At 69.5% G+C, this 115,343-nt stretch carries 94 protein-coding genes, 4 tRNA genes, 1 other RNA gene, 1 CRISPR repeat array and 2 riboswitches (1 of these 102 running past the window's edge); of the genes, 45 read left to right on the top strand and 54 right to left on the bottom strand.

What is annotated here, in order from left to right; all coding sequences use genetic code 11:
• The 3 genes in view from AAFO60_RS14715 to AAFO60_RS14705 are tightly spaced (at most 20 nt apart) and all read left to right on the top strand, a layout consistent with a single transcriptional unit that may run on beyond the window.
• Positions 1-483, top strand: partial view of an IMPACT family protein gene (locus tag AAFO60_RS14715; protein ID WP_347956962.1) — the 3' portion only. It extends 162 nt beyond the left edge of the window; only the last 483 of its 645 coding nucleotides appear in the window; its start codon lies off the left edge, out of view; its stop codon occupies positions 481-483.
• Positions 484-503: 20 nt separating this feature from the next.
• Positions 504-1,685 carry a sensor histidine kinase gene (locus AAFO60_RS14710; protein ID WP_347956961.1) on the top strand — a complete coding sequence of 394 codons (1,182 nt, stop codon included), beginning with the start codon at positions 504-506 and terminating at the stop codon, positions 1,683-1,685.
• Positions 1,682-2,326: a response regulator transcription factor gene (locus tag AAFO60_RS14705; RefSeq protein ID WP_347956960.1), complete on the top strand. Its 645-nt coding sequence runs from the start codon at positions 1,682-1,684 to the stop codon at positions 2,324-2,326. The genes AAFO60_RS14710 and AAFO60_RS14705 overlap by 4 nt, the downstream gene beginning before the upstream one ends.
• Here AAFO60_RS14705 and AAFO60_RS14700 read toward each other — a convergent pair.
• The 12 genes from AAFO60_RS14700 to AAFO60_RS14645 form a co-directional block, all read right to left on the bottom strand.
• A complete protein-coding gene (locus tag AAFO60_RS14700; protein ID WP_347956959.1) occupies positions 2,320-3,867 on the bottom strand; it encodes a multicopper oxidase family protein in 1,548 nt (515 codons plus the stop codon). The two genes, AAFO60_RS14705 and AAFO60_RS14700, sit on opposite strands and share 7 nt — an antisense overlap.
• 148 nt (positions 3,868-4,015) lie before the next feature.
• Complete coding sequence (locus AAFO60_RS14695; RefSeq protein WP_347956958.1) at positions 4,016-7,372, bottom strand: DEAD/DEAH box helicase; 3,357 nt, start codon at positions 7,370-7,372, stop codon at positions 4,016-4,018.
• A 40-nt stretch (positions 7,373-7,412) separates the two neighbouring features.
• Positions 7,413-10,811: an ATP-binding protein gene (locus tag AAFO60_RS14690; RefSeq protein ID WP_347956957.1), complete on the bottom strand. Its 3,399-nt coding sequence runs from the start codon at positions 10,809-10,811 to the stop codon at positions 7,413-7,415.
• Positions 10,808-11,407, bottom strand: a complete 600-nt coding sequence (locus tag AAFO60_RS14685) for a DUF4194 domain-containing protein (protein ID WP_347956956.1) — start codon at positions 11,405-11,407, stop codon at positions 10,808-10,810. The genes AAFO60_RS14690 and AAFO60_RS14685 overlap by 4 nt, the downstream gene beginning before the upstream one ends.
• Positions 11,404-12,873, bottom strand: coding sequence for a DUF3375 domain-containing protein (locus tag AAFO60_RS14680; RefSeq protein ID WP_347956955.1), 1,470 nt, complete (start codon positions 12,871-12,873; stop codon positions 11,404-11,406). The genes AAFO60_RS14685 and AAFO60_RS14680 overlap by 4 nt, the downstream gene beginning before the upstream one ends.
• 43 nt (positions 12,874-12,916) lie before the next feature.
• Positions 12,917-14,083, bottom strand: a complete 1,167-nt coding sequence (locus tag AAFO60_RS14675; protein WP_347956954.1) for a DUF3322 domain-containing protein — start codon at positions 14,081-14,083, stop codon at positions 12,917-12,919.
• The gene (locus AAFO60_RS14670; protein WP_347956953.1) at positions 14,053-17,343 is read right to left on the bottom strand and encodes an ATP-binding protein; all 3,291 of its coding nucleotides are present in this window, start codon (positions 17,341-17,343) and stop codon (positions 14,053-14,055) included. The genes AAFO60_RS14675 and AAFO60_RS14670 overlap by 31 nt, the downstream gene beginning before the upstream one ends.
• On the bottom strand, positions 17,340-18,005 hold the full coding sequence (locus tag AAFO60_RS14665; protein WP_347956952.1) for a DUF4194 domain-containing protein: 666 nt from the start codon (positions 18,003-18,005) through the stop codon (positions 17,340-17,342). Before AAFO60_RS14665 ends, AAFO60_RS14670 begins: the two co-directional genes overlap by 4 nt.
• Positions 18,002-19,465 carry a DUF3375 domain-containing protein gene (locus AAFO60_RS14660; protein WP_347956981.1) on the bottom strand — a complete coding sequence of 488 codons (1,464 nt, stop codon included), beginning with the start codon at positions 19,463-19,465 and terminating at the stop codon, positions 18,002-18,004. The genes AAFO60_RS14665 and AAFO60_RS14660 overlap by 4 nt, the downstream gene beginning before the upstream one ends.
• Before the next feature lie 4 nt (positions 19,466-19,469).
• On the bottom strand, positions 19,470-19,874 hold the full coding sequence (locus AAFO60_RS14655) for a hypothetical protein (RefSeq protein ID WP_347956951.1): 405 nt from the start codon (positions 19,872-19,874) through the stop codon (positions 19,470-19,472).
• A gap of 88 nt (positions 19,875-19,962) precedes the next feature.
• Positions 19,963-20,676 carry a hypothetical protein gene (locus tag AAFO60_RS14650; protein ID WP_347956950.1) on the bottom strand — a complete coding sequence of 238 codons (714 nt, stop codon included), beginning with the start codon at positions 20,674-20,676 and terminating at the stop codon, positions 19,963-19,965.
• 104 nt (positions 20,677-20,780) lie between these two features.
• A complete protein-coding gene (locus AAFO60_RS14645) occupies positions 20,781-21,671 on the bottom strand; it encodes a LysR family transcriptional regulator (RefSeq protein ID WP_347956949.1) in 891 nt (296 codons plus the stop codon).
• A 187-nt stretch (positions 21,672-21,858) separates the two neighbouring features.
• Here AAFO60_RS14645 and mmsB point away from each other — a divergent pair, with 187 nt between their 5' ends.
• From mmsB to AAFO60_RS14630, 3 genes are all read left to right on the top strand, one after another.
• Positions 21,859-22,758, top strand: coding sequence for a 3-hydroxyisobutyrate dehydrogenase (gene mmsB / locus AAFO60_RS14640; RefSeq protein ID WP_347956948.1), 900 nt, complete (start codon positions 21,859-21,861; stop codon positions 22,756-22,758).
• Between the two features lie 11 nt (positions 22,759-22,769).
• Complete coding sequence (locus AAFO60_RS14635) at positions 22,770-24,131, top strand: MFS transporter (protein ID WP_347956980.1); 1,362 nt, start codon at positions 22,770-22,772, stop codon at positions 24,129-24,131.
• 95 nt (positions 24,132-24,226) lie between these two features.
• The gene (locus AAFO60_RS14630; protein ID WP_424306825.1) at positions 24,227-25,705 is read left to right on the top strand and encodes a CoA-acylating methylmalonate-semialdehyde dehydrogenase; all 1,479 of its coding nucleotides are present in this window, start codon (positions 24,227-24,229) and stop codon (positions 25,703-25,705) included.
• An 81-nt stretch (positions 25,706-25,786) separates the two neighbouring features.
• Here AAFO60_RS14630 and AAFO60_RS14625 read toward each other — a convergent pair whose 3' ends face one another.
• Positions 25,787-27,493 (bottom strand): hypothetical protein, encoded by a 1,707-nt coding sequence (locus tag AAFO60_RS14625; RefSeq protein ID WP_347956946.1) that lies wholly within the window; start codon positions 27,491-27,493, stop codon positions 25,787-25,789.
• Positions 27,494-27,641: 148 nt separating this feature from the next.
• Positions 27,642-27,819, top strand: a riboswitch (M-box (ykoK) riboswitch).
• A 299-nt stretch (positions 27,820-28,118) separates the two neighbouring features.
• Between AAFO60_RS14625 and mgtA the strand changes: the two genes are divergently transcribed.
• Positions 28,119-30,872, top strand: a complete 2,754-nt coding sequence (gene mgtA / locus AAFO60_RS14620) for a magnesium-translocating P-type ATPase (protein ID WP_347956945.1) — start codon at positions 28,119-28,121, stop codon at positions 30,870-30,872.
• Between the two features lie 18 nt (positions 30,873-30,890).
• Here the strand turns inward: mgtA and AAFO60_RS14615 are convergent, their stop codons facing one another.
• A complete protein-coding gene (locus tag AAFO60_RS14615) occupies positions 30,891-31,718 on the bottom strand; it encodes an alpha/beta fold hydrolase (RefSeq protein WP_347956944.1) in 828 nt (275 codons plus the stop codon).
• A 142-nt stretch (positions 31,719-31,860) separates the two neighbouring features.
• Positions 31,861-32,040: riboswitch (cobalamin riboswitch) on the top strand.
• A 59-nt stretch (positions 32,041-32,099) separates the two neighbouring features.
• Here AAFO60_RS14615 and AAFO60_RS14610 point away from each other — a divergent pair.
• The 6 genes from AAFO60_RS14610 to AAFO60_RS14585 all read left to right on the top strand — a co-directional run bounded on the left by AAFO60_RS14610 (position 32,100) and on the right by AAFO60_RS14585 (position 42,872).
• Positions 32,100-33,104 carry an ABC transporter substrate-binding protein gene (locus tag AAFO60_RS14610; protein ID WP_347956943.1) on the top strand — a complete coding sequence of 335 codons (1,005 nt, stop codon included), beginning with the start codon at positions 32,100-32,102 and terminating at the stop codon, positions 33,102-33,104.
• A complete protein-coding gene (locus AAFO60_RS14605; protein ID WP_347956942.1) occupies positions 33,101-34,129 on the top strand; it encodes a FecCD family ABC transporter permease in 1,029 nt (342 codons plus the stop codon). Before AAFO60_RS14610 ends, AAFO60_RS14605 begins: the two co-directional genes overlap by 4 nt.
• Positions 34,126-34,890 (top strand): ABC transporter ATP-binding protein, encoded by a 765-nt coding sequence (locus AAFO60_RS14600; RefSeq protein ID WP_347956941.1) that lies wholly within the window; start codon positions 34,126-34,128, stop codon positions 34,888-34,890. Before AAFO60_RS14605 ends, AAFO60_RS14600 begins: the two co-directional genes overlap by 4 nt.
• Positions 34,891-34,971: 81 nt before the next feature.
• Positions 34,972-36,339: an FAD-binding oxidoreductase gene (locus tag AAFO60_RS14595; RefSeq protein WP_347956940.1), complete on the top strand. Its 1,368-nt coding sequence runs from the start codon at positions 34,972-34,974 to the stop codon at positions 36,337-36,339.
• 384 nt (positions 36,340-36,723) lie between these two features.
• Positions 36,724-39,648: a hypothetical protein gene (locus tag AAFO60_RS14590; RefSeq protein WP_347956939.1), complete on the top strand. Its 2,925-nt coding sequence runs from the start codon at positions 36,724-36,726 to the stop codon at positions 39,646-39,648.
• 38 nt (positions 39,649-39,686) lie between these two features.
• Positions 39,687-42,872, top strand: coding sequence for a BTAD domain-containing putative transcriptional regulator (locus tag AAFO60_RS14585; RefSeq protein ID WP_347956938.1), 3,186 nt, complete (start codon positions 39,687-39,689; stop codon positions 42,870-42,872).
• Here AAFO60_RS14585 and AAFO60_RS14580 read toward each other — a convergent pair.
• Entirely contained in the window at positions 42,851-43,687 is an 837-nt protein-coding gene (locus AAFO60_RS14580) for an ABC transporter permease (protein WP_347956937.1), read from the bottom strand. The genes AAFO60_RS14585 and AAFO60_RS14580 overlap by 22 nt on opposite strands.
• On the bottom strand, positions 43,684-44,709 hold the full coding sequence (locus AAFO60_RS14575) for an ATP-binding cassette domain-containing protein (RefSeq protein ID WP_347956936.1): 1,026 nt from the start codon (positions 44,707-44,709) through the stop codon (positions 43,684-43,686). The genes AAFO60_RS14580 and AAFO60_RS14575 overlap by 4 nt, the downstream gene beginning before the upstream one ends.
• A gap of 134 nt (positions 44,710-44,843) precedes the next feature.
• Here AAFO60_RS14575 and glsA point away from each other — a divergent pair, with 134 nt between their 5' ends.
• From glsA to AAFO60_RS14550, 5 genes are all read left to right on the top strand, one after another.
• Positions 44,844-45,869 carry a glutaminase A gene (gene glsA / locus AAFO60_RS14570; RefSeq protein WP_347956935.1) on the top strand — a complete coding sequence of 342 codons (1,026 nt, stop codon included), beginning with the start codon at positions 44,844-44,846 and terminating at the stop codon, positions 45,867-45,869.
• Positions 45,870-45,928: 59 nt separating this feature from the next.
• Positions 45,929-47,839: a DNA primase gene (gene dnaG, locus AAFO60_RS14565; protein ID WP_347956934.1), complete on the top strand. Its 1,911-nt coding sequence runs from the start codon at positions 45,929-45,931 to the stop codon at positions 47,837-47,839.
• A gap of 124 nt (positions 47,840-47,963) precedes the next feature.
• On the top strand, positions 47,964-49,967 hold the full coding sequence (locus AAFO60_RS14560) for an OPT family oligopeptide transporter (RefSeq protein ID WP_347956933.1): 2,004 nt from the start codon (positions 47,964-47,966) through the stop codon (positions 49,965-49,967).
• Between the two features lie 179 nt (positions 49,968-50,146).
• A complete protein-coding gene (locus AAFO60_RS14555; protein ID WP_347956932.1) occupies positions 50,147-50,581 on the top strand; it encodes an excisionase family DNA-binding protein in 435 nt (144 codons plus the stop codon).
• 43 nt (positions 50,582-50,624) lie between these two features.
• On the top strand, positions 50,625-51,203 hold the full coding sequence (locus AAFO60_RS14550; protein WP_347956931.1) for a PIN domain-containing protein: 579 nt from the start codon (positions 50,625-50,627) through the stop codon (positions 51,201-51,203).
• Positions 51,204-51,434: 231 nt separating this feature from the next.
• Here the strand turns inward: AAFO60_RS14550 and AAFO60_RS14545 are convergent.
• Positions 51,435-51,511 (bottom strand) — tRNA-Ile (locus AAFO60_RS14545).
• Positions 51,512-51,598: 87 nt separating this feature from the next.
• Positions 51,599-52,270, bottom strand: a complete 672-nt coding sequence (locus AAFO60_RS14540; protein WP_347956930.1) for a hypothetical protein — start codon at positions 52,268-52,270, stop codon at positions 51,599-51,601.
• Between the two features lie 111 nt (positions 52,271-52,381).
• Here AAFO60_RS14540 and AAFO60_RS14535 point away from each other — a divergent pair, with 111 nt between their 5' ends.
• The 5 genes from AAFO60_RS14535 (at position 52,382) to AAFO60_RS14515 (ending at position 57,680) form a co-directional block, all read left to right on the top strand.
• Positions 52,382-53,572 (top strand): sensor histidine kinase, encoded by a 1,191-nt coding sequence (locus AAFO60_RS14535; RefSeq protein WP_347956929.1) that lies wholly within the window; start codon positions 52,382-52,384, stop codon positions 53,570-53,572.
• Positions 53,569-54,210: a response regulator transcription factor gene (locus AAFO60_RS14530; RefSeq protein ID WP_347956928.1), complete on the top strand. Its 642-nt coding sequence runs from the start codon at positions 53,569-53,571 to the stop codon at positions 54,208-54,210. Before AAFO60_RS14535 ends, AAFO60_RS14530 begins: the two co-directional genes overlap by 4 nt.
• A gap of 131 nt (positions 54,211-54,341) precedes the next feature.
• Complete coding sequence (locus AAFO60_RS14525) at positions 54,342-55,106, top strand: ABC transporter ATP-binding protein (protein ID WP_347956927.1); 765 nt, start codon at positions 54,342-54,344, stop codon at positions 55,104-55,106.
• A complete protein-coding gene (locus tag AAFO60_RS14520) occupies positions 55,103-56,473 on the top strand; it encodes an ABC transporter permease (RefSeq protein ID WP_347956926.1) in 1,371 nt (456 codons plus the stop codon). Before AAFO60_RS14525 ends, AAFO60_RS14520 begins: the two co-directional genes overlap by 4 nt.
• Before the next feature lie 70 nt (positions 56,474-56,543).
• Positions 56,544-57,680: an NAD(P)-binding domain-containing protein gene (locus AAFO60_RS14515; RefSeq protein ID WP_347956925.1), complete on the top strand. Its 1,137-nt coding sequence runs from the start codon at positions 56,544-56,546 to the stop codon at positions 57,678-57,680.
• A gap of 40 nt (positions 57,681-57,720) precedes the next feature.
• Here the strand turns inward: AAFO60_RS14515 and AAFO60_RS14510 are convergent, their stop codons facing one another.
• Positions 57,721-58,215, bottom strand: coding sequence for an FBP domain-containing protein (locus tag AAFO60_RS14510; RefSeq protein WP_347956924.1), 495 nt, complete (start codon positions 58,213-58,215; stop codon positions 57,721-57,723).
• A 370-nt stretch (positions 58,216-58,585) separates the two neighbouring features.
• On the opposite strand from AAFO60_RS14510, the gene AAFO60_RS14505 reads away from it, so the two are divergent.
• Positions 58,586-59,212, top strand: coding sequence for an HdeD family acid-resistance protein (locus AAFO60_RS14505; protein WP_347956923.1), 627 nt, complete (start codon positions 58,586-58,588; stop codon positions 59,210-59,212).
• A 66-nt stretch (positions 59,213-59,278) separates the two neighbouring features.
• Here the strand turns inward: AAFO60_RS14505 and AAFO60_RS14500 are convergent, their stop codons facing one another.
• From AAFO60_RS14500 to AAFO60_RS14480, 5 genes are all read right to left on the bottom strand, one after another.
• Positions 59,279-60,838 carry a class I adenylate-forming enzyme family protein gene (locus AAFO60_RS14500; protein WP_347956922.1) on the bottom strand — a complete coding sequence of 520 codons (1,560 nt, stop codon included), beginning with the start codon at positions 60,836-60,838 and terminating at the stop codon, positions 59,279-59,281.
• A 150-nt stretch (positions 60,839-60,988) separates the two neighbouring features.
• Entirely contained in the window at positions 60,989-61,816 is an 828-nt protein-coding gene (locus tag AAFO60_RS14495; protein WP_347956921.1) for a hypothetical protein, read from the bottom strand.
• Positions 61,817-62,054: 238 nt separating this feature from the next.
• Positions 62,055-62,126: transfer RNA gene (locus AAFO60_RS14490), tRNA-Asn, on the bottom strand.
• 105 nt (positions 62,127-62,231) lie between these two features.
• On the bottom strand, positions 62,232-62,915 hold the full coding sequence (locus tag AAFO60_RS14485; RefSeq protein WP_347956920.1) for a GntR family transcriptional regulator: 684 nt from the start codon (positions 62,913-62,915) through the stop codon (positions 62,232-62,234).
• Positions 62,905-64,044 (bottom strand): acyl-CoA dehydrogenase family protein, encoded by a 1,140-nt coding sequence (locus AAFO60_RS14480; RefSeq protein WP_347956919.1) that lies wholly within the window; start codon positions 64,042-64,044, stop codon positions 62,905-62,907. Before AAFO60_RS14480 ends, AAFO60_RS14485 begins: the two co-directional genes overlap by 11 nt.
• 137 nt (positions 64,045-64,181) lie before the next feature.
• Between AAFO60_RS14480 and AAFO60_RS14475 the strand changes: the two genes are divergently transcribed.
• Positions 64,182-64,901, top strand: a complete 720-nt coding sequence (locus tag AAFO60_RS14475; RefSeq protein ID WP_347956918.1) for a hypothetical protein — start codon at positions 64,182-64,184, stop codon at positions 64,899-64,901.
• A gap of 15 nt (positions 64,902-64,916) precedes the next feature.
• Here AAFO60_RS14475 and AAFO60_RS14470 read toward each other — a convergent pair whose 3' ends face one another.
• Positions 64,917-66,104, bottom strand: coding sequence for a TetR/AcrR family transcriptional regulator (locus tag AAFO60_RS14470; RefSeq protein ID WP_347956917.1), 1,188 nt, complete (start codon positions 66,102-66,104; stop codon positions 64,917-64,919).
• A 174-nt stretch (positions 66,105-66,278) separates the two neighbouring features.
• On the opposite strand from AAFO60_RS14470, the gene AAFO60_RS14465 reads away from it, so the two are divergent.
• The 6 genes from AAFO60_RS14465 (at position 66,279) to AAFO60_RS14440 (ending at position 72,742) form a co-directional block, all read left to right on the top strand.
• Positions 66,279-67,079 (top strand): enoyl-CoA hydratase-related protein, encoded by an 801-nt coding sequence (locus AAFO60_RS14465; RefSeq protein WP_347956916.1) that lies wholly within the window; start codon positions 66,279-66,281, stop codon positions 67,077-67,079.
• A 60-nt stretch (positions 67,080-67,139) separates the two neighbouring features.
• A complete protein-coding gene (gene fadD5, locus AAFO60_RS14460) occupies positions 67,140-68,738 on the top strand; it encodes a fatty-acid--CoA ligase FadD5 (RefSeq protein WP_347956915.1) in 1,599 nt (532 codons plus the stop codon).
• Positions 68,739-68,864: 126 nt separating this feature from the next.
• Positions 68,865-69,995, top strand: coding sequence for an NDMA-dependent alcohol dehydrogenase (locus AAFO60_RS14455; RefSeq protein ID WP_347956979.1), 1,131 nt, complete (start codon positions 68,865-68,867; stop codon positions 69,993-69,995).
• A gap of 234 nt (positions 69,996-70,229) precedes the next feature.
• A complete protein-coding gene (locus AAFO60_RS14450; protein WP_347956914.1) occupies positions 70,230-70,667 on the top strand; it encodes a hypothetical protein in 438 nt (145 codons plus the stop codon).
• A gap of 27 nt (positions 70,668-70,694) precedes the next feature.
• On the top strand, positions 70,695-71,516 hold the full coding sequence (locus AAFO60_RS14445; RefSeq protein ID WP_347956913.1) for a serine hydrolase domain-containing protein: 822 nt from the start codon (positions 70,695-70,697) through the stop codon (positions 71,514-71,516).
• 101 nt (positions 71,517-71,617) lie between these two features.
• A complete protein-coding gene (locus tag AAFO60_RS14440) occupies positions 71,618-72,742 on the top strand; it encodes a hypothetical protein (protein WP_347956912.1) in 1,125 nt (374 codons plus the stop codon).
• Between the two features lie 27 nt (positions 72,743-72,769).
• Here the strand turns inward: AAFO60_RS14440 and AAFO60_RS14435 are convergent, their stop codons facing one another.
• The 7 genes from AAFO60_RS14435 to aceE form a co-directional block, all read right to left on the bottom strand.
• Positions 72,770-73,288 carry a DUF3145 domain-containing protein gene (locus AAFO60_RS14435; protein WP_347956911.1) on the bottom strand — a complete coding sequence of 173 codons (519 nt, stop codon included), beginning with the start codon at positions 73,286-73,288 and terminating at the stop codon, positions 72,770-72,772.
• 243 nt (positions 73,289-73,531) lie between these two features.
• Positions 73,532-74,983, bottom strand: a complete 1,452-nt coding sequence (locus AAFO60_RS14430; protein WP_347956910.1) for an acyl-CoA carboxylase subunit beta — start codon at positions 74,981-74,983, stop codon at positions 73,532-73,534.
• Between the two features lie 29 nt (positions 74,984-75,012).
• Positions 75,013-76,278, bottom strand: a complete 1,266-nt coding sequence (locus AAFO60_RS14425; RefSeq protein ID WP_347956909.1) for a KasA/KasB family beta-ketoacyl-ACP synthase — start codon at positions 76,276-76,278, stop codon at positions 75,013-75,015.
• Between the two features lies 1 nt (position 76,279).
• Positions 76,280-76,582, bottom strand: coding sequence for a meromycolate extension acyl carrier protein AcpM (gene acpM / locus AAFO60_RS14420; RefSeq protein WP_347956908.1), 303 nt, complete (start codon positions 76,580-76,582; stop codon positions 76,280-76,282).
• 108 nt (positions 76,583-76,690) lie between these two features.
• Entirely contained in the window at positions 76,691-77,602 is a 912-nt protein-coding gene (locus tag AAFO60_RS14415) for an ACP S-malonyltransferase (protein ID WP_347956907.1), read from the bottom strand.
• 195 nt (positions 77,603-77,797) lie between these two features.
• On the bottom strand, positions 77,798-79,075 hold the full coding sequence (locus tag AAFO60_RS14410) for a PucR family transcriptional regulator (protein ID WP_347956906.1): 1,278 nt from the start codon (positions 79,073-79,075) through the stop codon (positions 77,798-77,800).
• A 152-nt stretch (positions 79,076-79,227) separates the two neighbouring features.
• Positions 79,228-82,017 carry a pyruvate dehydrogenase (acetyl-transferring), homodimeric type gene (gene aceE, locus AAFO60_RS14405; protein ID WP_347956905.1) on the bottom strand — a complete coding sequence of 930 codons (2,790 nt, stop codon included), beginning with the start codon at positions 82,015-82,017 and terminating at the stop codon, positions 79,228-79,230.
• 227 nt (positions 82,018-82,244) lie between these two features.
• Between aceE and AAFO60_RS14400 the strand changes: the two genes are divergently transcribed.
• From AAFO60_RS14400 to AAFO60_RS14390, 3 genes are all read left to right on the top strand, one after another.
• A complete protein-coding gene (locus AAFO60_RS14400; RefSeq protein WP_347956904.1) occupies positions 82,245-82,757 on the top strand; it encodes a hypothetical protein in 513 nt (170 codons plus the stop codon).
• A 177-nt stretch (positions 82,758-82,934) separates the two neighbouring features.
• On the top strand, positions 82,935-83,351 hold the full coding sequence (locus AAFO60_RS14395) for a DUF3052 domain-containing protein (protein WP_347956903.1): 417 nt from the start codon (positions 82,935-82,937) through the stop codon (positions 83,349-83,351).
• Positions 83,351-83,833, top strand: a complete 483-nt coding sequence (locus tag AAFO60_RS14390) for a peroxiredoxin (protein WP_347956902.1) — start codon at positions 83,351-83,353, stop codon at positions 83,831-83,833. The genes AAFO60_RS14395 and AAFO60_RS14390 overlap by 1 nt, the downstream gene beginning before the upstream one ends.
• A 45-nt stretch (positions 83,834-83,878) precedes the next feature.
• Here the strand turns inward: AAFO60_RS14390 and AAFO60_RS14385 are convergent, their stop codons facing one another.
• Both AAFO60_RS14385 and AAFO60_RS14380 read right to left on the bottom strand, forming a co-directional pair.
• Positions 83,879-84,685: an SGNH/GDSL hydrolase family protein gene (locus tag AAFO60_RS14385; RefSeq protein WP_347956901.1), complete on the bottom strand. Its 807-nt coding sequence runs from the start codon at positions 84,683-84,685 to the stop codon at positions 83,879-83,881.
• 249 nt (positions 84,686-84,934) lie between these two features.
• Complete coding sequence (locus AAFO60_RS14380; RefSeq protein ID WP_347956900.1) at positions 84,935-85,747, bottom strand: maleylpyruvate isomerase family mycothiol-dependent enzyme; 813 nt, start codon at positions 85,745-85,747, stop codon at positions 84,935-84,937.
• A 140-nt stretch (positions 85,748-85,887) separates the two neighbouring features.
• Here AAFO60_RS14380 and AAFO60_RS14375 point away from each other — a divergent pair.
• Positions 85,888-85,962 (top strand) — tRNA-Val (locus AAFO60_RS14375).
• A gap of 171 nt (positions 85,963-86,133) precedes the next feature.
• On the opposite strand, the gene AAFO60_RS14370 is transcribed toward AAFO60_RS14375, so the two are convergent.
• From AAFO60_RS14370 to AAFO60_RS14350, 5 genes are all read right to left on the bottom strand, one after another.
• Positions 86,134-86,892, bottom strand: a complete 759-nt coding sequence (locus tag AAFO60_RS14370) for a MerR family transcriptional regulator (RefSeq protein WP_347956899.1) — start codon at positions 86,890-86,892, stop codon at positions 86,134-86,136.
• A 41-nt stretch (positions 86,893-86,933) separates the two neighbouring features.
• Positions 86,934-87,695 (bottom strand): ABC transporter permease, encoded by a 762-nt coding sequence (locus tag AAFO60_RS14365; protein WP_347956898.1) that lies wholly within the window; start codon positions 87,693-87,695, stop codon positions 86,934-86,936.
• Positions 87,685-88,485 (bottom strand): ABC transporter ATP-binding protein, encoded by an 801-nt coding sequence (locus tag AAFO60_RS14360; protein ID WP_347956897.1) that lies wholly within the window; start codon positions 88,483-88,485, stop codon positions 87,685-87,687. Before AAFO60_RS14360 ends, AAFO60_RS14365 begins: the two co-directional genes overlap by 11 nt.
• Positions 88,486-88,539: 54 nt before the next feature.
• A tRNA-Cys gene (locus AAFO60_RS14355) sits at positions 88,540-88,614 on the bottom strand.
• Between the two features lie 58 nt (positions 88,615-88,672).
• The gene (locus AAFO60_RS14350) at positions 88,673-89,503 is read right to left on the bottom strand and encodes a spermidine synthase (RefSeq protein WP_347956896.1); all 831 of its coding nucleotides are present in this window, start codon (positions 89,501-89,503) and stop codon (positions 88,673-88,675) included.
• Between the two features lie 34 nt (positions 89,504-89,537).
• Between AAFO60_RS14350 and AAFO60_RS14345 the strand changes: the two genes are divergently transcribed.
• Positions 89,538-90,470 carry a cobalamin biosynthesis protein gene (locus tag AAFO60_RS14345; protein ID WP_347956895.1) on the top strand — a complete coding sequence of 311 codons (933 nt, stop codon included), beginning with the start codon at positions 89,538-89,540 and terminating at the stop codon, positions 90,468-90,470.
• Here the strand turns inward: AAFO60_RS14345 and AAFO60_RS14340 are convergent.
• The 3 genes from AAFO60_RS14340 to AAFO60_RS14330 are packed head-to-tail and all read right to left on the bottom strand — an operon-like array spanning position 90,458 to position 92,622.
• The gene (locus AAFO60_RS14340; RefSeq protein WP_347956894.1) at positions 90,458-91,402 is read right to left on the bottom strand and encodes an SURF1 family cytochrome oxidase biogenesis protein; all 945 of its coding nucleotides are present in this window, start codon (positions 91,400-91,402) and stop codon (positions 90,458-90,460) included. The two genes, AAFO60_RS14345 and AAFO60_RS14340, sit on opposite strands and share 13 nt — an antisense overlap.
• A gap of 28 nt (positions 91,403-91,430) precedes the next feature.
• The gene (locus AAFO60_RS14335) at positions 91,431-91,892 is read right to left on the bottom strand and encodes a low molecular weight protein-tyrosine-phosphatase (protein ID WP_347956978.1); all 462 of its coding nucleotides are present in this window, start codon (positions 91,890-91,892) and stop codon (positions 91,431-91,433) included.
• A gap of 13 nt (positions 91,893-91,905) precedes the next feature.
• Positions 91,906-92,622 carry an HAD-IA family hydrolase gene (locus AAFO60_RS14330; RefSeq protein ID WP_347956893.1) on the bottom strand — a complete coding sequence of 239 codons (717 nt, stop codon included), beginning with the start codon at positions 92,620-92,622 and terminating at the stop codon, positions 91,906-91,908.
• A 23-nt stretch (positions 92,623-92,645) separates the two neighbouring features.
• On the opposite strand from AAFO60_RS14330, the gene cobC reads away from it, so the two are divergent.
• From cobC to AAFO60_RS14300, 6 genes are all read left to right on the top strand, one after another.
• Positions 92,646-93,842 carry an Rv2231c family pyridoxal phosphate-dependent protein CobC gene (gene cobC / locus AAFO60_RS14325; RefSeq protein ID WP_347956892.1) on the top strand — a complete coding sequence of 399 codons (1,197 nt, stop codon included), beginning with the start codon at positions 92,646-92,648 and terminating at the stop codon, positions 93,840-93,842.
• Positions 93,823-94,953: a Nif3-like dinuclear metal center hexameric protein gene (locus AAFO60_RS14320; protein ID WP_347956891.1), complete on the top strand. Its 1,131-nt coding sequence runs from the start codon at positions 93,823-93,825 to the stop codon at positions 94,951-94,953. The genes cobC and AAFO60_RS14320 overlap by 20 nt, the downstream gene beginning before the upstream one ends.
• A complete protein-coding gene (locus tag AAFO60_RS14315; RefSeq protein WP_347956890.1) occupies positions 94,950-95,702 on the top strand; it encodes a zinc ribbon domain-containing protein in 753 nt (250 codons plus the stop codon). The genes AAFO60_RS14320 and AAFO60_RS14315 overlap by 4 nt, the downstream gene beginning before the upstream one ends.
• A 35-nt stretch (positions 95,703-95,737) precedes the next feature.
• The gene (locus AAFO60_RS14310; RefSeq protein WP_347956977.1) at positions 95,738-96,361 is read left to right on the top strand and encodes a histidine phosphatase family protein; all 624 of its coding nucleotides are present in this window, start codon (positions 95,738-95,740) and stop codon (positions 96,359-96,361) included.
• Between the two features lie 454 nt (positions 96,362-96,815).
• An RNA gene (gene rnpB, locus AAFO60_RS14305) (RNase P RNA component class A) lies at positions 96,816-97,234 on the top strand.
• 46 nt (positions 97,235-97,280) lie between these two features.
• Positions 97,281-98,786 (top strand): RNB domain-containing ribonuclease, encoded by a 1,506-nt coding sequence (locus AAFO60_RS14300; protein ID WP_347956889.1) that lies wholly within the window; start codon positions 97,281-97,283, stop codon positions 98,784-98,786.
• On the opposite strand, the gene AAFO60_RS14295 is transcribed toward AAFO60_RS14300, so the two are convergent.
• From AAFO60_RS14295 to panB, 3 genes are read right to left on the bottom strand one after another with little or no spacing between them, the layout of a single operon-like run.
• Positions 98,761-100,257 carry a CYTH and CHAD domain-containing protein gene (locus AAFO60_RS14295; protein ID WP_347956888.1) on the bottom strand — a complete coding sequence of 499 codons (1,497 nt, stop codon included), beginning with the start codon at positions 100,255-100,257 and terminating at the stop codon, positions 98,761-98,763. The genes AAFO60_RS14300 and AAFO60_RS14295 overlap by 26 nt on opposite strands.
• A 51-nt stretch (positions 100,258-100,308) precedes the next feature.
• Complete coding sequence (gene pip / locus AAFO60_RS14290; RefSeq protein ID WP_347956887.1) at positions 100,309-101,268, bottom strand: prolyl aminopeptidase; 960 nt, start codon at positions 101,266-101,268, stop codon at positions 100,309-100,311.
• A gap of 54 nt (positions 101,269-101,322) precedes the next feature.
• Positions 101,323-102,174, bottom strand: coding sequence for a 3-methyl-2-oxobutanoate hydroxymethyltransferase (gene panB, locus AAFO60_RS14285; protein WP_347956886.1), 852 nt, complete (start codon positions 102,172-102,174; stop codon positions 101,323-101,325).
• 193 nt (positions 102,175-102,367) lie between these two features.
• Between panB and glnA the strand changes: the two genes are divergently transcribed.
• From glnA to AAFO60_RS14270, 3 genes are all read left to right on the top strand, one after another.
• On the top strand, positions 102,368-103,705 hold the full coding sequence (gene glnA / locus AAFO60_RS14280) for a type I glutamate--ammonia ligase (RefSeq protein ID WP_347956885.1): 1,338 nt from the start codon (positions 102,368-102,370) through the stop codon (positions 103,703-103,705).
• Positions 103,706-103,712: 7 nt separating this feature from the next.
• Positions 103,713-106,718 carry a bifunctional [glutamine synthetase] adenylyltransferase/[glutamine synthetase]-adenylyl-L-tyrosine phosphorylase gene (locus AAFO60_RS14275; RefSeq protein WP_347956884.1) on the top strand — a complete coding sequence of 1,002 codons (3,006 nt, stop codon included), beginning with the start codon at positions 103,713-103,715 and terminating at the stop codon, positions 106,716-106,718.
• A gap of 139 nt (positions 106,719-106,857) precedes the next feature.
• Positions 106,858-108,003: an esterase/lipase family protein gene (locus AAFO60_RS14270; protein WP_347956883.1), complete on the top strand. Its 1,146-nt coding sequence runs from the start codon at positions 106,858-106,860 to the stop codon at positions 108,001-108,003.
• Between the two features lie 6 nt (positions 108,004-108,009).
• On the opposite strand, the gene AAFO60_RS14265 is transcribed toward AAFO60_RS14270, so the two are convergent.
• The 9 genes from AAFO60_RS14265 to AAFO60_RS14225 all read right to left on the bottom strand — a co-directional run.
• Positions 108,010-108,582, bottom strand: a complete 573-nt coding sequence (locus AAFO60_RS14265) for an FKBP-type peptidyl-prolyl cis-trans isomerase (RefSeq protein ID WP_347956882.1) — start codon at positions 108,580-108,582, stop codon at positions 108,010-108,012.
• A 32-nt stretch (positions 108,583-108,614) separates the two neighbouring features.
• Positions 108,615-109,205, bottom strand: a complete 591-nt coding sequence (locus AAFO60_RS14260) for an FKBP-type peptidyl-prolyl cis-trans isomerase (RefSeq protein ID WP_347956881.1) — start codon at positions 109,203-109,205, stop codon at positions 108,615-108,617.
• Positions 109,206-109,360: 155 nt separating this feature from the next.
• A complete protein-coding gene (locus AAFO60_RS14255; RefSeq protein WP_347956880.1) occupies positions 109,361-110,368 on the bottom strand; it encodes an alpha/beta hydrolase in 1,008 nt (335 codons plus the stop codon).
• A gap of 515 nt (positions 110,369-110,883) precedes the next feature.
• On the bottom strand, positions 110,884-111,207 hold the full coding sequence (locus AAFO60_RS14250) for a hypothetical protein (protein ID WP_347956879.1): 324 nt from the start codon (positions 111,205-111,207) through the stop codon (positions 110,884-110,886).
• Positions 111,204-112,046 (bottom strand): phage major capsid protein, encoded by an 843-nt coding sequence (locus AAFO60_RS14245; protein ID WP_347956878.1) that lies wholly within the window; start codon positions 112,044-112,046, stop codon positions 111,204-111,206. The genes AAFO60_RS14250 and AAFO60_RS14245 overlap by 4 nt, the downstream gene beginning before the upstream one ends.
• Positions 112,047-112,168: 122 nt before the next feature.
• A CRISPR array of direct repeats spans positions 112,169-112,563; the repeat unit is 28 nt; unit sequence GTCTGCTCCACGCGCGCGCGGGCGCGAG.
• A 114-nt stretch (positions 112,564-112,677) separates the two neighbouring features.
• Positions 112,678-113,070 carry a hypothetical protein gene (locus AAFO60_RS14240; RefSeq protein WP_347956877.1) on the bottom strand — a complete coding sequence of 131 codons (393 nt, stop codon included), beginning with the start codon at positions 113,068-113,070 and terminating at the stop codon, positions 112,678-112,680.
• A gap of 17 nt (positions 113,071-113,087) precedes the next feature.
• Positions 113,088-113,669, bottom strand: a complete 582-nt coding sequence (locus AAFO60_RS14235) for a hypothetical protein (RefSeq protein WP_347956876.1) — start codon at positions 113,667-113,669, stop codon at positions 113,088-113,090.
• Positions 113,669-114,949 (bottom strand): phage portal protein, encoded by a 1,281-nt coding sequence (locus tag AAFO60_RS14230; RefSeq protein WP_347956875.1) that lies wholly within the window; start codon positions 114,947-114,949, stop codon positions 113,669-113,671. The genes AAFO60_RS14235 and AAFO60_RS14230 overlap by 1 nt, the downstream gene beginning before the upstream one ends.
• Positions 114,946-115,343, bottom strand: a 398-nt coding sequence (locus tag AAFO60_RS14225) for a terminase TerL endonuclease subunit (protein ID WP_347956873.1), incomplete at its 5' end; no start/stop codon positions are given. The genes AAFO60_RS14230 and AAFO60_RS14225, both read right to left, overlap by 4 nt.

The raw sequence follows: 115,343 nt of genomic DNA, 5'->3' as shown, positions 1-115,343 counted from the left end.
CGGCACCACTGCTCGGCGTTCGTCCTCGGTGAACGCGGACAGATCACGCGCAGCAACGACGACGGCGAACCGTCCGGAACCGCGGGCGCGCCGATGCTCGATGTGTTGCACGGTGCCGGACTCAGCGACGTGGCGGCCGTAGTGGTCCGGTGGTTCGGCGGCACCCCGCTGGGCGCCGGCGGCCTGGCACGCGCCTACGGCGACGCGGTCGCGCTCGCACTCGACGGCGCCGCCACGGTGCGCCGTGAGCAACGGGTTCTGGCGCGGGTGAGTTTGCCGCACGCCGACGCGGGTCGGGTGGAGGCGGATCTGCGCGCCCGGGGCATCGCGATCCTGGCCACCGAGTACGGCGCGACCGCCACCCTGCTGACCGCGACGGCGGATCTGGCGCAGGTGGAGGCGGCGGTGGCCGCCGCGACCGCCGGCCGCGCCCACGCTGAACCCGCCGGGACGCAATGGGTGGACGTGCCGGTGATGTCATAGGTGCGCCCTACTCTGGAGGCGTGATCGAGCCACGAACGTTGCTGCACCGGGTGCCCTGGGGGCGGGCGATTCCCCTGGTCCTGGTGCCGCTGATGCTCGCCGCCAGCTCTTTCCCCGGGCAGTATCAGGTGCCGATCTGGTATTGGATCGCCGGGCTCGCCGCGGCCGCGGTGTTCCTGATCGGGGATCGGGTACCACTGATGGCGTCGATCGCCTCATCGGCGTTGGCTGCAGTGATGTTCGTCGGACATGCGTGGGGACTGGCCGGGCTGGTGCCGTACCTGGGCGCGGTCGGTCTGGCCGAGGCTGCGATGCGGGTGACCGAGCGCGGTCGAGTCGTCGCGGCCACCGCCTGCTGGGCGGTCGCGGTGGTGACCGGCCTCGGCACCGAGTCCTACACCGATTTCTGGCGGACGGCCACGGCGGTGGAGGCGGTGGCCGCCGTCGGACTGCCGCTGCTGCTCGGCCTGTACCTGCGCGCCCAGCGCGAACTGGCACAGACCTACCGGCTGCGCGCCGCAGAGGAGGCGGTACGGGCGCGGACCGCGGAACGGACGGCACTGGCGCGTGAGCTCCACGATCTGGTGGCCCACCACATGGCGTCGATCGTGCTGCGAATCGGGGTGGCCCGGCACGTGGTGGCCGACGCCGATCCGCGGGTCCGCGACGTGCTCGACGACGTGCACGCGACGGCGTCCGGCGCGCTGACCGACATCCGTCGCCTGTTGGCGGCCCTGCGCGACCCGGGCCTGGGCCAGGTGGCACTGGTGGAGCCCGACGCGATCCCCGCCGAGATCGAGGCCGCCGTGACCCGAACGCGGGCCGCCGGTCTGACCGTCGACCTGGCTTCGCTGCCCGAGCTGACCGGTCTCGACGCGATCGGCAGGCTCACCCTGCTGCGGGTGGTGCAGGAGTCGTTGACCAACGCGATGAGGTACGCGGACCCGGAGGCCGCGGTGACCGTGCGGGTCACCGAAGGCCCCGATGCACTGGTCGTGGACGTGAGCAACCGGCGCCGGATCGCCGAGGGCGAGATGACCGGCGACGAGAGCAGGGCCGGACACGGACTCGTCGGGATGACCGAGCGCGCATCGCTGGCGGGCGGCACACTGGCGGCGGGCCCGGACGGCACGCAGTGGCGGGTGCACGCCTGGCTCCCGGCCGGTGTCGTCCAGGAGCCGGGAACGGAGGAGGACCGATGATCCGCGTGCTGATCGTCGACGACCAGCGGCTGGTGCGCGCGGGTCTGCGGATGCTGTGCGAATCGACCGACGATCTCGACGTGGTGGGGGAGGCCGCCGACGGCGCCGAGGCGATCCGGGCGGTGATCGCCCTGACTCCGGACGTGGTGCTGATGGATCTGCGGATGCCCGGCCTGGACGGGGTGGCGGCCACCACACAGATCACCCGCCGACCCGATGCGCCGAAAGTACTGGTGCTGACCACCTTCGACGATGACGACCACCTGTATCCGGCGTTGGCGGCGGGTGCGGCGGGCTTTCTGGTCAAGGACACAGACCCGGCCGACCTGCTCGACGCGATCCGCCGGGTGGCCGACGGCGACCTGCCGTTCACCCCGGATCTGCTGCGCCGCCTCGTCGACCGGGCCGTCGATCCGGCGACCGCATCGTCGCCACCGGAGCCGGTCGCGCTCACCGACCGGGAATCACAGATCCTGGCCCTGGTCGGCGACGGGCTGACGAACCCGGAGATCGCCGAGCGCCTGCATCTGGGCGTCTCGACGGTGAAGTCGCATATCGGGAACCTGATGGACAAGACCGACTGCGACAACCGGGCGCGGCTGGCCGTCTACGCTTACCGCCGCGGCCAGTCCGGTCAGTGAGATATGTCCCCGCGGTCTGTACCTCCGTGGTCCATGCCGGGCATCGCCGGCATCTTCGTCGGGGCCGCCCGCTGCCCAGGCGCCAGGACCAGGAACTGCCCCATCATGCCCTGATCCTCGTGCAGCATCAGGTGACAGTGATACATGTACGGCAGCGTCGGATCGGTGTAGTCGGAGAACCGCAACGCCAACCGCACCGTGCTGCCGGGCGGGGTGTACACGGTGTCCTTCCAGCCGGCCAGCTGCTGCGGCGGCGCCTGCCCGTCGATGTCGAGGATCTGGAACTGCGTGTCGTGGACGTGGAAGTTGTGCGGCCAGTTGTCGCGGTTGCGAACCGTCCAGACCTCGGTGGTGTCGACGATCGAGGTGTGATCGATCCGATTCATGTCCATCCGCTCACCGTTGATCATGTACCACTGCAGGTCGAACCGGCGGCGGACGACGGCGCCTGACGGATTCAGCCGGGCGATCGTCGTCAACGCCGCCGGGAGGGCGGGGGCGGTGGTGCGGTCGCCGGTCGGCCGTAGTTCCAGCATGTCGAAGGAGTCGGTGAACCCGAAAGCCGCCGCCTCACGGGAGGTTCCGCCGCTGCGTTCGTCGAGCGGAAATGACCGCAGCAGCCTCGGCGCCTGCCCGACCGGGACGATGATCTCGGCGCGCTCACCGGGACTCAACACCAGCCGGGTCAGCGAGACCGGCCGTGGCAGCAGCCCGCCGTCGCTCGCGATCATCGAGAACTCGCCGCCGTCGGCGAGCCCGACGTTGTAGATCCGGCCGCCCGAGCCGTTGAGGATCCGCAGCCGCACCCGCGGTGCGGCCACGTCGAGGTAGGCGCCGGCGATGCCGTTGGTGATCAGCGTGTCGCCCAGCAGCCCGACGTCGGTGGGGCTGGATTCGTCGAGCCGACCGTCCGAGGTGAACCGGCGGTCCTGCACGATCAGCGGAATGTCGTCGACGCCGTAGTCGCGGGGCAGGTCGCGATTGTCGGTGTCGGCGTCGTCGATGAGGAACATCCCGGCCAGACCGCGATAGGCGTGCTTCTCGGTGGCGCCGTGCGGATGCGGGTGATACCAGAGGGTGGCGCCGGGCTGCTGGACCGTCCACTCCGGCGACCACCGCCCGCCCGGGGCGATCGACTGATGCGGTCCGCCGTCGAACCGGGCGGGCACGTGCATCCCGTGCCAGTGCACCGTGGTGGTCTCCGGCAGCCGGTTGTCGATGGTGAAGCCGACCTTCTCTCCGCGTCGGGCCCGGAGGGTGGGACCGAGGATCGAGCCGTTGAACCCCCACGTCGGCGTCTGCTGCCCGGGTCGCATCTCGGTGCTGCCCGGGGCGGCGACGAGGGTGAAGCGGCGCACGCCGGCGGTGTCGACCGTCGACGGTGCCAGCGGTGGGATCGGCAGCGGCCGCAGCCCCCCGGTCCCGACAGCGGTCGTCTCCCGCGGCGTGCAGCCGACCGCCGCGACGACGGGGACGGCGGCCAGGCCCAGCAGGAACGACCTGCGGGACCGCGCGGTGCGGGTCGGGGACGGATGCTTCACGGTTCTCCTGCAGGGCTCGGACGGTCGGGGAATCGACTACGAGTCTGCGTGCCGCGACCGGGGCCGGACCTCCACCCGCGGGCCGCGAATCGCCGCGCAGAAAACGACCGCAGAGGGGTTGTGCAGGAGATGCCGCTGTGTTAAATCATCACCGCAGCAGGCTGCGGATGTCGTCGGCGGTGATGGCGCCGGAGAACTCGGCGCCGTCGTCGATGAGCGCGTTGAACAGCTCGCGCTTACGGTCCTGCAGGGCGATCACCTTCTCCTCGATGGTGTCCTCGGCGGCCATGCGGTACACGGTGACCGCGCGTTTCTGACCAATCCGGTGCGCGCGGTCGACGGCCTGGCTCTCGGCGGCCGGATTCCACCAGGGGTCGGTGACGAAGCAGTAGTCGGCGGCGGTCAGGTTGAGCCCGAAACCACCGGCCTTGAGACTGATGAGGAAGACTGCGGTCCGGCCGGCGGTGAAGTCGTCGATCTGGGCGGTGCGCTGCCGGGCCGACATCGACCCGTCCAGATAGCTGTAGGCGATGCCGTCGGCGTCGAACCGGGCCGCCACCAGCTTGAGGAATCCGGTGAAGCTGGAGAACACCAGGGCGCTGTGGCCTTCGGAGATCAACTCGGGGACCTGCTCGGCCAGGTAGGTGATCTTGGTCGACTTGATCTCGGCGTTCGCGTCGTCGACCAGGCCCGGGTGCAGACTCAGCTGGCGCATGGTGGTCAGCGCACGCAGGATCTGGATCCGATTGTTGTCGAAGTCGGCCAGCAGCCCGAGCATCCGCTGCCGTTCGCGCGTCAGGAAGGTGTCGTAGATCTGGCGGTGCTTGGCCTCGAGGGCGAGGGTCAGCTTCTGCTCCTGCTTCTCCGGCAGGTCGTCCAGAACCTGGTCCTTGGTGCGCCGCAGCATGATCGGCTTGAGCCGGCGGCGCAGCGTCGCGAGGCGTTCGGGTTCCCGGCCGCTCTCGATGGGGGCCGCGAAGTGCTCCTTGAACCTCTTGGGTGAACTGAACAGCCCGGGCGCGACCACCGAGACCAGCGACCACAGCTCCATCACCCGATTCTCCATCGGAGTGCCGGTGATCGCGAGTTTGCTCTCGGCGGACAGCTTCCGAGCGCTCTGATGGGTCTGCGAGTTGTGGTTCTTGATGAACTGCGCCTCGTCGAACACCGCGACGGTCCAATCGAATTCGGCGAAGTTGTCGTAGTCGATCCGCAGCAGCGTGTACGAGGTGACGATGATGCGGACATCGCCGAGCATCTCGGCCAGGGGACCCAGGCGTTTCTGGGTGGCGGTGACGGTCGCGACCGGCACCTCGGGCAGGAAGCGGCGGACCTCGGCGGCCCAGTTCCCGATCACGCTGGTGGGGGCGACGACGAGGAACCTGGCGTCGGGCCGCTCCTCGAGGATCCGACCGAACAGGGCGAGGGTCTGCAGGGTCTTGCCCAGGCCCATGTCGTCGGCGAGGATTCCGCCGAGCCGGTTGTCCCACAGGAACGTGAGCCAGTCGAGGCCGCTGCGCTGGTAGTGGCGCAGCTGGGCGTCGAGACCGGCCGGCGGCTGGACGGGGTGCGGCGGTCGGGCCCGGGCGAGCCGCTGGATGCGCCCGTGCCAGTCGGCCAACTGGTCGTCGACGACGCCGAGCGCCAGCAGATCCTCCCACATCGACACGTTGAGCGTGCCTGACGCCGCCCGGCCGCGGTCGATCTCGCCCAGCTCGCGAGCCTCGGTGAGCAGTGTCTGCAGCCTGTCCAGCTCCGGCGACTTCAGCGGGAAGTAGGTGCCGTCGGGCAGGACCATGTGGGTCTCGCCGGCGTCGAGCGCCTGGATCACCGAGGCGAGCGGCACCAGGTGACCGTCGACGTCAAGCTCGACGGCGAGGTCGAACCAATCGGTCTGCGCGTCGCCCGAGAACCTGACGACCGGGGCGCTCTGCGCGCGGCGGAAGTCGAGGTCGCCCTCGATCGTGACGGTGACCCGACCCGCATCCTCGATCCTCGGGGCCACCTCGCCGCACAGGATCGCGGCCTCGCTCAGGCTCAACCGGACCGGACCGGCCAGCAGCGCCGGCGGGGCGGCCGCAGCAGTCTCGTCGAACGGCCGCGTTCGCAGCTCGGTGATCAGCTCGCGCACGGCCAGAGCGGTGTCGACCTCGCCGCTGCGCAGCAGTTCGGTGGTCGCGGCCTCGAGCCGATCGGTCGTCGTCGGCAGCCAGGCGCTCGTCGCTGCGGCGACGGCGGTCAGTTCGTCGCGGCAGCCCTCGAGCAATTTCGTCTCGCCCTCGTCGTCGCGGACGAACGTGCCGTCGGACGGGTCGAGGACGGGCACGCTGCGAACGGCGTCGTTGACGGTGTAGTCGAAGAACCAGGCGTAGTCGGCGCCGGTGTCGTCGCAGGTGATCACCAGTCGCAGCGCGGGACCGGAGACGATCTGCGGTTCCAGCGCGCCGCCGACGACCTCGACCGCCCGGGCGCCGCTGATCGCGGGCATCGCAGCGGCGAACTCGGGCAGTGCGTCGTCGGGCACGAACAGCGGCTCGGCGCTGCGCAGAAGTCGAGTCTCGGTCGGGGTGAGCGGCGGCATCGGCGCCACCAGCAGCGCGCCGTCGACCATCGAGACGACGATCCCGTCTCCGTCGAGGACGTCCGTGGCCCGCGGATCGAGGGGCCGCGCGTCGAGCGTCAACTCGACCTCGACCGCGGCGCCGCCGGCGACCGGAACCACCCGCAGGTGCGGTGTCACCTCCTCGCCGAGGACGGCGGCACCGATGGCTCCGTTGGTGCGGGAGACGAGCGGGACGCCCGCCTCGCGGACCCCGGCCAGAGCGCGCCACGTGGCGGGGCGTCCGGTGAGCGTAACGGTGCCGTACACACCGGGAACGCCGTATCGGTCGGTGCTCAAGGTCTGGCCGAGTCCGCGGAGCGCGTTGAGCGCGGCCGGGGCGAAGTTCTCGTTGCTGGAGGCGCCGAAGACGTGATCCCACGTCACCCGGTTCATCACCCACGGCCGCGACTTGCCCGGTGCGACGGGGCGAAGCACGAGGCAGGGTGACCCGTAGGTCCGGTCGAGTTCGAACATCAATCCGACCGGCACCTCGGGGCGCGTCCGCGTCGCTCTCGCCGTGATCTCGTCGAGATCGCGCAGCTCCGTGACCAGCGCCTTCCACTCCTGGCCGCGGCCCGGTACCGACCCCTCCCGCTGGGCGGTGACCAGCAGCGCGACGCAGTGCTTGCAGAACGTCCCGACCGGGCAGCTGCAGTAGGTGTCGATCTCGACCAGCTGTCCGGCTTCGAAGGTCGCGTCGACGTCGCACCGGTAGCGTCGGCGGCCCGACCCCCGGCACGAGCCGACGAACCCGGTGGGGGTGGCGGCGAATTCGACGATCATCCCCCGGCCGGCGTAATCGAGACCGCGAGCGCAGGTCATCGGATCGAAAGCCGTCAGAGCCGCCTGGAAGTGCGTCGACGACCACGACCACGACTGCGGTGCTGCGGGCCGGTATGCCATGAACCTGCTTCCTGCGACGGGGTGACCGATCAGGTCCAGGCTAACTGCCGCCTCGGACAGCGCGGATCGCTCGGTACTCCTCGATCGTCAGGCACTGCAGCTGCGAGTAGCTGCCGCCGCGGTTCTCCACGTAGCCGACCGCGGAGACGAACGGCTCGATCGTGTAGATCTTCGTCAGCGGAGTGACGATCAGCAACTGCAGGCCCAGCCGGGCGAACAGGGCCAGCGCGTACCGCGCCGAGTCGTCGGAGCCGCGGCCGAAGGCCTCGTCGATGACGACGAACCGGAAGTCGCGCGAGCGGACGGCACCCCACTTCAGGTCGAACTGATAGGCCAGCGACGCGGCGAGGATCGTGTACGCCAGCTTCTCCTTCTGGCCGCCGGACTTGCCGTCGGAGTCGGTGTAGTTCTCGTACTCGGCGTCGCCGTCGGCGTACCGCTCCGAGGCGGCGAAGGTGACCCAGTTGCGGACGTCGGTGACCTGTTCGGTCCACCGGCGATCGAGGTCGGCGAAGCCCTCCCGGCCGCGGAACCGCTCGACGATCGACTTGACGAGCAGGAACTTCTCCTCCGCGTAGTGGTCGTCGGAGTCGGCCTCGAACGAGCCGTCGCTGCAGCGGCGCAAGTCGGCGCGGAACTCGCGGATGTCCTGCGCGGTCGTCGGATTGACGTCGAGCCGGATGTAGCGTCCGGGGTTGTACTCGATGCCGGCCAGCGACTCGTTGATCGTGTCGATCTTCGACGAGATCAGATGAACTTCCTTGTTGAGCTTGGCGGCGAAGATCGCGATGTCGCGGATCGCGTTGGTGTTCAGGTAGGTCTTGAACTCGGCCTCGAAACGCGGCAGATCGTCGTCGGCGAGCCTGCGATGCAGTTCCCGGTACTCGTGCGCCGAGGCGATGTCGGCGTCGAACTCGGTGGTCAGAATCGGGTGGTTGCGGTTGAACTCCGACATCCGGTTCACCACGCGCGTCTCATAGGTGCTCGCGCGGGCGGCGTGCTGCTCGGACTCGTCGGTGAGCTTCTCAGTCAGCGACGACTCCAGCTCGGCGCACTCGGCGACCGTCAGCGGCAGCTCGGCGCCCTCGTGCACCTTGGCCCGGTACTCGTCGACGGCGCCGGCGATCGCGGCGAAATGCGGCTCCGCGTCGGCGAATCCGGGCTCGGCGATCACCGACTGCGCGCCCTCGCGTGCCTTCGCCCCCTGGTCGCGAGCCATCTCCAACCGGGACACCTTGTCGCGCAGCCCGTCTCGGGTCGCGTCGGCGGCGGTCAGCTGCTCGCGAGTCGCGGCGATCGCCTCGGTCACCTCGGCGAGTTCACTGGAGGACTGCTCCAACTCGGTCTTGCGTGCGGTCAGCTCGGCGATCCGCGCCGTCGCACTCGCCGCATCGATGACGTCGAAGCTCGGGTAGGCGTCCAATCCGGTGAGGGCGTTGCGGCGGTCCATCAGGGCGCGCCGACGATCCTCCAGATCGGCGATCTCGGCGTCGACCCGGTTCAGGTCGTCCTGCACGCGCTGGCCGGTGGTGAACAGCGCGGTGATCTTCTGCTCGTTGCTCCAGCCGAGGACGTAATTGCGGCGGTCGTCGACGCGCTGCGAGTCGTCCTTCTCATGGCGTCCACCGCCGGAACGGACCTGGCCGTTCACGGTGACCGCGTGCTCGGCCGTGCGGAACTCGTCGATCGACTCGGCGCACACGTGCCGCGCGCGTTCGAACAGCCGGTGCTCGAGCCACTGCTCGAAGCGGCCCTCCCTGATGTCGATCTTGTGCGCCAGCGCGGTCGGCGGCGGCGTCGGCACGCTCCGGCCGGACGCGACGGCGTCGGAGACTTTGAAGTAGACGACGCGCCCCCCGAGATGATTGGCGTCGATCCACGCCGCGACCTCGTCGTACACGTCTGCCGACACCAGCAGGGACAGACCGAAGCCGCGCAGGACGCGTTCGGCGGCGCCCTCCCAGCGGCTCTCGTCGGCGCGGACTCCGATCAGCTCGCCGACGAAGGGCAGCTCGTCGTGGGGGAGGCCGACACCCTGGCAGATGAGCTCGCGGATCCGGAGGTTGCGGTCGGGGATGTTGCTGGTGCGACCGCGCAGGCTCGCGATCTCGCCGGCCACGCGGCGACCCTCGACGTCGAGTTCACGGCGGCTGTACCGGACCTCGGTGATCGCGTTCTCCACCTCGACGGCCTCGGCGTCGAGTTCGGCGACGGCGTCGACGACCTCGGTGCGGCGCTGATCGAACTGACCGCGGTCGGCCACGGGCGCCAGGCCGGCGTCGTCGATCATCCGGCGGTACCGCTCGTAGGCGGCCGCCCGCTCGTCCCGCTGCCGCTGAGCCTGCACGATCTGCTGCTCGAGGGTGGCGATGTCGGTGCCGCCGAGACCGGCCTGCCGCAGTTCCAGCTCGCGCAGCCCGGCACGCAGATCGGCCAGCTCGCGGTCGACGTTCGCCAGCGCCGTCCGTGTGGCGGTCAGGTCGCGTTCGGTGCTCGCCGACTCGTCGGCGAGCAGGTCGAAACGCAGTCGGGCGAAATGGAAGCGCAGGGCGGCGCGCCGGGCCTTGAGCTCGGCGGCCATGTCGGTGTGCGTGCGGTAGCGGTCGTCGTCGGCCAGCAGCGGTGCCAGCTCCGACAGTTGAGCGCGGGCCAGCACGACGGCGTCGTGCGCGGCGGTCAGATCCTCGAAATGCGCGACCATCGTGTCGACCCACCCGGACGAGTCGAAGGGCTCGAGCATGTGGTCGCGCACGAAGTCGTTCAGGTTCCCGACGGCCTTCATCGACACCGTCTGATGGAACAGCTCCATCGCCTGCTCGGAGCGGATCGCCAGGGCGCGTCGATAGTCGCGGCCGTACTCGGGGAAGTGCTCGTGGATGCGGGTGCCGCCGTCGCGCAGGCGTTTGCGCAGCGTGCGCAGGTCGGCGCCGAAATCGGCGAAGTCGGCGGCGATGTCGAGCGCGCGGTCGGTGACGGTGAAGAACCGTTCCGGCTGGCCGCTGTCGTGCCGCATGGTGAACACCTGGGCCAGCGTCACGGTCTCGTCGTGGCCCTCGTTGCCGAACACGCCGAGGATGACCGAGTAGTTGCTCATTCCGCGCAGCGCCACCGGCCGCGACGAGCCGGTGGCCTCGTTGCGCTCGGACTTGTAGTAGCCGAGCACATAGGAGCGCAGGTCCCGTTCGCGCGACTCGCCGCCCGCGGCCTTGTTGTAGGCGACGCGGTGGGCGGGCATCAACAGGGTGGTGAGGGCGTCGACGAGGGTCGACTTGCCCGACCCGATGTCGCCGGTCAGCAGGCCGTTCTCGCCGTTCAGGGTCAGCGTCCACACGCGCTGGTCGAAGGTTCCCCAGTTGAGGACCTGGAAGCGCTGCAACCGGAACCCCGACCGCGCCGAGCTCGCATTCTCCAGTTCGGTGGGCGCGAACAGACCGGTCACTGCTCCTCCTCCCGGGCGATGCCCGCGTACTCGGCCAGGTGGGTGTCGAAGTCGGCCAGCCACTGCGCGTCGACGAAGGCCTTGATCACGCGGCGGACCTCGTACTGGCCGTCCTGACCGGGCATCCGGCGCAGGAAGCCCAGCTCGACGACGCGGCGGACGGCGGTGTCGGCCTGATCGGCGGTGCGGGCCTCGTTGGTGGTGGCGGGGAAGAACGGGCTGAGCAGTTCGCGGAGCTGGTCGCCGGTCATGATCAGGCGTTCGCCCGCATCGGTCGTGTCGTGCTCGGCGAGCTTGCGGCGCAGGAGCGCCAGCAGCAGCGAGGTGTGCAGCGGCAGCTGATGGCGCGCGACGAGCCGGGGGACGCCGAGGTCGGCGAGTTCGTCGTCGCTCTTGGAGCGCAGGAAGGCGTAGCCCTCGGCCTCGTCGATCACCACGGTGAGCCCGAGCGTGGCGACGTAGTCGGCGACCTGCGCGGCCAGACCGAGCACATGACGCCACGCCGTCTCGGCGGTGTCGCGGTACACCACGCCCTTCATCAGCGAGGTGACCGCGAGCGACAGGTTCAGCTCCTTGCGGGGCACGGGGTGGCTCATCGGCTCTCCTGTTCGGCGGTCGCGGCTTCGGCGGACTTGCGGGTGTAGATGACGCGCGGCACCCGGGCGGTGCGGCCCTGCCCGGCGTCGTCGACCCAGTGCACGGACTCGTGGTTCTGCTCGTCGAAGACCTTGGCGAAACCGTCGTCGGACAGTGCGAGATAGGTGATGAGCTCGGCCAGCCCCTGCTCCAGCGGACGGTCGGCCACCACGTCGGCGAGGGTGACCTGATCGTGGCGGCGCAGCAGGTGCCGCACGCCCTCGATCAGCGGTGCCGGATCGACGTGGATCTGCTCGAACAGGGCCTCCGACGCGCCCTGCGCCTCGCCGTCCTCGATGCCCTCGCTGGCGATGTCGACGGTGGCGGCGGGCCGATACAGCGGGCGCTCCATCGGCAGGTGCACCTCCGGTGCGGGCGAGTCGATCTCGTGCGTGAAGTCGTCGAGGCGCCGGTCGCGCACCGTGTACGCCGACGATTCGATGCTGCGCAGCAGGTCCATGACGCGGCGGTTCTCGAGCCACGCCTGATCGTCGAGGAACCGGCGCAGCTGCTCCGAGAGGCGCCGCACCGTGCTCTGGGCGCGGGTGCCTGCGTCGAGCCAGTCGTGATGGATGTTGGTCAGCCGGACATCGGACTCGGCGGCGTCGGCCAGCGACTGCGCGTGCCGCACCAGCTGGTCGAGCTCGTCGAGGCGGTCGGCCGAGAGCAGCAGGTCGTAGAACGCCTGGAAGCTGCGCCCCTGATCGGAGTCGCTGATGACGTTCCGGCTGCCGACGACCTCGTCGAGCAGCTCGCCCTTGGTGCCCCGCCAGGTGGCGATGCGTTCGCGCATCTGCCGGTCGAGGGTGCGGAAGTTGGCCTCCACCTCCCGGAAGTCGGCCAGGAGGGCGCGGGCGAGGTCGGAGAACTGCTGGTAGCGGTCTCGCCGACTGGTCGAGTCGAGGACATGGAAGTCGCCGCGCTCGGCGGCGTCGATCTCCGCGTCGATCTCGGCGCGCCGCCGACGCAGTTCGGCGAGCCGGACCTCGGGGTCGGTGCTGGTGCCGTAGACGATCTGCCGCAGCAGGTCGAAGACCGTCTGCAGGCGGGACTCGGTGGCGACGAAGTCGCGGTCGCGCAGCGACCGGACCCAGGCGACCGCGCGTTCGACCGCGGGCGTCGCATCGTAGTGCGGCTCGTCGCTCTCGGCGACGTAATACTTGCGCAGCCAGCCGGCATCGGGTGCGGCCCACTCGTCCAGGTAGGCCTTGGGCGTGCGCGGATAGGTGCCCGCGCCGAGGCGGGCGTTGAGGGCGTACAGCTCGTCGTCGAGCAGGCTGACCAGCTCGGACTCGGAGATCTCCCGGACGTTGTCGTCGACGAAGACCCGACCGAGGAAGGCCAGCAGCAGCGGCGCGTTGTCGGCCCGCAGCAGCCGCCACGCCGCATCGCTCTTCCGGACGGCGACGATCTCGTCGAATTGCACTGAGCCAGGGTATCGGGGCGCGGCGCGTGGTCGCGGTCACGGGTCACGCGTCCCCGAAGGGCACTCCCGCCTCGACGAGCCGCTCGCGCGCCCACGCCCACGGGATCCGTTCCTGCTCCAGCAACCGGCCCTCGGCGGCGACCAGCGCGAGCAGCTCGCGTTCGGGATCAGTGAGCGGCAGATCGGTGTTGTCGGCGAGCGGACTGCCGTCCACCGACAGCGACTCCCACCGGCGGAACGTCGCGACGTCGGTCATCACGCTGCGCAGCTGGGGGAGGCTGCGCCGCAGCCGGCCGATGAACGCGATCCCCGGCGGGTCCAGGTCGCCCCAGTAGACGACGTCGGCGGAGCCGAGCCAGCCGATGCGGCCCAAGGCGGTGACGGCGTTGCCGGAGCCGAGCAGTGCGACGGTGCCCGACGCGTCGGGCAGCACGTGCAGGCATTCGCGGTTCTCGACGACCAGCACGGTCGCGGGCGTCACCGCCATCGCCGCGACCTCGTGCAGCGGGGCAGCGAACAGCCGCGGCAGACCGGCTCGCAGGCGCGGGTCGAGGAGGGCGAGCTCGACCAGCCGGGGTGCGGCGTGCACGCCGAGCTCGCGTGAGCCGCGGGTGCCCTCGATCAGCTTCTCGACCAGCGTCCGATGCCGGGCCAGCCATTTGGTGTGCACGCCCACGATCGGGAGCTGCCGGATCAGCAGACCGGAATCGGGGTTGGCGAGCAGCCAGGCGAGGGTGGCGAGCAGCCGCTCGAAGTCGGCTTCGCTGAGCACCTCCCACTGCTTGTGCAGGCCGGCGACGACGTCGTCGAAGACCTCGCCAGGGGCGAGCGCCAGCAACTGCGCACGGCGGGCGACCAGCATCTGCCACCGCGGGAGCTCGCCTGCGGCCCGGCAGATCTCGGCGGCGCCCGCGAGCCTGAGGCGGACCGGGACGGTCTGCTCCCCGAAGCTGCGCCAGCGGCGCTGCTCGCGGTCGACGACCCCCGGACCGGCATAGGCCAGCCATGCCCGGACCCAGTCGCGGGCGGCGTCGGGATCGTCGGCGACGGTGTTCTCGGTAGGCGGATGCAGGGCGATCGTCAGGGTGTCGGATGCGGCCGCGTCCGGGTCGGCGAGCCAGCGGCGCATCCGGTTGCGGACCGCCTTGCGGGCGGCGTCTGCGGCCGCGCCGAGCGGAATCACGGCGTCGCCTCGTCGACGTCGGTCCACTCGACGAGGTTGATCGTCGACTCGCGACTGTCGCGGATGGCGATGGTCGCGGTCCCGCCGATGTAGTCCTCGAGGGTCTGCAGGAGTTTGAGCGGGGTGGCGAGCACCAGGTGGAAGCCGAACTGGGTGAACACGTCGAGCGCGCGCCGGGTGAAGGCGGCGTCGGCGCGGTCGAAGGCCTCGTCGAGGATCACCGTGCCGTACCGCGTCACCCCGCTGCCGTCGGGCGCGAGCTGATAGCGCAGTGCGGCCGCCAGGCAGAAGAAGACCAGCTTCTGCGCCTGTCCGCCGGACAGTCCCGCGCTGGAGTCGTGGTAGTTGGCGGCCGCGCCGTCGGCGTCGAACTCGACGCCGATGAACTTCACGTGCAGGCGGGTGTCGAGCACGAGACGCCGCCAGCGCCGGTCGGCGGGCTCGGCGGACCCGAGCCGTTCGAGCAGTGCCGACATCGCCACGAACCGCTGTTCCGCGGCGGCGCGATCGTCTTCGGTCCACGAGCCGCCGGCCACCGCGGCGAGGTCGTCGAGGAACTCGGTCGCCGCCGGCGAACGGTGCTCGCGGACCGAGATCTTGAGCCACCGGTCGACGTCGAAGGGCGAGTGCCGCAGCGAGTCGTTGACCGGTTCGATGCGGGCGCGGATGTCGGCCGGCGCCTTGCGGATGGCGCGCGCGATCTCCCCGATGTTGCGGGCCGACTGGTCGTTGAGCAGCTCGAAGAAGCGGTTCTCATAGCGAGGCAGCCCGTCGGACCGCAGCCGGGACAGGATGGCCAGGGCATCGTCGACGTACTCGGCCTCGGCCCGGAGTTCGCCGCCGCGGGCCTCCCACCGGGCCAGATAGCGGGTGAGGATGCGGGTGATCTCGGTCTGCGCCGCGCCGAGCATCGCCTGCGCCTTCTTGTTCTCATCGGCGATTCCGCGATCGACGGTGGTGCGGGCACGGTCGATGTTCTCGCTGGTCAGTCGTCGTGCCGCCGCGGCGAATCGGGCGTCGAGCCGGGCGGCGACCGGGCCGGGCACCTCGTGGTCGACGGCGCCGGCGGCCTCGTCGGCGCGCGCCTGCAGGTGCGCGATCGCGTCCTCGTGCGCCGACTGCTTCGCGCGGGCGGCGGTCAGCGAGGCGGTGGCATTCCTCGCAGACTCCGCGGCGACGTCGAGCTGCGCCGACAGAACCGAGTGCTCCGGGTTGTCGTGCTCCCAGCGCGCGATCCGATCCACGGTCGCATCCAGCTCGGCCTGCGCGGAGTCGACGTCGATGTCGGACCACCGCGCGTCGAGGACGGTCTGCGCCGACCGGATCTGGTTGTTGCGCGACTGCTCGTCGGCGTCGACGGCCGCGAGCTGAGCGGTCCACGCCGAGATCTGCTCGTCCAGATCGGCGATGCGTCTGCGCAGGTCGGCGATCTTGGTCTCGTTGTCGAAGCCCAGCACCCAGCGGGTGCGGTCGTCGATGCGACGGCGGTCGTCCTTCTCGTGCCGCTGCGCCGAGTGCTTGACCTGGCCGGCCCGGGTGACCGCGCGCGTCTGACCGGCGAAGTCGGCGACGGACTCGACGCACGCGTAGTCGAACGAGTCGGCCAGGTGCGCCTGGAGCCACTGCGCCATCGGTCCGGGCGCCACCGTCAGCTTGCGCACCAGCGAATCGCGGCCGGTACGACGCGGGCTCTCCGACACCGGACGCACCCGCAGGTACACCAGCCGGGCATCGAGATGATTGGCGTCGATGGCGGCCGCGACCGACCGATAGTCCTCGTCGGGTACCAGCAGGGTGCGGCCGAAGCCGCCGAGGACCCGCTCGATGGGGCCGGTCCACGCCGCATGGTCGGGCATCACCTCCAGCAACTCACCGCCGAAGGGAAGCCGGTCCTCGCCGAATCCGGTGGCCGCGCAAACGATCTCGCGGGCGTGCAGAAGCGCCGGGTCGATGTTCGAGCGGCGTCGCGCGAGGGCCTCCCGGTCCGCTTCGAGCCGGCTGCGTTCCAGACGCGCGGCCGACCGCCTGCTCGACAGTTCGTACTGCTCGGCGCGACGCTCCTCGTGACTGCCCGCCGAATCGGCGACCAAGCTGTTCACCTGACCGACCAGTCGCGCGAACTCCTCGGCCGAGACCGGGACCTCGCCGTCCCAGGTCGACACGGCCGCCGCGATCTGGGCACGCCGCCGCCGGATGCGTTCGACGGCGGCGCGTTGGTCGTCGCGACGCCCGGTCAGCACGGCGAGCCTGCCGCCGCCGATGCCGTCCACGGCGACCCTGGCATCGAGAAGCACCTGGTCGGCGGCGTCGGCGTCGCGGCTGGCGGCCTCGACCGCCTCCGCGAGCAGCGGCGACCGGGCGGTGAGCTCGGTGATCTCGCGGCGCAGGATCTCGAGCATGCGCGTGGCGTACACGGCGTCGACGTGGGTCTGCTCCTCGTCGGTCTCGCGGACCACCGTCAGCGACCGCTGCCTCGTGTCGGCCAGGGCGGTCAGCGGCGTGAGCATCTCCACCTGCTGCCGGGCGTCGACCACCACGCGGTGGGCTTCGCGCAGATCGTGGAACTGCGTGACCGCGCGATCGGCGAGCGCGACGGTGCCGGGCTCGTCGAGCATGAAGTCGCGGAACAGCTGATCGAGGCTGCCCAGGCTCTTGGCCGACAGCGTCCGGTGCAGCAGCCGCTGGGCGCCCTCGGTCGAGATGCCGAGCCGACTGCGGAACTTGCGTGCGAAAGGCGCATACGACGGGTTGACGTCGGCCGACGGCCAGTGCTTGCGGACCGCGCGGGTGTCGATGCCGGACTTCAGGTAGGGCAGCATCTCGGTCAGGTCGAGTTCGTCGTCGAGCAGCACATGCAGCTGGCTCACGTCGCCGACCGTGTTCTTGCCGCGTCCCAGATGCATCAGCTTCACCAGCGTGACCGCGTGCTGATCGTCGCCGGTGCGGTAGGTGAGGGCGACCGCGCTCAACGTGGCGTCGGGTCGCAGATAACTGCTGACGAGGGTGTCGGATTCGGCGTCGGTGTCGCGGCGCCACGCGCCGCGGATGTAGCTGACCAGGCTGCGGCCGGACCGGTCGGCCTCCTGGGCGGCGGCGTTGAACTTGACGCGATCGCCGGGCATGAGGACCGCGGAGATGGCGTCGAGCAGCGTCGACTTGCCGGACCCGGAGTTGCCGGTGATCAGGAAGCCGCGCCGCGCGATCGGGAACCGGTGGTAGCCGCTGAAGGTGCCCCAGTTCACCACCTGCACGCGGGCGAGGCGACGCTGGCCGGGATGGTCGGTCACGGTGCTTCCTCCTCCGGTGATTCCTCCTCGGCGATCTCCCCGTGCAGGATGCGGTCGAACTCACCGGCCACGACGGCGATCTGATCGGCGTCGAACAGTTGTCGCAGCACCGGCGAGACCTCCATGCGGTCCTCGGTGGTCGTCGACGACAGCAGCGAGTACTTGGCCATCTTGGTCCACGAGGCGTTCACGCGTCTGCCGAAGCCCGCCGGATCGGTGTCGGTGTGGCGGCGGTACATCTCCAACTGTTCGGCGATCTCGTCGCGGCCCACGATCACCCGCTCACCGGGCTGCGAGCGCAGCAGGAGCTGGCGCAGCGCCAGCAGCATCACGGTGTCCATGAACGTGAGGCGCTCGGTGCGCAGCACGGTCGGCGCGTCGACGTCGCCGGTGTCGGCGGGCCGGGTGAACGCGAGCTGGTTCTCGTCGTCGACGACCAGATCGAGGAAGACGTCGGCCACCCGGGATCGCAGCACCTTCTCATCGCGCAGGACCGTGCGCCAGACCTCGGGATGCTTGGTCGCGGTGATGAGCGGACCCTTCAACAGCTGGACCAGTGCGCGGCGGGTGTCGACGGCCAGCTCGCCCGCGTCGCCGGGATAGGCGCCGCCCCGGTCGGCGCCGTCGGCGTCGGTGTCGTGATCGTCGGCCGCGGCGGTCATCGGTCGAACTCCTCTGCTGTCGGGTCGTACACGTGGCGGACGATGTCGGCGCGACGACGCGTCCCGGTCGCCGACGTCCACTCGACGGTCTCGACGTCGTCGGTGGGATGGCCGTGGCGGACCGCCAGCACCAGCAGACCGACCACCGACGCCAGGCCCTGGGTGGCCGGGTGCTCGGCGAGGACGTCGGCGACGCTCGCTCGGCCGCGCTCGTGCAGGGTCTGCGCGATGTCGCCGGTCAGTTCGTCGAAGTCGATCTCCGACTCGCGGACCAGCCGGCGGAGGTCGGCGAGATCGGCGACGCCCGGCTGATGGATCTCGACGCGCTCGGTGACGCGGTCGTCGCCGGGGTTGTGCGGTTTCAGTGCGGTCACCGATTCGATACTCATGCCCACGCGCACCAGCTCCAGGTCGAGCACGTCGAACGGGCGCCGGACCTGCGCGACCGAGCGGGCGCGCTGCTGGGTGGTGCGGATGAGCTGCTGGATGCGGCGATGCTCCTCGTAGGCGCGCGACTGCACGAAATGACGCAGGCTGCGCGACAGCGAGGTCATCGTCTCGTGGACCTCGGAGGCGGCGTTCTCCATGTCGGCGAGCAGCGCGCGGAAGCTGCGACGCTGCGCGACGCTGAGGTGGTCGGCGAAGGGGCGGTCGAGGATCGCGCCGATCGCGTCGTCGATCTGAGCCGAGCGGGTCGCATCGAGGATCGTGTCGTAGAAGGCGGTGAAGCTGCGGCCGGCGTCCGAGTCGCCGATCAGGTCGACGCCCCGGAACACGTCGCCGAGGGTGTCGCCGCGGTCGGTGTCCGCGTCGAGGATGCGGGCGCGCAGCGTGCGGTTGAGTTCGTCGAAGGAGGCTCGGACGCGGGCGAAGTCGCCGGGGATCTCGGAGGCCAACGCGAGGATCTCGTGCGACCGTTCCAGAGCGCGACTGCCGTCGACGATCGGGAAGTCGCCCGACTGCACCAGCGCGATCTGGCGATCGATCTCATCGCGCTCGGCCTGCAGCCGGGCCAGCCGGGTCGCGGCGCTCGGATCGGTGTCGCGGGCCAGGGCCTGCAGCTGGGTCGCCAGCGTCGTCAGTCGGGACTCGGTGACGGTGCTGGTGGGGGAGGCGAGGCCGGTGACGAAGGCCAGGGCCGCGAAGGTTCCCTCCGTCGGCTCGATCGACTCCTCCCGCGACGAGCTCTGCGCCCGGCGGAGCAGATATCCCGCGCGGACCCAGTCGGCGCAGTAGCCCTGACCGGACCGCGGCAGCTCGTGCCCCTCATCGCGCAGCTCCTGCAGATCGGCGTCGAGCAGATCGAACAGCTCCGGTGCGGCGATGGTCCGGACGCCGTCGCGGAAATGCCTGCCGAGCAGGGCGAGGATGACGGCGGCGTTGTCGGCGCGGAGCAGGGCCCAGCCCGGACTCTGCTCCCGGAGCCCCTTGAGCTGATGGGTGTCGCCGACGGCCGACATCACATCAGCCGGACTGGGCGGCCGACGCCAGTGCGCGGCCCTCGGCGGCGGGTTCGGTGGTCGCGGCGACGATGCCGAAGCAGATCACCAGCAGGATTCCCGCTGCGGGACCGGCGATCCGCCACGGCAGCCTCTGCCAGATCATGGTGGCGCCGGTGAGTACGAAGGCCGCACCGAAGAACGTCATCGCGACGCTCATCCCGGGCTGTGACCAGTCGACGAGCGCGGCGATCACGATCAGCGCGCCGAACAGGAGCACCACCCAGCCGCCGACCTTGCGCACACCGGACAGGGGCCCGGGCACGGCGGTGGCGTACGGGGCGGGGGCATGCGGCGCGGGGGCGGACGACGGGGGCGGCGCGGGCCGGTTCGGCGGCTGGCCGAACGGATTGTCGAACGGATTGGTCATCGGAGCCCTCTCATGCCGTCGACGATACGACGCCGGTCTGACATCGGTGATCGAGAGCGCGGTGCGACCCCACCCGAGTCGACTCGCGCTAACTCGGTTCGAACCGGTCGGCGAACTCGAAACCGAGGTCGCGGGCCCGATCGCGCAGGACGGCCGCGGCGATCGAGCGGTCGTCGTTCCACACCGCGACGATGTCGTAGGCGCCCGCGATGTAATGCCGGGTGAGCTGTGGCAGTCGATGCTGCATCAGCGGCCACTCCTGCGCGAAGACGGCGTCGCGCGAGCGATACCGGACGATGTCGGTCGAGGTCTGCCGGTAGAGGTCGCCGTAGGCGTTCGCCAGGTCGTACTCGGCGCCGAAGCCCCAGGAGATCGCGTTCACCAGGGCGTGGTCGGGTGCGCCGAACAAGTCGATCGGGGTCTCCAACCCGGCCACCACGTCGACGACGGGCAGGTCGACGGCCCGGATCGTGTACAGGTCGTCGACGGCCGATTGCGCGGCGCGGCGCAGACCGTCGGCCCAGTCGGGACCGAAGCGGGCGTACTGGATGATCGCCCGATGGAACACGGTCCCCACCAGGTACTCCCATGCCCGTCGGAGGTGCTCGCGCAGCACGATCGGGGTCAGCGGCGCCGACGTCAGGGCGGGGAAGACCCACACGATGTCCTGCTCAACCGGCAGCGCTCCCGGCAGCAGCTGCGACCCGGGAACGTGCGCGCGGGTCGCGAGGACGGGCCGGGTCCGGCTGAGTCGGAGCCGAACGGCGCCGTCGGCGTCCAGTCCCGCGGCCAACGGTCTCACCGGGTCCGAGAGCACGGTCCTCCTCGAAGAATGACGACTGACGGGGCCTCGTCCGGGCCCCAGAACTCCACTATAGGAGTGCTCCACTATTAGGACCGCGCCGATCACGGCGGTGCCAGCTCGTGCCCGCGTTCGGCGATCATCTCGCGGATCGCACGCATGACGACGGTCGTCGCCGGCCGCTGCAGGCGGCGCGGGGCCAGGCTGGCGGTGAACTCGAGCGTCGAGGACACCTCCGACCAGAGCACGCGCCGCAGCCGTGGTTCCCGGTCGCCGACGAACGCCGGCAGCAGTCCGATTCCGGCGCCGACGAGAGTGGCGGCCAGCTGCGCCTGCACACTGGTGGAGCCGATCTGCACGCGGTGGCGCAACTGGGTGGCGAGCACATCCAGATCTTCCACGCGCAACAGCGATTCGACGTAGTAGATCAGCGAGTGATCGGCGAACTCGTCGATGGTGGTCGGGCGGCCGTGCGCGGCCAGATACTCCTCGGTGGCGTACAGCCCCATGCGATACGAGCACAGTCGTTCGGCGCCCGGTCTGCTGATCACCGGCTCGCCGACGCCGATCTCGATGTCCCACCCGGCGTTGTACGCCGTCAGCCGGGTGCTGGTGACGAGTTCGACCGTCAGATTGCGATTCATGCTGTGCAACTCTGCAAGCAGCGGCGCGATGTAGTAGCTGCCGAAGGCGTGCGTGGAGGCCACCCGGACCAGACCGGACAGCGACTGTTGGGCCTGGGGTGTCCCGCCGATCTCGTGGACGCGGCGCAGGGCGGACTCGATCTGTTCGCATGATTCGAGAAGGCTGCTGCCCAGCTCGGTCAGCTGGCAGCCCTGAACGTGCCGGACCAGCACGGAACCGTGCATTTCCGCCTCCAGGGCCGAGATCCGGCGGGAGACGGTCGCGTGGTTGATGCCCAGTGCCGCCGCCGCGCCCGTGAGGGAGCCGCAGCGGGCGATCTCGAGCAGGATCACCAGGTCGTCGGCACGCATGGCCTCCTCCTTGCGAACGGTGGCCGCGGACGTCGTTGTCTGCGATGCCGGGCTGTGCAATTTCGCACAGCAACCTTACCGGACTGGGCGTTTTCTTTGTGACAGACCTCATCCATGCTCATATCCATGCCGCGGATTACTCCTAAGGAAGGGGTGGACGCGGGGCAGCTGACACCAGGAGGTTGACATGAGAGTCGGATGGATCGGGCTGGGCGCCATGGGCGGACCCATGGCCGGCAATCTCGCCGCGGCGGGACACGACGTGCTCGCCTACGATCTCTCGGCGCGGGCACTGAGTGAATCGCCGGTCCCGGTGGCCGACTCCGCCGCCGCGGCCGCCGCCGACGCCGACGTCCTCGTCACCATGCTTCCCAAGGGCGAGCACGTTCGCTCGGCCCTCGTCGAATCGGGCGCCCTGGCCGCGCTGTCCCCGCAGGCGCTGGTGATCGACTCCTCGACGATCGCCGTCGCCGACGCCGAGGACCTCGCCGCGCTCGTCACCGAGACGGGTCGCCGCTTCATCGACGCCCCCGTCTCCGGCGGGGTGGCCGGCGCCCAGGCGGGCACCCTCACCTTCATGGTGGGCGGCGCCGACGCCGACCTGGACCTCGCGCGAGGGCTGCTGGACGCGATGGGCTCGCGCACCTTCCACGTCGGCGCCACCGGATCGGGTCAGGCCGCCAAGATGCTCAACAACCTGATGCTCGCGGTCAACATGGCCAGCACCTGCGAGGCCGCGAGCCTGGGCGCGCGGCTGGGCGTCGATCCGGCGACGCTGGTCGAGATCGCCGCCGTCTCCACCGGGGACAGCTGGGCGCTGCGCAACTACTACCCGGTCGGCGGCGTGGTGCCGTCGGCGCCGTCGAACCGCGACTTCCGCGACGGCTTCGCCGCCACCCTGATGCGCAAGGACCTCGGACTGGCTCTGGACGCCGCCGAGACCGTCGGACTCGACCTGCCCGCGACCGCCCACGTGGCGCAGCGCATGGACGCCATGATCACCGACGGGGACGGCGGCATGGACTTCTCGGCGATGATCCGACTGTTCGACGCCCCGGCCACCGCGACCGCGGGAGGAACCCGATGAGCACCCCGACCATGAACCACGCCCCCGACCCCGCCGAGCAGACGCCCGCGGCCAAGCCGGGGATCCCGGCAGGCTTCCGCCGCGTCGTCGCCGCCTCGATGGCGGGCACCGTCGCCGAGTGGTACGAGTTCTTCCTCTACGGCATCGCCGCCGCCCTCGTCTTCGGCGAGGTCTTCTTCCACAGTTCGGGCAACAAGCTCGACGGGGTGCTGGCCGCGCTGCTGACCTACGCGATCGGCTTCGTCGCCCGCCCCATCGGCGGCATCATCTTCGGCCACTACGGCGACAAGTTCGGCCGCAAGAAGCTGCTGCAGATCTCGCTGCTGATGATCGGCGCGTCGACCTTCCTGATCGGTGCCATCCCCAGCTACGCGTCGATCGGCATCGCCGCACCGATCCTGCTGGTCCTGATGCGCTTCTTCCAGGGCATCGCGATCGGCGGCGAATGGGGCGGCGCGGTCCTGCTCGTGGCCGAGCAGAGCCCGGACGACCGGCGCGGCTTCTGGTCGAGCTTCCCGCAGTTCGGCGCGCCGGTCGGCAACATCCTGGCGACGGTCGTGCTGCTGGTGCTGTCCTCGACCATGCCGGACGCGGCGTTCATGTCGTGGGGGTGGCGCATCGCCTTCTTCCTGTCCGCGGTGATCGTGCTGATCGGCTGGTTCATCCGCACCCGCGTCGAGGAGTCCCCGATCTATCAGGCCGCCGCCAAGGACACCCCGCAGGTCGGCAACGTGTGGCAGGCCGTGGTCCGCGTGTGCAAGGCGCGTCCGCGCCAGGTGCTGACCGCGATGGGGCTGCGGGTCATCGAGAACATCCACTACTACATGATCGCGACGTTCTTCCTGACCTACCTGAGCGTGCAGTTGGGCATCGACACCGCGCACATCCTGCTCTACATGCTGGCCGCCCACGCTGTCCACGCGGTGATGATCCTGGTCTTCGGCTGGCTGTCGGACGTCGCCGGACGCAAGAGCGTGTACCTGGTCGGCGTGCTGCTGGCGACCGTCTACGGGTTCATCGCGTTCCCGCTGCTCGACACGCGCAGCGACGCGCTGATCCTGACCGCGATCACCATCGGCTTCATCATCCACGCCATCATGTACGCGCCGCAGCCGGCGATCATGTCGGAGATGTTCCCGACCCACATGCGCTACATCGGCGTCTCGATGGGCGCCCAGGTCACGGCCATCTTCGCCGGCTCGCTGGCCCCGGTCATCGCGACCTGGCTGCTGCGCAGCTACGGCAGCTGGGTGCCGATCGCCGTGTACATCGCCTGCGCCGGCCTCGTCTCGCTGGTCGCCACGATCTTCATGCGGGAGACCCGCGGCGCCGACCTCGCCGCCCTCGACGAGGAGTACCGCGCGGTCGCCTGACCGCGTCACACACCGACCTTCACTCGCTCGATTCTGCAATTCGCTTACCCCGCATTTCGCTTACCCCGCATTTCGCTTACCTCTGAAAGGAACTCATCATGCGTAAGATCACCCACTGGATCGACGGCGCCGCCGTGGACGGCGACAACGCGATCAACGTCGTCGACCCGGCCACCGATCAGCCGGTCGCCACCGTCCCGATGGCCGATCAAGCGACCGTCGACACCGCGATCGCCTCCGGGCTCAAGGCCTTCGACACCTGGGCCGCCACCCCGCAGTCGCGCCGCGCCCACGTCCTGTTCCGGGCCCGCGACCTGCTCCTGGAGCACCGCGACGAGCTGGCCGCGATGATCTCGCAGGAGCACGGCAAGACCCTCGACGACGCCGCGGGCGAGATCACCCGCGCCGTCGACTCGATCGAGCTGGCGTGCGGCGGACCGGCGCTGTCGGCGGGCTCCACCTCGCTGCAGTCCGGCCCCAACATCGACACCAAGTCGGTGATGCACCCGCTCGGCGTGTGCGTCGGCATCACCCCGTTCAACTTCCCGGCGATGATGGGCCTGATGATGCTGTCGGTCGCCCTCGCCGCGGGCAACACCTTCGTGTGGAAGCCCAGCGAGCAGGATCCGGGTGTCAGCGTCCGCATCGCCGAACTGTTCGGTGAGGCCGGACTGCCGGCCGGCGTCCTCAACGTGGTGCACGGCGGCGTCGAGGCCTCGCAGCAGCTGATCGACTCCCCGAACACCGAGGCGATCTCGTTCGTCGGCTCCAGTGACGTCGCGCAGGCCATCTACTCGCGGGCCGCAGACGCGGGCAAGCGGGTGCAGGCCTTCGGCGGCGCCAAGAACCACATGATCGTGATGCCCGACGCCGACCTCGACAACACCGCCGACCAGCTGACCTCGGCCGCGTTCGGTGCCGCCGGGCAGCGCTGCATGGCGATCTCGGTGGCCGTGGTCGTCGGACCGACCGCCCAGCCGCTGCTCGACCGGCTCAAGACGCGCGCCGAGCAGGTGGTGGTCGGCTCCGGACAGACGGCAGGCGCCGAGGTGGGCCCGGTGGTGAGCCGTCGCTCGCAGCAGCGGGTGCAGCAGATCGTGCGCGAGTCGATCGCCGCGGGCGCGACCGCAGTCGTCGACCGGTCGGCCGAGGTGGTCGAGGGCTTCGAGGAGGGCTACTTCGTCGGCCCGACCATCCTGACCGACCTCGACATCACCTCGCCGGCCTACACCGAGGAGCTGTTCGCGCCGGTGCTGACGGTGATTCGCGTCGACACCCTCGACGAGGCGCTGGAGCTGATCCGCTCGCACCGCTACGGCAACGGGGCGTCGATCTTCACCCAGAACGGTGCCGCCGCCAACGAGTTCGAGCGGCGCGTCACCGCGGGCATGGTCGGCGTCAACGTCGCGATCCCGGTGCCGGTCGCCGCCTACGCGGTCCAGGGCTGGAAGGCCTCGGCGTTCGGCGACACCGGGCTGAACAACGCCTCGTGGAGCTTCTACACCCGCCCCAAGTACGTCACCTCCCGCTGGGAGAGCGTCGGCGGTCAGGACTTCGGCTTCAACCCGAACTGATCGATCACGGCGGAAGGATCGAGAAGGATCTCGGTGCGATCGCGGTTCACCACGAACCGCGATCGCACCGAGATCTTCGCGTCAGCGCTGCCGAGGCATGGTGACCAGCTTCTTGTCGAGGGTGAAGACGGTCATCTTCTCCGTCGACGCGGTCAGAATGATGGGCTCGGAACGGTCGAGCTTCGGGATCAGCGAGGTGATGGCCGCCCGGAGCTTCGGGTTCGCGTTCACCGCGGCCCGATCGGCCGGCTCGACCTTGAGGAAGCCCTGGTAGAGGCGGGTGGTGGAGGTGAGTCCGGCGGGCTGCCAGCCGGGTCGCGGCGTCGGAGCGATGTACGCGGTCACGTTCACACACGCGCCGCCCGCGCAGACCTTTAGCCGCTGGGTCTCGGTGGCGTGATCGAAGTCGGTGGTGCCGATGGTCGCACCCGGCTCGATCCGACCCGCATAGTCGACGCCGCTGTGGCCGACCATCGTCAGGGCGCTGGTGTCGCCGCTGCGGTTGTCGAGGACCGACGCCGTCAGCTTCGCATCCCTCACCGCCGTGAACGACCAGGAGGCCTTCGGGTCGATCTTCTTGTGCCAGTAGCCGGTGACGCCGTCCTTGCGACCTTCCACGCGCAGTTCGCGCTGCGCCGATCGTCCGCCGGTCTGGTGGACGCTGATCGTCGAGGTGATCTCGCCCGGCACCTTCGGCTGGGGCAGCCACGCCGGGGTCGGCAGCGTGAACTTGGCGAACTGGGTGGGGAAGAAGCCGCGCAGCGCCGGGTACTGGGCGAAGAACGCCTCGAAGTTGTTCGGGCCGCCCGTCGCGCCCGTCTGCGGGTCGGGGGTGTAGGAGAAGAACAGGGTGTCGGCGCCGGAGATGTCGAAGTCCCACAGCCGAGTGAACATGTCGCCGTACTTGTTGATGACGAAGGTCGTCGAGCCGGCCGACGAGAGGTTGACCGCCTGGAATCGGCCGTCCAGCGGGCCCTGCATCTCGTAGCTGTAGTCGGCGTTGAACCGCTTGTCGCTGGGTTTGAGCGGGTCGGCGCCCGGCAGCCACGGATCCAGGAGGTAGATGCGGTCGCCCCGCTGCGAGAGGGTGAACACCGTGGTCACGCCGGCACCGCCGACCGGATGCTGCAGCCCGGCGCTGTCGGTCCAGAAACCCTTCTGCCGGAAGGGGATCAGCGAGGTGTACATCGGGTCGAGCCACGACAGGCTCCAGGCGCGCATCGACGGCCGGACCCGGGTGCCCGCCGGGTCCAACCAGATCGGCGAGCCGAACCGGGAGGTCCACCACCACAGTTCCGGCGTGAGGTCGGCCGATTCGAGGGTGAAGACGCGGTTGCCGCGCGCCAGGACGACCAGCCGACTGCCGTCCACCGACAGGCCGGTGATCCGGTCGCGGATGCACTGCGGCACGGGCGCGATGCGCCAGTCGCCGTCGCCCTTGCTCGACTTCACGTAGAGGTTGCGATGAAACAGTGCGTACTGCCACGAGATGTTGAAACCGGTGGTCTCGGTACGCAGGTCGATGCGTGCGGGCAGCCCCTTCTGCACGGCGGCCGAGGCCCGCGGCATGGTCAGCAGCCCGATTCCGCGGTCGGGGGCGTGCATCGGAACCGGCCAGGTGCCTGCACGTCCGGGGAAGGTCAGCATGGCGCAGCTGAGCGGCTCGGGAGCGACGCCGATCGGGAACGCCTCGTCGGCGCCGGCGACCGGTGCGGACGTCAGCGCCATCATCGCTGCGGTCACGGTCGCGGCTCCGCCGAACACGAGTCGTCGGGCGAGTCGGCGCATGGGCCATCCTCCTGGGAGAGTTGAACGAAGGGGGTGGAGTCGGCGAACTGCGAGCGTACGGCGCCGGAAATGCTCCGGATGAACCATAGCCGCTCGCCTCGAACGGATCGACTTGCAGAGTCCGCGGGGCGGGCGCACAATGATCGGGCAAGCACTTCGTTAGGCGAAGCTCCTGCGCGAACACAGGCCACTGATCTCACGACGTCGAGAGACGCCCAAGGTTAGGACAGGTCCTCCCGGATTAAGGGTTGACCCGAAGTGGCTTCCGGCCGTTCCGGCGGTCGGACACGTCGCGCAGTGCCGAAGCTCCAACGTGGAAGTAGTTCTCCGGACTCCGATCGCGGCGTCCCTGCCTCCCCGTCGACGCGGTGTGCGCTGAGCGCGAGGAGGTGATCGGTCGTGAGCGACGACGGACATAGTCGATTGTCCTACCCGCGCAGGGCGATCGGTCGCCCCCACTGCCGAGTCCGTCTCGGCGCCGCCGAGGCTGCGCCTCGCGGTCGCGACTGCTGAATCGGCCCTGCCGGGTACTCATCCTCTCCTTTCACCGCGCTTGCACGCGGCCACTCGCGCTGCCCTCGGCTCCGCGAGCGGCCTGTCGTGCCCGAAACCGCAGGGACACCCCATGCAGAACTTCAGCACCCCCTTGGACGTGCTCGGTCGCCGAACCGAGACCGTCGCACTCGATCACTCGTCGCGGCCGGACGTGCGCCGCGACGCCACCACGACCACCCTCGACAACAGGCAGGCGCGAGCGCTCGTCGACGCCGCCCGCGCCGATCCGGACACCGTCCTGTCGGCGCACTCCACCTCGCTGATCGGGCTGGTCCCGGAGGTCGTCGGCGTGCGTCGTCTCCAATACGGGCCCAACACCGTCGACCACGACAAGCCGGCGCCGGCGCTCGTGCAGTTCGCGCGCGCCTTCGTCAATCCGTTCATCGCGATCCTGATCTTCCTGGCCGTGGTGATGGTGTTCACCGACGTCGTCTTCGCCGATCCGGCCGACGGCCCCGACTACACCGGCGTCATCACGGTCAGCGTGATGGTGCTGGTCAGCGCCGTTCTCCGCTTCTGGCAGGAGTACCGGTCCGGGCGGGCGGCGGCGAAACTGAAGGCGATGGTCACCGCCACCACGGCCATCACCCGCAACCGCAACGGCATCCCGGTGACCGGAGAGCTGCCGATGGACGACCTCGTCCCCGGCGACATCGTCTCCCTGGCCGCCGGCGACATGATTCCCGCCGACGTCCGATTCGTCACGGTCAACGACCTTCAGATCAACCAGGCCATGCTGACCGGCGAGGCAGTTCCCGCCGCCAAGACTGCGGCACCGGCCGACGAGGTCGGCATCGCGACGCTCCTCGACGCACCGAACCTCGGCTTCATGGGGACCTCGGTGGTGTCGGGGACCGGTGTCGCCGTGGTGCTCGGGACCGGGCGGCGCAGCTACTTCGGCTCCATGTCGTCGGCCATCGTCGGCGAGCGCCCCGAGACCGCATTCGACGTCGGCATCAAGAAGGTCAGCTACACGCTGATCCGGTTCATGTTGATCATGGTTCCGGTGGTCTTCGTGATCAACGGCCTCACGAAGGACTGGACCTCGGCCTTCCTGTTCGGCGTCACCACGGCCGTGGGCCTCACCCCCGAGATGCTGCCCCTGATCGTCACCGCGAACCTGGCCAAGGGCGCCGGCTTCATGGCGCGCCGCAAGGTCATCGTCAAGCGGCTGCCGAGCATCCAGAACGTCGGCGCGATGGACGTGCTGGCGACCGACAAGACCGGCACGCTCACCGAAGACCGCATCGTGCTGGAACGGCACCTGGACGTCGACGGCCACGATTCGGACACCACGCTCTGGTACGCCACGATCAACTCGCACTTCCAGACCGGGCTGCGCAACCTGCTCGACGAGGCCGTCCTGGCCTCGGCGGGACCGCTGGTGACCGCCCGGGTCGCTCGCGACAACGTCCTGGTCGACGAGATCCCGTTCGACTTCGACCGGCGGCGGATGTCGGTCGTCGTCGACGACGGTCTCTCGCACGTGATCGTCACCAAGGGCGCGGTCGAGGAACTGCTCGATCGGTGCGTCGCCGAGTCCCGCAACGGCACCGAAGTGCCGCTGACCGAGGCTCGACGCGCCGAGCTCGACGCACTGGTGGCCGAGCAGAACGCACTGGGCATGCGGGTGCTCGCCGTCGCGATCGCGTCGGTGCGGGATCCGAACGACGGGAACGCCGAGCACACGGGATGCACGGAGTACTCCAAGGACGACGAGCGCGACATGACGTTGGTCGGGTTCCTGCTGTTCCTGGATCCGCCGAAGGCGTCGGCGTCGGCGGCCGTCACCAGCCTGCAGGGGCACGGAATCGTGGTCAAGGTGATCACCGGCGACAACCCGCTGGTGGCGGCGAAGGTCTGCCGCGAGGTCGGGGTGGACGCCGACCGCGTCGTCACCGGTCCGGAGATCGACGACATGTCCCTGACCGAACTCGCCGAGCTGGCCGAACGCACCAGCGTCTTCGCGAAGATGAACCCCACGCAGAAGGCGCGCCTCGTGGAGGCGATGCGGACCGGCGGACACACCGTCGGATTCCTCGGCGACGGCATCAACGACGCGCCCGCGCTGCGGACCGCCGACGTCGGGATCTCGGTCGACACCGCCGTCGACATCGCCAAGGAGTCGGCCGACATCATCCTGCTGGAGAAGGACTTGACGGTTCTCGAGGCGGGCGTGATCGAGGGGCGTCGGACCTTCGTCAACACGATGAAGTACATCAAGATGACGGCGTCGTCGAACTTCGGCAACGTCTTCTCGATCCTGGTCGCCAGTGCACTGCTGCCGTTCATCCCGATGATTCCGCTGGTGGTGCTGGTGCAGAACCTGGCCTACGACCTGTCGATGCTGACCCTGCCGTGGGACCGGGTCGACGAGGAGGACCTGGCGCGACCGCGCACGTGGCAGACCGGGCGGCTCGGCAAGTTCATGGTCCTGATCGGCCCGCTGTCGTCGATCTTCGACCTGACCACCTTCGCGCTGATGTGGTTCGTCTTCGCGGCGAACTCACCCGAGCACGCAGCGCTGTTCCAGTCGGGCTGGTTCATCGAGTCGATCATCTCGCAGACGCTGATCGTGCACATGTTGCGTACCGGGCGGGTGCCCTTCGTCGGATCGCGGGCGAGCCTGCCGGTCCTGCTCGCCACCGGGGCGGTCTGCGTCTTCGGTCTGGTGCTGCCGTTCTCCGGCTTCGGTCAGGGACTCGGGCTGGTGCCGCTGCCGTGGAGCTACTTCCCGTGGCTGGTGGTGACACTCGTCGGATACTGCCTGGTGACGCAGGCCGCCAAGCGCGCCTTCATGCGTCGCTACGGCGAGTGGATCTGAACGGGCCGACGGCTGCGCTCAGTTCTCGATGCGATCGAGGATGATCGCGGCCAACTCGTCGGCGTTCTGCTCCGGGATCCAATGCGTGGCGTCCTCGAGGATCCGAAGGCGGAAGTCGGCGTCGACGAAGTCGCCGGTCAGTTCGGCACCGCGTCGGGCCAACGCGGTGTCGCGGCCGCCCCACACGTGAGTGGTCGGCACCGTGATGCGGGACCGCAGCTTTCCGGGCTTGCCGAACGGGAGGGCGCGGTACCAGTTGAGGCCGCCGGTCAGGGGCCCGGAGTCGATGATCCGCCGACGGGTGTCGGCGATCATCGACTCGTCCATGCCGGTGTCGGCGAGCATGCGGTCCAGCAGCGCGGGCCTGGAGCTGATGACGAGTTCGGGCAGCTTGGGCGGCTGGAAGGCGGCGAAGTACCACGATCGGCGGAGTTGGTCGCTCTGGCGAAGCGACGCCACGAAGGCGGCCGGGTGGGGGACCGAGACGGTGGTGAGGGTGGCGATCAGGTCGGGTCGGACGGCTGCCAGCACCCAGGCGACCTGCGCTCCCCAGTCGTGGCCGACGAGGTGGACGCGGCCGGCGTCGGAGGTGACGATGAGCGACTCGATGTCGGCGACGAGCTCGCCGATCCGATAGGCGTACCGGCCGCGCGGGCGGGCGCCGGGGGAGTAGCCGCGCTGGTCGGGCGCCAGTGTCCGATAGCCGCGCCGGTTCAATCGCGCCGACACCTGCGCCCACGAGTGCGAGGTCTGCGGGAAGCCGTGCAGCAGGACGACGGTGCCGCGGTCGGCGACGCCGGAGTCCGTGACGTCGAATGTCAGTCCGGCACGAGGAAAGGTCTGCATGGGTGCTCCGCGGTAGACGACGGCCGAGAGTCGGCGTTACGTGCTGTCACACTAATCAATTCGGTCGGGAAGCGATAGAGAGGAGCATCGGCGTCGAGTCCGGCAGTCCGGACCCGGGCGTGCGTCGTCGATCCCGGCCCGTACTACAGTCGGGGATGCCAGCATGCCCGAAATCGGGCAGGGAACCCGGTGTGAATCCGGGACTGACGCGCAGCGGTATGGGCGACGCGACCGGCGATGAACCACTGGATCACGGATCTGGGAAGGTGCCGACTCGCGAGTGACCCCGAGTCCGAAGACCTGCTGGCATCCGTCGACCGCCGTCGACGGAGATCGGTGGAGTCCCGCGTACTGGACTCGGACATGAGAAGGAACCCCTCAATGCTTCGCCAGACACTGGCCCTGGGCTGCGCCGTGCTCTCATTAGCCGCCTGCTCGGCCACGGACTCGTCGTCGGACACCTCGGCCGCGGTCGCGGGATTTCCGCTGACGCTGACCAATTGCGGTGAGACCGTGACGGTTTCGGAGCCGCCGGAGCGGATCGTCGCACTGAATCAGGGCAGCACCGAGGTGCTCTTATCGTTGGGGCTGGCCGACCGCATGGCCGGCACCGCGACGTGGACCGACCCGGTGCTGGACTCGTTGACGGCCGCCAACGCGAAGGTGCCGAGGCTCGCCGACAACCAGCCGTCGTTCGAGTCGGTCCTCGGAGCCGATCCCGACCTGGTGACCGGCTCGTTCGCCGGCACCCTCGGAAAGGGCGGGGTCGCCTCACGCGAGCGGTTCGGCGAGATGGGGGTGCCGACCTACCTGGCGCCGACCGACTGCGAGGCCAGCGGCGACGGGGACCGCAGCGCGCCCGTCACCCTCGACACCGTGTATCAGGAGATCGACGACCTGGCCCGCCTGACCGGCACCGGACCGGCCGGCGCCGACCTCGTCGCCGACCTCAAGAAGAAGGTCGACGATGCCACCGGATCGGTCCGGGCCGACGGTGTCACCGCGGCCTTCTGGTTCGCGAACGCGGAGTCGCCGTATCTCGCCGGCTGTTGCGGCGCCCCCGGGATCATCTCCACGGCCCTGGGGCTGAAGAACGTCTTCGACGACACCCACGCCGAATGGCCGCAGATCAACTGGGAGGAGTTCGCCTCGCGCAATCCGCAGGTCCTGGTGCTCGGTGACCTGACCCGCAAGAGTCAGACCGCCGAATCGGGCGCGGCGAAGATCGCCTTCCTCGAGGCCAATCCGGTGACCCGGGAGATGGACGCGGTCAAGAACAAGCGGTACATCCTGGTGACCGGCGCGGAGATGAACCCGTCCATCCGGACCGTGTACGGCATCGAGAACGTCGCCGCCGGACTCGAGCGTCTGGGTCTGGGCGGGTGATCCGAGCCCATCGCGGGCCGGTGCAGCTGCTGACGCTGTGGCTGGTCGGTGCGGTCTTGCTGGTGGCGTCGATCGCCTTCGCCGTCACCATCGGACCGTCGGGTCTCGGCTTCGACGACGTCCTGGCCTCGACGCGCGCATACGTCACCGGCGGCGAGTCGGGACTGAGCCGGCTGCAGGAGTCGATCATCTGGAAGCTGCGGCTCCCGCAGTCCGTGCTCGCCGCCGTGTGCGGTGCGGGACTGGCGGTCTGCGGCGGCGTCCTGCAGTCGCTGCTCCGCAATCCGCTGGCCGATCCCTTCGTCCTCGGAGTCTCGTCGGGCGCCTCGGTCGGAGCGGTGTCGGTGGTCCTGCTGGGCGTCGGTGCCGGAGTGACCGGCATGGCCGGCGGCGCCTTCCTCGGCGCGGTCGTGGCCTTCGTGCTGGTGCTGACGCTGGCCCGACTGGCGGGCGGCACCACCGACCGCGTGGTGTTGGCCGGGATCGCGGGAACCCAGCTGTTCTCCGCGCTGACCTCGTTCATCGTCTACACCGCCGCCGACGCCGAACAGACCCGGGGCGTCCTGTTCTGGCTGCTCGGATCGCTGTCCTCGCCGACCTGGACCGAGGTCGCGGTGTGCGCGACGGTCACGCTCGGCGGACTGCTCGCCTGCCTGTTCACCGCGGGAGCGCTCGACGCCTTCATGTTCGGCAACGACGCGGCCGCGGCCATCGGGATCAGCGTCGGCCGGGTGCGGATGGCGTTGCTGGCGGTGACCGCGCTGATCACCGCGGTGATCGTCAGCGTCGCGGGTGCCATCGGCTTCGTGGGACTGGTGCTGCCGCACGCGGCGCGGGCACTGGTCGGGGTGCGGCACCGGGTCATGATGCCGACCCTGGCGCTGCTCGGCGCCCTGTTCCTGGTGTGGGCCGACGTGGTGGGCCGGGTCCTCATCGCTCCCGAGGAACTGCCGATCGGCGTGGTCACGGCGATCGTCGGTGTCCCGGCATTCGTCCTCGTACTGATTCGACAGGGGCGCCGATGAGACTTCGGACCGAAGGCCTCTCCTGGGATCTGGACGGGCGGCGCATCGTCGACGGGGTCGAACTCGCCGTCGACATCGGCGAGGTGGTGGGGCTCATCGGACCCAACGGGTCGGGCAAGTCGTCACTGCTGCGACTGCTGGCCGGACTGCGCCGACCGACCAGCGGCGATGTGCTGCTCGACGGGCGCTCGCTGGCGTCGTTGTCGCGGCGGCAGGCGGCCCGGCGGATCGCGTTCGTCGAGCAGGCCGCCGTCACCGACCAGAATCCGACGGTCGCCGAGGTCGTGGAACTCGGCCGGACGCCGCACCGGCGGTCGTGGGCCGGCGCGTCCTCTCGCGACCGCGCCGTGCTCGAGCGGGTCGCCAGACAGACCGAGATCGAGCCGCTGCTGAACACGCCCTACGGCCGACTGTCCGGCGGTGAACGTCAGCGGGTGCAGATCGCGCGCGGGTTCGCGCAGGAACCCGAGGTGATGATCCTCGACGAGCCGACCAATCACCTGGACATCAAATACCAGCTCAGCCTGCTCGGCCTGGTGCGGGCCCTGGTGCGCGACACGTCGGCGGCCGCGATCGTCGCGCTGCACGACCTGAACCTCGCCGCGATGTACTGCGACCGCATCATCGTCCTGCGCGACGGTGCGGTGACGGAGGCGGGGCCGCCCGCACACACCATCACCGAGTCGATGCTCAGCGAGGTCTTCGGTGTTCGGTCCCGGGTGCGGCACGACGACGGGGTGTACGTGCGGCTGTCAGAGTGATCACAAGCCCTCGGGGTCACCACAAGCCCTCGGGGTGACCACAAGCCCTCGGGCAGGCGACGGGATGCCTATCGTGGACCCATGAGCGCTCCGGATCTGACCCAGCTGATCGAATCGCTGCCCGCGGGGATGGTGATCGTCGACCGAGACATCCTCGGCGCCTACCGTTTCGACCGCGCGAACGACCCCGATGCGGGCATCGCGCTGGCGCTGGTGCGTCCGATGACGACCGAGCACGTGCAGACCGCGGTCCGCTGGTGCGCGGCCGCGGGCGTCCCGATCGTCACGCGCGGTGCGGGCACCAGCCTGTCGGGCGGGTCGACGGCCGTCGACGGTGCGGTGATGATCTCGACCGAGCGGATGCGTCAGCTGACCATCGACACCGCCACCCGCACGGCGATCAGTCAGCCCGGCATGCTCAACGCCGAGGTCAAGCAGGCGGCCGCCGACCACGGTCTGTGGTATCCGCCGGACCCGTCGTCGTTCGAGATCTGCAGCATCGGCGGCAACGTCGCGACCAACGCGGGCGGACTGTGCTGCGTCAAGTACGGCGTCACCGTCGACTACGTGCTCGGGCTCGAAGTGGTGCTCGCCGACGGTCGCGCGATCCGGGTCGGCGGCAAGCAGTTGAAGGACTCCGCGGGCCTGCCGCTGACGAAGATGTTCGTGGGCAGCGAGGGGCTGCTCGGCATCGTCACCGAGGTGACGCTGCGACTGCTGCCGCCGCAGGCGGCCGCGTGCACGGTGGTCGGCTCGTTCTCCTCGGTGCGCGCGGCCAGCGAAGCGGTGCTCGCGGTGACCTCGCAGATCCGACCGGCGATGCTCGAGTTCATGGACTCGGCGTCGATCAACGCCGTCGAGGACATGCTCAAGATGGGACTCGACCGCGACGCGGGCGCCCTCCTCGTCGCGCAGTCGGACGCGCCCGGGCCGGCCGGCGAAGCCGAGGTGGCGCTGATCGAGCAGGCCTTCGCCGCGTGCGGGGCGAGCGAGGTCTTCGCCACCTCCGACCCGGCGGAGTCCGAGGCGTTCACCGCGGCACGTCGCGCGGCGATTCCCGCGGTCGAACGCCTCGGTGCGCTCCTGCTCGAAGACGTCGGCGTCCCGCTGCCCGCGCTGCCCGACCTGATCGACGGGGTCGAGGCGATCGCCGCCGACAACCGGGTGCTGATCGCGGTGATCGCCCACGCGGGCGACGGCAACACCCATCCGCTCATCGTCCACGACCCGGCCGACGCCGACGAGACCGCACGCGCCAACCGGGCCTTCGGCCAGATCATGGATCTGGCCATCTCGCTCGGCGGGACCATCACCGGCGAGCACGGGGTCGGGCGCCTCAAGAAGGGCTGGCTGCGCAACCAGGTCGGCGACGACGTGATGGACCTGATGGGACTGATCAAGTCGGCTGTCGACCCGCAGGGGCTGCTGAACCCGGGCGTCATGCTGTAGCCGGAATCAGGGTGCGGTGGCGGCCTTCTCGGACCGGCATCACTCGACTTACGGATAGGTCTCCGCAGACGCTTCGTCAAGTCCGCGTGAAGATGACCACAGAGGTGAATCCGGGTGCGGGAAAAGCCCTCCGCACCGGGTAGTGTCCCTCTGTCCCAGTGGCGCTCAGATGCGATCGCCACCCGCTCCCGAAGCCCCGACCGGGGTGGGACGTCCTGCGTGAAAAGGTGTGGTGAGAGAGCCCGAATGACCGCCTCGGTGACTGATCGTGCGACTGGATTCGAGACCGAACTTCGGGCCTCGTTCTCGACTGCAGAGTTGCTGTTGGAGGTGAACCTGCACCCCCGTCAGTATCGGTGCGCGCGCGACCAGGTGGGAGCGCTGATGAGCGAGATCCCGGCGGGCGCCCACATCGCGCTGCTGATGCGGTTTCCGGCGCTCACGATCACCGGACTGGTCGGTCACGCCGTCCTGCACAGCGGGTCGCAGGACTACTGGACCGGTTTCTGGGCGGCGATCGGGCGCGACCGCGACGAGAGCTTCGAGACCGTCGTCGCCCAGCTGCTCGGCGACATGATGCGCGAGTGCGGGCTACGCGACGTCGCCGCCCTGCGCGAGAAGTCGGTCGTGCCCCTGCTGAAGCTGCACGCCGGACCGGCGGTCGCCGCCGTCGAATCATTGGTCGGGGTCGTCGAAGACCATGTGCGCGCAGGCCACGAGCCGCGCGGCACCGCGGTCCTGGAACACCTCACCGAAGCCGGTTTCGGACACCGGCGCGGACGGCTGCCCGCCGAGTACCGACTGCTGCTCGAACACGCGCCCGCCGTCGCCGCCGGTCTCCTGGACCGCATCACCGATCTGCTCGTCGCCACGGCGGTCCACCCGCAGACGTGGACGCTCGACGCCGTCGGCACCACCACGGCCGACCTGCCGTACACGATCCTGCGCCCGGTCATCGCCCGGCTGGAACGCGAACCCTTCCTCGGCGACGCCGACACCGCGGCCCGATACTGCGCCGCGCGGTTCCCCGAACTCCGCTTCGACGCGGCCGACGGAGCGATCAACGTCGTCGTTCCGGCCGGCGACGAGGACACGGCGTGGCGGGTGTGGACCGGGCACGCGCCCGAACAGCTGACCGTCCCCGCGGGTGAGGCGGCCGCGCTGCCGATCGGCGCGGCCGTTCGCGAGAGCGTGTTGATCGACCTCGACACCGGGACCCGGCGGGCCGTGCCGATCTTCGATCCGACCGACCCGCTGGTGGTCTTCGCCGACGACGGCCGCACCGTGTCGCGCTTCTCGCCGCTGCCGGCGGGCGAGGTGCTGACGCTGGTACCGCGCGACGGCGAGCTCGTCTCCGGCACCCGCAAGAAGATCGCCGTCACCGACGTGCGCCCGGCCCCGTGGGACGGCTGGGAACTGCGCACCGTCGACCTGGCCGGTCACGCGACGGTGACCCTCAAGCGCGACACCCGAACCGGTCGCACCCGACGGGTGCTGCCGATCGAGTCGCCGGCCTTCGCGCTGCCCGAGCCGATCCCCGGCGTCGTCGCACGCAGCGGGGACCCCGTCTACGGTGAGCGACCGCTCGTCGATCTGCCCGCACACGAGGGCGACGACACCAAGGAGTGGCGGGTCCGCGTGCGCCGCGCGGGCGACCTCGAGTGGCTCGTCGACTACCCGTGGGCCTCGGCCGACTACGTCAGCTCGGCCGACCCGTTCGACGGCATCGACGAACCGCTGGTGGGGCGGTACGAGATCGCCGCGGGCGACTCGTACGGTCTCGACCTGCGCCTGACCGCGGTGATCGCCGAGGGCCTCGACGTGAGTCACGACCCGGTGCTCCGGCTGCCGGAGGCCGGCGGCCTCACCGAGGCGACCAGCACGTTGAGCGCCGAGACCGGCCTGAAGATCGACGAGGCCGAGCTGGCCCTGGGCGCCGGTCAGATCGAGCGCACCGTGACGGTCCGCAGCGACGACGCCGACCTCGACCTCGTGGTGTGCCCGCCGCACGCCCAGATCCGCGTCGAACGTCCGGGAGCTCCGGCCCGCTGGCAGACGAGCCTGGCGCAACTGATCGTCGACGAGGCCGGACCCGGGCACCTGTCGGTGCGGGTGCCGGGAGCCGCCGACCTGTCGTTCGCGCTGCTGGACGCCGACGGCGACATCGTCCGCGAATGGGAGCCCGACGTGCGCGCCGGCACGGAGTTCGCCATCGCCACCAGGTCGGTCACCGACGCCGCCAAGCGACTGCTGCGCGGCAGCCTGGTGGCGCTGATCGAGGATGAGCACGGCGACACCGAGGAGACCGAGGTGGCGACCGTCGTGCGGACCGCCGCACCGAGCGTCGACGCGCCGCAAACCGATGCGGACGAGGCGGACGAGGCGGCCGACGCCGACGACCTGACCGCCCGGTGGCTGCGACTGGACACGGTGCGCGCGCAGGAGGCGGAGGCGCCGGCCGCCGAGGTCGCGCCGATCGAGACGGTCGAGGCGCCCGCCGAGGCCCCGCTGACCGCCGATCCCACCGCGTCCCTGCTGGCCCTCGGCGACAGCCCGGTGGCCCCCGAGCGGATCCCGGCGCTGCTGATCCGGTCCGGGCTCGCCGAAGAGGTGTTCACCGTCCCGGCGTACACCGGGGCGCACCCGAACCCCTACATCAGCTGTCTGCTGGCGACCTCCGCAGTGGTGGACCCGACGAGCCCGCAGCGCGACGACGTGCAGAGCTTCCTGTCGACCCGCGGCGGCGAGGACCTGCTGCGCGTGATCGCCACCGGCCGGATGGGCGACCCGCGGACGGGCGTCTTCGACCGGAACGTCCTGGCCGTTGACGCGATGGGACGCGATCAGGTCGAGACGCTGTTCGAACGCTTCCGGATCGTGCCCGGACCGCTGGTCGACCTCGACATGCGGACCGCGGCCACCATCGAGGCCTTCCACCGCCGCGCCGAATGGATGACCGATCCGGTGAGCCTGGAGGCGCCGCGCTACGTCAACAAGACGCTGCGCGACGTGCGACGCGCCTCGCCGGAGCTGTACGACCTGATCGCCGCGCGCAACGAGGCCCTCGACGGCGTCGACACCATCAGCAACCCGTGGATGCTGCTGTCGATGCAGTCGCTGGCCTTCGCGGCGATCGGCCGCCTGCAGGCGTACGGGCGGCTGAAGACCCCGATCCTCACCGACGAGGCGCGGGCCATGTGGGCGACGCTCGCCGACTACTGCCCGGCGATGGTCGCCGCCGACCTGCTCATCGCGAACGCCGTCGCCGTGCGCGCCGATGCGCTCGACAAGGTGCGCGGCGCCAAGTAGCGACCCGTGCGGCGCGGCGGTCTCGGTAGGCTTGCCGAGTGGCTGACAGCGTCGATCCGGGGAGTGCTCGCACGACGATCGGCCTGCTCGGGCCGGTCACTGTCGACGGTCGCGAGGTGCCCGGCAGGCGTGCGCGCCGCCTGCTCGTCGCACTCGCGCTCGCCGACGGTCGCGCACTGTCGGCCTCGCAGCTGATCGACGACGTGTGGGGTGAGCAGCCGCCGAAGTCGCCGAATGCGGCCCTGCACACGCAGGTCTCGCGCCTGCGCGGACTCGTCGGCGACGCCGTGCACGGGGGCGACGGACGGTATCGGCTCACCGGGGTGGTGACCGACCTGGAGCTGGCCGAGCGATGCGTCGCCGACGGCGATCCGCGGTCGGCACGCGCGCTGTGGCGCGGCATCCCTGGCGACGACCTGGGCGGTGACGGCGACGAACTGGAACGGGAACTGGCGCGGCGCGCGTCGTCCCTGCGCGCCCGGATCGATGCGGCCGCCGCGACGCAGGCCCTCGACTCCGGCGACTTCGCGGCGGCCGAAGAGCTCGGCCGCCGACGCGCCGACGACGACCGGCTCGACGAGTCGGCGCATCTGCTGCTGATGCGCGCGCTGGCCGGCCAGGGGCGACACACCGAGGCGGTGGCGGTCTTCGCGCGGCTGCGTCGTGCCCTCGCCGAGGAACTCGGGGTGGATCCGGGGCCGCAGATCACGGCCCTGAACGCCGAACTGTTGAACGGGCCGGGGCCGGTGCGGCGAGCGTCGAGCGCCGGCACCGGTCTGCGCGAGGCGGGCAACGAGCTGGTCGGGCGGACTGCCGCACTCGAGGTGATCGCGGACCTGCTCGGCCACCGGCGGGTGGTGACCGTGCAGGGGCCGGGCGGGGTGGGGAAGACGCGCATCGCCACCGCGGTCGGGCGGGCCCTGCAAGCCGACGGCCGACCGGTGCACTTCGTGGCCCTGGCCGCGGTCCGCAACGACGAGGACCTGGTGGCCGCGGTCGCTGCCGCGCTGGGGGTCGGTGAGTCCGAGCTGACCACCGGCGGTCGGCCGCGCGTGCCCGCGGGCACCCTCTCGGACCGACTCGCCGACGCGCTCGGCGCCGCCGGAACGGTCCTGATTCTGGACAACTGCGAGCAGGTGGTCGAATCGTGCGCGGCGCTGGTCGATTCGTTGGTCGCCGCGGTGCCCGGCCTGAGGGTGCTCACGACCAGCCGTGCGCCGCTGCTGATTCCGGCCGAGCAGGTGTACCTGCTGCCGGTGCTCGACGTCGTCGGCGTCGACTCCGCGGCGGCCGAACTTTTCCGTCAGCGCGCCCGGGCGGTCCGGCCGGCCGCACAGTTGCCGCCGGAGGCCGTCGCCGCACTGTGCGCCCGGCTCGACGGTCTGCCGTTGGCGATCGAACTGGCCGCCGCCAGAGTGCGGACCATGAGCGTGGAGGACATCGCCGAGCGGCTCGCCGAACGCTTCGAGCTGCTGCGGTCCGCCGACCGCACCGCGCCGGATCGGCATCGCACCCTGTATGCGGTCATCGACTGGAGCTGGGCGCTGCTCGACCCGCTGCCGCGGGAGGCGTTGACCCGGCTGTGCCTGTTCCCCGGCGGCTTCTCGCGGGAGGCGGCGGGCCGGGTGAGCGGGCTGTCGGGCGTCGAGCTCGACGACGCCCTCGCGGCGCTGGTCGATCAATCACTCCTGCAGGTCGACGACGCGGGCGGGGACACGAGGTTCCGCATGCTGGAGATGGTGCGGGAGTTCGGCGAACGGCGACTGACCGAGTCCGGCGACGCGGCGTCGGTGGTCGCCGCGATGCAGGCGTGGGCGCAGGAGCGCTGCTCCCGAATCCGCGGCCGCTACGGCCGGGTCACCGATCGCGAGCTCATCGGCGAGGTGGAACGCGACGCCGAGAACCTGGTCTGGGTGCTGCGCCGGTCGGTCGACGAGGGGCCCGCGGCGTGGCGGACCGTCGTCGCCGTCTATCCCGTTCTCGGCGGCTTCTGGTCGAGTCGAGAGCTGCATCCGGAAGCGCAGGCGTGGGGCGAGCGGATCATCGGGATGCTCCCGACCCCGCCCGACGACCTCGACGAGGACGATCGCGCCGCGTGGCAGCTGACGCTGATCGTCGTCGCCCTGCACTTCCTTCCCCGGCGGCGGCCGCGAATCCTGGCGCGGGCCCGGACCGGTCTGCGGCGGCTGGCGCGACCGGAACGGCGGTTCGACGATGTCGGGGAGTTCCTGTCGGAGTTGTTGCTGTGCACCGGCTTCCGCGCGGTCTACCGCATGCTGGCGCGCGGTGCCCAGCCAGGTCGCTCCGAGGCGGTGCGGTCGATCGCCCTGGGGCTGCTGCTGAATCTGAAGGAGAACGGCGCCGATCTGGCCGGTGCGCTGCGGGTGAGTGAGCGGTTGGCGCAGGTGCCGTCGCGCAGTGACTCCTTCCCGGCGGCGATGATCGACTTGGCGACGGCCAGCCTGTACAGCCAGCAGGGGCGGTGGCAGGAGGGGCTCGGTCTCTATCAGTCCACGTCGTTGCGCTTCCGCGACCTGGGGGCCGACGATGACGCGCAGCAGGTGTCGGGATACATCGTCGCCGGGCTGCTGCAATTGGGCGATCATCGCCGGGCCCGGGCCGAACTCGACCGCGCGGGCGTCCGGTGGCGGCCGGGCGAGCCGATTCCTCAGGGCAATCCGGAGTCGGTGGCGGTGATCCTCCTCGGCGAGGCCGAGTACCTGCGGTCGACCGGGCGCGACGCCGCGGACTGGTACGTCGCCGCCGGACAGGCGCTCCTCGACGGACACCCGTTCGCGATGGACGATCCCGGCGCGACGATGGTGCTCGCCGCGGCCGCCGCGGGACTGCTGCTGATCGATCAGGGCGATCACGCTGCCGCCCTGGCGACCCGACTCGCGGCGGGGATCGCCGATTCGGCGACCCACACCGTCTGGGCCGACCTTCCGCAGGTCGGCAACGTCGCCCTGGTGTGCGGGGCGCAGCGCTGCCACGACCGTCCCGGCGATGCGGCCGGGACGGCGCTGCTGGTGCTCTCCGAACGCCTGAGCGCCCGCCGGGACTACCCGTCGATGGCCGCGCTCGCGGCCGGTCGCCGCGAGCGGTCGGGCGCCGACGACGAGCAGTGGCGGAGGGCGCGGGAGCGGTTCGGGGCACTCGGGCGTCAGCGCGCCCTCGCCGAGGCGGTCCGGTTGCTCGGCGACTACCGGGCGTTGCGGATGTAGGCGCGCACCGCCAGCGGCGCGAAGACCGCCGCGATCACTGCGGCGCCGACCAGACTCCACACGACGTGGGAGCCGAGGTGCCCGTCGTTGCACATCTCGCGGACGGCGGTGACCAGGTGGCTGATCGGGTTGACGTTCACAAAGCTCTGCAGCCAGCCGGGCATCGTCTCGACGGGCACGAAGGCGTTGGACATGAAGGTCAGCGGGAACATGATCATCATGGACACGCCCTGCACGGTCGACGCCTTCTTCATCAGGCAGCCCATCAGCGCGAAGATCCACGAGACCGCGAAGCTGCACACCAGGATCAGCAGGGTGGAGCCGACCACGCCGAGCGGATCCGGGCGCCATCCCATCGCGATGCCCACGCCGAAGGTGATGACCGTGGCGATCAGGTAGCGGACCACGTCGGCCAGCAGGGCCCCGGCGAGCGGGCTGATGCGGGCGATCGGCAGCGAGCGGAACCGGTCGAAGACGCCCTTGTTCATGTCCTCGCGGAGCTGGGTGCCGGTGACGATCGAGGTGACGATGACCGTCTGCACCAGGATTCCGGGGATGATCACCGGCAGGTAGCTCGCGGTGTCGCCGCTGATGGCGCCGCCGAAGATGTAGGTGAACATCAGGGTGAAGATGATCGGCTGCAGGACGACGTCGAAGAACTGCTCGGGATTGCGGAGCATCTTGATGACGCTGCGGCGGGCCAGCGAGAACGACTGTCGGACGCTTTCGCCGGCGCCGATCGAGCGCTTGGCCCGCGTGCGGACCTGCTCGATGCCGACGGCGGAGCGGGGGAGCGGAGGGGTGAGAGTGGTCATCGGAGATTCTCCTGAGGGTCGGTGGTCGGATCGGTGTCATCGCGGCCGGTGATGGTCAGAAACACCTCGTCGAGCGTCGGTTTGGAGACACTGATCTGCTCCAGCCCGATCTGGTTGTCGCGCAACGCGATCAGGACGTCGGGAACCCGATCGGGGTGGTGCAGGGGCACGGTGACGCGGCCGGCCTCCGGGCTCAGCACCGCGGTGTCGCCGAGGATCGACTCGGCGAGCCGGGCCACGCGCGCGGCGTCGTCGCGGTCGGCGGGGGCGAGCATCAGACTGCCGACCCCGACCGACTCCTTCAGTTGGTCGGCGGTCCCGTCGGCGATCACCACACCGCGGTCGATGACCGCGATGCGGTCGGCGAGCTGGTCGGCTTCGTCGAGGTACTGGGTGGTGAGCAGGACGGTGGAGCCCTGGGCGACGAGTTTGCGGATCGTCTCCCACATCTGGGCGCGAGTGCGGGGGTCGAGTCCGGTGGTCGGCTCGTCCAGGAACAGCAGGGGCGGGGTGTCGATCAGCGAGGCCGCCAGGTCCAGTCGCCGGCGCATGCCGCCGGAGAACTCGCTGAGGGGGCGGTCGGCGGCCTCCTCGAGGGCGAAGTCGGCCAGCAACTCCTCGGTGCGCGAGCGGGCGTGGGTCTTCGACAGGCCGAGCAGGCGCGCGAACAGCATCAGGTTCTGCGCGGCGGTCAGGTCCTCGTCGACCGAGGCGTACTGGCCGGTGACGCCGATCAGCGACCGGACGGCGATGGGATCGTCGACGACGTCGTAGCCGAAGATCCGGCCGTATCCGGCGTCGGGTTTGAGCAGGGTCGCCAGCATGCTGACGGTGGTGGTCTTGCCCGCGCCGTTGGGGCCGAGCACGCCGTACACGGTGCCTGCGGGGACGGTGAGGTCGACGCCGTTGACGGCCCGGGTGGCGCCGAAATGCTTGACGAGGCCGCGGGCGTCGATCGCCAGGTCGGTGTCCGGCCCGGCGGGTGCGCCTGCGGAGGTGAGCAGGGGGATTCTCGTGGTCATGGCGACCACTGTCCGGCACGTGGCTTGCACCGACCTGTCGTCGTCTTGCGTCCCCTTTCACCGGTGGGTGCCGACCGCTCGGGTCGCTCGCGGCTACGGTGGGGTCGTCGGCGGGCTGTCGGGGAAGGGACCGGATGGAGATTTTCGAGGACGTCAGGAATGTCGCGCAGCGCGCGGCCACCGGTGAACTGCCCGGCGAGGGGCGGGTCATCGACGTGGTCGAGACCGCGCATCACCGGTACGCGGAGCTGAACGAGGGGGCCGTCGCCGATTACATCCCGGCGCTGGCCAACGCCGATCCGAGCCGCTTCGGGCTGGCGCTGGCCGGGGTCAACGGCCGGACCTTCACCGCGGGCGACGTCGACCACGCCTTCTCGATCCAGTCGATCTCGAAGGCCTTCGTCTTCGCCCTCGTCCTCGAACACGTCGGGCACGAGGTGGTCTCCGACCTGATCGGTGTCGACAACACCGGCATGCCCTTCAACTCGGTCGTCGCGGTGGAGATGAACCGGGGCAGCCCGATGAACCCGATGGTCAACGCGGGCGCCATCGCCACCACGGCGCTGATGCCCGGCCGGGACGGGGCCGAGAAGTGGCAGGCGATCGAGGCGGGACTGTCGGCGTTCGCCGGGCGCGCGCTGACCGTCGACGAGGACGTCTTCGCCTCCGAGTCGGCGCACAACGAGCGCAACAAGGCCATCGCGCACCTGCTGGGCAGCTACGGCAGGCTCGCCGGCGACGCCGAGGACATCGTCGACGCCTACACCCGCCAGTGCTCGCTGCTGGTCTCGGCGGTCGACCTGGCCGTGATGGGTGCGACCCTCGCCGACGGCGGCACCAATCCGATGACCGGGGAGAAGGTGGTCTCGGCGCACGTGTGCCGCGACACGCTGGCCGTCCTCGCCTCGTGCGGCCTGTACGAGCGGTCGGGCCGATGGCTGTTCGAGATCGGCCTGCCCGCCAAGTCGGGCGTGTCCGGCGGCATCGTGTCGATCTCGCCCGGCAAGGGCGCGGTCGGCGCGTATTCACCGCTGCTCGATCCGGCGGGCAACAGCGTCCGCGGCCAGCGGGCCTGCGCCTACATGTCGCGGGCCCTGGGCATGAACCTGTTCGCCTCCTCGGTGCACGAGGACGTGGAGAACGCCGGTCTGCACCGGTGAACGGCGGACCTGTGGACTGGCGCGGAACCCCGCTCCGCACGGGCGCCTAGACTGGACCCGTGCCAGGCCGAATCCCCGATCGCGACATCGCTGCGATCCGTGAGCAGACGCGCATCGAAGACGTGATCGGAGAATACGTCACGCTGCGCCGGGCCGGTGCCGACCGCATGACCGGACTGTGCCCGTTCCACGACGAGAAGACGCCGTCGTTCCACGTGCGCCCGAATCACGGCCACTTCCACTGCTTCGGCTGCGGCGAGGGCGGCGACGTCTACACGTTCCTGCAGAAGCAGGAGCACATCAGCTTCGTCGAGGCGGTCGAGCAGCTCGCCGACAGCATCGGCTACACCATCAACTACGAGGGCGGCGGCACCGCGATCAAACGCGACCGCGGCACCCGCGCCCGCCTCGTCGCCGCCAATGCGGCCGCCCAGCAGTTCTACGCCGAACAGTTGGCCGGCCCCGACGCGCAGGCAGCGCGCGAGTTCCTCACCGAACGCGGTTTCGACGGCAACGCCGCCGCGCACTTCGGCTGCGGCTACGCCCCGGCCGGGTGGGACACGATGACCAAGGCGCTGCTGCGCCAGGGCTTCCAGTTCTCGGAGCTGGAGGCCGCCGGACTGTCGAAGCAGGGCCGCAAGGGACCCATCGACCGGTTCCACCGCCGGCTGCTGTGGCCCATCCGCAACCTGGGCGGCGATGTCATCGGTTTCGGCGCCCGCAAGCTGTTCGACGACGACAACCTCGGCAAGTACATGAACACGCCCGAGACCATGCTGTACAAGAAGTCGCAGGTGCTGTTCGGGCTCGACCTGGCCAAGCGCGACATCGCCAAGGGGCACCAGGTGGTGATCGTCGAGGGGTACACCGACGTGATGGCCATGCACATGGCCGGTGTGACGACCGCCGTCGCCTCGTGTGGCACCGCCTTCGGCGAGGATCACCTCGCGCTGATCCGCCGACTGATGATGGACGACTCGTACTTTCGCGGCGAGGTCATCTACACCTTCGACGGCGACGACGCCGGCCAGGCGGCGGCGCTCAAGGCCTTCGAGGGCGAGCAGTCGGTGGCCGGGCAGACCTTCGTCGCGGTCGCGCCCGACGGGATGGATCCGTGCGAGCTGCGGCAGCGGTCCGGCGATCCGGCGCTGCGGGATCTGATCGCGCGGCGGATCCCGATGTTCCAGTTCGCCATCAAGACCCTCATCGCCAAGCAGGACCTCGACACCGCCGAGGGACGGGTGGCGGCGCTGCGCGAGACGGTGCCCGTCGTCGCCCGTATCCGCGACGTCGCACTGCGCGACGAGTACGCCCGTCAGCTGGCCGGCTGGGTCGGCTGGGACGATGTGGCACAGGTCCTCTCGCGGGTGCGCGGCGACGCCAAACGGTACGGGCGCGGGCGCGGCGGCCAGTCGCGGCAACGGAACTCGCGGACCCGGCCGGAGGCGATGTCGGCGCCGCCGACGGCCCGGCCGCTGCCCAACGACCCGCGGCTGTGGCCGCAGCGCGAGGCCCTCAAGGCGGCGCTGCAGTACCCGGCGATCGCAGGCACGGTCTTCGACTCGCTGCCGGGCGAGTGCTTCACCGATCCCTCCTACCTGGCGATCCGCGAGGCGATCGCCCAGGCCGGGGGAGCGGCGAGCGGGCTCGGCGGCGCCGCCTGGGTCGACGCCGTGCATCACCTGGTGATCGACGATCCGGCGGTCGCACCGCTGGTGACCGAGCTGGCCGTCGAACCGCTGCCGGTGGAGGACGATCGGATCTCGCAGTACATCTCCAGCGTGCTGGCGCGCTCGCAGGAGATCTGGGTCGGCTCGCAGATCGCCGACATCAAATCCAAGCTGCGGCGGATGTCGCCCGGCAATGATCCGGACGCGTACAACGCGCTGTTCGGCGACCTCGTCGCGCTCGAATCCTATCGGCGCAGCCTGCTGGAGCAGGCCTTCGACGCGGGCGCGGCCGCGCTCTGAGGACCGCGTCCCGCCGGCGGGCCGGGGCGATGATCACCGGGTTGGCGCGCGCGGACCGGGAGTCGGGTCGTAAGGTGATTTTCTGCTCGCACAAGCCGGTGCCGAGCGGGAGGGAACCAAACCCATGTCTACTTCGGTGAAGAGTCCGATGCGTGAGTTGACGATCCGAAGCGTCGTCCTCGGCGGACTCATCACGTTGGTGTTCACCGCCGCGAACGTCTACCTCGGTCTGAAGGTCGGGCTCACGTTCGCCACCGCGATCCCGGCGGCGGTCATCTCGATGTCGGTGCTGCGGTACTTCCGCGATCACTCGATCGTCGAGAACAACATCGTGCAGACCATCGCGTCGGCGGCGGGCACGCTGTCGGCGATCATCTTCGTCCTGCCGGGCCTGATCATGATCGGCTGGTGGACGGGCTTCCCGTACTGGATGACGGTGGCGGTGTGCGCCATCGGCGGCATCCTCGGCGTCATGTACTCCATCCCGCTGCGCCGTGCCCTGGTCACCGGCTCGGATCTTCCGTACCCGGAGGGCGTCGCCGCCGCCGAGGTGCTCAAGGTCGGCGACGTCGCCGGTCAGGATCCGGCGGAGGCCGCCCAGGACTCCAACCGCGGCGGCATGCGCGCCATCGTCGTCGGCGCGATCGGCTCGGCCCTGTTCGCCCTGCTCGGCTCGTTGAAGCTGGTCGCGACCGAGGTCGCCGTCGCCTTCCGCGTCGGGTCCGGTGCGACGATGGTCGGCGCGAGCCTGTCGATGGCGCTCATCGGCGTCGGACACCTCGTGGGTGTGGCCGTCGGCATCGCCATGCTCGTCGGCCTGGTGATCTCGTTCTTCATCGTCCTGCCCGGGCGCACCTGGGACGTGCTGCCGTCGGGCGATCTGCTCGACGCGGTCAACGGCATCTTCAAGTCCGACGTGCGGATGGTCGGTGCCGGCGCGATCGCCGTCGCCGCCGTGTGGACGCTGCTGACCATCATCGGCCCGATCATCCGCGGCATCCTCGACGCCGCCGTGAGCGCGCGCACGCGCCGGTCGGGCCAGGCCGTCGACGTGACCGAACGCGACATCCCGATCCAGTACGTCGGACTGACCGTCGTGCTGGCGATGATCCCGATCGGGTGGCTGCTGTGGGACTTCCTCAGCGGCACCGCGCTGGTCGGGAGCGCCGCGGGCATTCTGATCGTCACCATCATCTTCGTGTTCGTCATCGGGCTCGTCGTCGCTGCGGTGTGCGGCTACATGGCCGGGCTCATCGGGTCGTCGAACAGCCCGATCTCCGGCGTCGGCGTCCTGGTGGTCCTGACCGCCGCGCTGCTGATCAAGGTGACGCACGGTCCCGCCGAGAGCACCAGCCAGACCGAGGCGCTGATCGCCTACACGCTGTTCACCGCGGCCGTCGTCTTCGGCGTGGCGACCATCTCGAACGACAACCTGCAGGACCTCAAGACAGGTCAGCTCGTCGGCGCCACCCCGTGGAAGCAGCAGGTCGCGCTGATCATCGGCGTGCTCTTCGGGTCGGCGATCATCCCGCCGATCCTGGAGCTGATGCACAACGCCTTCGGTTTCCAGGGCGCGCCGGGCGCGGGCGACAATGCGCTCGCCGCGCCGCAGGCCGCCCTCCTGTCGACGCTGGCGCAGGGCGTCTTCGGCGGCGACCTCAACTGGGCGCTCATCGGGCTCGGCGTCGCGATCGGCGCCGGCGTGATCGCGATCGACGAGGTGCTCAAGCGCACCACCAAGAACTTGAAGCTGCCGCCGCTGGCCGTCGGCATGGGCATGTACCTGCCGATGTCGCTGACCCTGATCATCCCGATCGGTGCGTTCATCGGCCTGGCCTACGACAAGTGGGCGATGCGCGACGCCGTCGACGGGGAACGCAAGAAGCGCCTGGGCATCCTGCTCGCGACCGGCCTCATCGTCGGTGAGAGCATCTACGGCGTCATCTTCGCGGGCATCGTCGGTGCGACCGGCAACGATTCGCCGCTGGCGATCGTCGGCGACGGACTCGGCAACTGGATGCAGGTGATCGGCGTCATCGTCTTCGCGGTGATGATCACCGGACTGTACCGGTACGTGAAGAAGGTCGCCTCCGACGGTCCGGCCGACGGCGCGGTGCAGAAGAAGTAGGGCTGGTGACTGTCTCATACAGGCACGCCGCGAACACCCCGAACGATTCGGGGCATCGGATCACGCCGCCGCGTAACACACGTGTCGTGTGCTCGGGCTTGCGTCTTCGTACGCACGGTTGCGAATATAGACGCAACTGGTTACGGTTAATGATGTAACCAAAGGCGGAGGTGGGAACGATGACTGCGACGATTCAGCGGAGTCTGCTCCTCGATGATGATCGCTACCAGCGAGCCGCGCAAGGAGTGCTCAAGGCCGTTCCGACGGTGTCGTCGGTTGCGATTGCCGACGCGAGTGATCGTACGGTCGCGGTGCCGCGTGAGCTGTCCGCGATCATTCAGGCGGTCCTGTCGGCGGTTGCCGAGGGTGCGACCATCTCCATCCAGACGCTTCCTGATGAGCTGACGACGGGGGTGGCTGCGGAGCACCTGGGAGTGTCGAGGCAGGCGGTCGTGAAGATGATCGAGAGGGGCGAGTTGCCGGCTCACAGGGTTGGGTCGCATCGCCGTGTTCGCCTATCGGATGTGCGTGAGCTCAAGCGCGTTCGTCGTGAGCGTCAGCGTGAGGCGTTCGCAGTGCTGCGAGATCTCGATGAGCAGCTCGATCAACACTGAGTCACCGTCTGGGGCTACGTCAGGCCCTGGGTAGTCTGCCCTGGTGGGAGCTACTCAGGTCTTCGTCGATGCGAACGTCGTCCGGTCAAGGACGCTGCGTGACTGGCTGTTCTTGCTGCGGAATGCCGGCGACATGTTCTCGGTCTGCACGACCGAGGATGTGATCGCCGAGGTGGTCTACACGCTCCGTCGCGAGAAGCCCGAGGCTCCGGGGTATCTGACGCGTTCGGTCCATGACCGGATCATCGAGCAACTCGATTACCGTGTCGAGGACTACCCTGCCGGTGCTCCGGGCTACCGCGGGTCGGATCCAGACGATGCGCATGTTCATGCTGCGGCCGTTGCGGCCGGTGTCGATATCGTTCTGACTGCGGACAAGGGGTTCACCGATCTCAGCGAGGAGGACCGGGACGGTCTGCCCTACGAGATCTATCGTCCGGATGAGTTCTTCGTGCTGGTAGACGATTCCTCACCGGGCACGGTGCGCCGTGTGTCAGGGGAGCAACTCGAGTACTGGTGCGCTAAGAATCCCTCGGGCGGGGTGAATCTGCCGCCGGCGCTTGATGCTGCGGACTGTCCGCGGTTCGCTGAACGCGTCAGGTTGAGGCTCCAGCAACTATGAACGGACCGGAGCGGTCGGGCTTCGCCGCGGTGCAGCGGGTCGAGGACCTTGCCCGCGAGGGTGCAGATTGGTCGGCCTCGCGGTCGATCGTTTCCAGTTCGAGCTGGTCGGACGGGATTTCGGTGCCCCGCGGCAGTGTTCACCGGTCAGGCCAGGGACGCGGGACGTCACCTCGATGAGATATCGAGGCCAGCAGCCCGATGCCGGGAAAGCGGCCTTGACCTGCGTTCGTGGTGGGGCGAGCGGGGCTCGAACCCGCGACCAGCTGATTATGAGTCAGCGGCTCTAACCGACTGAGCTATCGCCCCGTGGGCCCGATCGGCCCGGAGAATGAGAGTACCCGGTGCCGATCGGTCGTCGACCGGGTGGCTCACGGATGCGGCGGGGCGGTCGGGTCAGGCGCGCGTGACGCCGACCGACGGGAGGAAGAAGTAGCGGGTGCGGCCGCGTCGGACGGTCCCGTAGACCGCGCAGAAGACCACGCCCTGACCGGTGTCGACCAAACCGCCGCGGACACCGTTCGACGGAACGACGCGCAGGCTGCGCTTGAGGCGCGAGACGGCCGCGCCGTACACGCCTGCCGGGAGCGGCGTCGAGGGAACCCGCCGACTCACCGCGTCGATCAGGGTGTCGGTGAGTCCGGCGAGGGGAGCGCCGAGGCCGCCGCGGAAGGTGGAGGCGTTGAACCAGGCGACGTGGACGCCGGACTTGTCGCCGAAGTCGGCGAACACGCCGACCGGCAGGAAACCGTAGAAGACCTCGCCGCCGCGGACCGCGTTCACGCTCATGTTGGCGATCGTCAGATTGCCGATCCCCGGGGTGTACGGCCCCGCGACGGCGCCGCCGACCGCGACGGGGAAGGTCAGATCGGTGCTGAGCCCGACAGTCGGGGTGAACGTGGTGATGCCCAGATACCGCAGGAGCCGGTTGGCGGCCTCGACGCCGTCGACCGGCACCGGCGCGGGCTGGGTGCGGATCGGATTGGTGAGCGCGCGGGTCACGAGGGCAGAGGACTGCTGCGCCAAATCGGTCACGCTCCGGCGGCCGCGGTCTGCTAGCGAAGTCACCCCGAAACAGTACAACGATCATTGGCACAATTCGTAGAGGGGAGTATCGAATGCAGCCACTGTCACACCGTCGCGCGGACCCTCGGCGCGACGGCATGGCACGGTAGAGCAATGGTCAAGATCGGTAGACTCGCCGCCGACCCGCTCGCCTTCCCGGACCTGTCGCGACGCTCGGCGATCGCCGATGCGACGGTCGGCTTCGTCCTCACCGGCCTGATGGTGCTGGCCTCGGTGGATCTCAGCGGTCCCGTGCAACTCGCCTCGGTGCTGATCGGTGCGGCCCTGATGTGCCGGCGGTCGGCGCCCACCGCGATGATGGCCCTCGCACTGCTGTCGGCGGCGATCCAGGTCGCGACCTACGAGATCGCCGTCGGCCCCAGCCTGCTGTACGCGATCCTGTTCTACACCGCGGGCAACCATCCCGACGCCCGCGTGCGCCGGGGGTCGCTCTCCGTGGCCGTCATCGGCTCCGGGGTGGCGGCATGGGTGTATCCGCGGACCGGCGCGTACGGAACCGTGGGCGACTCCGCCGCGCTCGCGCACATCATCATCTTCATCGCCGTCGCGGTCCTGCTCGTCGGGAGCTGGACGTTCGGCCTGGTCCGCTATCAGCGCAAGAGCGTGGAGCAGGCGCGGATCGCCGAGCAGATCGCCGAACTGGAGCGAAAGCGGGTCCTGGATCTGTACGACGAGCAGGCGCAGCGCTCGAGCCTGGCGCGCGACATGCACGACGTCGTCGCGCACTCGCTCGCGGTGGTGGTCGCGCAGGCCGAGGGCGCCCGATTCGCGCTCGACGCCAGCCCCGAGGCGGCGCGCGAGGCGCTCGGGGTGATCGCCCAGACCGCCCGCCAGGCGTTGGCCGACGTGCGCGGGGTGCTCGAGGAGCTGCGGAGCACCGAGTCGACGGCGGAGGCGGCGCGAATCGACCGCGACCAGCTGTTCGACCGGATGCGGGCAGCCGGAATGATGCTGCAGTCCACCGAGATCGGCGACGAGAACGCGGTGTCGGCGCTGGATGTCCGCGTCGCCTTCGCAGTGCTCACCGAGGCGCTGACCAACGCCCTCAAGTACGGCGACATGACCCGCCCGGTGCACGTGCGGCAGGACTGGACCGACGGCTGCAGGCTGAGCGTGGCCAACGCCCTGTCGGCGGCCCCGCTCGCACCGGGTGGTGCCGGCCACGGCATCACCGGCATGATCGAACGAGCCGAACTGGCCGGCGGTACCCTGACCAGCGCCGCCGTCGAAGACGGTTGGCTCGTCGAACTCACGATTCCCGCACGCCCGGAAGGACTCTCATGATCCGCGTCGCCCTCGTCGACGACCAGCCGCTGTTCCGGGGCGGTATCGCCATGATCTTGGACAGCCAGCCCGACATCGAGGTCGTCGCGCAGGAGTCGTCGGCGTTGAACCTGGTGCAGACGGTTCGGCAGGCGAGCCCGGACGTGATCCTGATGGACGTGCGGATGCCCGGCATCGACGGGATCACCGCCACCGGCTCGTTGCTCGCCGAACTCGGCGCCGATGCGCCGAAAGTACTGGTGCTGACCACCTTCGACGTCGACGAGGCCGCCGCCCGGGCCATCGAGGCGGGGGCGAGCGGCTTCGTCCTCAAAGATGCGCAGCCCGAGTTCCTGTTGGCGACGGTGCGCGCCGTCGCCGACGGCAGCCAGGTGGTCGCGGCGTCGGCGACCCGCCGACTGTTCGAGCGGCACGGCGCTCGCACCGAGGCGCCGGGCCCCGAATACGAGACCCTCACCGCGCGCGAACGCGAGATCCTCGCCCGCGCCGCACACGGCCTGTCGAACGCCGAGATCGCCGCCGCCGAGTTCCTGTCCGAGGCGACGGTGAAGACGCACATCTCGCGCGTGCTGGCGAAGCTGTCGCTGCGCGACCGCGTGCAGCTGGTGGTCTACGCCTACGAGCACGGACTGGTCTGACGAGGTCCGCACGGTGGACCCGGCGCCGCGCGGGTCATCCTCGCGGACGAGGGCCGACCGGTCGCGGGGATGACCCCGAAACAGTCCGCGGGCCGACGCGAAGGGCCAGGTCAGCGCCCTAGCGTGGGGGTATGAACGAAACTGAGAGAACTGATCGGCAGGCCGTCGTCCTGCGTCACGTGTCGCGGGCCTACGGCGATCCCGCCAATCCGGTCCACGCGCTGAGGGACGTCTCGGTCGACATCCGCCGCCGCGAGTTCACCGCGATCATGGGGCCGTCGGGGTCGGGCAAGTCGACGCTGATGAACGTGATGGCGGGCCTCGACGAAGCCGACTCCGGGCAGATCTGGGTGGGGGACACGCCGATCGTCGGACTCGGCGACACCGCCCGCACCGTCCTGCGCCGCCACCACATCGGCTTCGTGTTCCAGTCCTTCAACCTGATCCCGACCCTGACGGCCGAGGAGAACATCCGGCTCCCGTTCGTCCTGGCCGGGCGGGAACCCGACGTCGCCGAGCAGGCGTGGATCGCCCACCTGATCGGCACGCTCGGGCTGCGCGACCGGCTCGACTACCTGCCCTCGCAGCTCTCGGGCGGTCAGCAGCAGCGTGTCGCGATCGTCCGTGCGCTGGCGGGAAAGCCGACCATCATTCTGGCCGACGAGCCGACCGGCGCACTCGACACCGGGACCGGCCGGGAGGTGTTGGCGCTGCTGGCGACCGCGGCCCGCGAGTACGGGCAGGGCATCGCCATGGTCACCCACGACCCGGTCGCCGCGTCGTACGCCGACCGCGTGCTGATGCTGGCCGACGGTCGGATCGTCGGCGAGTACCGCGGCCTGGACGCGCGCCAGATCTCCGACCTGCTCATCACCCTGCAGGGGGTGGCGGCGTGAGGGCCACCGATCGGCGGCTCACCGTCGGCTCGATGCGGGAGCTGTCGGCGGTCGGCATCGTCTGCGGGTTGGCGGCGGCCTACGGAGGTCTGGTCCTGACCGCCGCGGACGTCCTCGGCGCGGCCGGCGAGCACACCGACGGCGCGCTCGCCGTCGTGCTGGGCATCGTCGCGACGGTCTTCATCATGATCGCGCTGTTCGTGTCCTCGCTCGTGATCGCGCACGGCGTCGACACGGTGATCGTCGGGCGTGCGCAGCACCTGCAGATGCTCCGGCTGGTCGGCGCCAGCGCCCGGCAGCTGCGGGTGAGCCTGCTGCGGGGTGTCGCGCAGGTCGCGGCGATCGGGGCCGGTGTCGGCCTCGTCGTCGGCGTCGGACTCGCCGACATCGCGCGGGTGTCGCTGGTCTCGCGCGGAGTCCTGCCCGACATCCGGTACGGCTACCTGCCGCCGACGACCCTGATCGCGGCGTCGGCGGTCGTCGTGACGGCCGTGATCGCCACTCATTTCGGTTCGCGCCGCGTGCTGTCGGGTGCTCCCGCGGATCCGTCGGCCAACCGCCTGCACTGGTTGCGGCGCACTGTGGCGGTCGTGGCGCTCGGCGTGGGAGCGCTGCTGCTGGCCGCGGCGTGCCTGCTCGGCGAGGAGGGCAGCAGCGCCGGCTTCGCCGTCGCCTTTCTCGGGACCGCGCTGACCTGCCTCGGCCTGCTGATCGGCGCGCCGCTGGTCGTACCCGCGGCGGTCGCGGCGGTGTCGGCGGCCCTGGGCCGCGGTCCGGCGGCGACCCTGGCCCGCAAGAATGCGGTCGCCGACCCCGGTCGCACCACGCGTTCGACGATCGGCCTGCTCATCGGCGTCACCCTGGTCACCACGGTCGTCGCCGGCATGAGCTCGCTGCAGGACTCGGTCGACCGGTGGGGACTGACCGCCGAACAGCTGGCCGACAACCGCCAAGGCCTCGAGATGATGACCTGGGTGCTGGCCGGCCTCATCGGGATCTCGGTGGTGATCGCGGCCGTCGGCTTCATCTCGACGATGTCGTTGACCGTGGTACGACGCACCCGGGAGATCGGGGTGCTCCGCGCGCTGGGATTCACCGCTCGGCAGGTCCGCGGCAGCATCGCCTGTGAGTCGCTGGCGTTGTCGGGCACGGCGATGGTCGGCGGGCTGGTTCTGGGCATCGTCTTCGGTGCGATCGGCAGCCAGTCGTTGCTGGGTGCGCTGACTCCCGGATTCCCGATCGGGGTGCCGCCGGCGGCGCTGCTCGCGATCGTCGCCGGGACCGTCGGGCTGGCCGCGGCCGCGGCGGTGGTGCCGAGCCGGCGCGCGGTGTCGGTGCCGCCGGTCGACGCCCTCGCCGTCGTCTGACCGGAACGTCGGCGGGGCCGAACATCGGCGGGGCTGGAACATCGACGGGCCGGGCGCGGTTGCCTCAGTCATGGGCGACAGCGTGCACGAGACGATCCTCGATCGGCGCATCGTGATCATCGGGGCGGGGCAGGCGGGATTGTCGACGGCCTACTTCCTGCAGTGCGACGGGCTCCGAGCCGGCGTCGACTTCGAGATCCTCGACGCCAACCCGACACCGGGCGGGGCGTGGAGTCACCGCTGGGACGCGCTCACCTTCGACCTCGTCAACGGCGTGTACGGACTCCCCGGCACGCAGCGACCCGACGCCGATCCGGGCGAGCCGGCCCGCGAGGTGATCAAGCGATACTACGGCGCCTACGAGACCGACCGCGGGCTGGACGTGTCGCGCCCGTGGCGGGTGAGCGCGGTGGAACCGGCCGACGATCCCCGACGCCCGTTCACCGTCCGCGCCGAGGATCCGGGCGGGGACCGTCGGACCTATCGGGCGGGCGCGGTGATCAACGGGACCGGCACCTGGGATCGGCCGTACGTGCCGTGGTATCCGGGCCGCTTCGAGGGGCGCCGGCTCACCACCCGCGACTTCCCCGAACCCGGCGACTTCGCCGGTCAGCGTGTCCTGGTGGTGGGCGGCGGGATCTCCGCGGTCGAGTTCGTGATCCTCCTCGACGAGGCGGGCGCCACCCCGATCTGGTCGACCCGCACGCCGCCGCGCTGGCGCGAGATCCCCTTCGACACCGAGTGGGGACTGGACGTCGAGAACAGGGTCGCCGCCCGCACCCGGGCGGGGCTGCGACCGCTGAGCGTCGTCGCCGCGACCGGGCTGCCGCGGACGCCGCGGTTCGTGCCCGCCATCGAGTCGCGGGTGCTGAGCTCGCGCGGGCCGATCGCCCGACTGCTGCCCGACGGCGTCGAGTTCGCCGACGGGACCACCGAATCGGTCGACGTCATCATCTGGGCGACGGGCTTTCGCGCCTCGCTCGGGCAGCTGGCCCCGCTCCGCATCCGGGAGCGCACCGGCGGGGTGCTGATGGCCGACGACGACGTCAGCGTCGTCAAAGTGCCGGGCCTGTTCCTCGTCGGCTACGGCCGCAGCGCCTCGACGCTCGGCGCCACGCGGGCCGGTCGTCGGGCGGCCCGCGCCGCCGTGCGGTTCACCGACGCGCTCGACGCACCGCTTTCGTTCTCCGCACCCGGTCGCGACTGAGTGCGGAGAACGGAAGCGGTGCGATATCCGGGGACGGCGGTCAGTCCTCGGTGGACAGCACCTCGGTGACGAAGGCGTCGACGCGCCGGCGCAGCTGCGCGAGCTGGTCGGCGCGGATCGCCGCCAGGTCGGTGCCCTTGTGGTAGGCGGGCGGTAGCTTGCGGGCGTGCTTGGCGCAGTTGAACCCCGAGCACACCAGAGTTCCGATGGTGTCGCCGCGGCGGCCCTTCGCGCCGGTCCGACGGACCGTGTAGAGCACCGCCTCCTCGGTCAGCTCCACGTCGCGGCACCACGCGCACATGGTGCGCCGCGAGGGCTTGGCCTCGGCGCGGTTCAGAATCAGCGCGACGAGCTGTCCGTCGTGCTCGGTGGCGAGGTAGGCGCGGCGCGGAATCTTCCGGTCCTGCCAGCCGAAGTACTCGAGACGGTCGAAATCGACCTCGTCGAAGTCGAGGGGGAAGCTGACCTTCTTGATCTCACTGCGGGTGGCGCCGCGGAAGGCGTCGAGGATCTGTTGCTGGGTGTAGGTGTTCACGATGATGACCGATCTTCGGGGTGCGCAGTCTGCGCGGGGTTACCTGGGATGCCGGGCCGCAGAGCGGGCCGGAGACGTCGACGAGCAGCCGATCCGAGGGGATCGGCTGCGGGGCACGGTCATCTGCTTGCGGCGCGGTGCGCGCCGGAAGCCTCCTGCAGGTGAGCGGTCATGATGTCTCCACGGTAGCGCACAGGGTCTGATCTGTGACGATCCCGCTCACTCGCCGGGCCGGGAGCGGTCGGCGGCGCTAACATTCCTGCTGGCCCGGTCGCGGGGGAGAGGGCTGGTGGCCCAACCCGATCGGTGCCTGCATCGGTCGTTGTGACTCGGTGCGCAGGTGACTTCGGAGAGGAAGGTCGAAAGCGCAATGACAATGAACGACCCGCGGATCTATTCGGATCCGCTCGGCGAGGCAGCGGTCAACGCCGCCAAGGAGATCGCCCATCGCACCTGGCAGAGCCTGCTCGGCATCGGCATCGCGTCGGTGATCCTGGGCGTGATCGTTCTGCTGTGGCCGGGAGCGACGCTGCTGGTGGTGGCGATCCTGTTCGGCATCTACCTGCTGATCTCGGGCATCTTCCAGATCGCGGCGACCTTCGGTGTCCAGCATGCGCACGGCTGGTGGCGATTCCTGTCGTTCGTCTCCGGTGCCATCTCGATCCTGTTGGCGTTCGTCGCCTTCCGCAACATCGAGAGCGCCGTGATCCTGCTCGCGATCTGGGTCGGCATCGGCTGGATCTTCCGCGGCGTCACCGAACTGTCGGTGTTCATGGATTCGGCGAGCGGTCTGCCGGGCCGCGGGTGGGGCATCTTCACCGGCGTCGTGACCGTCGTCGCCGGCGGCATCCTGATCATCTGGCCGATCTCGTCGATCGCCACGCTCACCGTGGTCTCCGGCATCATGCTGGTGGTCGTCGGCATCGTGGAAGTGGTCAACGCCTTCACCCTGCGCTCGCAGGTCCACCGTGCCGGTGAGGCTCTCGGCACGCGCTGAGCGGGCACGCACGCGCAAGCAGCGCCCCGACCGTTCTCGGTCGGGGCGCTGCGGTGTCTGCGCAGCTCAGGGCGACGGTCGGAGCACCACCTTGCGGATCTTGCCCGCGGGCGTCATCGGGAGGGAGTCGACGAGGTCGATCGTTTCGGGCACCTTGTACTCGGCCAGCGACCGGCGGCAGCGCGCCAGCAGTCCCGGGACGTCCACCTGCGATCCCGGTGCCGGGACGACGAAGGCGTATCCGGTTTCGCCGTACGTGGCGTCGGGTACGCCGATCACCGCGCTCATCGCGACGGCCGGGTCGGCGGCGAGGACGTTCTCTATCTCGGCCGGGTACACGTTGTAGCCGCCGCGCACGTACATCTCCTTCTTGCGGGAGATGATGCTGATGTGGCCGTCGGCGCTCATGGTCGCGACGTCGCCGGTGGCCAGCCAGCCCTCGGCGCCGAAGGCGGCCGCCGACTCGGCCGGCTTGTCCCAGTATCCGGCGGCCACGCAGGCGCCGCGCACCTGAAGCTCGCCGGCCTCGCCGCGGGGGACTTCGGTGCCCGCGTCGTCGACGATGCGGCCTTCGACCTGGTCGAGCGTCGTGCCGATGGTGGTCGCGACCAGCGCGAGGGGATCGTCGGCGGGGGAGATGATGCACGCCCCGGAGGTCTCCGACAGGCCGTACAGGTTCGACAGCCGCGGTCCACCGAACCGCGCGGTGACCTGTTCGGCGAGCGCCGGCTCCAGGTTCGATCCGCCGACGACGCACAGCCTGGTGCGCGACAGGTCGCACGAGGCGAACGTCTCCGACGCCAGCAGCATCCGATACATGGTCGGGACGCCGCAGAAGACGGTGATGCCGCGGGCGGTCGCGTCGACGACCAGGTCGGGGTGGAATCGCGGCAGCAGGGCCACCGATCCGCCGGCGACCAGACTCGATCCGACGGCACAGGTGAGCCCTCCGACGTGGTTGAACGGCAGAGCGCCCAGGACCACGTCGTCGGCGGTCTGGTCGAACCGCTGGGCCTGCATGGCCGCCGACGCCAGCAGACTCGCATGCGTCAGCGTCGCGCCCTTCGGGTCGCCAGTGGTGCCGGAGGTGTAGAGGATGACGGCCGGATCGTCGGGCGCGACCGTCGCGGCGGGTGGCGGAGCGTCCGGATCGGCGCCGCCCACGAGGTGCGACCAGCCGTCGGCGCCCGCGGCGCCGAAGTAGACGATCCGCTCCACGCCCGGCAGCTGCGGAGCCAGACCGGTGAGGAAGGGCCGGAACTCGAAGCCGCCGGCCTCCTCGTCGCAGAGCAGCATCCGTGCGCCGGATTGACCGAGCATGTAGGTGAACTCGTGCTCGCGGTAGACCACGTTGAGCGTCACCAGCACCGCGCCCAGGCGAGCCGTGGCGAAGTACGCGACCAGCCAGTCCGGGCTGTTGGACGCGGCGATCGCGACCCGGTCGCCGTGGCCGACGCCCGCGGCGCTCAGCCCCGCCGACGCCCGCGCGGCACGACGCTGCATGTCGGCGTAGGTGATCGTCTCGTCGCCGAAGAAGATGAACGGGGCGTCGGGAGCGGCGGCGGCGCGGTCGGCGAGGACGGCACCGATGGTGCGTCCTTTGGTGTTGTTGATCAGGTCGGGCACGGATGGCACCTCTCATCAGCAGAAGGGACTGGTCAGGGCCACCGTAGGCGTGAATCTGGCGGGGCGGCGCCGGTTTCGCGGTCGCCGGGCGGGCCGACCAGGTCAGCCATCGTGATCGTGCGAGAGCACAGTGCGCCGACCGTTGCGAAGCTACGAAGTCTTCGTCGTCAGTACGCTGCGCGACTTACTCATCGGCTTGGCTCGCGGGACACCGAACTTCTGCTGCGCGCCGAGGTTTGGATGGGTCAGCGGCAGCGTCCTCAGGTGTTGCTGGAGGCGTTTCGACATCGGTAGGAACGTAGCGAGGGTCAAGCCTCCTGAAACGACGGCGCCGACGATCGGTACGGCCTTGGAAACACCCCGTGCGAAGATCTGCTTGGTCATCTTCACACTCATCGCTGCCGCGACCTTCTTGACTATCGGGTAGATCGTGCCCTTCGTCAGGGCCTTCTGTGGGAGCTTCTTTGTCACCTCGGCCGCGATGAGTACCGACACTTTGGCGACACCGGCCTGAGCGGCGTTCACGCCGAACATGATTCCGACGAACAGGGTCAACATGCTCTCGGTTGCCGTATCCATTCCGGCGCCATCGGGGTCGAACAAGTCTGGCCAGCTGTACAGATACGCCAGCTTCTGTACGACGCGGAGGACGTGGCCGAAGTATTGGGCGACGTCTGCGGGAACCGCGGCAAAAGCTGCGAAGCCGCCGGGTAGTCCCGCTGCCGCCGAGATCGCGGTGACCTTGCTCGTCTCGTATTTGATGACACTCGCCGCGATCTGATCGAGGAGGTTGATCGGGATGCCCGCTTCTGCGGGTGTGGTTCTGATCGCTAGGTCGACCTGGTCGGCGAGACAGAATCGGTTCAACTCAGTGCGAAGGAAATCGTCGCGGGTGATCCGCACGCCTGGCAACTGAGCGGCCGCACTCAGGGTCTGCTCAAACGTGGTCGTCTGCGCGATCTGTCCACCATTGGTCATGGCAGTAACCTATCGGACGCCACCGACAGCCTCTCGACTGTGATTGTCACCCGAGGTGACGACGAGCCGGCACACATCGGCGGTCCATCAAGGTGCACCCCGTCGATCACGTAGGACGGCCGCAGCTTCCTGCACGATCGGGTGTGATCGAACCGACGACATGCCCACGAGGCGCACCTTCACCAAACGGCTCGCCGGAAGAAAACAAAAAACCACCTGTGAACAGGTGGTTTTGTTGCTCCCCCAATTGGATTCGAACCAATAACCGCTCGATTAACAGTCGAGTGCTCTGCCGTTGAGCTATGGGGGATTGCTCGTTGCGAACGAGTTCAAACTCTAGCCCATGATTCCGCGAGAGCGCAAAACGGCTGGTCGAAGGCGGTTTCGGTGCGATGGGCGGATCGGGCGCCCGCGTTCATCGCCAGATCTCGGTCTGTTCCAGGTGGGCGATGAGGCGGGCGGCGCCGTCGGTGAACTCCTGGCGGATGCTGCGGGCGGCGGCGTCGGCGTCACGGGCGCGGTAGGCGGCGATCAACTCCTCGTGCAAGGCGAGCGTGGCGGCGCCCCAGTCCGGATCGGCGGCATACAGCTCGTGCGGGGTGTACCGCGTGGTGTTGAGCAGGATCCAGGCCAGCTTGGAGTTGCCGCTGATCTGATTGTGAGTGCGGTGGAACTCGAACTCCGCCTCGGTGAGCGCGGCGGCGTCGCCGGCGGTGAGCGCACCGCGGAACCGGGCGTTGGCCCACGCGAGATCGTCGACCTGCGCCGGCGTGATCACCGCGGCCGTACGGCGGGCGATCCTTGCGGCCGCCTCGCCTTGGATCCAGAACAGATCGTCGACGTCGGTGCGGGTGAGCGCGTCGACCTCGTACCCGCGGTGCGGGGCGAGCAGCACCATGCCCTCGCCCCGCAGCGTCAGGAGCGCCTCCCGGACCGGTGTCACGCTGACCCCGAGTTCGGCGGCGGTCTCGTCGATCCGGATCCGGTCGCCGGGCAGCACCTCGGCGGTCATGATCCGGTGCCGCAGGATCGCGGCCACCTCCTCGGACAGTTGCGGGCGTCGCCGCGCTCGCGTGGATGCGGGGGAGTCAGAGGCCATAGGTCTTTCCGATGATGTCGCGCTGGATCTCGTTGGTCCCGCCGAAGACGGTCGAGATGATCGCCGACCGCATCAGCCGCTCGGCGTCGAACTCGGTGGCGTAACCGTAGCCGCCCATCATCTGCATGCCGTCGATGGTCATCGCCTTGCTGGTCTCGGTGGCCTTCAGCTTCACCATCGACGCCTCGCGCGGCATCAACTTGTCGGGGTGCGCGTCGGCGGCGCGGGCCACGCTGTACACCAGCTCGCGCGTGCAGGCGATCTCGGTGGCATGGTCGGCCATCCGGTGGCGCAGTGCCTGAAACGACCCGACGGGGCGACCGAACTGCTTGCGCTCCTTGATGAAGGCGAGCGTGTCGTCGAACGAGCGGCGGGCCAGTCCCACCTGCATCGCGGCGAGGATCAGACGTTCGGAGTTCAGCCCCGACATCAGCTGGCGCCAGCCGTCGCCGACGGTGCCGACGACGGCCGAGTCGGGGACGAAGCAGTCGGTGAAGTAGAGGTCGTTGACCTCGCGGCCGCCGAGGGTGTCGATGCCGCTGATCTTGAGCCCGGGCGTATCGGCGGGCACGTGGAACTGGGTCAGCCCCTCGTGCTTGCCTCCGGAGCGATCGGTGCGGGCGATCAGCAGGATGCTCTTGGAGAAGTGGGCGTTGGAGCACCACGTCTTCTGCCCGTTGATCTTCCACCCGCCGTCGACCTTCTCGGCGCGGCAGGTGAGCGCCCCGACGTCGGACCCCGCTTCGGGTTCGGACATCGAGATCGACAGCGAGTCGCCGGCGACGACCCCGGCGAGCACCTCTCGCCGCAGCTCGTCGGGCGCGAACTTGGCGTAGGCGGCCGCGGTGATGAGAGTGGGGCCGACCGCCCCGATGGGCGCCTGCCCGCGCACCGACTCCTCGAGGAAGATGCACATCTCGACGTTGCCGGCTCCGGCGCCGCCGAACTCCTCGGCGACGTTGATGCCGGCCCAGCCGAGCCCGGCCATCTTCCGGTACAGCAGATCGGAGTGCGCGTCGGCGCCGTTGCGGGTGAGGGCGTCGCGCTTCTCGCGCGTGCCGACCTCCCGCTCGCAGAAGTCGGCGACGGCCTGGGCGAAAGCGGACTGTTCGGGGGTGAACTCAACCACGGTGGGCTCCTCTGTGCGGCGGGTGTTCGTGCAGGAATGAAACAGATACCAAGATTCGTACCACATATATTTACGATTGGTATCGGTGATGCACCTCACTCATGGTCGCGGAAGCGTGCAGATTAGAGTTGGTGCCCATGGTTGAAGGCACCGAGGGCGGGGACCGGGAGCGGTCGGGCGGCACGACGGCAGCAGAACGCGAAGACCTCCTCGCTCGCAATCGCGCCCGCCGCGCACAGCTCCGCGAGGACGCGGCGAGCGCCGAACCGAACGACTCTCAATCGAACGACTCTCAATCGAACGACTCTCAATCGGACGGAGTGGAGCCGGCGAGCGAATCGCCGGTGGACCCGCAGACCCGGACGGGCGGCGGGCGGCTCATCCCGCTGCTCGCCGGACTCGCCGCGATCTTCGCCATCGCCACGGTGGTGCTCACGATCCTGCTCGTCACGGCCGACCCCGCCGCGGACACCGCGGCGGCCGACCGACAGGCGGTCGACGACGCGAAGACGTATGCCACGACCGTGCTGACCTACCACTCGGGCGACTACGCCGAGCTGGACAAGCGGATCCGACAGATCTCGACGGCCGAGTTCGCCGACCGCTACATCAAGTCCTCGCAGCAGGCACGCGAGGGCAACGACGCCGCCGAGGCCACCGGTACGGCCGAGGCCAAGGAGGCCGGCCTCATCTCCCGGTCCGACGATCGCGCCGTCGTCCTGGTCGCGATCGATCAGAACGTCCGATCGCCGAGGATGCCGGCCGTCAGCGAGGGCATCGACTACCAGTCGCGGGTGAAGATCACCCTGACGCGCGACGGCGACGACTGGAAGCTGTCGGATCTGACGGTGGTCTGACCGGCGCGCTCTGCGCTACGGATCGCCGGTGAGGACGGCCGCGACGAGGACCGCGACGGTGTCGGCGTCCGCGTCGCGGTAGCTGATCGTCAGGTCGGTGGCGACGCTGAGCGCCGCGTGGACGAGGTAGCGGGCCGTCGCCGAGGAGACCTCGGGCCGCGCGTGCTGCAGCCACGTGGCCCACTCGTCGACGTTGCGACGCTGCTGGCGCCGCAGGGAGCGCTGGTCGGCGGCGTCGAGGGCATTCATGTCGCGCAGGTACACCGTCATGATCGCGCGATCGTCGACGCACAGCGCGCTGTACTCCCCGGCCAGCGCGATGAGCGCCTCGTGCGGCGTGGTCGCCTGTGCGAGGCCCTCGGTGATGGCCCCGGTGGTCCGCTCGGAGGCGCGCCACAGGGCCGCGGCCAGGATCGCGGACTTCGACTGGAAGTGCCGGTAGACGCCCGACGGCGGCAGTCCGGCGGCCGCGCCGATCTGCTCCAGGGTCACCTCGTGGAAGCCGTGTCGGGCGAACAGTCGGATCGACTCGGTCAGGACGGCCTCGCGCCGGCCGAGGGGGACGAGCCCGGCCTCTCCACCCGCTGACGGCGCGGGAGCGGGGAGGTCGAGGTCGAGCACCGCGCCGGCGGTCCCGCACAGCACCGCGAGCGCCGTCTTTCGGGGCAGCGCCACCCGGTGTGTCACCGGGCTGGCGATGATCGACGCCGCGGCGGTCACCAGCAGTCGGCCGTCACCGTAGGACAGGTCCGGCCGAAGACGCTGCAGCAGCGTGCACAGCCGAGCGCGCCACGTTCCGGAGAGCGCAGACAGCGCCCGCCAGTCCTCGTCGTTGAGGAGTCGGGGCTCGCGGCGGTAGATGTTGCCGGACTCCCGGTTGTCGAGGGCGGTGACGGCCAGGGCCCGCAGCACGGCGGAGATCTCCTGTCGCGGGTCGTCGCCGGTCGGAACGGCATCGGCTGCCGCGGTGAGGCGGCCCGCCAGGTCGATCAACGCGGCCGCGAACAGCTCGTACTTGCCGGAGAAGTGTCGGTACAGGGCGGGTGCGGAGACGCCCGCCTCCTCGGCGATGACGTTCAACCGCGTCTCGTGGAAGCCGACCGACGCGAAGTTCCGGGCGGCGGCCGCCAGGATGCGATCACGCCGATCGGCCGGGCGCTTGCGAGCGCGTCCGGCGGTCGGCGTGTCCGTGGTCCCAGTCATGAGAATCGATGTTAGCGAAGCTACTGATGACTTCACCTGCATTCCTGAACTCTGATCAGTGCAGGTAGAAGGCTTAGATGCCGGAAAAATGTTAATTGAGATTCTCATGACGTAGATCACGTCCGGTGTTACGGTTGGCTCGATCGCGGCCCGGCCGCGATGGTGAGGAGAGCGATGATCAGCGAGGCCGAAGGCCTTGACGGCGTGTGGGGGAGCATCGACGAGCGCGGCGTCGCGCGGTTGGAGATCGATCGCCCCGGGCAGCTCAACGCCCTGGACGGCCCGGCGTCGGCCCGGGTCATCGACCTGTGCCGGCGATGGGCCGCTCGCGACGACGTGCGCGTGGTGATCGTGTCCGGGCGCGGCGGGGCGTTCTGCGCCGGCGCCGACGTGGCGGGCATGGCCGCCGACGCCGCGCAGTCGGGAGGTTTCGACGCCTCCGCATCGCAGGCCATCATCGAGAACGGCTCGAACCTGGTGCGCGCGGTGCGCGCCCTGCCGATGCCGGTCATCGCGGCGATGGACGGGCCGGCCGTCGGCATCGGCGCCTCGCTCGCGGTGGCGGCCGACCTCGTCTACGCCACCAGCCGCTCCTACTTCCTGCTGGCCTTCGTCAACATCGGGCTGATGCCCGACGGCGGCGCCACCGCGCTGTTCGCCGCCGCGGTCGGGCGGGCCCGCGCCAATGCGATGGCACTGCTGGGCGAGAGACTGCCCGCCGCGGAGGCCGTCGACCAGGGCCTCGTCAACGCCTGCGTCGAAGACCCCGAGGGGCTCGCGGCCGTCGTCGATCGCGTCGCGACCAAGCTGTCCCGCATGTCGCCGCAGGCGCTGGCGGCCACGAAGGTCGCGCTCGACGGCCACGCGCTCGGCGGCCTCGACGCGGCGTTCGGCCGCGAGATCGCCGGGCAAACCCGGCTGCTCCAGTCGCCGCAGTTTCAGCAGGCCCTCGCGGCGTTCGCCACCGAACGCTGACCCGCCGCCCACCGACCACCCCGCAACTCGATCGATCCGGCCATCCCGACAGGAGACGACATGACCGACGCCCTTGGCCTGACCCTCACTCAGGAACCGCTGCGTTCGCGCCGCAACCACTGGAACAACCAGGTCCGACGCCACGCGGAGACCACGCCCGACCGGGTGGCCCTGCGCTTCCTCGGCAAGAGCACCACATGGCGTGAGCTCGACGACCGCACGCACTCGCTCGCGGCGTCGCTGCTGCGACGAGGGGTGTCCTTCGGCGACCGGATCCTGGTGCTGATGCTCAACCGCAGCGAGTACGTGGAACTGACCCTCGCAGCGAACCTCATCGGTGCGATCCCGGTGCCGGTCAACATTCGGATGGCGCCGGCCGAGGTCGCGTTCCTGGTGTCGGACTCGGGTGCGAAGGTGGTGGTGACCGAGACGATGCTCGCACCGCTGGCCGACGCGGTCGCTCAGCTCACCGGCAGCATCGAGACCATCATCAACGTCGGCGACGCCGCGAACCCGTCGCACCTGGGCTTCGAGGATCTCGTGGCCGAGGTCGGGGACCCGCTGCCGGAGATCGACATCCCGGAGGAGACGGTCGCGCTCATCATGTACACCTCGGGTACCACCGGTAAGCCCAAGGGGTCCATGCTGACCCACCAGAACCTGCAGGCGCAGGCGGTCACCTGCATTCAGGCGCTCAACACCTCCGCCGACGACATCGCCTCGTGCGTGGCCCCGATGTTCCACATCGCCGCACTCGGAGCCATGACGCCGACCTTCTACATGGGGGCCACCACCGTCATCCACCCGCTCGGCGCCTTCGACCCGAACCAGATGCTCGACGTCCTGGAGGCGGAGGGTACCACGTCCATCTTCCTGGTGCCCGCGCAGTGGCAGGCGGTGTGTGCGGCGCAGCAGGCCGCCCCGCGCGATCTGAAGCTCCGGGTCATCAGCTGGGGCGCGGCGCCCGCGTCGGACACCGTGCTGAACGCCATGAACGCGACCTTCCCGGACGCGATGAACGTGGCGGTCTTCGGACAGACCGAGATGTCGCCGATCACCTGCGTGCTCGAGGGCAAGGACGCCCTGCGCAAGATCGGTTCGATCGGCAAAGTGGTGCCGTGTGTGACCGCGCGTATCGTCGATCCGGCCATGAACGACGTCGCGCCCGGCGAGGTCGGCGAGATCGTCTACCGCGGCCCGAATCTGATGGCCGGTTACTGGCAGAACCCGCAGGGGACCGCCGACGCCTTCGCCGGCGGCTGGTTCCACTCCGGCGACCTGGTCCGCCAGGACGAGGAGGGCTTCCTCTACGTGGTCGACCGAGCCAAGGACATGATCATCTCCGGCGGCGAGAACATCTACTGCGCCGAAGTCGAGAACGTGCTGTTCGCGCACCCGAGCATCGTCGAGGCCGCGATCATCGGGCGGGCGCACGAGAAGTGGGGCGAGGTCCCGGTCGCGGTGGTGGTCCTGGCCGAGGGCGTCGAATCGCTGACGCTGGAGGAGATGGAGGCGTACCTCAACGAGAACCTGGCGCGGTTCAAGCACCCGAAGGACATCGTCCTGGTCGACGAGCTTCCCCGCAACGCGGGCGGCAAGGTCGTCAAGCCGCGACTGCGCGAGGAGTACGGCAGCAAAGACGCCGGACTCAAGAATTGAGAACTGGAACGTGTTTCATTTTCCGGCCGAAGTGACTACCCTCACTAGCAGATGCGGCCGCGCGCCGTACGTCATCTGTTGGATGCGGCCCGGCCGCAACGGGATTCGAAATCGAGGTAAGTGACTGTGAAGACCAAGGGCGCCATCCTGCGGGAACTGAACACGCCGTGGAAGATCGAAGAGATCGAGATCGGTGATCCCAAGGCCCATGAGATCAAGATCCGCATGGAAGCCGCGGGCATGTGCCACTCCGACCACCATCTGATGACCGGCGGCATTCCGATGGGCGGCTTCCCGATCCTGGGCGGTCACGAGGGCGCAGGCGTGGTCGAGGAGATCGGCGAGGGCGTCACCGACTTCGAGGTCGGCGACCATGTGGTCCTGTCGTTCATCCCCTCGTGCGGCAAGTGCCGTTCGTGCAAGGCCGGCGTGGCCAACCTGTGTGACTTCGGCGCCATGCTGCTGCAGGGCGAGGCCGTCTCCGACCACACCTTCCGCATCCACACCGCCGACGGCGAGCCCGTCTACCCGATGACGCTGCTGGGCACCTTCAGCCCGTACATGGTGGTCCACGAGGCCTCCGCGGTGAAGATCGACAAGGACATCCCGTTCGAGGTCGCCGCCCTGTGCGGCTGCGGCATCCCCACCGGCTACGGCTCGTCCACCCGCAGCGGCGACGTCCGCCCGGGTGAGGACGTGGCGATCATCGGTGTCGGCGGCGTCGGCACCGCGGCACTGCAGGGCGCCGTGATCGCCGGCGCCCGCAACGTCTTCGCCATCGACCCGGTGGAGTGGAAGCGCGAGCAGGCTCTCAAGTTCGGCGCGACGCACGTCTTCGCGTCCGTCGAAGAGGCGATGAACGACATCGGCAACGCCACCGAATGGGGCATGTGCCAGAAGGTCATCGTCACCGTCGGCGAGGTCTTCGGCAAGGACGTCGACACCTGGCTGTCGATCACCGCGAAGAACGGCACCTGCGTGCTCACCGGCATGGGCAACATGATGGACAACCAGGTCACGCTCAACCTGGCGATGCTGACCCTGCTTCAGAAGAACCTGCAGGGCTCCATCTTCGGCGGCGCCAACCCGAAGCTCGACATCCCCAACCTGCTGTCGATGTACAAGATCGGCAAGCTCAAGATTGAAGAGATGATCACCCGGCAGTACAGCCTCGATCAGATCAACGAGGGCTACAACGACATGTTGGAGGGCCGCAACATCCGCGGCGTCATCCGATACACCGACGCCGACCGCTGACCCGGCGCCGAACCATCGGGGACGGGCCCGCTCGCGCATGAGGCGAGCGGGCCCGTCCGTTCTGGTGTCTTTGTGTCGATATTGTCGGAGGTGTGTCCTAGTCTGATCGAGATCGGTCCGACGTAGGGGAGAGATGGCTGAGACGAAGCGGGCGCCGGCGCGCGCCCAGCGCGGTGCGCAGATCGCCGAACGACAGACCTCGGCGCCGACTCCGACCACCGGGCGCTGATCGCGATGCGCGAACTCACCACCGACGACCTCGGCCTCCTGCTGTCCCTGTTCGCGGTGCTCCTGCTGGCGTTCGCCGCCAACTTCCACTTCTCCAGACAGGCGGTCCACCGGCATCGCAAGGCCGCGATCTGGTTCGTGGTCATCTGCTTCCTGGGCGAGTTGTCGACGGTGATCGCGCTGGTGCTGACCTGGGTGGCGGTGTGGAGTCCGGCCGCCTGGGACCGGATCGACAACATGCTGGTCTTCGTCCCGGGCAGCATCGCGATGGTGTGCGCGGTGCTGCTCACCATCGAGTCGGTGTACGCCCGATCGGTGCACATCGTCAACGCCGAGCGCCAGGACGCGCGTGGATCCGCGGTCGGCGTGGTCCCGCCGCCGGACGACGACCCTGACTGCGACGACCCCGACTGCGACGACCCCGGCTGCGACGAGCCCGACTGACCCACCCACCCAGTAGGGTCGATAGTCGTGAAGACACTTGACACGCTCGCACAGTGGCCGGTCGACCATGTCTGCGCGGCGGTGCTCACCGCCGACGGCGTGCTCGGCGTTCACGGTGATGCCGATCGACAGTATGAACTCGCTTCGGTGACGAAACTGCTTGTCGCGCAGGCGGTGCTGGTTGCCGTCGAAGAGGGCGCGGTGGAGTTGGACACGGCCGCGGGTCTGCCCGGAGCGACCGTCGCGCACCTGCTGGCACACGCCTCGGGGATGGCCTTCGACAAGCGGGAGGCGGCCGCGGGTGTGGCCGAGCAGCGGATCTACTCCAGCGCCGGTTTCGAGGTGCTCGCCGACCTCGTCGCCGCGGAGTCGCAGATCTCCTTCGACGAGTACCTGCGCGAGGCCGTCTGCGAGCCGCTCGGCATGCGATCGACCGGACTGTTCGGTCCGGCCGGGCACGGTGCGCGGTCGACGGTCGCCGATCTGACGGCGTTCGCCGCCGAACTGCTCTCGCCGCAACTGATCTCCACCGAACTGGCGAAGCGAGCGCATTCGGTGCAGTACCCGGGCCTGGACGGCTTCGTCCCCGGATACGGCAAGCATCGGCCCAACGACTGGGGTCTGGGATTCGAGGTCCGCGGGCACAAGGCGCCGCACTGGACCGCGCCGGACCATTCGCCGAGCACCTTCGGGCACTTCGGTCAGGCGGGCACCTTTCTGTGGGTCGATCCGGCACGTCGGGCGGCGGCGGTGGTGCTCACCGACCGCCCCTTCGGACCGTGGGCCAAGCCGCTGTGGAGCGAGTTCAACCAGCAGATTCTCGGCGAGTTGTCCGGGCTGTCCGGGTAGCCTCGGGAACAGGACGCGGTCCGACCCCGACTCCGGGCGTCGCCGGGTGCTCACCCGCGGCGAGCCGCGTTCGCACCTGAGGACTCGAAGGAGGCATGTCCGTGGCTCGTTATGAACTTCCGACCACCGCCGAACTACTCGAACTCGGAGCGCCGAGACGGCAGGCGGTCACCGTCTATGCGCAGGCCAGTGCGGGGCAGTACGAACTGGCGCGCACCACGGTCAAGAGCGCGATGGATCGCGCCATCCGGGCGTTGCGCAACGGCGGTGGCACGCACGCGCTCGAAACCGCCCTGCACGAGCGGACCGCCACCGTGCTGGCCGACGACGGCTGGCGACGGCTGGCACGCTCGGTCGCCGTGTTCGCGACCCCCGAGACCGCCGAGATGTTCGTGCTGCCCAACTCTCTGGAGAATCAACTCCAGGTGGGCGACTACTTCGACGTCGGACAGCTGGTGCGGGCGGTCGCCGCGCCGCAGGACGCGTACGCGTTGACGCTCTCGGCCGACGGCTGGAACCTCTGGAAGGCGACGGGCTCGGCCCTCGTGGAGGAGATGGACGTCGCCGCGGAGGGCATCGGCGACGTCACCGAGGCCACCAACCGGGCCACCGTCCGCGGCCGGATCCACGCGCGTCGCCTGCACGGCGACGAGGGCACCAAGACGCTGCTCGAGACGTACGCCAAGCGGGTGCACGAGGCGGTGGCCAAGACGATCGACGCCGATGACCCGGGAGCTCAGCGGCCGCTGTTCCTGTTCGCCGCCGATCCGTTGCTCGACATCTATCGCAACATCGATCGCGGCTGGCGTGAACTGATCGTGGTCTCCGGCAACCCGGACGAGCTGACGGCCGCCGTGATCGACGCGCGGATTCGCGACGAGCTCGCCGAGGTCAACGCCCGTCGCGCGAGCCGGACGGTGGCGACCATCGCCGACGGCGTGGCGCAGGGGCTGGTCGCGACCGATCTGGTGGACATCGCCCGAGCCGCGGTCGGCGGAGGCGTCGACACGCTCGTCTACGACTTCACGGTCGACACCAAGGGAACCCTCGACAACGAGACCGGGGAGCTCGAGTACGTCGAGGAGGGGTACGACCTGCTGTCGCGGATCGCCGTCTGGGTGCTGCAGACCGGGGGAACGGTGATTCCGGTGCGCTCGGCGGAGATCGATTCGCCGATGTGGAACGGTTCGGCGGTGGCGCGGTTGAGGTACCCGCTCAGCCGGTAGACGACCGCCTGCGGCGGCGCCGGGCGCTCAGCCCACGCGCTGCCGCAGCCAGGTCGCCTCGGCGCCGATGCCGCCCATGCGGTAGGCCTCGAGGGATTCGTCCCACGCGGTGCCGAGGACGGCGTCGATCGCGCCGGCGAGTCCGATGGTGTCGGGCTGAGCGTCGAGCAGCGCACGCAACTGCATCTCGCCGACGATGACGTCGCCGTTGGCGCTGGTCGATCCACGCCACAGGCCCAGCTCGGGGACGTGGCAGTAGCGCTCGCCGTCGACGCCCTCGCTGGGGTTCTCGGTGACCTCGAAGACCAGCCCGGACCAGGCGCGCAGCGCATTGGTCAGGCGGGCGCCGGTACCCACCGGGCCCACCCAGTCGACGGTCGCACGCATGCGGCCGGGCTCGGCCTCCTGCGCGGACCACTTCAGGTCGGCTCGCGCGTTCAGCGTCGACGACAGCGCCCACTCCACGTGCGGGCACAGCGCGACGGGAGCGGCGTGGACATAGACCACGCCACTCGTCGAGTCCGCAAACTGCTCCAGGTTGCGCACTTCTCTTCACCTCCGGTTCGACAAGGAACGTCTTCCCCAAGCGCACCTTGATCGAGATCCGGATATCACATCACTGCCCACCATTGTGCCCTGTGATGTGCGTGTTGCGCCAGATGTTTTTGATGTGAATGTTGTATAAGCGGGATTCGCGGGCGCGAAACCCCGGAGCCGCCGGGACCCGACAACACGAGACTCCCCGGAACCGAGGACGGTTCCGGGGAGTCTCGAGGAAGGATCAGTGCGTCACAGCGGGATGTTCTTGTGGCGACCGCGGCGGGCCGGAGCCGAGGCGAGGGCCTCGGCGATCACGCTGCGAGTCTTGGCCGGGTCGATGATCTCGTCGACGACGCCGATCGACTGCGCGCGACCCACGCCGCCGGCGATCTGCTCGTGCTCGACGGCCAGGCGCTCGTGCAGTGCTTCGCGCTCGTCCTCGGGCGCGGCGGCGAGCGTCTTCTTGTGCAGGATGCCGACGGCGGCCTTGGCGCCCATGACGGCGACCTCGGAGCCGGGCCAGGCGAAGACGGCGGTGGCGCCCAGGGCGCGCGAGTTCATGGCGATGTAGGCGCCGCCGTAGATCTTGCGGGTCACCAGGGTCACGCGCGGGACCGAGCATTCGGCGAAGGCGTGCAGCAGCTTGGCGCCGCGGCGCACGACGCCGTTCCACTCCTGGCCCACACCGGGCAGGTAGCCGGGGACGTCGGTGATGACGACGATCGGGACGCCGAAGGCGTCGCACAGGCGAACGAAACGAGAGGCCTTCTCGGCGGCCTCGGAGTTGAGGCACCCGCCCATGCGGAGCGGATTGTTGGCGACGACGCCGACACTGCGGCCCGACAGCCGACCGAAGCCGACGGTGATGTTCGGGGCCCACTTGGCCTGGAACTCTTCGAAGGTCGAGATCTCGGTGGTGCCGTCGGCCGAGAGCTGGGTGTCGAGCAGGGCCTCGACGATCGGGTGGACGTCGTAGGCGCGCCGATTCGACTCCGGCATGAGGGCGCGCAGATCGGTGTCGCCGGCCTCGGCCTTCTCACGACTGAAGTGTCCCTGCTGGGAGAACGTGCCGACCAGGCGGCGGGCACGCCAGTAGGCGTCGGCCTCGGAGTCGGCGGTGATGTGGCTGACGCCCGAGCGCTTGCCGTGGGTGAGGGGGCCGCCGAGCGACTCCATGTCGACCTGTTCGCCGGTGACGCTCTTGACCACGTCCGGTCCGGTGACGAAGACGCGGCCCTCGGGCGCCATGATGACGACGTCGGTCAGCGCCGGCCCGTAGGCCGCTCCGCCCGCGGCGAACCCGACCACCACGGAGATCTGCGGAATGTAGCCGGAAGCGCGCACCATGGCCTCGAACACGCCCCCCACGGCGTGCAGGGCTTCGACGCCCTCGGCCAGGCGCGCGCCACCGGAATGCCAGATGCCCACCACGGGCGCCTGTTCGGCGATGGCGGTGTCGATCGCGTTCACGATGTGAGCGCAACCGACGATCCCCATGGCACCGCCCATCACGGTGCCGTCGGTGCAATAGGAGACGGTGCGAACACCGTTGACCTCGCCGATCGCGGCCAGCACGCCCGAGGTGTCTCGGGGGTGCAGCAGCTCGACGGAGCCGTCGTCGAAGAAGGTCGTCAACCGCAGCAACGGATCACGGGGATCGGTTGCCTCCTCACGGCCGGGGATGGGTGCCAGTGTGGTCATCGGTTTCTCCTATGCGGGGGTTTTGGGGATCAGTATCGGCCGAACGCCAAGGCCACGTTGTGCCCGCCGAATCCGAAGGAGTTGCTCAGCGCGTAGTCGATCTGTCCGCGGCGAGCCTGGCCGTGCACGACGTCGATGTCGCCGCACTCGGGATCCAGATTGTCCAGATTCAGCGTCGGCGGAATGATCGAATCCTCCACCGCCTTGATCGTCAGGACCGCTTCGAGGGCGCCGACGGCGCCGATCGAGTGGCCCAGTGCTGACTTGGGCGCATAGATGGCCGCGTGGTTGCCCACGGCCGCCTGGATGCCCAGCGATTCTGCGGTGTCGCCGATGGGGGTCGACGTCGCATGCGCGTTGACGTGCGTGATGTCCGAACGCTGGAGACCGGAGGTCTGCAGCGCACGAGCCATCGCGCGCGTATTGCCCTGGCCCGAAGGGTCCGGAGCGACCAGATGGAAACCGTCCGAAGTGATCCCGGAGCCCAGCAGGCGTGCGTGGATGTGAGCACCGCGAGCCTTGGCGTGATCCTCGCGCTCGAGGATCAGCATGGCGGCGGCCTCGCCGAAGACGAAGCCGTCACGGTCGACGTCGAACGGGCGGGAAGCCGCGGCCGGGTCGTCGTTCCGGGTGCTCATTGCGCGCATCATGCTGAATGCCGCGATCGGCACGGAATCGATGTGTCCCTCGACGCCGCCGCACACGATCATGTCGGCTTCGCCCAGGATGATGTGCCGCCACGCGTGTGCGATGGCCTCCGCACCCGACGAGCACGCCGACACCGGAGTGATGACGCCGGCGCGAGCGCCGATGTTGAGTCCGGCGACGGCGGCCGGGCCGTTCGGCATCGACATGGAGACCGCCAGCGGCGAGACCTTGCGGTAGTTGCCGGTGTCCTTGAGTGCGCGATCGGCGTCGATCAGGGCGTCTGCCCCGCCGATGCCGGTGCCGATGACGACGCCCAGACGGTCGGGATCGACCTCGGGCTCGCCGGCCTGCGCCCACAGCCGCTTGCTCATGACGTGCGACATGCGCTCGACATAGGACATGCGGCGGGCCTCGATGCGGGTGACCTCGGTGGTCGGATCGTCGGTGAGGCGACCACCGATGCGGACCGGCAGGTTGTACTGCTCGACGAAATCGTCGTTCAGTTCCCGAATGCCGGACTTGCCGGCGACGAGATTTTCCCAGGTCGTGTCGAGATCGGCCCCCAGGCTCGTGGTGGCGACCATCGAGGTCACCACCACGGAGGGGAACTCTCCACCGCGCGTGGAAAAGTCACGTAGCTCGGTCATATCAGGCCTGGCTCGCCTCGATCTGGGCGGCGATGGCGGCAGCGGTCTCGGGGTTCTCGGCCTCGAGCTTCTGGACGTAGGCGACGGTGTCGCCGACGGTGCGCAGGCTGGCGAGGTCCTCGTCCGGCACCTTGACGCCGTACTTGTCCTCGACCTGAACGGCGATCTCGACCATCGACAGCGAGTCGATGTCCAGGTCGTCGACGAACGACTTCTCCAAGGTCACCTCTGACGGCTCGATGCCGGTGACCTCTTCGATGATCTCGGCGATGCCTGCGACGAGCTGTTCCTGAGTGGCGGCCACGATGTGGCTCCCTTCTGTATCTGCTTCGGTACTGCTACGGGTTCCGGATTCAGCGTGTGCTGCGTGGACGGGCCGTACGGCCTTCCGGGGGTCGGGTGCTGCCGACCGCTATCCAAGTCCTGGGAGGTCCACCAGATCGGCTGGGGACTTGACGGCGCGCGAGGGCACGCCCTTGAGTTCGCGCTTGGCGATTCCCACGAGGGTGCCGCCCGGCGCGAGTTCGACGATCGCATGAGTCTGCGCCTCGCCCATGGCCGCCGAGCACAGATCCCAGCGCACGGGGCTGGTGACCTGGCTGACCAGGCGCGCCAGCGCCTCGGCGCCGCTGGTGACGACCTTGCCGTCGGCGTTCGACAGCAGCGTCCGGTTCGGATCGGCGGGGGTGATCTGCGCGGCGGCCGCGGCCACGGCGTCGCGCGCGGGAGCCATGTAGCGGGTGTGGAAGGCGCCGGCGACGGCGAGCGTGCGCGTGCGTGCCTTGGCGGGCGGGTCGGCGAGGAGCTTCTCGATCGCGACGACCGAACCGGCCGCGACGATCTGTCCCTTGGCGTTGCGGTTGGCCGGGACCAGATCGAGCGAGTCGAGATGGGCGAGGACCTCGTCCTCGTCGCCGCCGAGCACGGCAGCCATCGTGGTCTGCTCCACCGCGCACGCCTTGGCCATCTCGGCCCCGCGCACGCCGGCCAGGACCATCGCCTCGTCTGCGGTGAGCACGCCGGCGAAGGCGGCGGCGGCGACCTCGCCGATCGAGTGTCCCGCGATGATCGTGTCCGCGGGCAGCTCGCCGTGCCTGCTGCGCAGCTCGTCGAAGGACAGCAGCGCGGCGGCGACCACCAGCGGCTGGGTCACGGCGGTGTCGGTGATCTCTTCGGCGGTGGCGGTGGTCCCGAGGCGCTCCAGGTCGAGATCGATCGCCTCCGACCATGCGGCGACGCGGTCGCGCGCCCCGGGCAGCTCCAACCATTCGGTGAGCATGCCGGGTGTCTGAGAGCCCTGTCCGGGCGCAAGCAACGAAAGCACGTGACTAGACAACACCTTTCTCACCCACTGCATGGGTGTTGATGGATACGAACCTTTGCGGCGTTCTTTGTAGGGTTCCCACAAATGTGACTTCGTCGGTGTTCTCATCGTCATCGGTCCGAGATTCGTTACCGGATAGATGCGGAGATTCCACCAGCTGGGAGAACCCGTTCCAATGTGGGTGGCGACTGTGACTCAAGTGACAGGTGGGGGCGTTCCTTCACGGTTTTGTGTCAATCGTCCGATGGTCAGAGCGACGCGCAAGACGAAGGCGTCCCTGGCGTTAGATGCGTCACGGCCGGTGATGTCAGTCACCTTTTTTAGGCGATACCGCACAGTATTTGGATGGATGTACAGCGTGCGCGCGCACGTCTCCACCTGGCCGCCGCTGTCGAGGTAGGCCTCGACGGTGTTGACGAGCGTCTCCGAGGCGCTGAGCGGCTCCACGATCGTCTCGTCCATCGTCTCGATCGCCGACGGGTCGCCGTTGAGTGCCCGCTCGGGCAGCAGATCCCAGCTGTAGGCCGGACGCGGCGCATTGGGCCAGCCGACGACGGCGTGCAGACCGGCCATCGCCTCCACCGCGCTGGCGTGCGCCGAACCGAGGTTGGGCGTCGTCGGACCGATGACGACCGGCCCCTCGGCGAAGTTCTCCAGCAGGTCGACCAGGAATCGGTCGGCCGGCGGCAGCGCGCCCTCGACGATGGCGACCAGGGTGCTGCCTTGAACCACCGACAGGGCGGCTTTGTCGTGCTGTTTGGCGGTGTTGTGGATCGCCAAGGCGACCGAGACGTTCTGCTCGGGCGGCGGAGCGCCGACGATGACGGTCGCCGCGGCATCGGTGGCCCAGTTGAGGGCCGCCGCGCGCGAGAGGAGCTGCGGACCGTCGTCGCCGCGGACCACTGCGTCGACGACCAGCGCCTCCATGCGCGAATCCCAGGCGCCGCGCGACTCGGCGGCCGAGGCGTAGATCGCGGCGGCGGCGAAACCGATCTCACGGCCGTAGCGGAGCACCGACTCGGTGAGGGCGCGCAGCTGGGCGTCGTTGCGGGCCAGCAGCGGCAGCCACTTCTCGAAGAACTCCATCGCCACCCGGACCATCTCCACCGTCTGCAGCAGCGAGATGCGGCGCGCCAGATCCTGCGGCACCACCTGGAAGGCCTGGACGGTGAACTTGACGTTGCCCTCGGGATCCTGGATCCACTCCACGAAATTGACCACCGCGGTCTGCACCACCAGCTGGACGCCCGCGCGCTGAGCGGCATCGAGGTCGCTGAAGTAGGGGAGCTGCTCGGACATCGAGTGGATCGCCTCGGTCGCCAGTCGTCCGCTGTACTGCTTCACGCGGCGCAGCAGCGTCTCGGGCAGGGCGTCGTGAACGGTCGCGGGTGCCGGGACGTGGGCGCCCCGGGCGCCGAAGACATCGGTGGCGCGGGTCGTCGCCAGTCGGGGGTCGGGTTCAGCGTCGGGCACGCCTTCAATGTAGACCGCGAGGCTGGGCGATTCCTGGCTGCGCGGGAGAAGCAGGCCGTCCGGCACGGATCTGACGGGCACGAAGGTCTGCCCGCAGACGGCGAACGCCGACGACCCCGGGGTCGTCGGCGTTCGCGGTTCGTCGGTCGGATCTAGGCGACGCCCGGATCGCTGGTCTGCTCGGGGGCGGCCGAGACATCGTCGATCTGGTACTTGCGGGCCGCGTCGGCCGCCACGGTGCGGTCGATCTTCCCGTCGCGTGCCAGCGCCACCAGCACGCCGACGACGATGGACTCGGCGTCGATGTTGAAGTACCGGCGCGCGGCCGGGCGGGTGTCGGAGAAACCGAAGCCGTCGGCACCGAGCGTCACGTAGGTGCCCGGCACGTACGCCCGAATCTGCTCGGGGACCGCGCGCATGAAGTCGGTGACCGCGACGAACGGTCCCTGCGCGTACTGCAACACCTCCGTCACGTACGGACGGGTCGAGGTGCTCGGGTTGCGCAGCTCGTCGCGATCGGCGGCGATGCCGTCGCGGGAGAGCTCCGACCACGAGGTCACCGAGTACACGTCGGCGGCCACGTCCCAGTCCTGTGCCAGCAGGTCCTGCGCCAGCAGCGCGTCGCCCATCGTGACGCCGGAGACGAGGATGTTCGCGTAGTGCGCGGCGGGAGCGGCCGCGCGGCGGTACCGGTAGATGCCCTTGAGCAGCCCGGCCACATCCAGGTCGGCCGGTTCGGCCGGCTGGGTGATCGGCTCGTTGTAGACCATCAGGTAGTAGAAGATGTTCTCCGCGTCGGGTCCGTACATGCGCCGCAGACCGTCGACGACGATGTGCGAGAGCTCGTAGGCGAACGCCGGATCGTAGGAGACCGCCGCCGGGTTGGTCGAGGCCAGCAGCGGCGAGTGGCCGTCGGCGTGCTGCAGGCCCTCGCCGGTGAGCGTGGTGCGGCCGGCGGTCGCACCGACGACGAAGCCGCGGGCCATCTGGTCGGCGGCGGCCCAGAGGCCGTCGCCGGTCCGCTGGAAGCCGAACATCGAGTAGAAGATGTACAGCGGGATCATCGGTTCGCCGTGGGTGGCGTACGAGGTGCCGACCGCGGTGAAGCAGGCGGTCGAACCGGCCTCGTTGATGCCCTCGTGCAGGATGCGGCCGCTCTCGGACTCCTTGTAGGCCAGCATCAGCTCGGCGTCGACCGAGGTGTAGTTCTGCCCGTGCGGGTTGTAGATCTTCAGCGTCGGGAACCACGAGTCCATGCCGAAGGTGCGGGCCTCGTCGGGGATGATCGGCACGATGCGCTTGCCGACCTCCTTGTCGCGCAGCAGTTCCTTGAAGACGCGGACCAGCGCCATGGTGGTGGCGACCTGCTGGTTGCCCGAGCCGGCCGAGACCGCCTTGAGTGCGGGCGCCGGATCGGCCTGCAGCGGCTTCGGGGTGAACTTGCGGCTGGGCAGGAACCCGCCGAGTTCGCGACGGCGCTCGAGCAGGTACTCGATCTCCGGAGAGTCCATGCCGGGGTGGTAGTACGGCGGCAGGTACGGGTCGGCTTCGAGCTGGGCGTCGCTGATCGGCACGTGCGCGGTGTCGCGGAAGGCCTTCAGGTCGGCGAGCGTCATCTTCTTCATCTGGTGGGTCGCGTTGCGGCCCTCGAAGTGCTTGCCGAGCGTGTAGCCCTTGATGGTCTTGGCGAGGATGACCGTCGGCTGACCCTTGTGCGCGGTCGCCGCCGCGTAGGCGGCGTAGATCTTGCGGTAGTCGTGGCCGCCGCGCTTGAGCTTCCAGATGTCGGCGTCGGACATGTCGGCGACCAGTTCCTTGGTCCGCGGGTCGCGGCCGAAGAAGTGATCGCGGATGAAGGCGCCGTCGTTGGCGCGGTAGGTCTGGAAGTCGCCGTCGACGGTCTTGTTCATCAGGTCGACGAGGGCGCCGTCGTTGTCGGCGCGGAACAGCGAGTCCCACTCGCGGCCCCACACCACCTTGATGACGTTCCAGCCGGCGCCGCGGAAGAACGACTCCAGCTCCTGGATGATCTTCCCGTTGCCGCGGACCGGCCCGTCGAGGCGCTGCAGGTTGCAGTTGATGACGAAGGTCAGGTTGTCCAGCCCCTCGGTGGCGGCCACGTGAGCCAGGCCGCGCGATTCGGGCTCGTCCATCTCGCCGTCGCCCAGGAACGCCCAGACATGCTGGTCGGAGGTGTCCTTGATGCCGTTGCCGTGCAGGTATCGGTTGAAGCGCGCCTGGTAGATGGCGTTCATCGGGCCCAGACCCATCGAGACGGTCGGGAACTGCCAGAACTCGGGCATCAGCCGCGGGTGCGGGTACGACGGGAGGCCGCCGCCCTCGCCGGCGTGGCTCTGCTCCTGCCGGAAGCCGTCGAGACGGTGCTCGTCGATCCGGCCCTCGAGGTAGGCGCGGGCGTAGATGCCGGGGGAGGCGTGGCCCTGGATGAAGATCTGGTCGCCGCCGCCGGGGTGATCGGCGCCGCGGAAGAAGTGGTTGAAGCCGACCTCGTACAGCGAGGCGGACGAGGCGTAGGTGGAGATGTGCCCGCCGACGCCGATGCCCGGCCGCTGAGCGCGGTGCACCATGATCGCGGCGTTCCACCGGATGAACGCGCGGTAGCGACGCTCCAGGTCCTCGTCACCGGGGAACGCCGGTTCGAGTTCGGTCGGAATGGTGTTGACGTAATCGGTGTTGGTGAGCGCGGGCAGCCCGATGCGCTTGTCCTCGGCGCGTTCGAGGATGCGCAGCATCAGGTAGCGGGCACGTTCCGGACCGGCGTCGGCGAGCATTCCATCGAAGGACTCGAGCCATTCATCGGTCTCGGTGGGGTCGTTGTCGACGAGGTACGACGCGACCCCGTCTCGGATGACCTGAACGCGACTGCCGCTGGACGCCGGGACGGTGCCGGTCTCCTCGGAGCCGACGATCTGATCGGTCACTATGTGCCACCTATCTCGCAGGCGGACGGGGCGATGGCGGCCGTCGTGCCTGCTGGGTCGGGGTCGCCGGGGTGAGGCGACCGGGTATCTGCCGCTGACGATGGACGCGGCGCACCCTCCATCGTGCCGCAAATCACGGGGTTTGACACAAGATGTGTCCAGTCACATCACCTACTGTGCGGTAGCCTCCTGCCTTAGCGTTCTTGGACTGTTCGGAGGAGGGTCGTGTGGGCCGTTGGACTCGGGCCACCGCGGCCGCGACGGTGGTGTCGGCCGGATTGGCGCTGTCGGCCTGCGGTTCCGCGTCGGCACCGGAGCCGACGGGGACCGGAACCGTCACCGAGACCGTCGTGCGGGCCGGGACGTCGGAGGCGGAGAGGATCGCCATGATCCGCTTGTGTCAGCAGACGATCACCTCGGCGGGGGTCATGGTGCGCGACTACAACGCCTTCATCAAACGGCTCAACGCCGTGCAGGACTACCGGAAGGTCGGCGCCGAGGCGCGCTGGGCTGTCGACACCCTCAACACCGGGGCCGATCTGGTCCGTCGCGCGGTCGCGCCCGATGTTCCCGAGGCGGTCGATGCGCAGGTGCAGGCCTTCGTCACCAGTTCCGAACAGCTCGCCGAACAGATCGAGGGCAAACGCAGGCAGTCGCTGAATCGGGTGTCGGACACCTGGAGCGGCGACCGCACCGCGCTGTTGGAGACGTGTTCGAAGTATCTGCCCGCCGGTGGCTGAGCCTCGGTGGCGGCGCTCGCCCGAGCGCGCGGAATCACGTTGCGCGACACTTCGTGTCGTTAGACCCTGTGCGGAAGGGCGCTTAGCCTTTACGCTGTCTCTAAGTTGCGTCACGGTGGCGTGGCTTCGCCTGCGCACGACGCGCGGCACACTTACTCGAATGGGAGGACGTACGCGGTGGTAACCGCCTCAGAAGGCAGGGCCGTCAAGCTCGGTTTCACCAACGGCATGGTGGTGCAGGAGATCGGTTGGGACGAGGACACCGATGACGATCTGCGGATCGACATCGAAGACGCGATCGACGCCGAGATGCTCGACGAGGACGCCGTGGACGTCATGGACGCGGTCGTGATGTGGTGGCGTGAAGACGACGGCGACCTGGTCGACGCGCTGATGGACGCGATCGGTCCGCTCGCCGAGGGTGGCTTCATCTGGGTGCTCTCCCCGAAGACCGGACGCGACGGATACGTCGATCCCAGCGAGATCGCTGAGGCGGCTCCGACCGCCGGCCTGACGCAGACCTCGGTGGTCAGCCTCGGTGATTGGTCGGGAGCCCGTCTGGTGACGCCGAAGGCCCGCGCAGGGAAGCGTTGATGCCCGCGCAGCGGGTTGCCGGTCCGATCGAAGTCGGCGCCGTCGCACCGGATTTCACGCTCCGCGACCAGAACAACCAGGCGGTGGGGCTGTCGTCGCTGCGTGACCGGAACGTCCTCGTGGTGTTCTTCCCGCTCGCCTTCACCGGAACCTGTGAGGGCGAGCTCGGCTACCTGCGTGACAACCTGCCGCGCTTCGACAACGACGACCTCACGGTGGTCGCAGTGTCGGTGGGCCCGCCGCCCACGCACAAGGTCTGGTCGTCGGCCCAGGGCTTCCTGTTCCCGATCCTCGCGGACTTCTGGCCGCATGGCGCAGTCGCGCAGGACTACGGCGTCTTCGACGACGCGCACGGCTTCGCCAACCGGGGAACCTTCGTCATCGGCCGCGACGGAATCGTGAAGTTCTCGGCGATGGTCGGACCGGGCGAGAAGCGCGAGACCGACACCTGGGACGCGGCGCTCGCGGCTTTGGCGGACTGAGTCCGACCTGCCACCGGGGGCGCTGGGGCCGCTCCGGGCTGGACGCTAGGGGCGCTGGGGGAACTCGGTGGCCAAGGCGGTCGCGAAGAGCCTGTTGCGCTGGATCATGCCCGGCACGGTGTAGTGGACGCCGTCGACGTACCAGGACGGGTCGGGGTAGCGGGCGAAATCGAAGACGCGCAAGTTCGGGTAGCGGTGGGCAGCGCGCTGCAGCGCGGCGTTGAAGGCCGTCATGTACGACTTGGCGTACGTCGCCGGCTTGGTGTCGGTGGTCATCACCGTCGGCCACAGCACCGGTCGGCCGATGAGGTGCCGCATCACCTTGTCGATGCGCTGATCGGCGGTGACGGGGCTGCCGGTGGCGATTCGGGCGGCGTCGTTGGCGCCGAGCGCGATGATCCAGCAGCCGTCGTGGTGGCGACTCAGTTCGGTCTTGATCGCGTCCAGGCCGCTCGGCTCGCCGTTGTAGCGTTCGACGGTCGACCGGAAGTTGAGCGCGTTCAGATACACGTTCTTGACGCCCACCCGCTGGTACTGCGGGGTCATCCTGTCCGTGGGGCTGGGCAGGTGCACGGAGTTGTCGAGCCCCACCGACGTCGAATCGCCGATCTGAACCACGGTGCGGCACATCGTCTTCTGGTCTTCGCGCGGCAGGTTCTGCGTTCCGGACCCGCGCGGATGCGTCATCATCCACAGGTACGACGGAACGTCGAAGACGGTGTCGGAGATCCCGCGCTGGCTCAGGTTCTGCGTCACCGTCCGGGAGAAGGCGTCGAGCAGACCCGCCGGGCTGACGTGCGCGGAGGCCGGCGGCGCCGCGGTCGTCGCACCGATGGTCGCGGCCGCGAGCACCGCCGTGATGGTTCGAGCACGGCGGCTTCCCGCTCGGGGTGTCGAGCGGTGCCGGAGCCCGCGACGGCGGGAGGTGCGTTCACTGATCACAATGTCCTCCATTGCACCGAAGCCGTCGCGCGACGGCAACGCGAATGGACTGTCGGATTGATCACAATATTGCCCTGAGCAGGGCGAATACTCCCGCTTCGGGGCTCTTGTCCGGTCTGGTTCGGGGGCCCGGACGGTGTCGGGACGGATCGTCTCGGGTCAGATCATGTAGTGCAGGTGCCGGACGATGCTCTGCCCGAGATCGGTGTCGCCGGCCACCGTGATGCGGGACGGGTCGCCGCTGGGCCGACCGCCGGCGATGCGCGCCAGTTCGACACCGTCGACCGTCAGCGTCGCATCGGGACGGCCGTCGATCGCCGGAACCACTGCCGCCCGGTCCTCGGTGGCGATGAAGACCGTGAACGGGTACAGCCCGGTGATGTCGAAACGGACGGTGCTGCCGACCTCCGCGCGTGCCTTCTTGCCGACGATGTAGGGGAGCGCCGCTTCGATCTCGCGCAGCGCCCAGCGCGCGGGTTCGGCCTGCTGCGGGGTGCCCAGGTCGAGAGAGTCGCGGATGTCGATCTCGTGGACCCAGCAGTCGAAGTCGCGGATCCGCATGAACCGGCCGTAGGTGTCCGGGCCGGCGGGGGTGGTCGACTCGGCGTTCCACTGCCCGTCGGTCATTCCGCTGAGGAACTTGCTGCGCTCGGCGGTGACCGTGATGAAGTCGGTCATCAGCTCGTCGCGCGAGCGGGCCCGATAATGATCGATCCACCGTTCGTTCAACTCGCCGATCGGATTCTTCACGTGCGCGATCTCGGTGGTGTCGAGCGCCGAGTCCGGTCGGCGGCCGGCGAGCATCGATTCGGTGCCGACCACGTGGGCGACGATGTCCCGAACCTCCCAGCCGGGGAGCACGGAGGGGGCGGTCCACTGCTCCTGCGAGAGCGGCGAGACCAAGGTCTCGATGGCCTGCCACTGCGCTTCAAGTGCATCGATCAACGGTTCCTGAGGAACGTGGGTCGTCACTGCGGGTCCTTCCGTGCGATGAGGTCTGTCGATCACGCTAGCCGGAGTCCGCTCACTCGGCCGTGATTGGGAGGTATCCGGTTTGAGATGCACGCGCTGGAGCCGATATCTTGGTGTGGGCCGAACCACGTTCGGCGCAGGCGCGTATAGCTCAGCGGTAGAGCTCTGGTCTTACACACCAGCGGTCAGGGGTTCAAATCCCTTTGCGCGCACCAGGACTGACCCCAGCATCTCGGACAGAAGTCACCGCTGGCGGCGGACACCGCGCTGAGCGGGGGTGTGGTGCCTGAACGGTGACGTTCATCCGACCGTCGACGAGAACCACCGACTGGGCATGACGCAGCCTGACGGGCGGCAGAGTGCGGCACCTCGGGGTACGAGTCGCCTCAAGGCAGCCGTTCGAGATTGGTGCACCCGGTCCAGCCCCGTTGTCGGAGCAGTTCAAGGAAGCGCGCTGCGATCGGTACGAGTTCGCGGAACATCGCATCGAGCAACTCGGCCAAGTCGTCGGGAAGACGAAGAATCTCGGTGGTCTTCTCGGTCTCGGCGGCTTCGATCATCGCCACGAGTCGATCGACGATGGCGGGCAGCCGGGGATCGGCGCGGTCCCACTCCACAGCCGCTGCGATGTCCCGGTACAGAGCGAGGCTGTCGGGGTCGTCGAGTTGCCGCTGCTTCACTGCCATGTAGAGCGGAATCCGGTCGGGGAGTTGCGCGGCCATCAGGATCCACGCATCGCGTTCGCCCCTGACGAAGCTGTCTGTGAAGCCCAGCGCACGCAGGCGGCCCAGGTAGGCCGCGGCCTCCGTTGGCAGAGCCAGATTGTCCCCCGCGGCAAGCGCAGCGATACGTCGACGGTGTTGCTGCCGCTCGTCGATCTCGGCGCACAGCCGACGATCGATCTGGCCGACTGCACAGGCGAACTCGGCGTCGTCGGCCGTCATCAACTCCTGCACGCGGGAGAGGGGGACGCCCGCCTCGGCGAGTGTGCGGATCTTGACCAGTTCGGAGACGGCGTCCGCCCGATATCGGCGGTAGCCGGATGAGTCTCGTTCGGGCTCGGCGAGCAGACCGACCGCGTGATAATGCCGCACCGCGCGCACGGTGACGCCTGCGTAGGCGGCGAGTTGACCGATGGTGAGCATCCTCGACCTCTTCTGGAGCGGTGCAGTCCGGTGCGGCGTGGTCAGGTCAGTCTGCGCCGATAGGCCGACATCGCCGAGAGATAGGCCAGGACCAGGACGACGAGACACGACACCAGTGCGATCCAGCCATCCCGACCCGCGGGCTCTCTCGCGAACAGGTCACGAATGGTGTTGACGATGAAGGTGACCGGTTGGTGTTCGGCGAACCACCGCACCGGACCGGGCATGCCGGCAGTCGGGACGAACGCCGAACTGACGAACGGCAGGAAGATGAGCGGATAGGCGAAGGCGCCCGCCCCGTCGGGCGACTTGGCCATCAACCCGGCGATCACCGCCAGCCACGTCAGAGCGAGCGTGAACAGGGTGGTGATCCCGACGATCCCGAGCCAGCCGAGGGCGCCGGCGCTCGACCGGAAGCCCATCGCGAAGGCCACGAGCACCACCAGTGCTACCGAGATGAGGTTCGCGACAAGCGAGGTGAGCACGTGCGACCAGAGCAGCGCCGACCTGGCGATGGGCATCGACTGGAACCGTTCGAACAGTCCGGTGGAGACGTCGGTGAACAGTCGTAGCGCCGTGTACGCGACACCGGAGGCGACGGTGATGAGCAGGATTCCGGGCAGCAGGTAGTCGATGTATCGGCCGCCGCCGGTGTAGATGGTGCCGCCGAAGACGTACACGAACAGCAGGAGCAGAGCGATCGGTGTCACCGCGGTCGTGATGATGGTGTCCGGACTGCGCAGGATGTGGCGCAAGGAGCGGATCAGCAGCGTGGCGGTGTTGTCGACGAAGTCAGTTGTCATGGTGATCTCCGGTCCGCTCGGAGGACGATCTGTCCGGCGGGTCGCCGACGATCGACAAGAAGATCTCTTCGAGAGTCGGCTGCTTCTCGACATACTCGACCTTCGTCGGTGGGAACAGAGCCCGGAGTTCCGAGAGGGAGCCGTCGGCGATGATGCGACCCGAATGCAAGATCGCGATCTGGTCGGCGAGGTGCTCGGCCTCGTCCAGGTACTGGGTGGTCAGCAGCACCGTGGTGCCGCGGTCGGCGAGGTCGCGGATCATCGCCCACGTCTGCAGCCGCGCCTGTGGATCGAGGCCGGTGGTCGGCTCGTCGAGGAACAGCACCGGCGGGTCGCCGATCAAGCTCATCGCGATGTCGAGGCGGCGCCGCATCCCGCCCGAGTACTCCGCGACCCGACGGTCGGCGGCCGCGTCCAAACCGATTCGCGCCAGCATGTCCTCGGCGATGCTGTCGGTGGACTTCAGTCGCCGCAGCCGGGCGATGAGGGTCAGGTTCTCCCGGCCGGTCAACACGTCGTCCAGCGCCGCGAACTGGCCGGTGAGACTGATCGACCGGCGGACCTGCTTCGCGTCGGCGGAGACGTCGAAGCCATTGACCGACGCGGTGCCCGAGTCTGCTCGGAGGAGGGTGGCCAGGATGCGAATAGTGGTCGTCTTTCCCGCACCGTTGGAGCCGAGCAGCGCGAAGACGGTGCCGGAGCGGACCGTGAAATCGATGCCGCGGAGCACGAGATTCTCGCCGTATGCCTTGGTGAGCCCGACCACGTCGATCGCAGCGTCTGTCGTCATGGATCAAGTCTGAAACCCTGACGCAGCGTCAAGGTCAAGGACTCATTCCGGCATTGGAGCGGATGGCAGGATTCGAACCCGCGTCGGACGGTTTTGCAGACCGTTGCCTCGCCACTCAGCCACACCCGCAGGACTCACACACTGCCGTCCGGGCGGGGCCGTGACCAGGGTTGCATCCAGGCTGGGTTCAATCGGCGGCGCGGTCGGGGGCGATGGGATCGCGCAGGATCGGACCCGAACCGAACGATCGGACGGCGGTGCCGGTCATCAGGCGCGCTGGTTCGGGGTCCGAACGCAGCCGACGCTCCAGGTCGGCCGAGTCGGGCAGCGTGCCGTCGGAGGCGACGACGATGATGTTGCCGCTGCGGCGACCCTTGAACATCGACGGGTCGGCGATGAGTTCGACGTTGGCGAAGACCTCGGCGACGGTCGCGACCTCGCTGCGAACCGACCGCAGATCGCGCCGGTCACCGCAGTTGGCGATGTACAGGCCGCCCGGTTCCAGGACTCGCCGGACGGCGGCGGTGAACTCGACGGTCATCAGATGCGCGGGGGTGAGGCTCTCGGCGAAGGCGTCGCGGATCACCACGTCGCGGGTGTGCTCGCGCAGGCCAGCGACGACCTCGCGGGCGTCGCCCACGCGGATCCGCAGCCGCGGGGCCCGCGGCAGGTCGAACCACTCGCGTGCCAGGCGGGCCAGCTCGGCGTCGATCTCGACGGCGACATGGCGGGACTGCGGGTAGGCGTGCGCCAGATAGCGGGGCAGCGCACAGGCCGCGGCCCCCAGATGAAGCACGCGCAGGGGTGCGGTGCGATCGGGCCAGCGGTCCTCCACGGCCGCCACCGCCTGCCGCATGTACTCGAACTCGAGGAGGTCGGGGCGGTCGGGTGCGATGTGGCTGCTCTGGGCGCCGTTGACCGACAGCAGCCACCCGCCCTCGCGGTCGGAGGCGAGTTCGGCGGTGCCGGTGGAGATCTGGAAGGAGCCCGGCTCGGGCTCGGAGCGTGCGGTGGCCATCGGAACAGATCGTAGCCGTCGATACGATCGACTGATGCGGATGAAGCGGGCCGAGGCGGCGGGGATGGCACTGGGAGCGGTGGCCGACGGAGTCTTCGCCGACCCGCGGCGCGGACACCCCGTCGCCGGATTCGGAACCGCGGTCTCACGCGTCGAGCAGGCCGTGTACGCCGACGACCGACGAGTCGGCGCGGTCTTCGCGGCGGGCGCGATCGCCGCGGCCGCAGCGGCGGGCGCCGCGATGCGACGTGCGGGGGCGGCAGGGACCGCGGCGGCCGCGTTCACCGCTCTGGGCGGAACCTCGCTGTGCCGCATCGGCGACCAGATCGCCGACGCGCTCGAGGCGGGCGACATCGACGGGGCGCGGACGCTGGTGGCCGGGCTGGTCGGGCGAGATCCCGACCTGCTCGACGAATCGGGGATCTGCCGGGCCGCGGTGGAGTCGATCGCCGAGAACACCTCCGACGCGGCCGTCGGGCCGCTGGTCTTCGGCGCCGCCGCCGGAGCGACCGGGATGCTGGCCTACCGGGCGATCAACACGCTCGACGCCATGATCGGCTACCGCTCGGAGCGGTACCGGAACTTCGGGTGGGCCGCGGCGCGCACCGACGACCTCGCCAATCTCGTGCCCGCGCGCCTGACCGCGCTGCTGGCGGCCGGCGTCAGCGGTCGCCCGCGTGCGGTCTGGACCGCGGTCCGACGCGACGCGCACCGGCATCCCAGCCCGAACGCCGGGGTGGTGGAGGCGGCGTTCGCCGGCGCCCTCGACATCGAACTGGGCGGACGCACCGTGTACGCGCACGGAGTGGAGGAGCGTCCCCGGCTGGGCGACGGTCGGGCGCCGACCGTCGCCGACCTGCGCGGCGCGGTCGAGCTGTCACGTCGGATTCAGGTCGCCGCCGCGACCTTCGCGGTCCTGACCCGATACCGCGCCGCCTCCACCGGCCGTCGACGCTACTTCCCGTAGCGCTGGGCGAGTTTGGCCTTCACCGCGTCGGCGGAGTCCTCGGCGACGGCGCCGCCGCCGATCTCCGCGGTGCCCTTGGCGAGCACGTCGTTGCCGCTGACCGTGCCGGCACCGCGCAGCCGGTCGCGGACCTCGTCGCGGTCCTTGCGTCGCGGAGGCGGCGGTGCGTCGGACGGGTCGTCGGATTCGGCGCGGGATGCGCGTCGTGCCTTCACCTCCGAATAGATGAAGTATGCGGCGCCGAGCGGCACCATGACACCGAAGGCCAGCCACTGCAGTCCGTACGACAGGTACGGGCCGGAGTCGAGCTGCGGCAGGGCGATCTCGCCCAGCGAACCGGGCTGATTCGGCGACAGCTGGAGATAGAAGTCGTCGACGGGCGATCCGACGACGGGCGCCAGCTCGCCGGTGTCGATCGTGTACGCGCTCCACGCGCCGTTCTCCACCCGCGGCTGCTTGCCCGGGCTGGTGGCTTCGGAGCGGCGGATTCGACCGGTGACGGTCACCTCGTTCGTCGGCGCCGGAGGGACGTCGACGACGTTGTTGTCGCCCGGGCGCACGTAACCGCGGTTGATCAGGACGGTGCGGTCGGTGCCTGCGACGTGGAAGGGCGTCACGATCTCGACGGCCGGGCGCTCCCCGGCGTTGCGGAGTCGGATGAGCACCTGGTGGTCGTTGGCGAATGTTCCGGTCACCTCGACCGCTCGCCATTCGGTGTTCGGATCGAACGCGCTGCCGGCGGGCGCCACCCGGTCGATCGGGACGGGGGCGGTGGCCTCGGCGGTCTTGATCAGCTCGTTGCGATGCTCGGTGTCGGAGTTCTTCCCGAGTTGCCAGGGGGCCAGGACCCAGAAGCACGCGCCGGCGAATGCGACCACGAACACCGCCATCAGCAGCCAGCCGGGACGCAGGAAGGACTTCAGAACACGCACGCCTCCAGGCTACTTGCCCCGCCCGGGACTAGTCGCTGAGCGTCGCGTGGACCCAGGCGAGCAGGCCCGGGACGGCGGCCTCGATCTGCTGTCGGACCAGGGTGAAATCGGCGGGCCCGCCGTAATACGGGTCCGGCACGTCGGGGCCGTCGGCGTCCGGGTCGAAGCTGCGCAGCAGCCGAACCCTCTCGCCGAGTCGCTTGCGCTCGAGCTCGGCCACATGCCCGGAGTCGGCGACGACGAGCAGATCGGCAGAGAGATGATCGGGCGAGAGCTGGGCGGCGATGTGGTGATCGGCGTAGCCGTGGGCGAGCAGTTCGGTGCGGGCACGGTTGTCCGCCGGCTCACCGATGTGCCATCCGCCGGTGCCCGCGCTCGTCACGCGAACCCGCTCGGACAGCCCGGCCTCGGCGATCGCCGAGGTGAAGATGGACTCGGCCATCGGGGACCGGCAGATGTTGCCGGAGCACACGAAGCACACGTGCAGCATGCGGGGCGAGTTGTCAGACACCGAGCTCCTCACGCAGTCGCTGGACCGAGGCGACGATCCAGTCAGTGGATGTTCTCCCGGCCGCGCGAGCCAGACCCGCGGCGGCCTGAGCGGCCTCCAACTCTCCGGGGAGAGCGTAGCCCCACCGCACCCCGATCGTCGGGATGCCGTGAGCAGCCGCTCCTTCGACATCGTGCGACCGGTCGCCGATCATCACGATGCGTGGCGTTGTCCCTTCCGACTGTAGTACTTCGAGCGCATGATCGATCACGGCCGCCTTCGTCGGACGGCTGCCGTCCTCGGCCGCACCCGCCACGATCGCGAAGTGGTCGGACAATCCGAAATGGTCGACGATGCGTCGGGCGATCGGCTCATTCTTGCTGGTGGCGACCGCCATCCTCCGGCCGGACGCGGCCAGCTCCGCCAGGAGCTCGGCCATACCCGCGAAGACGCTGTTCTCGAGCCACCCCACGTCGTGATATCGCTCTCGGTAGGCGGCGATCGCCGCAGCGACCTGGACGTCGTCGAGCCCGTAGGCGCCCATCGACACGCGCAGCGGAGGTCCGACGACGCCGCGCAGGAAGTCGGTGTCGGGCGAGGGGAGACCGATCTGCTCGAAGGCGTACCGATACGAGCGGGTGATGCCCTCGATGCTGTCGGTGATGGTCCCGTCGAGGTCGAACAGCAGGGCGGTGGCGCGGTCGTCGAGGGCGGAGATCACAGAAGCCATGGTGCACGTAGGCTTTGGGGACCATGAAATCGGCTGCGACGACCCCGCCCTCGACCACCGGTGAACGCGGCCTGCGCTCCGCTGCGGAGCCGCTCGCGCCCGCGGACGACGACCTGTTCGATCCGCACCGCCACGGCGACGAGGACGCGGCCGCCGGCGTGCTCGACTTCGCCGTGAACGTGCGACCCGGCCCGCCGGAGTTCCTGGCCGACATCCTCCGCGATCGGGTCGCCGACCTGGCCGCCTATCCGTCCGGCGCCGATCTCGCGGTCGCCACCGAGGCGATCGCCGAGCTGCACGGCCGCGATCGGGCCGAGGTGCTGCTGCTGGGCGGGGCGGCCGAGGGGTTCGAACTGCTCGCCAAACTCGGCGCGCGGCACGCGGCGCTCATCGAGCCGTCGTTCACCGAGCCCGCGCGAATCCTGCGGGAGGCGGGCGGTGCACGCGTCACCTCGGTGGTCCTGCCGCCGCCGTGGAGCCTGCACGCCGCGGCGGTGCCAGACGACGCGGACCTGGTGGTCGTCGGGAATCCGACCAATCCGACGTCGGTCCTGCACACGCGCGCCGAGATCGAGGCGTTGCGCCGGCCCGGCAGGCTGGTGGTGATCGACGAGGCGTTCGCCGATCTCACCGTCGGCGGCGGGGCCGCCGAACCGGAATCGCTGGCCGGCACCCGCGCGGAGGACCTGATCGTGATCCGATCGGTAACCAAGACCTTCGCACTCGCCGGACTGCGGGCCGGGTACCTGCTCGCCGCGCCGGAGGTCGTCGCCCGGCTGTCGCGCGGACGCAGGCACTGGCCGCTGGGGTCGCTGTCGTTGGCGGCGTTGACCGCCTGCGCCGGGCCGCAGGGGCAGGCCCATGTGGCCGCCGAAGCCGCGCAGGTCCGGGCCGATCGGGCGTACCTGGTCGATCGTCTCGCCGCGCTGGGCGTGTCGCCGGCCGTCGACCCGCAGGCGCCGTACGTGCTGCTTCGACTGGCCGGGGGAACGGCGGTCAAGGCCGCCCTGCGTGCGCGTGGGATCGGCGTGCGCAGCTGCGCCAACTTCGACGGACTCGGCCCCGACTACCTGCGGGTCGCCGTGCGGCGCCGGGAATCGACCGACGCGCTGATCGCGGCGATGCAAGATGTGATGACGGCGGTCGCGCGGAGCCCGCATCGCGACCGACCAACTGATCCGGCAAGGAGAGTGAGCCCTGATGAGTCCCCGACTGGGTGAGGTGATCGCCGAACTCGAGCGGATCTATCCGCCGCGGCTGGCCGAGAGCTGGGATGCGGTCGGGCTGGTGTGCGGCGACCCGGACGAGCCCGCCGAGACGGTTCTGGTGTGCGTCGACGTGACCGAGGCCGTCGTCGACGCCGCCGTCGCCGCGGGTGCGCAGCTGATCGTGGCGCACCATCCGCTGCTGATGCGGGGAGTCACCACGGTCGCGGCCGACACGCCGAAGGGGCGACTCGTGCATCGGCTGATCAGGGAGCGATGCGCGCTGTTCTCGGCACACACCAACGCCGATAAGGCCCGACGCGGCGTGTCGGACGCGTTGGCCGAGGCGCTCGGCCTGCGCGACACCGTTCCGCTGCAGCCGGAACCGCTGGTCGCGCTCGACAAATGGATCGTGACGGTTCCCGAGGGCAGCGCCGATCAGGTCAGCGAGGCCATGTTCAACGCGGGCGCCGGCGCGCTCGGCGACTATCGGAACTGTCAGTGGAGCGTGGTCGGCACCGGGCAGTTCCTGCCGGTGGCGGGCGCGACGCCGGCGGTCGGCGCGATCGGCGACCTCACGCGGATCGACGAACAGCGACTGGAGATGGTGGCGCCGCGTCGCCTGCGGGGGAGCGTGCTCACCGCCCTGCGCGCCGCGCATCCCTACGAGGAGCCGGCCTTCGACGTCTTCGAGCAGGCCTCCCTCGACAGCGACATCGGGTTGGGTCGGGTGGGCCGGCTGCCGGAGCCGATGACTCTGGCGGCCTTCGTCGCCCAGGTGGGGCAGGCGCTGCCGCCCGCCGCATGGCCGGTGCGCGGGGCGGGCGATCCGGAGGCGCGCATCGAGACGGTGGCGGTGTGCGGCGGGGCGGGCGACTCGCTCATCGGCGCGGCGAGCGCCGCGGGGGCGGACGTCTACGTGACCGGCGATCTGCGACACCACGTGGTCGACGAGTCGCTGCGCGGCGGCGCGCCCGCGCTGGTCGACGCCGGGCACTGGGCGACCGAGTTCCCGTGGTGCGCCACAGTCGCCGATATCCTGAGCCAGATCGGTTGCCGGGCAACCGTATTCCAAGAGCCGACCGATCCGTTCACGGTGATCGGCGCTAGCAAGGAGCAGCAGTGAAGGTCCCCAGCGCACAGCAGCGTCGACTGCTCGACGTCGCCGAACTCGACGCCGACATCGCCAAGGCGCGCCACGAACGACGCAATCTGCCCGAAGACGCAGAGCTGACCGCGCTCGCCGAGGAGATGGAGGCGATCCGCGAGGACCGAGCCCGCGCCCAGGTGGCGGTCGACAATCTGCAGGCCGAATACGATCGCGTCGACGCCGAGCTGACCGGGACCGCCGCACATCTGACCCGAGATCGCGAGCAGATCGAGTCCGGGGCGATGAACCACAAGGCGCTCGCCGAACTGCAGCACCAGGTGGCCGGGCTGGAGCGTCGCGCCGAGACGCTCGAGGCGGAACTGCTGGAAGTGATGGAACAACAGGAGGCCACCGACTCGGAAGCCGAACGCACCGAGGCCGCGCTGCTGGCGGCGACCGAACGCGAACTCGACCTGGTCGCCCGCCGCGATGCCGCCGGGGTCGGCGTCGACCAGCGGGTCGCGGACCTGACCGACAAGCGTGCCGCCGCCGTCGCCGACGTGGACGCCGCACTGCTGGCGATCTACGACCGGCTGCGCGAGCAGGGCCGGGTCGGGGCCGGGCTGGTGCGGCAGCGGCGCTGCGGCGCCTGCCGGATGGAGCTCGACCCGCGAACGCTGTCGGGGATCGCCGCGGCCGACGACGACGAGGTGCTGCGGTGCGAGGAGTGCGGCGCCATCATGGTGCGGACCGAGCAGTCGGGCCTGCCGCAGGGCCCGCAGTGAGTGCGTCGAAGTCGGCGCCCAGCTGGCAGGGGCAGATGGCTCCGCCCACGCGGATCATCCTGCTGCGCCACGGCCAGACCCAGCTGTCGGTGGACCGGCGATACTCCGGGCGCGGCAACCCGGAGCTGACCGATCTCGGCCGCCGGCAGGCCGCCGCGGCGGCGGATCGACTGGCGACCGGGGCGCTCGGCCCGATCGACGCGGTCCTGTCGTCGCCGCTCGCGCGGACGATGACGACCGCGCGAGCGGTCGCCGAGCAGATCGGAGCCGACGTCCAGGTCGCCGAGGGCGTCATCGAAACCGACTTCGGCGCCTGGGAGGGCTTGACCTTCGCCGAGGCCGCGGCCCGCGATCCGGAACTGCACCGGCGGTGGCTGGGCGATGTGGAGGCGGCTGCCCCGGGAGGGGAGAGCTTCGCGGCGGTGGGCGAGCGCATCGCGCTGGCGCGGGAAGACATCCTCGAACGGTTCGCCGGGCGCAGTGTGCTCGTCGTCTCGCACGTCACGCCGATCAAGACGATGCTGCGCGACGCGCTCGGCGTGGGCCCGGAACTGCTGTTCCGCCTGCACTTGGACCTGGCGTCGATCTCCGTCGCCGAGTACTACCCGGACGGAGGCTCGGTCGTTCGCCTGGTGAACGACACCGCGCACCTGCAATGAGGACGCGGCGGTCGTTCACCTGCTCACCGAGCCGCCCGAGGGTGATCGAGTAAGCGACCGGAGCGCAGCGGAGGGAGCGCATCGAGATCCGGTGCGGTGTCTCGATGTGTTCGGTCGCTGCGCTCCCTCACTTACTCGACAAGCCTGGGGTGGTGCGTGTGGTTGTGGGGTCTTTCTTAGGGTGATCGAGTAAGCGACCGGAGCGCAGCGGAGGACGCGCATCGAGATCCGGTGTGGTGTCTCGATGCGTTCGGTCGCTGCGCTCCTTCACTTACTCGACAAGCCTTGGGGGGACCGGGGCGGAGTGGAGGACGTGCGTCGAGATCGTCTCGATGCGTTTCGTCGCTTCGCTCCTTCACTTACTCGACAACCCTGGGGTGTCGAGAGGTAGCACGATGCGGTCGTTCCCTCGTTCTCGACGAGGCTCGGGGTCCGCTATTCTGAACCTCGCGAACGAGTCGGCCGGGCGGCCGCGGCGAGGGAACCGTGCGAGGCATCGTGCAGGCCCGAGTCGAGGAAAGTCCGGACTCCACAGCAGCAGGGTGGTTGCTAACGGCAACCCGGGGCGACCCGCGGGACAGTGCCACAGAGAACAGACCGCCCGCACGTCTATCGTGCGGGTAAGGGTGAAAAGGTGCGGTAAGAGCGCACCAGCGACGCGGGTGACCGCGCCGGCTCGGTAAACCCCACCCGGAGCAAGGCCGAAGCTCGCACAGACCGTGAGGTCCGTGCGAGTGCGCGAGTGATCGAGGACTGCTCGTCCGATACTCGCGGGTTGGCTGCTTGAGGTACCCGGCGACGGTGTGCCCAGATGGATGGTCGCCCCCGGTCTGCGGGCCGGGACAGGATCCGGCTTACACGCCGACTCGTTCGCCCACCCCGCCGCCTTTGTCCGGCGGCGGGTCTACGCTGGTCAGTCATGCAGCGGAGGATGTGGGCGCCGAAGATCGATTTCGCTCAGTTGCGCCGCGACCTGGGACTCGTGCCCGACTTCTCCGACGCCGCTGAGGCACAGGCGCGGTCGGTCACCGACCGGTACCGTGACCAGCGCGTCGACCGCAACGACCTCGAGTTGGTGACGATCGACCCGCCGGGCTCGATGGATCTGGATCAGGCGCTGCGGGTGGTGCCGCTCACGGACGAGCCGGGCGGCGGCTTCCTGGTTCATTATGCGATCGCCGACGTCGCCGCCCTCGTCGAGCCGGACAGCCCGATCGACGAGGCGAGCCGGACGCGCGGACAGACGGTCTACTTCCCGGACGGCAACGTTCCGCTTCATCCGCGGGCGCTGTCGGAGGAGCTGGGCTCCCTGCTGCCCGACCAGGTGCGCCCGGCGGTGCTCTGGACGGTTGAAGTGGACGGCGGCGGCGACTGCCGCAGCGTGCAGGTGTGCCGCGCGACGGTCCGGTCCAGAGCCCGCCTCGACTATGCGGGCGTGATGGCCGACCTGCGCGCCGACCGGCTGCATCCGGCCGTCAGCGCGCTGCCCGACTTCGGTCGGACCCGTCTGGAGTGGTCGCTCGATCGCGGTGCCGTTCAACTCGATCTGCCCGACCAGGAGATCGTTCCGCACGCACCCGGGCGCGCGTGGACGCTGCGGTTGGCGCCGCGCACCCCGGCCGATCAGTGGAACGCGCAGGTGTCGCTGCTGATCGGCATGTGCGCCGGGCGGATCCAGCGCGAGGCCGGCGTCGGGCTGCTGCGGACGCTGCCGCCGGCCTCGGCGGAGGCGATCGGCGATCTCCGCGACGCCGCGCATCACCTGCGGATTCCGTGGCCGCCGGAGATGACGCCGGGCGAGTTCCTGGCGTCACTGACCCCCGAGGCGCCGACGACGCTGGCGCTGATGAGCGTCGGCAGCCGGCTGATGCGGGGTGCGGGCCATCTGGCGTTGGACGCGGAGTCGGCCGCACGCAGCGACGCGCAGGTCGAGCACGCCGGTGTCGGCGGCGTGTACGCGCACGTCACCGCGCCGTTGCGCAGGCTCGCCGACCGGTACGCGACCGAGGTGTGCCTGGCCGTCACCGAGGGCCGCGAGGTGCCGGACTGGGTCCGGGCACAGTTGCCCGCCCTGCCGGCGGTGATGCGCGGATCCGACTCGGTGGCCTCGGCCGCCGAACGTCGGAGCATCGACCTGACCGAGGCCGTGGTGCTGTCCGACCAGGTGGGCCGACGATTCGAGGCGGTCGTGATGCGCGACGGGAACGGCAAGCGGAGCCCCGAGATCTTCATCGCCGAACCGGCGATCGTCGCTCCGTGCGCCGACGCGCCCGAGGCGGGGAACCGGTGCACGGTCGAAGTGGTCGAGGCCGATCCCGCGATCCCGCACGTCGCGTTCCGCGCCGTCGCGAACGCTGCTGGCGCGAACGTTACTGGCGCGAACCCTACTGTCGCGAACCCTACTGGGAGCGCCGGTACTTCTTGACGGCGCGACGCCCGCGGGCCTCCTCGCGCGCGTCCATCCGACCGAGGACGAACAGCGCCTCGCGGCTCAGCGAGGTGTCGGCGGCCAGCGAAGCCAGATGCGCACGATTGATCACGGTGTCCTGGAAGACGCCCAGGTGCGTCTGGACCTTCTTCGCTTCCGTGCCCGCCCGTTCGAGACTGCGCCGGCGGAGCGGTTCGGCCGACTCGGCCGTGTAGCGCAGCGCCTTGGCGCGCTTGCGGATGGTGTGGAGCTGCTCGACCCACTCCGGGGACCACGGACTGAACTTCCGCAGTCGCTTGCGCGCCTTGATCATCCGCGCGTAGGCCTCGCCGACCGCCTGGCTTGCCACCTCGCGGGCCTCCCGGGATGCGGCGTGCCCGGGGATCGGGGCGTCGATCAGGCGGTCCAGGTCGTCGAGCATCTGCAGGTAGCGCGGCGTCGAGAGCGCGAAACGCATCGACTTGAGGGCGCGTTCGTGCTGGGCGCGCTCGTCGTCGATGAGGGCGGCGACCAGATCGGCGGGCGCGTCCTCGCTGGCCAGGAGGTGCTCGTTGGCGGCCAGACGCACTTCGCGGTCGCGGGCGTCGCCGAGCACCTCGGCCAGCAGTCGAAGCTCTTCGGCGACGGGGGCGGCGGCCTCGGGGGCGATGACGCCCGGATAGGACATCAGGATGGACCGGATCTTGCGCGTGGCGACCCGCATCTGGTGGACGGCGTCGTCGCCGTTCTCCCGCGCGATCGGATCCCAGGTCAGGAGGGCGTCCCGATGCGCGGCGAGGTCGAACTGGACCAGACCGAGCGCGGTCGCCTTCTTCGGCAGGGCGCGGATCAGGTCGTCGTGCGGCTGGGTCCCGATGGCGCGGGCGAGCTTGGAGACACTCGACGCCGGTGAGGCGCCCGCGTCCTGCAGGATCCGGCGCGCACGCTTGAGGAGCTTGGCCGCGGCCTCGGGGGCGGATTCGCCGACGAGTTCGAACTCCCACTCGGCCCAGCGGTTCACCGACCCGCCGGGCAGCAGGGACTCCGCGGACACGAGGTCCTCGCAGAACTCGGCCAGGGCGACGCCGTGCGCGTCGTGCACCGTCGTCACCGTGCGGTCGGTGGTGATGGTGGCGACCGGGACCAGCGGCTCGGACCGGATCACCGCGAGCACCTGTTCGCGCAGCGCCTGCGGCACCTCTTCGTGGCCGACCTCGTCGAAACCGAGGGCCGTCTCACGGCGACCGCTCGGCACCGTCGACGGACGCTTGAGATGCCAGCCCGCATCGGTGCCGCCGGTGCGGCGCCGCAGGGTCATGCGGTTCTTGGCCAGCAGGGTCCCCGGCGTGTCGAAGTAGGTCGCTTCCAGCAGAAAGGTCTCCGGCTGCCCGGCCGAGCCGTCGGCGACGAGCCCGGAGAGATCGGGAGCAGGCAGGCCGGGGGCGACGTCGAACTTCACCTCGACCTCGATGGAGTGGGACGGGGGCATGTCATCGGCTCCTGTGTCGTGCCGCCGAACTGGACGCGGCGGCTCGGGCGTTCACCGGCGCCGGCGGTCGGCGAACCGATCGGTGGCTTCGACGAGACGGTCGACGATCCCCGGCTCGAACGAGGCGTGTCCCGCATCGTCGATCACATGCAGGTCGGCGGCCGGCCACGCGCGGTGGAGGTCCCAGGCGCTGCGCATCGGGCAGACCACATCGTATCGGCCCTGGACGATGACCGCCGGGATGTGCGCGATGGTTTCGATGTTCGCCAGCAACTGGCCGTCATCGAGAAACCCGTGATTGACGAAGTAGTGGTTCTCGATGGTGGCGAACGCGAGATCGAAGCGGTCGGACTGATCGGTGTCCGGACGCGGCAGCAGGTAGCTGGTCCGGTTCTCCCACGTGCTCCACGCCGTCGCCGCGCGCTGGGCGAGCTCGCGATCGTCGCCGTTGAGCAGCCGGTGATACACCGCGACCAGATCGTCGCCGCGTTCGGCGACCGGGATCGGGTCGAGGTAGGTCTCCCAGACGTCCGGGTAGATGTGCGAGGCGCCGCCGTTGTAGTACCAGTCGATCTCGCTGCGGCGGAGCAGGAAGATCCCGCGCAGCACCAACTCGGTGACGCGGCCGGGGTGCGACTGCGCGTAGGCCAGACCCAGGGTGGAGCCCCACGAACCGCCGAAGACCTGCCAGGCGTCGATCCCCAGGTGCTCGCGCAGTCGTTCCATGTCGGCGATCAGATGATCGGTCGTGTTGACCGTGAGGTCGGCGCCGTCGGCGATGTGCGGACGGGACCGACCGCACCCGCGCTGGTCGAACAGGATGATCCGGTAGCGGGTGGGGTCGAAGAACCGTCGCTGTTCGGGCGAGGTGCCTCCGCCCGGCCCGCCGTGCACGAACACGACGGGCTTGCCGCCCGGGTCGCCCGAGGTCTCCCAGTAGATCTCCTGGCCGTCGCCGACGTTCAGATGTCCGGAATCATAGGCCTCGATCGGCGGGTACAGCGTACGCATGCACCCAACCTTAGTGCGTGCCGAAAGACGGTGCGCAGCGCTGCCCGATGCCGGTCAGTAGGCGTGTTCGGGGCCGGGGAAGGACGCCGTCTGGACCTCGGCGGCGTAGGTGCGCGCCGCTTCGCGCAGATCGTCGCCGATCCGGGCGTACCGCTTGACGAACTTGGCCGTCTTGCCGTGGGTGTAGCCCGCCATGTCCTGCCAGACGAGGACCTGCGCGTCGGTCTCGTTGCCCGCGCCGATGCCGACGGTCGGGATGGTCAGCTTGCGGGTGATCTGGCCGGCGATGTCGGCGGGCACCATCTCCATCACGACGGCGAAGGCGCCGGCCTCCTGGACGGCGATCGCGTCGGCGATCAACTGGTCGGCGCCGTCGCCGCGGCCCTGGACGCGGAATCCGCCCAGCCCGTTGACGCTCTGGGGGGTGAAGCCGACGTGCCCCATCACCGGGATGCCGGCGGCGGTCAGCGCGGCGATCTGGGGCGCCACGCGCTCGCCGCCCTCGATCTTGACGGCGTGGGCGTTGCCCTCCTTGAAGAAGCGGACCGCGGTCTCCATCGCCTGCTGGGCGCCGGCCTCGTAGGTGCCGAACGGGAGGTCGGCGACGACGAGGGCGTGCGGGGCGCCGCGGACGACGGCGCGCACCAGCGGAATCAGCTCGTCGTTGGTGATCGGGATGGTGGTGTCGTACCCGTAGACGACGTTGGCGGCCGAGTCGCCGACCAGCAGGACCGGGATCTGCGCCTCGTCGAAGATGCGGGCGGTGGAGTAGTCGTACGCGGTGAGCATCGGCCACTTGTGGCCTTCGGCCTTCCACTGCGCGAGATGATGCACGCGGGTCGCGCGGCGCGGGGAGGCCTGCGCGTCGGTGGCGGGAGCGGAGCCGTAGATGGATGCATCCGACATGGTGAGCCTCATTTCTGCCTCGAGTCCCGCTGTGCGGGTACCCGGGTGGTGTGGACGCCTCCGATTCTCCCATCGGCGACAGAGCGCCGGAACCGCCACTTCGGTGGTATTGCTCACAGTGGCGTGGCTCGCGCGGACGGCGATCGCTCGGGTGTAACACGCGTGTAACCGCGGGCCTCTAAGGTTTGCGGGTATGGACCGCCAACAGGAATTCGTGCTGCGCACTCTGGAAGAGCGTGACATCCGCTTCGTCCGATTGTGGTTCACCGACATCCTCGGATACCTGAAGTCCGTCGCCATCGCGCCCGCCGAACTCGAGGGGGCCTTCGCCGAGGGCATCGGCTTCGACGGCTCGGCGATCGAGGGCTTCTCCCGGGTCTCGGAGGCCGACATGGTCGCCAAGCCGGACCCGTCGACGTTCCAGATCCTGCCGTGGCGCGATGAGGGCGAGATGTACTCGGCGCGCATCTTCTGCGACATCGCGATGCCCGACGGCTCGCCGTCGTGGGCCGACCCCCGCAACGTGCTGCGCAGGCAGCTCGGAAAGGCCGCCGACCAGGGCTTCACCTGCTACGTCCACCCGGAGATCGAGTTCTTCCTGCTGGAGGACCGCCCGATCGACGGCACCACCCCGGTCCCGGCCGACCGCGGCGGCTACTTCGATCAGGCCTTCCACGCGCTCGCCCCCAACTTCCGCAGGCATGCGATCGACGCGCTGGAGGCGATGGGGATCTCGGTCGAGTTCTCGCATCACGAGGGCGCACCGGGGCAGCAGGAGATCGACCTGCGGTACGCCGACGCCCTGTCGATGGCCGACAACGTGATGACCTTCCGGTACCTGGTCAAGCAGGTGGCCTTCAGCGACGGGGTGCGCGCCACCTTCATGCCCAAGCCCTTCAGCGACTACCCGGGCTCGGCGATGCACACCCACATGAGCCTGTTCGAGGGCGACACCAACGCCTTCCACAACCCCGACGACCCGATGCAGCTGTCGACGGTCGGCAAGCAGTTCATCGCCGGCATCCTCAAGCACGCCGGCGAGATCAGTGCGGTGACCAACCAGTGGGTCAACAGCTACAAGCGGCTGATCTACGGCGACGAGGCGCCGACGGCCGCCACATGGGGCGGGGCCAACCGGTCGGCGATGATCCGATTGCCGCTGTACACCCCGGACAAGGCGTCCTCGCGGCGGGTGGAGATCCGGACGCCCGACTCGGCCTGCAATCCGTATCTCGCCTTCGCCGTGCTGCTCGCCGCCGGCCTCAAGGGCATCGAGAACGAGTACGAGCTGCCCGACGAGGCCGAGGACAACGTGTGGGCCCTCACCGAGGCGGAACGGCGGGCGATGGGCTACCGGGAACTGCCGGGCTCGCTCGCCGAGGCGCTCGCCGAGATGGAACGGTCCGAGCTGGTGGCCGAAACGCTCGGCGAGCACGTCTTCGACTACTTCCTGCGGAACAAGCGTGCGGAGTGGAGTGCGTACCGCAGCCGCGTGACACCGTACGAACTCGAGCACTACCTGCCGCTGTAGGTCGACGATGACTGTGTCACGCGGCCGTTCCCTCATCCCGAGCCCCGGCCGGCTCGGGCTCCTGCAAGCCGATGCCCGCGCTCGACTCGACGCCCTCGGGTGGACGGGGATCGGCGACGTCGAGCTGCTGTGGTCGCTGTCGCGGGCGCCCGACGCCGACCTCGCCCTGGCCGCACTGATCCGGCTCCGCGACGCCGATCCGGCGGCGTGGCCGGAGATCGACGGACTGCTGCGCAAGGACAAGCACTTCCGCGGGCGCCTGCTGTCGGTGCTGGGCGGCTCCGACGCCCTCGGCGATCATCTCGTCTCCGAGCGCGGCGGCTGGCGGCTGCTGCTGGCCGACCTGCCGGATGCGGCGTCGGTGCGTGCGGAACTCCTGGCCGCCGTGGACGCGGTCCCCGAGCCCGGCGCCGCCGAGCGCGGCGACCTGCTGTACCGCGCCCGGACGACCGGACCGGAGGCGGTGGCGGCCCTGCGTCGCACCTACCGCGACCAACTGCTGGTGCTGGCCGCGCACGATCTGGCGGCGACCGTGGAGGACGAACCCGTCCTCTACCTGCCGGAGGTCGGCGGCCGGTTGTCCGACCTGGCCGACGCGGCGCTGACCGCCGCGCTGGCCGTCGCGATCGCCACGGTGCTGGGCGACAAGCCGCTGGAGATCGAGCTCGCGGTGATCGCGATGGGCAAATGCGGTGCGCGGGAACTGAACTACGTCAGCGACGTCGACGTCGTCTTCGTCGCCGAACCGGCCGACGCCGTGTCGGCGCGGATCGCGGGGGAGATGATGCGGATCGGTTCGTCGGCGTTCTTCGACGTCGACGCCGGGCTGCGGCCGGAAGGCAAGCGGGGGACGCTGACTCGGACCCTCGACTCCCATCTGGCGTACTACCGGCGCTGGGCCAAGACCTGGGAGTTCCAGGCGCTGCTGAAGGCGCGCGCGATGACCGGCTCGGCCGAGCTCGGGGCCGCGTACGTGGCGGCCACCGCGCCGCTGGTGTGGGACGCCTCCGAACGCGACGACTTCGTTCCCGAAGTGCAGGCCATGCGGCGGCGGGTCGAGTCGCTGGTACCGGCCGAGGAGAAGGCGCGCAACCTCAAACTGGGGCGGGGCAGCCTGCGCGACGTGGAGTTCGCGGTCCAGCTCCTGCAGATGGTGCACGGCCGGGTGGACCGGTCGTTGCACGTGCAGTCGACGGTCGACGCGCTCGCCGCGCTGACCGACGGCGGGTACCTCGGCCGCGACGACGGCGCCAACTTCGCCGCGTCGTACCAGTTCCTGCGGCTGCTGGAGCATCGTCTGCAGCTGCAGCGGCTCCAGCGGACCCACCTGCTGCCCGCCCCGGACGACACCGCGGGCATGCGCTGGCTGGCGCGCGCCGCGCATGTGCGGCCCGAAGGCGACAAGGACGCCGAACAGGTGCTGCGGGCCGAACTGCGCAAACAGCGGACCCGCGTGCGGCAACTGCACGAGAAGCTGTTCTACCGCCCGCTGCTGGACTCGGTGGCGCGCCTGGACAAGGACGCGCTGCGGCTCTCCGACGAGTCGGCCAAGCGGCAGTTGGCGGTACTGGGCTGGTCGTTCCCCGACCGCGCGCTCACCCACATCCGGGCCCTCGGCTCGGCGCCGGGACGCAGCGGCCAGATCCAGATGCTCATCCTGCCGGGCCTGCTCGAGCACATCAGCGACACTCCCGACCCGGACGCCGGACTGCTGAACTACCGCCGCCTGTGCGACGAGGTGGTCGGCATCGACTGGTTCCTGAGGCTGCTGCGCGACGACGGCGTCGTCGCCGAACGACTCATGCACGTCCTCGGGACCAGCGAGTACATCGCCGACCTGCTGATGCGCTCGCCGGACGTGATCCAGCTCTACTCCTCGGGGGCCACCGGGCCGAAGCTGACCGAGGTCGACTCCGCCGACGTCGTCAAGGGGCTCGTCGCCTCGACGATGCGGGCCGCCGACCTCGATCGCGCGATCGCCGTCGCCCGGTCGCACCGCCGCGCCGAGCTCGCCCGGATCGCCTCGGCCGACATCCTCGGGCTCATGACGGTCCAGGAGGTGTGCCGGGCGCTGTCGACGGTGTGGGCGGCGGTGCTGGGCGCCGCCCTCGACAAGGTCATCGCCACGACACCGACCGACGGCGACGCGGCGCCGGCCACGATCGCGGTCATCGGAATGGGGCGGCTCGGCGGCGGCGAGCTGGGCTACGGTTCGGACGCCGACGTGATGTTCGTGTGCGAACCCGCCGCCGGGGTCGACGACGACGCCGCGCTGCGCTGGGCGCAGTCGGTGGCCGACCAGGTCCGGCGGCTGCTCGGGACGCCGAGCGCGGACCCGCCGCTCGAGGTGGACGTGGGGCTGCGACCGGAGGGCAAGAACGGCCCGATCGTGCGGACGCTCGCGTCCTACGAGGCCTACTACCGGCAGTGGGCGCAGGCGTGGGAGGTGCAGGCGCTGCTGCGCGCACACGCGGTGGCCGGCGACCCGGACCTGGGCCTGCGGTTCCTGCACATGATCGACGTGATCCGCTACCCGGAGGGCGGAGTGTCGGCCGACGCGGTCCGGGAGATCCGGCGCATCAAGGCCCGCGTGGACGCCGAACGGCTGCCGCGCGGCGCCGACCCGGCCACGCACACCAAGCTCGGGCGCGGCGGACTGGCCGACGTCGAGTGGACCGTTCAGCTCACCCAGCTGCGGTTCGCGCACCGCCACCGCGAGCTGCACAACACCTCGACGCTCGAGACCCTCGAGGCGATCGACGAACTGGAGCTGCTGACCCACGATCAGGTGCAGATGCTGACCGACGCCTGGCTGACGGCAACCGAGGCGCGCAACGCCCTCGTCCTGGTCCGCGGCAAGCCCGTCGACCAGCTGCCCGGCCCGGGACGGGCGCTGCGGTCGGTCGCCTACGCGGCCGGCTGGCCCCAGGACGAGGCGCAGGAGTTCCTCGAGCACTACATGCGGGTGACCCGGCGGGCCAAGGCCGTGGTGGTCGAGGTCTTCGACGGCTGACCGGCCCGAGAACCCGACAGAACGGGCCTTCGGGCGCCCGCTGCCGTACGCTGCTCGGTGGAACGGGGCTTTCGTCCCCCGTCGATCATCGTCCTCCCGTCGATCATCGTCCCCCGCCGACCAGAAGGAACAAGACAGCGTGAACATTCTCCACAGCCGCTGGGGCCGGCCGGTCGCAGCCGTGGTCACCACCGGCATCCGCGTCGGCCAGAAGGTGGCGGCGCCCGCCTTGCAGGCCGGCCAGTTCGTGGCGCAGAAGCTGCCGCTGGAACAGCTGGTGCGGATCGGCAGCGAGGGGCAGCAGGCCTCCAATCGGGTGGTCTACGACTTCTTCTCCGGGATCGGCCCGGAACTGGCTCACCCGGGCGGGTCGTTGCCCGGCGCCAACCGGTGGGACGAGCCGTGCTCGCCGGAGCACCCGGTGCCGGTGATCCTGGTGCACGGGACCGCCGGCGGCGCACAGACCAACTGGGGCACCTATGTGCCGCTGCTGGTCGACGCCGGGTTCTCGGTCTTCACCCTCACCTACGGGTCCGCCAAGGGATCGAAGTGGCCGATCTCTGCGCTGGGCGGCATGACGACCATCGAGGAGAGCGCCGCCGAGTTCGGCGAGTTCGCCGAGAAGGTGATGGCGGCGACCGGCTCGGACCAGGTGGACGTCGTCGGCCACTCCCAGGGCACCATCGTGCCCGGGTACTGGGCGAAGTTCCTCGGCGGCGAAGGCAGGATCCGCCGCTACGTCTCACTGGCGCCGCTGTGGCAGGGGACCTCGACCCTCACCAGCGTCCGGCCGACCGTGCTGCGACTGCAGGCCGACTACGGACTGAACCCGAGCTCGGTCATCCCGTGCCACGCGCTCCCGCAGATGATGGTCGGCTCGAAGTTCATGGAGAAGCTGAACTCCGGTGGCAGCCCCTACGTTCCGGGCATCGCCTACACCAACATCTCCACCCTGCACGACGAACTGGTCCGCCCGTACACGTCCGGGCAGGTCCCCGGCGGCCCCGAGCACGACGTCACCAACATCATCCTGCAGGACGGCTGCGGCAAGGACTTCTCCGACCACCTCGGCATCTGCGGCTCGCCGCGCGCCGCCGCGATGGTCCTCAACGCGCTCGAGGGGCACGACGTCCGCGAGGTGCCGTGCCAGGTGGTGGCGCCGTTCTTCGGAACGCCGCTGCTGCGTCGGACCGGCGGGCTGCCCGACTTCATCCAGCCCCTGGCGCCGACCGGAGTCGAGGGCGCCGACGGCGAGCCGGGCGAGCCGCTGGTCGCGCAGAACTGAGGCCGGTCAGCCCTGCGCGCCGACGATCTTCAGTGCGAAGACGATGGTGTCGCCGGCGTTGATCGAGCCGTCGCCGGTGCCCTGCGGGTAACCCTCGGCGGAGGGGATCACGACCGCGACCGTCGAGCCGACGCGCTGGCCGACGAGGGCCTTACGGAAGCCCTCCACCACGCCTGACGCCGGGAACTGGGCGGACGCCCCGCGCTGGTAGGCGCTGTCGAAGACCTGCCCGGTGCTGCCGTTGACGCCCTCGTAGAAGACGTCGACGGTCGAGGCGTCGGTGACGGTGGCGCCGGTGCCCGGAATCAAGGTCTTGACCTCGGTCTCATCGACCTTGAACGGGGTGGTGAGCAGCACGCTCGGGGCCTTGTTCGCGCCGTCGTCGGTGACGGTGAAGACCGCGCAGCCCTGCGTGCCGCGCACCTGCCAGGTGGGCTTGCCTGCGAGCTCCTGGGGGACGGTCGCGCACGCGGTGTTCGCGGCGCCGCCGTCTTTGGCGGTGTCGTCGTTCGACGAGCATCCGGTCAGTGCCAGGGCCGCGGCGGCCAGCGGGACGAGGGTCAGAGCCTTGAGCTTCATGGTTCGCCAGCCTATCGGGCGCCCGGTCAGCCCTATTCTGCGGCCATGATCTTGAGCACGAATACGATGCTGTCGCCGGGCTTGATGGTGCCGTCGGGGCTGCCCTGCGGATAGCCGTCGTCGGCGGTCATCACGACGGCCACCGAGGCGCCGACGCGCTGCCCGATCAGCGCCTGCCGGAAGCCGGGGACCACGCCGTCGACGCGCAGGCGCGCCGGGGTGCCGCGTTGGTAGGAGCTGTCGAAGGCCTGACCGTCGCGCCCGTTGACGCCCTCGTAGCAGACGTTGACGATCGAATCGTCGTCGATGACGGCACCCGTCCCGGGTGTCAGCGTGCGGACCTGGGTCTCGACGACCGACAGGGGAGCGCCGACCTTGATCAGCGGACCCGCCTCGTCGGTGGACGGCGCGACGGCGAGCGTCCCGGTGGCGCCGGTGACCTTCCAGGTGGGCGCGGTGTCGGCGGGCGGGTCGGCTTCGGGGCAGACTCCGCCGTCCATGGTCGGTGCCGCGCTGGTCACCGTGAGGCTCGGCGCGGCGTCGCCGCCCGATCCCGACGAGCACCCGGTCAGCATCAGTGCCGTCATCGCCGCGGGGACCAGAACCAGGGACTTGCACATCATGGGCGCCGACATTAGCAGCCGCCGCCCGGCGGCCCTCGTGCCCGCGGCATCGTCGGGCGCCGGATCTGGCACTGAATTGCCGTCGGCCCGAGCTCCCGTCCGGGAACTCGGGCCGACGATGCGATGCGGCTGCGCCGGGGCGGTCCCGGCTCGAATCAGGAGATGGCCTTGGCGATCATCGGCCACGAGGCGTGCAGTTCGCGCTCCCAGTAGCCCCACGAGTGCGTGCCCTGCGGGCGGATCTGCACCTTGGCCGGGATCTTCAGCTCGGCCAGACGCTGGGCCATCTGCTGAGTGCAGACGTTGGTCGCGGCCTCGATCGCGCCGCCGACGACCACGCGGTCGGCCAGGCTGACGCCCTGCTTGGCGGTGCTGCCGGCGTCGACCGACTCGTCCTGACCGGGCAGCCCCGAGTTGGACGACAGGTACACCTGGGTGCCGCGCAGCTTGGCCGCGTTCAGGTAGGGGTCGTTCTGGCGCCAGCCGGGGCCGTTGTACGGGCCCCACATGTTGCGGGTGTCGGCCTTGCCGCGCGCCTCGACGACCATGCGGATGTAGCGCTGCCCCATCGGGTCGCTGGTGCGCGCGCAGCCGCTGTAGGAGGCGGTGATCTCATACAGCGAGGGCGCGGCGATCGCGAGGTTGAGCACCGAGGTGCCCGCCATCGAGATGCCGGCGATGCCGTTCTTGCCGGTGGTCTTGAACTCCTTGTCGAGCAGGGGCGGCAGCTCCTTGGTCAGGAAGGTCTGCCACTTCTGCTTGCCGAGGACCTCGTCGTCCTTCTCCCAGTCGGTGTAGTACGAGAAGATGCCCTTGAGCGGCGTCACCACGTTCACCTGCTTGTTCTGGAAGAACTCCACGTAGTTGGTGCGCAGTGCCCAGCTCGCCGAGTCCTCGCCGCCGCCCGCGCCGTTGAGCAGGTACAGCACCGGGGCGGGCTTGCTGGTGTCCCGGGGACGCAGGACGTCGAGCGGGATGTCCCGATTCATCGACTGCGAGTAGACGGTGACCACCTTGTGCTGCGGCGTGTTGCCGTCGACCACCGAGACGATCTGCGACGGCGCGGCTGCGGTCGCCGGGGTGCCGACGACGGACTGGCCGACCGCGGCGGCGGCCAACGTGAGCACGGCGGCGGCGATGCCGGCGAGGGAACGGGGCTTCATGCGGGTACTTTCCACTTCCGTGCGCAGTCGGGCGCGCGCACGTGTCGGGGCCTGAGGCAGGCGCAGGACGGATCGCGGACCGCCGGAACGGTCGACTCGCAGTAAGTTCTAGCACCGTCTCCGAGCCCGCGGGGACCGGGTGGTCGGCACGCGGCACGGATGTGATGCTCCAGGTCACAGGGTGTGTCGGCCGTTCGATGGACGCAAACGAATCGACCCGCACGACGGTCGTCGCGCGGGTCGATTCGCTTGCATCAGCGGGGCTCGCCGAGCCCGGCGGTCGGGCGGTCGAAGCCGACCTCAGCAGTCGTAGTACAGCGAGGACTACCTCCTGCATGTTTGCAGTTGTTACGTGTGTTGCTTGGATCGTGTTCACCCAGGTCAGGGCGTTGTTGTCGTTGGCGCGTGATGGGGGCTTGTGAATCTACTGCGGACGGGCTGCGGACGGAGAAGGCCCCGGCGACTCGGGGGAGAGTGCCGGGGCCTCGGATGAACCTATCAGTCGACGGGCGAGGTCACCGGGCCTTGCGCCGATACCGGTTCAGGACGAACAGCTCTGCCAGCGTCCAGCCGGTGAACCCGCCCCGAACCGACTCCGAGTACGGTCCTGCCGATCGGTCGCCGGCCAACTGTCCGGGATTGGTCATCAGCCTTGCGGATGCGGTGGTGATCACTGCGGCGACGTCATCGTAGGGTCCGTCGTCGTCGAATCCTCGGCCTCGGGTGTACGCCCGTGCCATCGCCTCCACGATCGGGATGTGCTGCTCGGCGAGGGACACCGCAGTCGGGTCGGTGGCCTTGCCGAGGAACGCAGCAACATCTACGCCTTCGACGATCACGGCGTCGCGGTCAGGACGGAGACGGCTTCGGGGTGCAGGAGGCCGAGGTCGTAGCGGCAGGTGACGCGCAGACCAACCTGGTCGTATTCGGCGTACCGCTCGTTGAGGACGGTGACCGAGGGCGAGGTGTCGCGGGCGATGGCGACGGTGCTCATGTCGGCGAGGATCGCGGTGCCGGCGGCGAGCTTGTTGGTCACGGTGGCGGGGATGCCGAACAGGGTGCTGCCGGACTGCTTCGACGGGTCGGGCTCCAGCAGGTAGCGGTTCGAGCTGGTGCCTTCCTTCAGCTTGCGGAGGGCCGCGAAGTCGGCACCGGAGAGGAACCAGCGGTTCGGGGTGATCTCCTTGGCGTTCAATGCTGCGATGGCGTCGAGGAGGCTGTCGGGGTCGGCGACGTCGAGGGTGCCGGTGGTGATGCCTGCCTGCTTGGTGATGCCGGTGATGCTGTTGCTGGTGCCGGCGCCTTGCAGGAGGGCGTCGTCGAGGAGGTCGGAGACGTCGTGGACGAGGCGGGCCTTCAGGACCGCGTCGATGCCGATGACGGACTGCCGGACGAGCTCGTTGGTGTACCGCAGGATCGTCTTGATGGAGGTGCGTTCGGTGGGCATGAGCTTCACTTCGTCGAACGCGACGTCGTGGGTGTCGGCGATGAGGCCGCCCTCGGCGACGAAGGCGGGGGTGCCGGAGCTGACGAGCTTGGGGATGCGGAGTTCGCTGGCGGTGTCGAAGATGCGGGGGCCGCTACCGAGGACGACGCTGGCGGCTTCGAGGGGCTGGACGAGCAGGCTGGAGACATGTTCGGCGAGCAGGGTGGGGTTGGTGGTGGTCGATTCGACCATGAGGAGCCTCCTGAAGGCGATCTACGAATTGAGAATTTCTAGATCGTCACCAGGACGAGAAGAAGGGGCGCGTTTCAAACGCGCCCCTTCATCGTCTCACATAGTGAGATTTCGTTCTAGGTGTCTGCTCCACGCGCGCGGGGGCGCGAGTCAAATCGTAACTTACGACAAGGTCAAGCCGAAGTCTGCTCCACGCGCGCGCGGGCGCGAGATGGACGTGAGGAATTTCCTCACGCGCAACCAGGTCTGCTCCACGCGCGCGCGGGCGCGAGCGACTGCGGAATTTCCGCAGTCGATTCAAGGTCGTCTGCTCCACGCGCGCGCGGGCGCGAGGACTTAGCGGCTTGATGTGATTCAGGCGCTGAAGTCTGCTCCACGCGCGCGCGGGCGCGAGAAGCACGGTGTCAGTAAAGAACATCTTGGCCCAGTCTGCTCCACGCGCGCGCGGGCGCGAGCATCGTAAAGATCAAACTGGATCATCCAGTTTGTGTCTGCTCCACGCGCGCGCGGGCGCGAGGCTATGCCGGTGGTGTTGCCGTGGCGAGGATCGTCAGGACCACGTCGTCGAGCTTGGTGCTGATCTCCTCCAGCAGTTTGCAGATGGCGTCGAACTGGTCGTACTCCATGTCGTTTACCTCCCTCCGAGGATGCCGAGGAGGTTGACCTCGCCGGGTGTCGTGGTCGCTCCCTGTCCGACGTCGCCGATCGGCCGGCGTGCTGCCAGGTGCGGCTTGCGCTTCAGTAGGTCGTCGATGGCCTCGGTGAGGGTTGCCTCGTCGGCGAGGTGGTCGTCGGCGTAGTCGAGGTCGGTCGGGTCCTGCAGCCTGCCATCGGCGGCGACCAAGGCGCGGTGCAGGCGGTGAGCGAGTTCGTCGGCCTTCTGTGCCCGCTGCCTGTACTTGCCGTTCTCCTGCCTCAGTTTCTCCACGTACTCGCGTGGGAACGTGTCAGGCTCCTCGTCGTTTTCGTTGGTGTCACCGACTTCTTCGGTGATCTCCGCAGAAGTGTCGTTCTCCGGTTCCAAACCGGAATGCTCGTCGGTCATCGGATTCCCTTCGCGCGTGCTGTCTTCCATGTCTCCTTGATTCCTTCTCTCAGAACGGGTTTCGGGATGCAGGTGCATCCCTTGTGATGTTGGAACGGATGCTCTGCAGGCCATACGCGGCCTTCGCGCCACCACCATTCGCAGAGCTGGCAGGCATTCGGCGACTTCTGCCTGATCCAGCCCTTGGTGAGGCCGGAGCGGACCATCGCATCGGTGGCGGCCTCGGCGGCAGCTTCCAGGGGCTCCGAGCGTGCCAGGCGTCCAACGATCGCCTCCGGGACCTGGGAGGCCTCGGCGACCGTCAGTACGGTGTCCGCGGCCTTCGTCAGGCGAGGAACATCATCTGGATACGGCACACCCGAGACCGGTAGCGGTTCCTGTAGTTCGATCATCATCTGTGCTGCCATCGCCATATCGGCCAGGCTCCTGGCCCTGCCGTTGGCTTCGGCGATCAGGTGGGCGATGATGCGGACGGTTTCCTCTCGGTCGAGGAGTCCTTCCAGGTATGAGTGGTAGGCGGCGAGGATCGTCTGCTCTGACTCCGCTGCCAAGGCCTGCAGCGTGTCCCGGTAGGCCATCAGTTCACCAGCTTGGACAGGTCGACCGCGGCCGAGTCGAGAGACGCTGTTCGGCGGGCCTGCCTGATCTTGGTGATCTCGTCGTCGCCGTACCCGAGGCGTTGCAGTGCGTAATCGGCCGGCAACAGCCCGGATGAGTACAGTTTGACGATCGCGTCGGCTTCCTGCCCGATCGATCTGGTTGCCGGATCAGCCCACACGATTCGAGGTTCCACACGATGCGGATCAGCGCCGTCCCGGACTGCGACGATCAGGCGGGCGATCTGCTCCCAAGCTCGACCGAAGACTTGCTGACGGGCCTGCGCTCTGGCGGTCAGGGATGCCTCGGCAGCGCGGAGAGCATCAGCCGAAGGTGGAGTCGCCGTCAACTGTCCGATGTAGTGCGACGGGAGCGCAGAGACAGCCATGATCTGCCCGAGGAGAATCCTGACCGCAGCCTCATACCCTCCCAGGTCTGCCGAGGCCAGTTGCCCGAACTTCGAGTCTGGGTTCTCCGAGACCATCGCCCGATTGCCCTCCGGGATCGGGTTCTCGGCGTTGCCGTCCCCGTCTTCTTCCAACTCGATTCCGGTTGCCCAACGTCGAGGCCTACCAACGTATTCCGAGGTCGTCAGCATGTCGGTCAAGGTTTTGTTGAGGGCGTCGACCAACGGCTTGAGGTCTTCGATCTCCGATACCCCGTCATCCAGGAGGCGATCGGAATTCGTGAGCCGCACGACCGGGACCACTCCCAACGGGTTCGCCAGCGTCTCCACGATCTTGAAGCCTGCGGTCGTCGCACCGGTCTGTTCTGCCCGTAGGCGGACGATCTCGTTCGGCCCGTACCAGACAGCTTCGGTCGTCGTCTCGGTCTCCCACTTCTTGAGTGCTGCGATGATCTGGCGGGTACCGGGATCGGTGATCACCGAGACCTGCCGTGCCGATTCGATCGTCACCTTCGGCCGGCCAAACCTGTCTGCCCACACGATTGCGTACGAGGCTCCGAGGAGGAGGGCTTCCCGATGGGCGATCGTCGAGGTCTGATCCAGATCGTTGAGCATCCAGTCGTCCCAGACGTCGACGCCGGCGAAACCCGTGACTCGAAGGCGTTCAGTCAGGGAGGTGATCGCCAGGCGGGGAATGTTCGAGGCCATCCGGCCGAAGCGGTCACCGAGGGCTTCCCGCGATTCCGGGGCGAGGAACGCCAGCGGCTGCGTACCCGAGTAGTAGCGTTCCAGCTCGTCGTATCGGGCGGCAGGGGCGTCGAGACGCTGCAGCAGAGCGGTCAGAGTAGCGGTCATCGGAACGACCTCACTTTCTTACGGGTATGTCTGGTCGCACGCCACGTCGCACGCGAATGCGCCATCACCAGGCACGCGGCCAAATCGATCTTGCGGGCCTTCCGAGACCGAGACGTCTTGGCAAGGCGGATGCCCCGGGCGTCCTCCACGATCACCGCAGCACCGATATGTGCGGCGAGCGTCGAGTCACCCGAGTGCGAGATTTTGCCGTTCAGGGCAGCCGAATACAGGTCGCCGGTCGCAGCGGTCAGGCGGGATGGGGAGTGGGGAAACTCCACGACCGGGAGGCGTTCGGATTCCAGGACTTGCAGCGTCCTGGTCCAGCGGAACGGGTCGGCGACGATCTCCACCACGTTCCAGCGGCTGCAGGCCTTGCGTATCTCGTCCTCCACCT

The sequence above is a fragment of the Gordonia aichiensis genome (genome assembly GCF_039946255.1).
Taxonomy (GTDB): Bacteria; Actinomycetota; Actinomycetes; order Mycobacteriales; family Mycobacteriaceae; genus Gordonia; species Gordonia aichiensis_A.
Note: the sequence above shows the minus strand (reverse complement) of the source record. Positions and strands in the feature narration are given on the sequence as shown.

Bases quoted from the DNA above. Each gene is read 5' to 3' on its own strand.
- AAFO60_RS14275 (WP_347956884.1), top strand. From the start codon at position 103,713: ATGACTGTGTCACGCGGCCGTTCCCTCATCCCGAGCCCCGGCCGGCTC.
- AAFO60_RS14450 (WP_347956914.1), top strand. From the start codon at position 70,230: ATGCGCGAACTCACCACCGACGACCTCGGCCTCCTGCTGTCCCTGTTC.
- AAFO60_RS14245 (WP_347956878.1), bottom strand. From the start codon at position 112,046: ATGGTCGAATCGACCACCACCAACCCCACCCTGCTCGCCGAACATGTC.
- AAFO60_RS14260 (WP_347956881.1), bottom strand. From the start codon at position 109,205: ATGATGTGCAAGTCCCTGGTTCTGGTCCCCGCGGCGATGACGGCACTG.
- AAFO60_RS14535 (WP_347956929.1), top strand. From the start codon at position 52,382: ATGGTCAAGATCGGTAGACTCGCCGCCGACCCGCTCGCCTTCCCGGAC.
- AAFO60_RS14645 (WP_347956949.1), bottom strand. From the start codon at position 21,671: ATGCGTGCCGACGACCTGGTGATCCTGCTCGAGATCGCCCGCTGCGGC.
- AAFO60_RS14555 (WP_347956932.1), top strand. From the start codon at position 50,147: ATGACTGCGACGATTCAGCGGAGTCTGCTCCTCGATGATGATCGCTAC.
- pip (WP_347956887.1), bottom strand. From the start codon at position 101,268: ATGCGTACGCTGTACCCGCCGATCGAGGCCTATGATTCCGGACATCTG.
- AAFO60_RS14660 (WP_347956981.1), bottom strand. From the start codon at position 19,465: ATGTCGGCCGTCGGCGACACCCATCAGCTCAAGGGGCTCCGGGAGCAG.
- AAFO60_RS14350 (WP_347956896.1), bottom strand. From the start codon at position 89,503: ATGGCCACCGCACGCTCCGAGCCCGAGCCGGGCTCCTTCCAGATCTCC.
- AAFO60_RS14360 (WP_347956897.1), bottom strand. From the start codon at position 88,485: ATGACGACAGACGCTGCGATCGACGTGGTCGGGCTCACCAAGGCATAC.
- AAFO60_RS14390 (WP_347956902.1), top strand. From the start codon at position 83,351: ATGCCCGCGCAGCGGGTTGCCGGTCCGATCGAAGTCGGCGCCGTCGCA.
- AAFO60_RS14335 (WP_347956978.1), bottom strand. From the start codon at position 91,892: ATGCTGCACGTGTGCTTCGTGTGCTCCGGCAACATCTGCCGGTCCCCG.
- AAFO60_RS14430 (WP_347956910.1), bottom strand. From the start codon at position 74,983: ATGACCACACTGGCACCCATCCCCGGCCGTGAGGAGGCAACCGATCCC.
- AAFO60_RS14345 (WP_347956895.1), top strand. From the start codon at position 89,538: ATGCGGATGAAGCGGGCCGAGGCGGCGGGGATGGCACTGGGAGCGGTG.
- panB (WP_347956886.1), bottom strand. From the start codon at position 102,174: ATGTCGGATGCATCCATCTACGGCTCCGCTCCCGCCACCGACGCGCAG.
- cobC (WP_347956892.1), top strand. From the start codon at position 92,646: ATGAAATCGGCTGCGACGACCCCGCCCTCGACCACCGGTGAACGCGGC.
- AAFO60_RS14665 (WP_347956952.1), bottom strand. From the start codon at position 18,005: ATGACCGCCGCGGCCGACGATCACGACACCGACGCCGACGGCGCCGAC.
- glnA (WP_347956885.1), top strand. From the start codon at position 102,368: ATGGACCGCCAACAGGAATTCGTGCTGCGCACTCTGGAAGAGCGTGAC.
- AAFO60_RS14310 (WP_347956977.1), top strand. From the start codon at position 95,738: ATGGCTCCGCCCACGCGGATCATCCTGCTGCGCCACGGCCAGACCCAG.
- AAFO60_RS14655 (WP_347956951.1), bottom strand. From the start codon at position 19,874: ATGACCAATCCGTTCGACAATCCGTTCGGCCAGCCGCCGAACCGGCCC.
- AAFO60_RS14485 (WP_347956920.1), bottom strand. From the start codon at position 62,915: ATGGCCTCTGACTCCCCCGCATCCACGCGAGCGCGGCGACGCCCGCAA.
- AAFO60_RS14320 (WP_347956891.1), top strand. From the start codon at position 93,823: ATGAGTCCCCGACTGGGTGAGGTGATCGCCGAACTCGAGCGGATCTAT.
- AAFO60_RS14515 (WP_347956925.1), top strand. From the start codon at position 56,544: ATGGGCGACAGCGTGCACGAGACGATCCTCGATCGGCGCATCGTGATC.
- AAFO60_RS14695 (WP_347956958.1), bottom strand. From the start codon at position 7,372: ATGGCATACCGGCCCGCAGCACCGCAGTCGTGGTCGTGGTCGTCGACG.
- AAFO60_RS14590 (WP_347956939.1), top strand. From the start codon at position 36,724: ATGAGCGAGATCCCGGCGGGCGCCCACATCGCGCTGCTGATGCGGTTT.
- AAFO60_RS14595 (WP_347956940.1), top strand. From the start codon at position 34,972: ATGAGCGCTCCGGATCTGACCCAGCTGATCGAATCGCTGCCCGCGGGG.
- AAFO60_RS14610 (WP_347956943.1), top strand. From the start codon at position 32,100: ATGCTTCGCCAGACACTGGCCCTGGGCTGCGCCGTGCTCTCATTAGCC.
- AAFO60_RS14300 (WP_347956889.1), top strand. From the start codon at position 97,281: ATGCAGCGGAGGATGTGGGCGCCGAAGATCGATTTCGCTCAGTTGCGC.
- AAFO60_RS14525 (WP_347956927.1), top strand. From the start codon at position 54,342: ATGAACGAAACTGAGAGAACTGATCGGCAGGCCGTCGTCCTGCGTCAC.
- AAFO60_RS14625 (WP_347956946.1), bottom strand. From the start codon at position 27,493: ATGCGCCGACTCGCCCGACGACTCGTGTTCGGCGGAGCCGCGACCGTG.
- AAFO60_RS14475 (WP_347956918.1), top strand. From the start codon at position 64,182: ATGGTTGAAGGCACCGAGGGCGGGGACCGGGAGCGGTCGGGCGGCACG.
- AAFO60_RS14705 (WP_347956960.1), top strand. From the start codon at position 1,682: ATGATCCGCGTGCTGATCGTCGACGACCAGCGGCTGGTGCGCGCGGGT.
- AAFO60_RS14685 (WP_347956956.1), bottom strand. From the start codon at position 11,407: ATGAGCCACCCCGTGCCCCGCAAGGAGCTGAACCTGTCGCTCGCGGTC.
- AAFO60_RS14265 (WP_347956882.1), bottom strand. From the start codon at position 108,582: ATGAAGCTCAAGGCTCTGACCCTCGTCCCGCTGGCCGCCGCGGCCCTG.
- AAFO60_RS14365 (WP_347956898.1), bottom strand. From the start codon at position 87,695: ATGACAACTGACTTCGTCGACAACACCGCCACGCTGCTGATCCGCTCC.
- glsA (WP_347956935.1), top strand. From the start codon at position 44,844: ATGGAGATTTTCGAGGACGTCAGGAATGTCGCGCAGCGCGCGGCCACC.
- AAFO60_RS14530 (WP_347956928.1), top strand. From the start codon at position 53,569: ATGATCCGCGTCGCCCTCGTCGACGACCAGCCGCTGTTCCGGGGCGGT.
- AAFO60_RS14425 (WP_347956909.1), bottom strand. From the start codon at position 76,278: ATGACCGAGCTACGTGACTTTTCCACGCGCGGTGGAGAGTTCCCCTCC.
- AAFO60_RS14575 (WP_347956936.1), bottom strand. From the start codon at position 44,709: ATGACCACGAGAATCCCCCTGCTCACCTCCGCAGGCGCACCCGCCGGG.
- fadD5 (WP_347956915.1), top strand. From the start codon at position 67,140: ATGACCGACGCCCTTGGCCTGACCCTCACTCAGGAACCGCTGCGTTCG.
- AAFO60_RS14465 (WP_347956916.1), top strand. From the start codon at position 66,279: ATGATCAGCGAGGCCGAAGGCCTTGACGGCGTGTGGGGGAGCATCGAC.
- AAFO60_RS14470 (WP_347956917.1), bottom strand. From the start codon at position 66,104: ATGACTGGGACCACGGACACGCCGACCGCCGGACGCGCTCGCAAGCGC.
- AAFO60_RS14495 (WP_347956921.1), bottom strand. From the start codon at position 61,816: ATGACCAATGGTGGACAGATCGCGCAGACGACCACGTTTGAGCAGACC.
- AAFO60_RS14235 (WP_347956876.1), bottom strand. From the start codon at position 113,669: ATGGCCTACCGGGACACGCTGCAGGCCTTGGCAGCGGAGTCAGAGCAG.
- AAFO60_RS14370 (WP_347956899.1), bottom strand. From the start codon at position 86,892: ATGCTCACCATCGGTCAACTCGCCGCCTACGCAGGCGTCACCGTGCGC.
- mgtA (WP_347956945.1), top strand. From the start codon at position 28,119: ATGCAGAACTTCAGCACCCCCTTGGACGTGCTCGGTCGCCGAACCGAG.
- AAFO60_RS14560 (WP_347956933.1), top strand. From the start codon at position 47,964: ATGTCTACTTCGGTGAAGAGTCCGATGCGTGAGTTGACGATCCGAAGC.
- AAFO60_RS14505 (WP_347956923.1), top strand. From the start codon at position 58,586: ATGACAATGAACGACCCGCGGATCTATTCGGATCCGCTCGGCGAGGCA.
- AAFO60_RS14255 (WP_347956880.1), bottom strand. From the start codon at position 110,368: ATGAAGCCCCGTTCCCTCGCCGGCATCGCCGCCGCCGTGCTCACGTTG.
- AAFO60_RS14600 (WP_347956941.1), top strand. From the start codon at position 34,126: ATGAGACTTCGGACCGAAGGCCTCTCCTGGGATCTGGACGGGCGGCGC.
- mmsB (WP_347956948.1), top strand. From the start codon at position 21,859: ATGAGAGTCGGATGGATCGGGCTGGGCGCCATGGGCGGACCCATGGCC.
- AAFO60_RS14635 (WP_347956980.1), top strand. From the start codon at position 22,770: ATGAACCACGCCCCCGACCCCGCCGAGCAGACGCCCGCGGCCAAGCCG.
- AAFO60_RS14295 (WP_347956888.1), bottom strand. From the start codon at position 100,257: ATGCCCCCGTCCCACTCCATCGAGGTCGAGGTGAAGTTCGACGTCGCC.
- AAFO60_RS14230 (WP_347956875.1), bottom strand. From the start codon at position 114,949: ATGACCGCTACTCTGACCGCTCTGCTGCAGCGTCTCGACGCCCCTGCC.
- AAFO60_RS14615 (WP_347956944.1), bottom strand. From the start codon at position 31,718: ATGCAGACCTTTCCTCGTGCCGGACTGACATTCGACGTCACGGACTCC.
- AAFO60_RS14330 (WP_347956893.1), bottom strand. From the start codon at position 92,622: ATGGCTTCTGTGATCTCCGCCCTCGACGACCGCGCCACCGCCCTGCTG.
- AAFO60_RS14580 (WP_347956937.1), bottom strand. From the start codon at position 43,687: ATGACCACTCTCACCCCTCCGCTCCCCCGCTCCGCCGTCGGCATCGAG.